Raw genomic sequence first — 111,704 nt, 5'->3', positions numbered from 1 at the left:
TGCTGGCGGGGAATGGCCACCCGGCTGCCGCCGGTGAGGAGGTCGAAGCGCTTGTCCAGGCGCTCCACGAGCTGCGCAACCGACAGCGAGCGCAGCCTGGAGGCGGCCAGTTCGATGGCCAGCGGGATCCCGTCCAGCCGTTGGCAGAGTTGGCCCACGGCCCGGCGGTTGTCCTCGGCGATCTCGAAGTTGGGGTCCACGCTGCGGGCCCTGTCCGCGAGCAGCCGGACGGAGTCGAACGCTTCCAGGGAACCTTCGCCCAGGGTTGCTTCGTCCGGGGCGGCGAGGGGCGGGACGGTGTAGACCTGCTCGCCGAAAATGGCGAGCGGCTCACGGCTGGTGGCGAGGATCCGCAGTCCCGGCGCCAGGTCCAGGAGTTGGGATGCCACCGCGGCCACGGCATCCAGCAGGTGTTCGCAGTTGTCCAGGACCAGCAGGAGTTGCCGGTCCCGCAGGAAGTCTGCGAGCCGGTCCAGCGGCGCACGGTTGGACTGGTCAGCGAGGCGCAGCGCCGTGGCAACCTGCGATCCGATGAGCGATCCGTCTTCCAGCGCCGCCAGCTCGACGAACCACACGCCGTCGTGGAATCCCTTCCGCGAGCGCGAGGCGAGCTCCATGGAAAGCCGTGTTTTACCCACCCCGCCGGGCCCCACCAGCGTGAGGAGACGGGAGCGTGACATGAGGTCGCGACCGTCGGCAAGTTCCCGCCGTCGACCGATGAAACTCGTGAGGTCCTGGCCACCGGGGAGGTGCCCGACCAGTGCAGTGGTGCTCATAACCCTCCTGTGATGATCCACACAATACAGGTAGTGAAGGGGGTGGTTTCACCCATACGCAACGTCCGCAAAGAGAGCAGGCTGAACTCACGCAAACGGACTGGGGGAGGCAAGGAAGGTGACAACGGTGAAGCAACGAAGCGCATCGGGGTTCCACCCGCAGCAGACGGAAACCGCGGATGCCCTGCGGTCCAGCGGCCTGCAGTCCGGCGTCCTGCAGTTCGGGCACCCCGTGGCCCGTTGGGACCGCTGGAGCGACTGCCAGGTCTGGCCCGACTGCCTGGAAGCGGACGACGGCGGGTCCCCGGCCGAGCGCCCCAGGGCAGTTGCGTGAAGCCTCCCGAGGAATACAGGAATCCGCAACATCGCAGCAGGGATCTACATCCCTTAACAACCAGGAGTTACTCATGACCCGTATCGCCTTCGTTGTCTCCAGCGCACAGGAGATCGACCTCCGCGACAGCCCCGGGCACCCCACCGGCTACTGGGCCGAGGAAGCGCTCAAGTCCTACGAGCGTTTCGTCTCGGCAGGTGCCGACGTTGTGGTGATCACTCCCGATGGCCGTCCGCCGGTGGCGGACCCCTACGGACTGGAGCCCATCTTCCACTACCCGGATAAGGACAGGGACTACTTCGCCTCGGTGTACAGGACCTTCCACCACGATCCCGATGACATCCGGATCACCCTGCAGCACACCACGGAGCTGGAACTCGTGGCTTCGCGCAGGATCGCTGCCCTGCTGGTGGGGGCTGGATCATCCGATCAGGAAGCCCACCAGCTGGTCAGCCTGGCGGCGAAGACCGCGTGGCAGGAGAACCGGAAGCTCGTGGACGTCATGGTTGCCGAGGGACTGACCGGCGGCTTGTCTGAGGTGGCGCTGCGGGCAGCAGTGACGGAACTGGACGAAGCCAGCTCGGCCGTCGCCAAGGAACGCAAGGCCCGGCTCGATGCCATCCCCGGTTTCAACAACCCCGTGGCCCTGTCCTCGCTGGGCGAAGAGGACCTCGCCGGCTTCGACGCCGTCTTTGCCCCCGGCGGCCACGGCCCCATGGTGGACCTCCACGACAATCCGGACGTGGGGCGGCTGCTGGCCATCCTCCATGAAAAGGAAGCGCCCATTGCCTCCCTTTGCCACGGTCCGGCGCTCTTGCTGTCCGCACCGGAGCGCCACGACGGCCAATGGCTCTTCGAGGGCTACCGCATCACGTCGTATACCGACGACGAGGAGCAGCAGAACCACATCGGCATGCTTGGCATGCCGTGGCTCCTGGCCGACGCCCTCCAGAACGCCGGCGGGATCTTCGACGACGCACCCTACGCCTGGGCATCCCACGTGGTGGTGGACCGCAATCTCATCACCGGTCAGAACCCCAACTCCACCGAAGCAACAGCCGACGCCGTGGTGAAAGCCCTGGCACTGGCATGAGCGTCCCAACAACCCTGAAGGAGTCAACCATGTCCGTTAGTCCCCGGCAGACCGTCGACGCATTCCTGAACGGCTTCCGCCTCAAGGACGTCAACGCAGCACTCTCCACGGTTTCCGACGATGCCAAGGTGACGGTCTATCCGCTGCTGGTGGTGGACGGAACCAAGAGCGTAGTCCGTAGCCTCCTGGAAGACATCGTGGCGGCCTTCCCCGACGTGCTGGTCACCGTCAAGAACGTGATCGAACTCGAATGGGGCCGGGTGATCGTGGCCGAGTTCAAGATCGAAGGAACGCAGGCCGGCGATTTCCTCGGCGCGATCAACCAGGAGAAGCACCTGGACCTGGACACGGCGTGGCGGTTCACGCTTTCCGGCGAGGAGAACACCAGCCGGATCACCGGAATCGACGCCTACTGGTGCCAGAACCAGCTTTACCGCCGGCTCGCAGTGAAACGGCAGGACCAAGTCACGATCGTCAAGCAGAAGGTGAATGCGTAATGACACTCTTGGAAACCCCCGCAGGAACAACCGCAACGGCAGCCCCCACGACGGCGGGTGCGGCAGTCGCCGTCGTGACCGGATTCTTTGACGCCTACCGCCGCCGCGACGTCGTCACCATGACCGATCTGTGCACCGACAACGCCGACTTCTCCTACATCCCGTTCGAAGTCTGGGCCAAGCAGCGCGTTGTCCGCGGAGACGGCAAGGTGCGCACCATCGGCCGCGTGATCTGGAGCGGCCTGATCAACGCATTCCCCAACTTGGGCAACGAGATTTACCACATCGACGGCAATGACAACGGGGACGTCGTGGTCTCCTGCGACATCAACGGCACACAGCAGTCCGCCTGGGGGTTCATCACCTCCCAGGGGCAATACTTCGCCGAACCGCACCTTTTCATCATGCACGTCAACAGCCACGGCCTGATCGACAGCATCAGGGCCTATTGGGACAACGCAGGTGTCAACCGACAACTCGGCCACCTCGAAGTCGACTAAGAGAGGAAGAGAACACACCATGGCTCTGCTTAAACGAGAAGAATGGCAGGACTTCGTCCGCAACACCGACTGGACCCTGTCCTATGTGGATGACGAGGCCGTCTACCCGGACTGGCTGACCGGAACCGGAAAGGTCCCGCGGGAAGCCTGGCTGAAGTGGGAAGAGGGCTACAAGGTCAGCTACCCCGAATACGTCTACACGCAGCGCGAGAAGGAAGCGGCAACGTACGCGGTGAAGGCAGCCCTGCAACGCACCTCCACGTTCGACCACCTGGACGAGGGCTGGAAGTCATCGACGAAGATGCACTTCGGTGGCGTGGCACAGGTGGAGTACACGGCAATGCTCGCCGAACTCAAGATGGCCCGTTTCGGCCTCAACGCGGCCTGGCGGAACATGGCCGTCTATGGGCAGCTGGACGAGCTGCGGCACAACGCGCTCACCACGTTCTTTGGCCACGAACTGGTGGCCAAGGATCCGCAGTTCGACTGGACCCAGAAGACGTACAGCACCAACGACTGGGTCCCGGTGGCCCTGCGTACGCTGTTCGACGGATTCATGACAACCTCCAACGCAGTGGACTGCGCGCTCATGCTGCCGTTGACGTTCGAGACCGGCTTCACCAACCTGCAGTTCGTGGCGCTCTCCGCGGACGCCCTGCAGGCCGGCGACATCAACTTCGCCAGCATGATCTCCTCCATCCAGACGGACGAAGCCCGGCACTCCCAGCAGGGCGTCGCCACGCTGGAGATCCTGATCGAGCACGATCCGCAGCGCGCCCAGTGGGTCATCGACAAGGGTTTCTGGGCCAACGCCCGCGCCTTTGCCGCCCTCACCGGCCCGGCCATGGACTACTACACCCCGCTGGAACACCGGAAGCAGTCCTACCGGGAGTTCATGGAGGAGTGGATCGTTGACCAGTTCGTCCGCACCATCGAGGACTACGGGCTGAAGAAGCCCTGGTTCTGGGACGAGTTCATGCGCGGCCTGGACACCTGGCACCACAGCCTGCACATGGGCCTGTGGTGGTGGCGGCCCACTCTCTGGTGGAAGCCGACCGCCGGCGTCTCCAAGGACGAACGCGACTGGCTGCGGGAGAAGTACCCCAACTGGGAGGCCGTCTACGGCGACAAGTGGGACACGATCATCGACAACGTCAACGCCAACAACGTCGCTGCCACGCTTCCCGAAACCCTCCCGTGGCTGTGCTCCACATGCCACCTGCCCATGTGCAACCCGACCCAGTCCCGCGATGGATCGTGGCGCATCCGCGAACACTCACTGGACTACAACGGCAAGAAGATCCACTTCTGCAGCATCGCCTGCCGCCAGATCTGGTGGAAGGACCGCGACAACGTCAACCACCAGACGCTGGTGGACCGCTTCCTGGCCGGCCAGATCCAGCCGATGACCGTGGAAGGCATCCTGGGTTACATGGGCCTGACCCCGGACGTCATGGGCGACGACCCGGACTACGCAGCCTGGACCAAGGACTACGTGGGCCGCGAAGCCAGCGGCCTCATCCGGGTAGGTGGCTAGCCATGACCGAGCAGAAGATCGAACTCGGCGTCGAAGACCGGGCACCGGAGCTTGTCCCGCTCAACGCCATCTTCTCCACGGACTTCGTGTCCATCCTGGTCCCCGTGACCACGGCCAACACCATGGACGAGGTAGCGGCCGCCGTCGCGCACCATTCCGAAGGACGCCGGGTGCGGGCACTCCCCTACCCCAAGGTGGTGGTCCACAAAGGCCGCACGCTGCCCGGCTACATGACTGTGGCAGAAGCCGGCATCACCGCCCTCGATTTCGTTGCGGTGGAGTACGACACATCAGGAGCTGCATCATGAAGAACCCCGTAGGCCCGGTCTTCAGGATCGGCGACGAAGTGGACAAGATCATCTCCGCCTTGGAAGACGACAACCCGGACACCGAGATCGAGGTCATTGACCGCGGCGCGTACGTGCGGGTCCAGGCCGAAGACAAGCTGGTGCTCACCGAACCGACGCTCCAGGACCACCTCGGCCCGGACTACCGCATCCGGTCCCTGGAGATCGTGATGTCTTCCTTCTCCGGCCGCGTCTCCACGGAGAGCGACTCCATCATCTGGCAAACAGCCGAGTCCGCGAAGGCCGGCGCCACGAAGGGAAGCAACTGATGAACGCCCCCGCACCACGGCAGCGCAAGCTCCGCACGTTCAGCGCCTTCGGCGATGTCCGCCGGCTGCCCAGCGAATACGAAATCGTCACGCACGCGCAGAACTGGAACACCCGCGCCGGCAAGGCCAGCGTGTTCGAGCAGAACCCGTCGTCGCCGGGCAACCTCTGGTTCCTCACCTACCGCGAGAACTCGCCGTTCCAGGCCGATAACTGGGAGGACTTCCGCGACCCGGACCAGATCGCCTACCGGTCGTACGTGAACCTGCAGGCCAGCGAACAGACAAAGCTCGACGGCGTCCTGGAACAGTACGCCGCTGCCGACGAGTCTCTGAGCCAGACCCAGGTGGAGATCCTCGGAACGCTGTTCACCCCATCCCGCTTCCTGGTCCATGGGTTCCAGCAGGCCGAGGCCTACGTTGGCTTCATCGGCCCCAGCTCCTACGTGACCTCCGCAGCCGGTTATGCCAATGCCGACTTCCTGCGCCGCGTCACCACCATCGCCTACCGGACCAGGGCTTTGCAGATCGCCCACCCTGAATCCGGCATCGGAGACCGCGAACGGGAGATCTGGGAGCAGCACCCTGCCTGGCAGCCGGCGCGCGAAGCGATCGAACGGGCCTTGATCGCCTACGACTGGGGTGAGGCTTTCACCTCGCTGAACCTCGTCCTCGGACCCACCCTGGACGACCTGCTGATCCGCCAGTTCGGCGAGGTCAGCCGGGCCAACGGCGACGAACAATCCTGGTTGCTGTCCAACCATCTTGCGGAGGACAGCAACCGGCGCAACCGCTGGAGCGGGGCGCTGGCCAAGTATGCGCTGGCGCAGCGCCCATCCAACGAGGCTCCCCTGCACAAGTGGATCAACCGATGGTCGGAGCTCGCGGACGCCGCAGTTGAGGGGCTTGCCCCGCTGCTTGGCATTTCGGCGGCGGAAGCCGTTGCAGGCGCACGGACATCCCGGGCGCAGTACCACCAGGACATCTTCGAAATGGCAGAGAAAGTGAGCTGATCGAAATGAGCGAAACAATCCCACAGACGTGGCACGAAGTCTCCAACATCGACGACCTCTGGGAAGGCGAGATGACCGCCGTCGAGGTTGAAGGCAAATCAGTCCTCCTGGTCAACAACGACGGCGAGGTGCTGGCGTTCAAGAACCGTTGCCCCCACCAGGAGTGGCCGTTGGACGACGGCGATCTCGACGGCAGGAAACTTACCTGCGCCCAGCACCTGTGGGAGTTCGATGTCTGCACCGCCAAGGGCATCAACCCGTCCACGCATCACCTGACCCAGTACCCGTGCCAGGTGAACGATGAGGACGGCACCATTTCGGTGAGCATCCCATGAGCAGGGTGGTCCTGGTCGGCGGCGGGGTGGCCACCACTGCCACCGCCGCCGGCCTCCGCAGCGCCGGGTTCGACGGCGACATCGTCCTCGTGGCTGATGAGGAACACCTCCCGTACGAGCGTCCGCCGCTGTCCAAGGAGTATTTGGCCGGCACGTTCGACCGCACGGATTTCCAGGTGAACCACGAAGGCTGGTATCCGGACAACGATGTGGATCTGCTGCTGGGAACCCGGGCCGTGGGCCTGGACGTGGCCGAGCGGCGGGTGTTCCTCTCCGACGGCGGCTCGCTCGCCTACGACTCGTTGGTGCTCGGCACCGGCGCACGGGCGAAGACGCTGCCCGGGTTCGGTGGCCAGCGGGTCCACGTACTGCGTACTATCGCCGACGCCGAGCGCCTGGGCGCCCAGATCAAACCGGGCCGCCACCTGGCCGTCCTGGGTGCCGGGTTCGTGGGCTGCGAGCTGGCGGCTGTTGCCGCCGGCCGCGGTGCCCGCGTCACGGTGTTCAGCCCTGGCCCTCTTCCGCTCCGGTCCCTTGGACCGGAAATCGGTGAGGCCATGCTGGATATCCACCGCGAACAAGGCGTGGAGATGCGCATGGAGGAGACGGTCACTTCCATGACGGAGACCATCTTCGGCCTGGAGCTCCACACCAGCAGCGGCGCGGTCATCGAATGCGATGAACTGCTGGTAGGCGTCGGTTCCGTGCCGAATGCGGAGATTGCGGCCGAGGCCGGGATAAAGGTCGACGGCGGCATCCTCACCGATGAGCATGGCCGCACCAGCGCACCAAACGTGTACGCGATCGGCGACGTTGCCGCCCGCTATCATCCCCGGTACGAGCGGCGGATCCGCGTGGAACACCACGACACTGCCATGAGGCACGGCGCCAACCTGGCCCGGAACCTCCTGGGGGAATCGGAACCGTTCACCGAGGAGCACTACTTCTGGTCGCACCAGTATGACCACAACCTGCAGTCGCTGGGCTATGCCGACGGCGGTTCGCGGGTGGTCCGTGGTTCGGTTGCCGACCGCTCATTCTCGATTTTTTCCGTTGTGGAAGGGCAGATCAGGGCCATGGTTGCCTTGAACCGGCCACAAGACCTGCTGCAGGCACGCAAGCTCATGGCCGTGCCGCACCAAGTCACCGGGGAACAACTCTCCGACGAGGAGTTCTCCTTGAAAAGCCTGCTGCCGCAGAGAACACGGCAGCCGCAAAGGGAGGTGCGAGCATGACCCTGCTGGCAGAAACCACAGACATCATGGTCCGGGAGCCCCAGCTCAGGATCGCAGAATCGGAAGCTTCGGCGGCGCTTGCCCGGGTGATGGGAAAGCCTGCGGAAGAGGCACGGGCCAAACTCCGCTTCGGGCCTGGAACCACCAGTGAGCAACTGGCCCGCGTCCTGGACAAGGCCCTGGCCCACGCCCAGCAGGCGGGGCTGGCACCGCAAACGCTGGTGCTTTACGCGGGAACCGCCGTGGCAGCAGAGGATATTGTCCGTATCCGCCGCAAGGCACATGGCGTGGCCGACTGGATCTCCAGCCCCACCAGCGAAGTAACCATTGTGCTGCGACCTGCCGGTTTGGCCTCCGTGACGGCACTGCCGTTCCCGGTCACCCGCTCGGCTGTCCGGCCCGAACCGGTGCAGGTGGAACGCGAACCCGTGGTGGAGACTCCGGAAGAGGCCACGGTCCTGGAAGCGTTGTACGAGGTGATCGACCCGGACCTCGGCGTCAATGTGGTGGATCTGGGATTCATCCGCCGAATCCGCATGGAGAACCCCGGCCACGCGGCCATCACCATGACGCTCACCTCGGCTGCCTGCCCCTTGTCCCACGTGATGGAGCGCAACATCGGAGCAGCATTGGCCACCCGGGACACCACGTTCGAGGTGCACTGGGAATGGGTGCCCAGCTGGCGACCTTCGGACATTACTCCGGACGGCCGCGAACAGCTCCGGGCCATCGGCTTTTCTGCTTTCTAAGGTGCGTTGTGGGGCCAGCTAGCGGCGGTTTCGCGGGGTTTGTTGCTCCGCTGACCGCTGCTGGTCCATGGCCTTGATGTGCTGGGCGAGGTAGCTCAATCCGTCCTCCATCTTGGCCTGCCAACTCATGGTGGCTGCACGGAGATCCGCCGCATCGATCGCTTCGAAGATTGCCGTATTTTGCTCAAGGATCTTCTTGGGCGAGAAGGTGTATCTGGCGCCGAGGACAGCGAAGTGCATGAAGGCCTGCTTGGTGAGCGTCTCCATGATGGCCGGTATCCGGTTGAGGCCGGAGGACTCGAACAGGGCGATCTGGAAGTCCATGTCCAAGTGGTGGGCCCTCGCCACATCATTGCGGCGGACGCTGTCTTCCAGTTCTTCGAGGTGTTTCAGCACACGCACACGGGCCTCCGGACTCCAACGGCTGGCCGCCCGGACCACGATTGCCCCCAGGGCCCGGCGGGCCATGTAGGTTTCCGTGACGTCGTCCAGTGTGGGTATCCGGACCACTACCGAGTCGGACCTCGCTGCGGTCACCAAACCGTCCTCGGTGAGTGCCCTGATGGCAGAACGGACATCCCTCACGGGCGCACCCAGCAGACGGCTCAGTTTGCCCAACGATATTTCGCTCTCTCCGGAGAACGTTCCGTCCACCAGCCCTTGGCGGATGGCAGCAAGGACATCCTCAGCCAGTACAGTCCACGGCTCCGCAGCGTCCATCAACCGGGCTTCGGCACTGGTTGTATGTTTCCGGTCCACGGTCCACGAAAACGGCGTCCGCCCTCCGTGGTACCAACGCCGCATACGCCACTCGAGGTCGGCCAGATGTTCTCCAGTGGGCACTTCGGGCAACATGTCCAGGGCTGCCACCAGCTTTTGCCACAGCCATGCATCCGGAACGCGCACCGCAGGGTCAAGGCCGGGCGGAACTGCAAAGTCCCCGCTGACCAGGACGATTGCTTCATCGAGGCGGTGTCCGTTGGAGGCCAGCAAGTCCCACAACTCCCGGTCCGGGTTTCCGGCCCCGGAAGCGCTCGGGGCACTCCGGAGCAGGTCCGCGGCGAGAATCCCGCGCACCCTTCTCTTGCTGATGATGGACAGCCCGGCAGCGAACCGAACACGGGCGGCTCGGACAGGGTTTAGGACAAGGCAAGATCCAGCTGTTCCAACGGCGAAGCCAACCAACACCATGTGCCGCTCGCCCAGCAAGGCGCGGACTGCCTCAACTGATCGGTCCGGCTCGGTGAGCTCCCGCCAGGTTCGGGCTACGAACGATTGGCTGACACCCACGGTCTCCGCTATCTGACGGCTGGAGCCTTTGGTCGATTGCATCCAGAGCGGCGCCGTCAGGACAGCCCGTTTCAGTTCACTCCGGTCACTTGCCCTCACCATGCGGCAAGTCTAGGCAGGCAAGCGGGCTGACTCAAAGACTCAATACTGCGCCGCTTCCGCTGTGAGGTATTCCCTTCGCAAAGGGCGCCGCCAATCATGGAGACCGAAGCTCCGGCGAGTCCAGTTCCGGGCGCACACCCACCCCTTCCCAAGGAGAGAAAATGTACGATGTCGCCGTCATCGGTGGAGGCCCGGCAGGCCTGGCTGCCGCCTACAACCTGGAGCGCGCGGGCCAGAAGGTAGTGCTGCTTGAGGAAACGGGCCGTCTGGGAGGACGGGCTAAAACCGTGGACATCCAAGGCGAACCCGTCAACATGGGCGCGATGTTCGTCTACGCGGGAACCGCCTCACATGAGCTGGCCCTGGAACTCGGCGTCCCACTGACGCCGTTTGAACCCACCACCTTTGGCCTGCATGTCAACGGAGAGACCGTGGTTTCCAATGACAACGATGACCTGGTCAATCGGCTTCCCCTTTCCGAAGAATCCCGGGAGGCGTTGCGGACATTCATCCAGCGGGCGAGCTCGGAATACTTCGCCAATACCGTGGACGGCCAACTCCGCCCGGCGACGTCGGGCTTCGGGGACGAATCCGCACAGTCACGGATCGACGGGTTGCCCAGGGATGTCCAGGAACTACTGACAGCAGCCATCAGGGGCGGGTCTGTTGCTCCGCCGTCGGAACTCAGCGCCACCTACGCACTCCGGTACTTCGCGAGCTATTTGGTGCAGGAAAAGAAGAACCGCATGGTGTCCCTGGGCGGCATGGAGGCGATTCCGGCTGCCCTGGCGAGGTCATTGGAGCACACGGACGTGCTCCTCAACCACCGGGTGGAGTCCGTTACGGAAAATGTCGACGGGACGTGGAGCCTGGATACCGCAGCAACGGGACCCGGAAACACACCATCCAGCAACGATTCGCCCGCCCGGCTCCTAGCGAAGCACGTGATCATGTCCGTCCCTGCCCCGAGGATAGCCGCCATGGTCCAGTTGCCTGAGTGGAAGACGGAGGCTCTGAAGGCGGTGCAGACTCCGGGTTCCACCGAACTCGGAGTAGTAGTGGACATCAGTTCGCCCGAGCTTGCCCACATCGACGACTGGGCCTTCATTGCCGCCGCCGGACGCGTCTTCGATGTGGCCATCAACCCCCGGCCCGGCCGCAAGGACGGTTCGGCCCAATTCGTCTGCTACGGAAACACGGCGGGTTACCTCAAGGACGCCAATAAACCCGACTCCAGCGTGCTCGACGAGTGGATTGAAGAGTTCCTGGCTGTTGTACCGGAGTTGCGCGGACACGTGGTCGGGGCCGAAATCCAATCGTGGGAGCACTGCTTCTCCCTGTTGACCCCAACGCGTGCTGCCGCCCTTCCGGCCCTCCAGGAACCGGTGAACGGCACTCTGCATTTCGCGGGCGACTACTCCTCCGAAACGGCCGGAACGCATGGAGCGTACGCGGAGGCCAAGCGGGTCAGCCAGCACATTCTGAGCGGCGTATCAGCACAGGTTTCCTGACTCCGAAAATCTACCTCAGAACCCTATTGCATTAATCATTCAATAATGTATTCTTTAGATGTGATCAGGACCACAGGCATTTGAGGTCCACTTCACACCGACCCCGAACCGCCACCAAGCACCAGCGGGAAGCCGGATCGGTACAGGCCGCGCTTGGCCTCTGCAGAAGACGTCCACATCAGCGGGACGCTCGGAAGCTCAACGAGTCATCTAATCGAAGGAACCAAAAATGGGCTTAAGTTTTGGCACGAAAGCTCCCCCTACGGCTCTCACTGGCGAGGTCGAGGTGGCCGGGCTGGGTAAGAAGTACGGGGTCATCCAGGTGCTGAAGGACGTGAACCTGTCCATGGCCGAGGGTGAGGTGGTGTCGATCATCGGGCCTTCCGGTGCGGGTAAGTCCACGTTCCTGCGGTGCTTGAACTACCTGGAAACCCCTTCGGAGGGCACCATCGCGATCGGCGGCGCGAAGGTGGTCGCTGGCGGGGCGAGGCTGCCGGACAAGGCCAGCCTGGATCACTTGCGCCGGGTCACGGGCATGGTGTTCCAAAGCTTCAACCTCTTCCCGCACCTGACCGTGATGGAGAACATCACCCTCCCGCAACGGAAGGTGTTGGGTTCCTCGAAGGAACAGGCCGAGGAAGTGGCGAACAAACTCCTCAAGCGTGTGGGTTTGCCGGACAAGGCCTCCGCGTACCCGGCCCGGCTCTCGGGCGGGCAGCAGCAGCGCATCGCGATCGCCCGCGCCCTGGCCCTGTCCCCAAAAGTCATGCTCTTCGACGAGCCGACCTCGGCCCTTGACCCCGAAATCGGCCTCGAAGTCCTCGCCGTCATGCGGGACCTCGCCGATGAAGGCATGACCATGCTGGTGGTCACCCACGAAATGCACTTCGCCCGCGACGTTTCTGACCGGATCATGGTCATGGGCAACGGCGGGGTCCTCGAAATCGGGCCCAGCGAACAAGTCATGTCCGCCCCGCAGAACGAACGCACCCGACAATTCCTCAAAGCCGTCCTGGACCGGTAACCATGATCACCCAACTCCTGGCCTCCATCGCCCAAGGCGTCGGCCAAACCCTCTACGTCACCGGCGCCTCCCTCCTCTTCGGCGGACTCATCGGCCTCGTCCTGGTCGGAGCGGCCCGCTCCCCCATCGGGATCATCCGCACCATTGCATCCCTGTACATCAACATCGTCCGGGTCATCCCCCCGATCACCTGGCTCTTCCTGATCTACTTCGGCCTGCCCCAATACGCCCTCCGGTTATCCACCATCCAGGCAGCGATCATCGGGTTCTCCATCATCGCCTCCGCGTTCATGGCCGAAATCTACCGCTCCGGTTTGTTGAGCATCCCGGACGGGCAGCGCGAAGCAGCCCACGCCCTGGGCATGAGCAGCGTCACCACCGTCGCGCACGTCATCACCCCCCAAGCGTTCCGCGTCGCCCTGCCCGCGATCGCCACCTACGGCATCGGCCTGCTCAAAGACTCCGCCTTGGCCTCCACCATCGGCGTCCGCGAAATCACCTACTACGCCCAACAATCAGCGAAGCAAACCCACGAAGGGCTGCTCTCCTTCGTCGTCGCCGGCGCCCTGTACATCATCATCAGCCTCGCCGTCGCGCTCATCGCCCGCCGCGTGGACCTGAAACTGCGCAGAAAGATCGGAGTAGCGTGATGGACCTGATCACCCAATGGCTCTCCTGGATACCCAACCTCACCCCAGGACTCGGAGTCAGCCTCCAACTCACCGGCCTGTCCCTGCTCTTCGGCTTCCCCTTCGGACTCCTGCTCGCCGTCATGGCCGAAGCCAAACTCAAACCCCTGCAATGGATCAGCTTCCTCTTCGTCGAAGTCGGCCGCGGCCTGCCCGCCCTGGTCCTGCTCTACCTGCTCTACTTCAGCCTCCCCGACGCCGGCATCACCCTCACCTCCCTGACCACCGCCATCATCGCCCTGACCTGGAACACCGGCGCCTACGCCTCCGAATACTTCCGCGCAGGCATCGCCTCGGTCCCCCTGGGCCAAAAAGAAGCAGCCCTCACCACCGGCCTGCGGGGCTGGACCGGATTCCGGCTCATCATCCTCCCCCAAGCCCTCCGCATCTCCACCCCACCCCTGGCAGGCCTCGCCGTCCTCGTCTTCCAGGGCTCCGCCCTCGCGTTCGTCATCGCCGTCCCCGAACTCATGTCCAAAGCCTTCGAAATCGGCTCCATCACCTTCGAATACCTCTCCGTCTACACCCTCACCGCCATCATCTACGGATCCCTCACCCTCGTCTTCCTCGGCGCCGTCAAACTCCTCGAAAACCGCCTCGGCCGCCACCTCCAACGCAACTAACACCCGCATCGCAACCACGCGCCACCGTTTCGCACCAGCCCACCCCGGGGTCACAACCCCAGCAAAAGAAAGAGTCACCATGTCGCGAACAACCCGTTCCCTCGTGCGCGTACTTTCGGCCGGCACCGCCGCCGGCCTGGTCGCCCTCTCCCTCGCAGCCTGCGGAGGCGGCGGTGACACGTCCGCCGGCTCGGGCGACTGCACCCCGGCCCACAAGGACCTCAAGACCCTCACGCAGGGCGAACTCACCGTGGCCAGCTACGACTACGCCCCGGCCACCATCCTGAACGGAGACACCGTCACCGGCATGGAAGGGGACCTCATCGCCGAAATCGCCAAGATGGAGTGCCTCAAGGTCACCGTCAGCACCTCGGGTGGAGCAGGCGCCGTCATTCCCTCCGTGCAGTCCAAGCGCGTGGACATCGGATCGGGCAACTGGCTCCGTACCAAGGAACGCACCAAGATCGTCTACCTGAGCACCCCGCTCTGGAGCGACCCGCAGGCCATCGTGTCCAAGACCGGTCTCACCAGCGACGACCTGCAGGGCAAGAAGATCGGCTCCGTGGCGGGCAACCTCTGGAACGACTCCATGCAGAAGTGGCTCGGCGACAACTTCAAGATCTACCAGGATGACGAGTCCATCTACGGCGACCTCAAGGCCGGCCGCATCGACGCCCTGGTGGCCTCCGCAGCCTCCGCCAAGTACCGCTTCAAGGACGCCCCCATCGAAGGCGCCACCGTGGTGGACGTGAAGCCGAATGCGAACGTCCCGCAGTTCGCGACTGTAGGCCAGGTCATGCTGCCGTCCGCGTTGGACAATGACACCCTCGGCAAGGCCCTGGACGAGGACATCAAGAAGCTCCGTGAAAACGGCACCATCAAGTCGATCCTCGAGAAGTACGGAATCGACCCCTCCGTCGGCGAGCCGGGCGAACCCAGCCTCCTCTGACATCAGGCGCCAGAACAAAAACAAAAGGAACGACGCCGGGCAACCGCCCGGCGTCGTTCCTTTTGTTCCGGCGAAAAACAGCGGTCAGGACTTGGAGCCGGTGACGGCAAGCGTCCCGCCGAGCCCGATCATCATGACGCCGCCGGCGCCGGAGAGCGTGGAGATCCGGCGGGGCGACTTGGCAAACCACGCGCGCGCTGTCCCGGCGGCGAGGGCCCACACACTATCGCAGGCGAGGGCAAGGCCCTGGAAGGTCAGTCCGAGCAGCAGAAGCTGGGCCCAGACCGCGCCGGCAGCTGGGGCGACAAACTGTGGAAGCACGGCCACGAAGAACGCGATGGTCTTCGGGTTGGAGATTCCCACGATGAATCCCTGCCGAAGAAGCTTCCATGAGGAGGACGGAGCGCGCGGAGAACTGCGTGCGTGATCGTGCCGGTGGCGGATCGCCTGAATCCCCAGGTATGCGAGGTAGATTGCACCCGCGATCTTGATGATAGTGAACGCCACCACCGAAGAGGCGACAATCGCGCCCACTCCAAAGGCAACGGCGAACACGGCGGGCACCGTGCCGAGGGCGTTTCCCAGCACGCTCAGCAGGCCTGCCCGACGTCCCAGGGCTATGGAGCGCCCGATAACGAAGAGCACGCTTGGACCGGGAACCACGATGATGAGCACCGACGCGAGGGCGAACGCAAGGAGGTTATCGATGGGGACCATGAAGGCACATTACTCCTGATCTGCACGAAAAAAGCGTGCACCCCGGGTTTATCCGGGATGCACGCTTTAGAGTTCGGGACGGAATCAGCCGCGGTTGTACATCACGTGCTTGGTACGGGAGAAGTCCTCGAGGGCGTAGATGGACAGGTCGCGGCCGTAGCCGGAGCCCTTGAAGCCGCCCCACGGAACCTCGTTGGCGATGACCAGGTGCGAGTTCACCCACACGGTGCCGAAGTCGAGCTGGCGCGGTACGGTCAACGTGCGCTGCGCATTGTTGGTCCACACCGATGCCGCCAGGCCGTACACGGTCTCATTGGCGCGGGTGACGGCTTCCTCATCGGTGCTGAAGGTTTCCACGGAAACCACCGGCCCGAAGATCTCGGTGTACGTGATCGGGGAACCGGCAGGCACATCGGTCACCACGGTGGGTTCAATAAAGTAGCCCGGTCCCTCGAGGGCGTTGCCGCCGACGGCGATGGTGTGGCCGTCCTTGCGGACATCCTCCAGCGCCGCCAGGACCCGCTCGTAGTGCGATTTGGAGATCATGGAGCCGATTTCGGCGTCGGCCCCGGGAGCGCCTACGGTGATGGCGCTGATTTCCTTCACCAGAAGTTCGGTGAACTTCTCCGCAACGGACTCGTGCACCAGCACGCGGCAAGCAGAGCCGCATTCCTGGCCACCGTTCCAGAAGCCGGCAGAACGGACACCTTCGGCAGCCGCCTGCAGGTCGGCGTCGTCGAACACCACAACAGGTGCCTTGCCGCCGAGCTCAAGGTGGACGCGCTTGACCGTCGAAGCGGCGTTGGCGGCCACCTTCTGGCCGCTGCCGACGCTGCCGGTGATGGCCACGAGGTCGACATCGGGGTGCTCGGACAGGCGGTTGCCCACCACCCGGCCGGGGCCGGTGACAATATTGACGACGCCGGCAGGAACCTCGCCCGCGATCAGCTCAGCGAGCTTCAGCGTAGTCAGCGGTGTCTGCTCCGAGGGCTTGAGTACCAAGGTGTTGCCCGCAGCGAGGATCGGCGCGATCTTCCAGACAGCCATCAGCAACGGGTAGTTCCAGGGGGTGATCACACCCACCACGCCCACCGGCTCGCGGAACACCACGGACGTGTGGTTTTCCGCGTAGTCACCGGCGCCCAGCGCAGTGAAGGCACGCGCCGCACCGGCGGAGAACCGGAAAGTGTCGATGGCGCTGGAGACGTCGTCCTCTGCCACGGCGGCCGGCTTGCCCGTGTTGGCAGCCTCCAGGTTTTCCAGGAGCTCACGGTTTTCCTCAACGATGTCCGCGATCCGAAGCAGGATCGTGGAGCGGTCCTTCGGCGTCTTCGCTGCCCACTCCGCCTTCGCTGCGACGGCAGCCGCCACGGCGGCGTCGACGTCTTCCAGGGAGCCGGCCGGCACCTGGGTGATGGTTTCCTCGGTAGCCGGATTGACGACGTCGACCGTTTCCTCAGAGGTGGAGGGCACGAAGCTGCCGCCGATGAACTGGCCAAAGGGCGGAAGCGACGGGGCCGGGAAGGCGCCCCCGCGACGGACGGTGAACAAGGATGTTTCTGTGGTTGTCATGATGTGCTCAATTCCTTTGCGTTGGGGCTACTTGACGGCAGCGGCGGACTTTTCTTTTTCGTGTTCCCAGAAGTCGGCTCCCTCTATGCCCAAGGCCTTCGGATCGAAGGTGGGATCCAGGCCGAGCTTCCGTTGGCGTTCGTAGTCCCGGTAGATCTTGCGGACCAGCGGGAACAGGAACACCAGGCAGATGAGGTTTACCCAGGCGATGAGGCCCAAGCCGATGTCGCCCGCGGCCCAGATGAGCTTTGCGTTGACGATCGACCCGATGAACACGATGCCCATGGTTCCGATCTTCAGGACGTTCTTCCAACCCGTCCCGGTCCGGCCGTCCAGCAAGTACAGGAGGTTGGAGTTGGCCACGTAGAAGTAGGCCAGGAGGCAGGTGAAGCCGAAGAGCAAGACCGCGACGGCGACGAAGCCGGCGCCCCAGCCCGGGAGCATCGTATCGATGGCTTCCTGGACCCAGTTGGCTCCAGGGGGAACGCCCGGGAGGTTGTTCGCCAGGAATCCGCCGGCGCCATCGGAGACGTTGTACTTGCCCGAAACCACCATCATCAAACCGGTGGCCATGCAGATCAGCAGGACATCGATGTAGATGCTGAAGGTCTGGACCAGGCCCTGCTTGCCGGGGTGCGAGGTACGTGCCGCGGCGGCCGCGAACGTAGCCTCACCGAGGCCGTTCGAGGAAGCGAAGACTGCACGGCGTACGCCCCAGGCCACTGCTGCACCGGCGATGCCACCCATGACGGGGTGGATGCCGACGGCCGACTGGAAGATCAGGACCACTGCGTCCGGGACCTTGTCCACGTTGATGGCGATGACCGCCAAGGCCAGGAGCAGGTAACCGATGGCCAGGACCGGAACCAGGCCCTGGGTGACCTTGACGACGCGGGTGGTGCCGCCAATGATGACCAGGCCGATCAACACGGTCACCAGGATCGCCGGAGCCCAGGTGGGCAGGCTGAACGCCTTTTCCGCACTGGCAGCGATGGTGTTCACCTGCAGGCCGGGGAAGACGAATCCGTACCCGATCACGCCGAGGACTGCGACGATCGCGCCGACTTTCGGGAGCTTCAGGCCGTACTTGATGTAGTACGGCATGCCGCCGATGTCCTCGTTGGCCTTTTTGCGGTCCTCATCAAGGACCTGGCGCTTGAAGGCCTGGGACAGAGCGGCTTCCGCGTATCCAACGGTGCAGCCAACCAAGCCGGTGATGGCCATCCAGACCAGGGCGCCGGGGCCACCTGCACTGACGGCCGTGGCCACACCGGCGATGCTGCCCACGCCAACACGGCTGGCCAAGGCGAGGACCAGTGCCTGGAAGGAGGACAAGCCGCCATCGCCGTGTTCGGACTCCTTAAGCTGGCGCAGCATATCCGGAATCCGCCGGAACTGGATGCCCTTGGTGGCCACCGAGTAGGCGATACCCAGTCCAAGGACAACGTAGGCCATGGGCGCCCAGATCGCGTCGGAAACGCCTGACAAGAACTCCGCGAAGTCGAAGTCACCCATGCGTTATCCGATGTTCTGCTTGATCGAAGCCAACTTCGACAGCGCCTGCTCCACCTTGGCGAGCTGGTCGGCGTCGAGGTCTGCCGTGGGACGCTTCGGCGATCCCGCAGGGAGGCCCTGCAGGGTAAGGCCGGCCTTGACGGCCGGAATGAACGGCGAGGACAGCAGCGCATCGATGACCGGGTAGACGGCCTTCCACAGCTCAAGGGCACCGGCAAGGTCGCCTGCGTTGATCCGGCGGGTGACGGCAACAATCTCGTCAGGAACCACGTTGGCCGTGCCGGCCATGACGCCTGCTGCGCCTTCGACGAGGGCGCTGTAGAGGTACGCGTCCCAGCCGATGAAGGTGCCGATCACATCGCTGTGGTGGTGGATGAGCTGGAGTGCCTGCTCCCAGTTGGCACTGGAGTCCTTGATGTAGAGGATGTTTTCCACTTCCTCGGCAAGGGAGCGGACGGTTGCCGGGTCCAGGTTGACGCCGGTAACCGGCGGGATGTTGTAGAGCATCACAGGGATGCTCACCGAGCGTGCGACGTCCTTGATGTAGGTGACAGTCTCTTCGAGGGTCAGCGGCTCGTAGTAGGGCGTGATGAGCATCAGCACGTCTGCGCCCAGCTGTTCGGCAGCCTTTGAGAGACGGATGGCCTCGGCCGTGGAGGTGGCACCGGTGTTGGCGATCACGGGGACGCGGCCATTGGCCTGCTCGATGACCGTCTTGATCAGGAGCAGACGCTCCTCCGAGGACAGGGCCCCGACTTCACCGGTGGAGCCGGCCGCGACGACGCCGTCGACGCCGGCATCAATGGAGCGGTCCACAATCTTGCGCAGGGTTTCGACGTCGATCGTCTCGTCCTGGTTGAAGGGGGTGGAGAGAGCGGTCAGAACGCCGCGAAGTTCCTTGGACATGGATTCCTCGTTTCAGTACGTGTGTTGTGGGTATTCAGGGGTTCAGGCGACGACCGAGAGGCCTGTTGCCGGGGGTGCCTGGCGGTGGGTGGCGAGCACGCTGGCTGCTTCCTGTGCGGCCGAGAAGCCGGTGGTGATGGAGCTTTCGGTGTAGAGCGTTCCCAGGTAGTCGCCGGCCAGGAAGACGCGGTTGGTGCCGCGCATCAGGGTTGACTGGAGCTTGGCGCGGCCCGGGAAGCAATACGGGGATGCCACCCGCCAGCGGTCGGTCTGGGCTTCAACCACGCTGTCGGCGAAGCCACCGCCCAGGACCTGGTCGAGGTCGGCGAGGTGGGTCTTGATGACCTCGTCGTCGCTCTTGTCCAGGAGGGCCTTGCCGAGCGCCGCCGGGGAGAATGTCATGAAGCTGCCGCCCGGTTTGCGGACAGTCTCCGTGCCACGGACAATGCTGGCCTGGTTCAGGGCGATGGCGAAGGAACGTTTGGGGGCCGCGATGGCGTAGATGTCATCCCAGGGACGTGCCGAGGTCTCGTTGGTCAGGAAGGCCGTGCTGACGTGCGGGCCGTACTTGATCTGGCTCAGTGCGCCGCGGAGTTCCTCGGGCAGGTCAACGCCGATCTTGTTGGAGACATCCGCGGTGGTTGCGAGAACCACTGTGCGGGCTTCCACTTCCCGGTCCACTCCGCCCTGGGTGTAACGGACCACTACGGAATCCTGCTTGTGGACTACCTCGTTGACGGTGGCACCCAGCTGGACCCGGTCACCCAGTGCCGCGGCAATGGATTCGGTGAGGGTGGACGGGCCGCCCACGATGCCCTGGCTCAGTCCCTGTCCGATTCCCAGGACCAGGCTGAAGTAGCCGATGCCGGCACCTGCGGAAATCTGGTCCATGTCCCCGGCGGAGCGGGTCACGGTGGTCTTGAACAACGCCGCAGCATCCTCGGACAAATCGCCAATGAAGTCCTGGAACGAGGCGGAGTTCTCGAAGTCGTAGATGCGCTGCTGGCGCATGGCACCGGATTCGCCGGCGCGCTTGCGGACCACGCCCGTGTACTTGGCCACTCCGCTGACAACCTTCATGCCGGCCTTCAGCGTGTCAAAGCGGGAGGACAGGGACATCGGAATACGGAACGGGTAGGTGGCGATGTGCCCCTTCTTGATGAACTTCCCGTTCATGGACAAAGCCTGGAGCGAACCGGGAATCTGCACCGCGGTGACGCCAACCTCGTTGAGCAGGGAGTCCGTGGAGGAACCGGCACCAGCGAAGACGTGGCCGCCCCAGTTCAACCAGTAGTTTCCGCGGCGTTCAGAGCGGATGCGGCCACCAACGCGGTGTTCCGACTCGAGCACCAGGGTGTCCCAGTGCCGCAACCGCCACGCTGCCGAGAGACCAGCGAGACCGCCGCCGACAATAACTACGTCTTTCATGAGCTTGAACTTCCTTGTTGGGGGATCACGGTGCGCGGACCCTTGTGCTGTCTTCCTCGGCAGCTGGAGATCGGTTCCGCCAGTTCCTGGAGAGGTTTCTATGAGGTGCATCCCAGAGCCTTGTGCGCCTGGTCACATATAAAAGATACATCATTGTATGATTAATGCAATAGGTCTTTTGGGTAAAAAAATCCCCGCCAAGCGCGCGGGGCGCTGGCGGGGATGTCTGCGGAGAGGGTTACCGCTTCAGCGAGATCAACTTCCATGGCAGCCTGGCTGGCGTGCCTGAAGCGATGTCCAGGGAGAGATCCACGCGTTCCATGTCCTCCTCCAGAAGCAGGGTGCCGGAGGCGATTCCAGCATCATTGGAAGCGATAACCCGACCATTCGGACCCAGGAGGATGACGGAAGGATCCCGGAGCTTCAGCGCGCGAAGGAACACGCCTTCGAGTTTTGCCAGGGCAAGGTCGCAGCCCAGGACGTGCGTCCCCTGCGGCGTCGGTGCGGGCGCACTGAGCGTGATGAGGTTGACGTTGATCCCGCCGATGTCCACATACGGTCCCACCGCCACGGAGTTGCCACTCTCCGACGGAGCCGTGAACCACTCCCGGCTGGTGTAGTCGTAATAATTCAGCGACTCCGAGTTGAGGTCGTGCGTCACGAACCGGGGCTCCCCCGCACCTTGCCCGGCCCGCCACCATTCCAGCCAGAGGTGCGCCTCGGGGAGGCTGCCGGGTGCGTACGCAATCCCGGCTCCGCCAATGAGCGCAGAGTGACTGCTGATAAATGCAGCAAAGTCTGCCTTCAAGTAGGAGTAGGCGCTGCGGCGGGGAGTACCCGGCGCCGATGCGGCCACCGCGGAAACCGACGCCGCGATTTCTTCAAGGCCCTCAAAGACTCCTCCGACACTGGTGGAGATTGCCTGCGCGGTTCGCTGGAGGGTTTCATGTACAACCGTCACGTCATGCACTTCCGTCGGACTCCATCGTCAATCTCAGGTGCTGGGCTATCAGGTACTCGGTCTCGGTCCTGGAATGGCGCTCGGCAGCGGTCCCCGCGCGGTCAGCGTCACGGTCACGGATCGCGTCCAGGATGGCCACATGCTGTTCAACCAGCGCCTCGAGATGCCCGGCTTCCTCGGGATGGCCCCACCAGAGCGTCATCAGTTCGGCCTCCAGTTGGAGGGAAGCCGACGTCAGCCTGCTCGATTGCGCCGCCACACTGATGGCCACATGGAAACGGCTGTCCAGGCGGCGCTGGGTCCGCGCATCCTTGGCATCCCGATGGCGTTGTACCAGCTCGTCAAGATGGGCCACATTCTGAGCGTCGGCGCGGCTGGCCGCCAGCCTGGCAGACATGGAGGAAACCGCGGCCCCGAGATCGCCCAGGTCGCGAAGCGATTCCGTGCTGGCCTCCTTGAGTTTCCGCTGCAGCTGGGTGTCCGTCAGCTCGATCTGGCCCCGGATGACGCTGCCCCCACTGCGTCCGCGACTCGTTTCGATCAGCCCTTTGGTCCGCAATGCCGCCAGGGACTGGCGCAGGGTGATCGGTGAAATGCCAAGCTCCGCCGCCAGTACCGATTCCGTGGGAAGCCGGTCGCCTTCCGTCAGGATTCCCATGAGGATGGCGGTTTCAATCTGGTAGGACACCTGGTCTGCCCGGCCAAGACCTTCGGGCTCGCTGCCCCGCAACAGGAGCAGCAGGTCAAGGGCACGGGTCGAGAGCGCCGTACTCTCCATGAACAGACCCTCCTTTGGCCGATTAGGGGCGGCAAGGGCGATGGCCCATTCGCTATTTCCTTGAATCTTTTCACATTTACCGGAGGTACGTAAGCGTTCACATTATCCCGCGCGCACGCCGACCCGGCACCAGCCGGTACATTGAGTTCCTGAGCCTAAAATCGGAACGGGGTGAGCAGCTCATCGAATCTTTGGCCGACCTCGCCTACCGGGTGATCGCGGACCGGATCATCACGCTGGACATCCGCCCCAATGAGGCCATCAACGAGTCCCAGCTATCCAAGGAAATGCAGATGGGACGCACACCCATCCGCGAGGCGCTCAGCAAGCTCGAGAGCGAACGGCTCGTCGTCACGCAACCACGCAAGGGCTCCTTCGCCGCTCCCATCAACCTCACCGATTTGTTCGAAGTGGCCCAGATCCGCCAGGCATTGGAGCCATTGGCGGCGGGGTTGGCCGCAGGAAACATCCGTCCTGACGGAGCCAACAAGCTGCAGGAGCTCCTCCCCCTCCTCGATTCCCTGGACAGCCGGACGGTGGACCAAAACGAGTTGATGCGCCTGAACCTGGCAGTCCACCATCTGATCTACGAGATCGCCGGCAACGTCCACCTCGCGGATACGCTGGTCCGCTACGCCCACCTCTCCACCCGCATCTGGTCACAGATCCTCGAGCGACGCCCGCCAGTCGTGGAGCAGACCCGGGAATTGGCCGGCATCGCCCGCGCGATCATCGCCAAGGATTCCGCACTGAGCCAGTCACTGATGGACGACCACGTGCACCATTTCAACGAGTTCGTCGCGAGCCAGAGGTAACACTGGATTAACCATTGACCGTGTGGTGGATCACATCCTAGTCTTTGATATATCAACTGTCGTCAGACTGTTGACAAGATCACGGGCCATCACTCGCCCGCATGTCAAAGGAGCTCAATGGACATCCACGTCGCCATTGATGAAGCGCGTTTCACGCGGTTCCACAAGAAACTTGTCGCCGCCTGCATGGGCGGCCCCATTCTGGACGGCTACATCCTCAGCATCATCGCCATCGCCCTCATCGGCATTTCCGCCGACTTCAACACCAGCGCCCTGGAAACCAGCCTCATCGGCGCCTCGGCCTTGGTCGGTATCTTCCTCGGCGCCGTTTTCCTTGGCCCGCTGACCGACCGCATCGGCCGCCAGCTCATGTACACCATCGATCTCTGGGTCCTGGTGATCGGGTCCGTCCTGCAGTTCTTCGTGCAGGACCCGACCCAGCTCATCATCGCCCGCTTCATCATGGGCCTGGCCATCGGCGCCGACTACCCGATCGCCAACTCCCTGCTGGCCGAATGGCTGCCGCGAAAGCGCCGCGGCCAAATGCTCGGCGTCCTCCAGGTGGGCTGGTTCATCGGCGCAGCCTTGGCATCCCTGGTGGGCTACGCCATGTTCGAACTCTTCGGCGGCGAGTCCTGGCGTTGGATGCTCGTTTCGTCCGCACTCATGGGCGCCATCGTCCTCCTCGTCCGACTGGGCACCCCCGAATCTCCCCGGTGGCTCCTCCATCATGGCCGGACCAAAGAAGCAAAGGCCTCCCTCCGGGCAGCCCTCGCAGACCAGCTCAGCGTTGAGCACCTGGTCTTCGAGTCGGAAGCCAAGCCCGCCACGGAAACCGGCAAGGTCAACCTCCGGGTCCTCCTCCAGCGTCCCTACCTCAAGCGCATCATCTTCTGCAGCGGCTTCTACACCCTGCAGGTGGGTCCGCTGTTCGCGATCTACACCTTCGGCCCCACCATCCTTGCGTCCTTCGGACTCGGCCACGGCAACGCCTCCAACCTTGGCTCGGTGGTGATCGACCTCGTCTTCCTGGCCGGCTGCATCCCTGCCCTCAAACTGATCGAGACGTGGGGCCGCCGCCCGCTCATCATCTGGTGCTTCGCCCTGATGGCCATCCCGCTGTTCATCCTCGGTTTCGCGCCGTCGGCTCCGGTGGGCGTCATCATTGCCTGCTTTTGTGCCTACGCTCTTTTCTCCGGCGGACCGAGCATTCTCGAATGGGCCTACCCGAGCGAGTTGTTCCCCACCAATGTCCGGGCGAGCGCCGTCGGCATCACTACCGCTGCCAGCAGGATCGGCGCCGCGCTGGGCACCTTCGGGCTTCCTTTCGCGATCGATGCCTGGGGCATTGGCCCCACGATGGTGATCGCTGCCGTAGTCACCGCCGCCGGATTCTTCCTCTGCTTCTTCCTCGCCGAGGAGACCCGCGGCATGACGCTGGCCCAAGCCGGCGGCGAGCCCACAGCCCAGCCCGGCGGCGAGCCAACAGCCCAGCCCGGCGGCGAGCCCACTGCCGAGGAGAAGGCGCCGGTCCGGGAAACCGTCTAAGCTCTCCACTTCGCGGGTCCGCTGCCCCTTCGCTGTTCATTTACGGCGTCGTGGGTAGTGGACCCGCGATTTCGCGTTGCGGCGGCTACAGCCGCGCCATCCGCGTGGCCAGATGCAGCGCCACGAGCCGGCCCGTACCGCGCGGGTCTCCGCCACACAGCTCAAAGATCCGCTGCAGGCGATGGTGCATGGATTGTCGCTCCAGATGCATCTCACGGGCCGCCTGGGCTGTGTTGCAGCCGGAATCGAGCCAGACGGTCAGCGTCGCCAGGAGCCCGGATCGCCTCAAGCGGTCATGCTCGACGACGGCGCCCAACTGCCGCTGCACGAACCCTTCGCGAATGGCCGGGTCCAGGGACGCACCCGCGAGCAGTTCCACAGCGTAGGCCTCCGCATCCGCCACCCCAGCGCCGAGGAAGGGCAGGTCGAGCGTCCGCCTCGCCTCCGCGAGCGACCACGGCGCATTCTCGATCCCCATCCCGAGCGGCCCCACGGAAAGCGCCGAGCCCCCAGGCACCTCCAGGGAACGCAGCCCTTCGAGCAGCGCATTCCGGGCAGCCCCGGAGTCGCCCGGCAGGGCCGCGAGAGCGATCAGCTCAGCATTGTCCGCATAGCTCGCGCTGTGCGCGACGCATCGGTTCAGCACCTCGTCCACGGCGGAACGCAGGTGCCCGGCACCCGACGTACGGATCACGACGGCGGCCACCGCACCGTCCGCAGGGAAGCCCGCGGCCGGACCGAGTTGCTGCAGTTGCCACGGCTGGCTTCCGGATTTGATGGCGCGCATGAGTTCGGTCCCGGCAAGTTCCTTCAAGCCCGGCGGCATGCGTTGCATGAGGGCCAGCCCCAGGATGTCCACGGACCGCTCCCCCGCCACGCGCGCCAAGCCGCTGTCGCCGTCGTCGGGCACGTGCAGCTCAAGGCGGGCCGCCAGGACGCCCCGCACCGGCACATCCACGGAGGTGACGGAGCCGACGTCGTCCGTCGCCAGCGAACCGGCAGCGCCCAGTGTCAGGCCCGACGGCGATACCAGCCTCGCGCCCACCCCGGCCTTTTCTGCCAAAACGGCGAGCAATTGGTCCAGCCCGCCGCCGTGGGCGAGCTCAGCCGCCATCGCGTGGCTGGCCTGGTCGCCGCGCTGCAGTTGCTCCACCGATTCACTGACAAGGAGCGAATTGATTTCCTGCATGACTCCAACGAACGGGACCACTTGGCGCAACTCGATGACGGGTAGCCCTGCCGCCTGGGCCTCGTCCAGCATTGCTTGCGGGACGGCGGGCAGGGCCGGTCCTGTCTCCAGTGCGAGCGCCGAGATTCCCCGTGCCGCCAAGTCGCGGACGTACCCTGCTTGGCGCTCCGCTGTGACTCCTGCGAGCGCCTGCCCACCGCTGAGGAGCAGTTCGCCGCCGTTCAGGAGGGGTGCGATGTCCAGGACTTCGCTGGAGTGGACCCAGCGTACGGGCCGGTTCAGCGCGTCGGGGACCTCGTTGAGGAGCAGAGGTTCGGCGGCTTTGAGGCTGGCGTAGGTGAGCGCCTCACCCAGCAGAACTGACATGACACTCCGTCACTCTAGATGGAATTCCTTTAGACACATCGTATCTTGTTGCTGTGATGTGGCACACATAATCTGAGAGTGTCCCTTTCACACACGGAGGCTCTCCCATGCAAGACAACCTCTCCCCCGCGCACTCGGAACCAGTAAACCCTGGCCAGGCGCAGTCAGGTCCGGCAACGGCGCCGGGCCACGACAGCGAAGCCTGGCTCCAACCCATTCCCGAAGCAGACCGCACCCGCAGGGTCTCCGGGCAATTCTGGATCTGGGCCGGCGCCAACCTCGCGCCCATCAACTGGGTGCTCGGAGCCCTCGGCATACACTTGGGCCTGGGCTTCGCGGACACCGTGACCGTCCTGGTGCTGGGCAACCTCATTGGCATGCTGTTGTTCGGATGCTTTGTTCTCCTGGGCCAGAAAACCGGGGCCACTGGCATGGTCCTTGCCCGGGCCGCATTCGGCCGACGCGGCAACTACCTCCCGGCGGCCATCCAGGCACTCCTGGTGATCGGCTGGTGCGCGGTCAACACGTGGATCATCCTGGACCTGGTCATGGCCCTCTTCGGAACCCTTGGGTGGGTGGATCCCGCTGCCCACAACTACGGATGGAAGATCGGTGTCGCCACGGCAATCATGGCCGCACAGGTGGCCATCGCGTGGTTCGGCTACAAGGCCATCGCGGCCTTCGAGCGCTGGACCGTTCCGCCCACCATCCTCATCCTCGCCGTCATGTCCGCCGTGGCCTGGTTCGGAATGAAGATCGATTGGGGCTACGCCGGGCCTGCCGGCAACATCCTGACAGGATCGGACCGGATTGCCGCCATGAGTGCGGTCATGACGGCCATCGGCATCGGCTGGGGCATCACATGGTTCACCTATGCCGCCGACTACTCCCGTTTCGTCAGCACTTCGGTCCCCAAGCGCAAGGTCTACCTCGCATCAGTCCTGGGCCAGTTCATCCCCGTGGTGTGGCTCGGCGTCCTCGGCGCCAGCCTGGCCACAAACAGCGGCGAAATCGACCCCGGCAAGTTGATCGTGCAGAACTTCGGCGTCCTGGCGCTCCCTGTCCTCCTCATGGTGCTGCACGGACCCATTGCCACCAACATCCTCAATATCTACACGTTCTCCGTAGCTACCCAGGCCCTGGACATCAACATCAACCGGCGCAAGCTGAACCTCTTCGTGGGCGTCTTCTCCCTGGCGGCCGTCATCTTCTTCATCTTCCAAGAGGACTTCGCCGCCGTGCTGGACGCCTGGCTCATCGGCCTGGTTGCTTGGGTTGCCGCATGGGGCGGCGTGATGCTGGTGCACTACTTCTGGCTCGAGAAGCGCTGGCCGGCCAAAGTGGAGCGCCTCTTCGATCCCGTCGGCACCCACCGACTGCCCGTGGTCAATTGGGCCGGCATCGTTTCCCTCCTCGCAGGCATCTTCGCCACCTGGCTCTTCATGTACGGCCTGATCCCCATCATGCAGGGACCCTTCGCCGTTGCCCTGGGCGGCTGGGACCTGTCCTGGCTGGCCGGTGGCCTGACCAGCGCCGCCGCCTACGCCCTCCTGGGACCGAAGGCCCACCGGAAGTTCCTGCTGGCAGATTCCAACCACGTCTCAGCCACCCAGCCCGCGCCGGCTTCCACGCCGGCTTCCACGCCGGAACCGGCAGCCTGACTATCGCGAAGGACACCTCATGAACAAGCCCGCATTCGCAGACTCCCTGCATCCGATCGCCTGGCCGGAAGGCTTCAGGGCCGCCGCCTCGTTCACCTTCGACGTGGACGCCGAATCCTGCACCATCGCCCACGACCCCACCAGCACCCGACGTATGTCGCTCATGAGCCACCAGTCCTACGGCCCACGGATCGCCGTGCCGCGATTGCTGCAGATCCTGGACCGCCAGGACATCAAGGCCACGTTCTTCATCCCCGGATTCACGGCGGAGAGCTACCCGGACATCGTCCGCCGGATCGCCGACGCCGGCCACGAAATCGCCCACCACGGATACCTGCACGAGCCCATGCAAGGCATCGACGCCGCGACGGAAGCCAGCTACCTCGATCGTGGACTGGAGGCGTTGAACAAGGTTGCCGGAGTCCGGCCCCTCGGCTATCGGGCTCCCTGGTGGGAGCTCAACTGGCACACCCCGGCGCTGCTGGCGGACCGCGGCTTCCTTTATGATTCGAGCCTGCTCGACGGCGATGCCCCCTACCGCCTGGGCGTCGCCGATGGTGACTCCCGGGACATCGTGGAGATTCCCGTCGACTGGGCACTGGACGACTGGGAGCAGTACGGCTTCTACCCTGGTGTCACCGGCAGCGGTGTGATCGAGAGCCCTGCCAAGGCCTTGGAAATGTGGACGCTTGAAGCCGAAGCCCACCATGCCCAGGGCAGTTGCTTCGTCCTGACCAACCACCCGTTCATTTCCGGAAGGCCGTCCAGGGCAGTCGCGTTGGAGCAATTGATCGAGCGGGTCAAAGGTCTCGACGGCATGTGGGTCACCACCCTTGCTGAGATCGCTGCCCACACCAAGGCCACAGTCCAGGAGATCCACACTCTCGCAAGGATCGACGTACCGCTGTTCCCCGGAGCCGGGGCGAAGTTCCGCCCGGCCCAGGTCAAGGTTCCGGCGCTCGGCTAGACGAATCAACGCAGTGCGGAACGCCACGCAGCCGCGCACGAACACCCGATTCCAACCACCCTTCACCTCGATGCCCCGTCTGGCATCGGGGTGAAGCGGTCAACCGTTGCCAGGGGGACGGCCTCCTGAAAGTAGCCGGGAAGTGGTGGGGGCATGGAGGTGTAACGGTGGCCGGTGGGTGTCTGTATTTCGAAGGTCCGGCCGGGCTGGCTGGACAGGACTGTTTGCTTTTGCTCGGTGGACTGGCCGGCCCTGCGTGGCTGAAGCGACTGCCTTGCACCACCCACCAAAGCTGTCCCAACTGCCGGAGCTGTCAGGTCCACCTTGTGCGCCTCGTGGAGTTGCTTGGTGTTCCAGCCGGGGTTTTCTTTGGTGTGGTTGCAGGCTTCGCAGAGCCCTGCGCCGTTGGCCAGAGAAGTCTTTCCGCCGGAGTGCCAGGCCAGGACATGGTCGTAGTGGCGGATGGGCGCGTCGCAGTAAGGTGTGCGGCACGTGTCATCACGGGTCTGGATGAACCTGCGCATCCCCTGGGGGAACAACCTGGCCTTGGAATCGGTGGCCAGCAGCTCGTTGGTTCCCGGCGCCGTGTACAGCCGCCGGATCCAGACATCGAAATCGGACTGGAGGCCTGAGGCATCACCGGCGCCCGGCTCACTCGCGGCAGCCACGGGCGGCCCGACAGACCCGGCAGGCCCGGATGGCCCGGGAGGCCTTTCGGGACCATTGCCGGCTTCCCGCCCGACGAGTGTGGCCGGGTCACTTCCCGTCTCCCGCCCGACACGTGTGGCCGGGTCGCTGACCTCATGCCCGGCACGTGTTGCCGGGTCGCCGCCCGCCACTTGACGGGCGGGTGTGGCCGGGTCGTTGTCGGGGCCGTTCTTGATCAACTCCCGCGCCCAGCCGGCCGGGACGATGCCGTAGCCCTTCAACCTCGCCGGTTCACTATCACCCTGCAACAACGTCCGATCCGTCATCACCACTTCCACGTGCACCCCCGCGACACCACCCGGAGTCCCGGTCAACCGCTCCACCAAAGTATCGGCCATCACCTGCCCCTTGGACCGCGCACCCACCAGGACAGATCGGTTGGGAATCCCGTGCTGCTTCAGCTTGCGTCCGGTCAACACAGCACTGGCCGCCATCCCCGCGACGACGAACACCAAGCCGATGCCAAACACCACCCAGCCCAGCGTGCCCGCGCCGCCCCAAATGGCCCACGCCAGCAGGCTCACACCGATGAGAATGCTGCCCGGCAGCACAGGGATGATGGTTCCCGCGACGCCAACAGCAATCGCCAAGCCGCACAGGATGGTCACGATCACTTCGGCATTCATGGCCCCAGTGTAGGTCCGGTGTGCGGCCCCGCCAGAAGCAACGCGGGGTCAGATACGGCCCATTCCGCCGACAAACATCGGCCGTAAATGCCCCCGCGTTGGAAAAGAAACGACGGCGACGCCCCCGGAAAGGGAGCGTCGCCGTCGTCGTTCTTGCGTCAGTAGCCGCTACTTGGTGACGGCTGCGGCCACTGCCGCGGTAACTGCGGGTGCCACGCGGGCATCCAGGGGGCTCGGGACGATGTAGTCCGCAGAGAGATCCTCCGCGGCGAGCTCGGCGATGGCACGGGCAGCCGCGATCTTCATCTCCGAGGTGATGCGGCGGGCGCCGGCATCCAGGGCACCGCGGAAGATGCCCGGGAAGGCCAGCACGTTGTTGATCTGGTTGGGGAAGTCGCTGCGGCCGGTGGCAACAACGGCCGCGTGCTTGCGGGCAACCTCGGGCAGGACCTCGGGGTCCGGGTTGGACAGCGCGAAGACAATCGACTGATCGTTCATCAGCTTCAGGTGCTCTTCGGCGAGCTTCGAGGAGGAAACGCCAACGAAGACGTCCGCGCCGGTGAGGGCCTCAGCCGGTCCGCCGGTAACTCCACGGGGGTTGGTTCGCTGGGCGAATCGGGCCTTGACGCTGCCGGAGTCCGCAACGAGGTCCGCCCGGTCCGCGCTGATGACGCCCTTGGAATCGAGCAGGATGACGTCCTCGACACCCACAGCCAGCAGAATCTCGGCGATCGCGATGCCTGCCGCACCGGCGCCGGAAACAACAACCTTCAAGCCTTCGATGGCGCGGTTGGTCACCTTGGCGGCATTGGTCAAGGCCGCAAGGACAACGACGGCGGTGCCGTGCTGGTCATCGTGCATGACAGGCACATCCAGGGCTTCGATGAGCCGCTCTTCGAGCTCGAAGCAGCGCGGTGCCGAGATGTCCTCGAGGTTCACTGCGCCGAAGCTCGGGCGGAGACGGACCAGGGTCTCGATGATCTCGTCAACGTCGGTGGTGTTGAGCACCAGCGGGATGGAGTCGAGGTCGCCAAAGGTCTTGAACAGAGCAGACTTGCCCTCCATAACCGGGAGGGAGGCGCTGGGGCCGATGTTGCCCAAGCCCAGGACAGCGGTGCCGTCGCTGACCACAACAACCAGGCGCTCGGCCCAGGTGTGGGTGCGGGCAAGCTTGGGGTCTGCGTGGATGGCCCGGCTGACCTGCGCAACGCCGGGGGTGTACGCGATGGAAAGGTCGCGCTTGTCGTTCAGGGGTACCGTGCTGGAAACGGTCAGCTTGCCGCCCTCGTGGGCTTTGAAGATTTCTTCTTCAGTCAGGACCAGGTTCTCAGTGGCTTCAGTTGTCTCAATGGACACGTCTTTGTCTCCTCAGGCTAGCCGTGGACCCACGGCGTGATGAATGGCAGGAACAGAACTGCGGGTTCGGGCCAAGGGTGGCTGGCCCGGCGGTGAGTCTGCAGGTATGGGCTGCTAGCCGCTTCGGTATTTCCAGCCTAGGGAAGCCAAGAGGGTACAAGATTCAATACCTAAAGAGATGATTCGAGAGTAAAACGTTCAACCTGCCAAATATGTGACTCAGCTCACGCTAATTTGGGCACTTTTGGTACCCATCGGTCTAGACCACCACCTCAGATACCTCCCTCAAGAGGTCTCGGCCCGCCGAACATGAGGCAGAATGACGTCCGTGGCCGAACGCATGATGGTTCCAACGTCCCGAGGCCCGGTGGAGATAGTCAACGTGCCTGGAAACCAGCCCTACGTCCTCTTCTTCCCCGGCGGGCACTGCTCAGCCGTGAGCGACTGCGGTTGGAGCCTCTACACGGATCGCGGGCTCGGGGTTCTCTCCTTCTCGCGGCCCGGCTACGGCGCCACCGACGTCGGTGACCTCACCGCGGGCGAGTTCGCGCCGTTGGTACGGGAAGTGTGCCAGGACCAAGGCATCACCAACCCTGTGGTGGTTGGTGTTTCCTTCGGAGGACTCCAGGCGATGGCCGTGGCCGGCGACGACGGCATCGAGGCCCAGCGCATGGTGCTTCACAGCTGCGCCCCATCCACGTTGCCGTATCCGGACTCGCGCGCGGAGACGCTGATGGGGCCGGTGGTTTTCTCCCCATGGGCGGAGATGCTCACGTGGTCGCTGGTCAGGCTCATGGTCCGGACGGACACCGGCCTGGGCCTGATGATGGCCCAGTTGTCCCGCCTGCCGCGCCGCACACTGATGGGCATGCTGGCACCAGCGGATAAAGCCGAGGCCCGGCGGTTCTTCGGGACCATGCGATCCGGCCGGGGCTTCACCAACGACCTCACGCAGGCGAAGCCCGAACGCTCGGCATCCCGCCGCGCCCTCATCACGGGCGTGCGATGTCCCACACTGGTGACTGCATCCCGCCTGGACGCCGGGGTGGCCTTTGAACATGCCGGGGATCTCGCATCGCGGCTGCCGAACGCCACGCTGGTGGAATTGGATTCGCCCTCCCACCTGCTGTGGATTGGACCCGGCAAAGAGAAGGCAGCGCAGGCCATCCGACAGTTCCTTAGCCGCTGACCATCTGCGGGCCAGTCACTCTCCGGTCAGCAGGCTGCAGGCCTTCTTGAGGTCCTTCTCCGCTTCGAAGAGGGAAAGCCTCCGGCACCGGACGGCCTGGACCAGGCCGCTCACCAGGTGCAACAGGATGCGGGCCTTGACGGGGTCCTTACCGGAATCCTCGCTCAGGGATCCCACCACTTCCTGGGACAGGGAATCGATCTCACGCAGCAACTGCGCCGTATCGGTGTCCTTGCCCGCCGGGCGGATCAGGCAGTGTTCAACTCCCGGCTGCATGACCCGGAGGTGGAAGATCTCCATCATGAGGCCCGCCAACTGGCCCTTGCCCCGGCGTTGGCGGACGCCGTCGCGCAGTTCCCGCAACTGCTGCCGGTACACGGCCAGCATGAGGTGCGCGGTAGAGGGAAAGTAGCGGTACAAGGTGCCGAGGGGCACATCAGCCCGGGCCGCAACATCGGACAGGCTCAGCGTATCGAACTGGCGCTGAGCGAACCCGGCAGCGGTCTTCAGGATGCGGGCATAGCGCAACAACTGCCGCGGAGTGGTGGGCGCGGCAGCCATGCGGGGCAGCCCTGTTGTCAGATCCAGGGAGTACGGTTCCAGTGAATTTGCTGCAGACATCTCCGGCGATCTCTTGGGAAGCTGGCAAGGAAGCGGCCGGTCGAGGATGGAACCCACGGCTGGCCGATCGGATCAATGATACGGGAGCAAAATGACCGTTTCCTGAATGCCGCCGCGAACAAGGCTTACGCAGCGTTCCAAGGATTCCCCCGAGCGTACCCCTAAACTTCAGTGAGGTTTAGGGGTCTGCACATGGGAGGAACACGGATGGGGAACGTACGACGCCGGGTGGCGGCAACGCTGATGGGCGCCGCTTTGGCGGCCATGGCACTTAGTCCCCTGCCGGCGTCGGCTGCCCCGAGCAACGGACCCGACCCCGTGGTCAACGGCCAACCGTTCGTGGGCAAGACGTTGACCACCGACATCGGGCCGTACACGTTCTACGGTTGCGGCGGCGGCAAAGGGCCGGACTTCAGCATCTACTGGACCCGTGACGGCTTCCTCGTGGCAGGGGAAACGGGCAGGAACTACGTGCTGCAGCAGGACGACGCCGGTTCAAGGATGGCTGCCCACCTGACCGCCAGCAAGACCGCGTGCTCCGGCGAAACCCTCCACAGCAACGAGACCGCGCCCGTGGGCTCCGTCAATCGCGCAGCCGGGTTCACCGGGCGATCCTTCGAACTCCTGACCCGCGGATCCGACGGTTCGCTGTCGCTCTTCGGCCGCACCGGAAACGCCTGGGACGCTCCCCGGACCGTGGGCTGGGGCTGGAACATCTTCAACCTGGTCCTCTCCCCGGGCGACTTCAACGGCGACGGCAAGACCGATGTAATTGCCCGCGACTCTGCAGGCACTTTGTACCTCTACGCGGGTGACGGAACCGGGGGTTGGAAGCCCGGACAGACCATCGGCAAGGGCTGGAACATCTTCGACTCCATCGTCAGCCCCGGAGACTTCAACGGCGACGGTAACAACGACATTCTGGCGCGCGAGCCCGGCGGCGCCCTCTATCTGTACCCCGGCAATGGTTCCGGTGGCTGGTTGCCGCGCACCGCCGTCGGGCAGGGCTGGCAGGTGATGGACGCGCTCCTGGCACCCGGCGATTTCAACGGTGACGGCAAGGTGGACATCCTGGCGCGTGACCGCAGCGGCTACCTGTACTTCTATGGTGGAAACGGCGCCGGTGGGTGGACGCGCTCCTGGTTGATAGGCGTCGGATGGAACACACTGAAGGCCGCAGGGGCCGCAGGCGACTTCGACAAGGACGGCAATCCGGACGTCTACGGCGTGGACCAACAGGGCCGGTTGGTGGTCTATTACAGCGATGGCAGGACCGGTTGGCGCGGCTCGGAAGTGGCCGGTAACGGATGGGGCGCCTTCACAGCGATCTTCTAGGTATATCCCAGCCGCGGTACCATTAACCGCATAAAGTCTGGGGAGGACACCATGTACGCTTCATCACGCCCGACGTCCGGCGTGCGCCGAGCGCTATCCGGAATCGCCGCCGCATTCATCGCGGCAGCCGCCTTCGCACCCGCACCCGCCATGGCAACCATGGACCCCGACCAGCCCGTGGTACACGGTGCGCCGTTCGTCGGTTCGACCCTCACGGTAGAGATCGAGCAGGGCTCGTTCAGCGGTTGCGGTGCGGCCGCCGGACCGGACTACAGCATCTACTGGACCCGCGACGGAGTCCTTTCTTCGAGGCAGTGGCCGAACTACGTGGTCACCGAAGAGGACCGCGGAGCAACCATTGCAGCCCACCTGGTGGCCAGCCAAAATGGTTGCGATCCCGTGGAAGTCTCCAGCGATGAAACAGCGCCCGTCTCCGCCTCCCACCGCGCCAACGGTTTCACCGGGCGCAGCGCCTTCGAGCTGCTGGCCCGCCGCTCGGACGGCACGCTCATGATGTACCCGCGGATCAACAGCGTCTGGGAATCCGCCCGCACCGTGGGCCCCGGCTGGAACGGCTTCACCACCGTCCTGTCCCCCGGCGACTTCAACGGCGACGGAACCAACGACGTCCTGGCCCGCGACTCCTCCGGCCGGCTTTTCCTGTATGAAGGAACGGGCGACGGCGGCTTCCGCGCCGGACGCCAGATCGGCAGCGGCTGGAACGGGTTCACTGCCATCGTCTCCCCCGGCGACTTCAACGGCGACGGGAACAATGACGTCCTGGCCCGTGATTCGTCCGGAAACCTCTACCTGTACCCTGGCAACGGCAACGGCGGCTGGTTGAACCGCTCGCTCGTGGGTACCGGCTGGAACGTCCTCAACCAGATCATCACTCCCGGCGATTTCAACGGCGACAACAACGTGGACGTCCTGGCCCGCGACACCTCTGGAAACCTCCGCCTCTACAAGGGCAACGGCAACGGCGGGTGGAGCGGATCTGCCACCATCGGTTGGGGCTGGGGCAGCCTGTCCAACATCGCCGCCGCCGGCGACATCGACGGCAACGGCAACATGGACGTCTTCGCGGTGGACGGTTCCGGACAACTGCTGGCCTACTACGGCGACGGCGACGGCGGCTGGAACGGTTCCGCCGCCATCGGCTGGGGCTGGGGCGGGTTCAACGCAGTTTTCTAAGCCGATTTCGGTTGCTTTTCAGGCTTGACTTGTCTTTCCCGTGAATTTTTGCCAGCGAATTCCCAGCTTTCTCCTTCCTCCATGTACTCTCTAGTCACTTACACCCGCCGGTTGTCTGTGGCCGGCTCGAATTGGGGGAACCATGGGGAGCACTCCTGTGCGCTTTGCACGCTCTTTACCGGCGGCGCTTATTGCCGGCATTCTCTTGCTCGGAGGGCTGGTCGCCGCACCCGCAGCACACGCTGATGACACTTTCGCTCCGGTGCCGGTAGCAGTATCAACGACGCCGGGATCCATCCCCCGTGGGGGCCACGCAACGTCCACGGTGACTTTCCAAGCCTTCGGCCCGATCGCCGAGGTCTACGTGGCGTTTCGGAACACGGTGAAGGGTACCTTTCACGAGCAGCTCACACGCGGCACCTACAATTCCGCCGATTCAACCTACACGTTCGATGTCTTCTTTGAGCAGGGAACGCCGCCTGGCACCTACCTTGCCCAGTACATGAACATCCAAACCGTCGCGGGTAACCAGGTGGGCTACTGGCGTGACGGTTCCATCTACAACCCGGGCAACCTCCCGGAGTCGGGAACGGTTCCCGTTGCCTTCAACGCCCTGGACTTCAGCTTCGACACCTCCGGGACCGTAGACCGGCCACACACCACCGGCGTCTATCGGGGTGCCGACCGGTATTGGGATCCATACACCATGGGCCTGTTCATCCGGGATTCATGGGGCCGCCTTGGCCTCTACCCGACGGGCGGAAACGGCACGTGGCAGCCGGCCTACGAGGTCGGCTCAGGCTGGCATATCTTCAACACCATGTTCACGGCCGGCGATTTCAACGGCGACGGGGAAAACGATGTCATTGCCCGGGACAGTGCTGGGTCATTGTTCCTCTACCCCTCAAATGGCTGGGGTGGTTGGCATCCACGCCAGCAGATCGGCTGGGGCTGGCATATTTTCAGTTCCATTTTCGCCGCCGGCGACTTCAACGGTGACGGCCACAACGACCTTCTGGCGCGCAAGACCAACGGTGAACTGGTGCTTTATCCGGGCAACGGACGCAGTGGTTTCCTTGCTGCCTCCACGGTCGGTTGGGGTTGGAACGGCATGACCTCGATCTTCTCCCCCGGCGACTTCGACGGCGACAAGAAGCCTGACGTCCTGGCCCGGGACAGCGCCGGAAACTTGGTTTTCTACGGCGGCAACGGCGTCGGAGGGTGGACCACCAGCCGGGTCATTGGCCAGGGCTGGAACGCCATCACGAAGCTCGGTGGTGCAGGAGATTTCGACGGCGACGGTGCCAACGATGTCTGGGGCATCGATTCCGCTGGCCAGATGCGCATGTACTACGGCAACGGCTCTGGTGGTTGGAAGAGCTTTGGGGTTGTCGGTTGGGGCTGGGGTGGCTTCAATGCAGTGTTCTAGGCGTGCGAGTGCGCACTGACTGGACACTCGGCTCAATGGATAAAAGGAATCCCATGAAACCAACCACCCGACTTCGCAGAACCACGTGTAACAACCCCAGGGTTCTCTTGGCCTTCATTGCATCGATGCTGACCTGCACGTTGACGGCACCTATGATGCCTGCCCACGCGGCGGAAACCCAGCAGGCGCCAATGGGGGATGTCTTCACGAATTACACTCCGCAATTGGGCGGTGACGCGACGGTGGGCGGACTGCTGAAAGTCGAACACTCTCCGATGTTGACCTTCGGGCCGGGGAGTGAGTCGCCTTCATACTCGTATTCGTGGGCCCGGGATGGAGTAACCATTCCCGGAGCGACCGGCCCTTCCTACCGCGCCCTCCAATCGGATCTCGGACATGTCATCGCCGCTTCGGTAACCATCACCTATGACCCGGAATCCAAAGTGACCATAGCCGCGCAGAGCCCTCTCAGAATCGCAGCCGCGGCCCGGACACGCGGATTCGACGGCGATGACGCCATGGACCTCTTTGCACGGGATGCGGCTGGCAGGCTGCTGCTCTATCCCACTGACGGTCATGGTCACTGGAAACCCGCAAGAGTCATCGGAACCGGTTGGAATATCTTCAACTATGTCCTGTCCCCGGGCGATTTTGACGGTGATGGAGCTATTGACGTTCTTGCGCGTGACCATCAAGGAAGGCTGTTTCTGTACCCAGGAAACGGTTCCGGAGGCTGGAAACCAGCATCCCAAGTCGGTCAGGGATGGCAGCTGTTCAATGAGTTGATGGCCGCCGGGGACTTTAATGGCGACGCCACGAACGACGTACTTGCCAGGGATGCCGCCGGACGTCTCTTCCTGTACCCCGGCAACGGGCGCGGCGGATGGCTTCCAGCCCGCCAAGTAGGCCAAGGCTGGAACGGCCTGGATTCGGTGGGAGCGGGACACTTCCTTGGTTCGTCCGACCTCGTCGTGCTTAGTCGATCATCAGCGGGAGACCTCCAAGTACGGACAACGAACCGCAACGGTTGGTTTGACCAGCACGGAACATCGGCCGGACTCGCAGGCATCATCGGCTGGGGCTGGCAGTCCGTCAGCAGGTTCGGCGCGGCAGGTGACTTCAACGGCGACGGATACGCGGACATCTACGGTATAGACCCGGACGGACGACTCACCATGTATTTGGGAGACACGTATTTCTTCTGGTGGTACGGTCTCAGCGGTTTCCGCTGGCAACCCTCAGCCGTTGTCGGCTGGGGCTGGGGTGGCTTCACTGCAGTGTTCTAGGCGTGCGCCCGTCCGGATCTGACCTTTCTGATCCGCTATTCGTCCTGCCGGCCAATCCGGTGCTTACTCCATGAGGAAATCTTGAAGTCTCTCAATTCCCCGCGCTCTCACGCTCTTCGTTGGCTCTCTTCGATTGTCGTGGCATCGGTCCTTGCCTGCGGCCTCCTGGCTTCCGGAGTGCCTGCCCAGGCTACCGTGCCTTCCGTGGCTGTGCCGTCGCGATACGTTTATGTCTCCACTCCACCGAAACTGGTTGGCGACCCCACGGTGGGTGGCCTCTTGAAAGTCGACATCGCGTCGACGTTCGCGTACGTTTCGCCTGCGGGCGGAACTCCTGCCGTTTCATACTCCTGGACCCGGGACGGCGTGGTCATCCCCGGCGCCAACGGCATCACGTACCGTGCTTCGTCCGCCGACTTGGGACGAGTCGTTGCCGCGAATCTCACAGTCACTTACGACGCCGAGTCGTCACTGACCGTTCAAGCCTCCCACCCCCTCCGCATCGCGGCGGCCCCCCGTGCACGTGGATTCAACGGTGACGGAACGCTGGACATCTTTGCTCGCGATACCTCCGGCCGTTTGTTGCTGTACCCCACTGACGGACGGGGAAACTGGCAAGCCCCGCAAGTCATCGGCACGGGGTGGAATGGATTCAACATGCTGGTCTCACCCGGAGATTTCGATGGCGATGGAACCGTGGATGTTCTGGCGCGCGATGGCCAAGGGCGCCTCTTCCTGTATCAGGGCAACGGATCGGGCGGATGGAAGAAGGCATTGCAAGTTGGCCAGGGTTGGCAAGGTTTTAAGGACCTCATTGCGCCGGGCGACTTCAACGGCGACGGCACAAATGACATTCTCGCGAAGGACTCCGCCGGGAACCTCTTCATGTACCCCGGCAATGGTCGAGGTGGATGGCTTACTCCGTACAAAATCGGTCCGGGCTGGGATGGCTACTACGCCGTAGGCGCGGGGCACTTCCTGGGCACTCCGAGCCTGGTGGTACTCACGCGGCCTTTCTGGGGAACGCTTGAGGTACGAAGCACCAACCGGAACGGGTGGTTTGAAGAATATGGAATGCCAGGCGGCTTCGGAGGATCCATTGGATGGGGCTGGGAGTCGGTGACACGAATCGGCATGGCAGGCGACTTCAATGGTGACGGTAATTCGGACGTTTACGGAATAGACAGCGCCGGACGCTTGAGCATGTATCTGGGTGACCCCTCTGGCTACAGCAACGCCGGCATATCCGGTTTCCGCTGGAAGGGCTCGCCCGTCGTCGGCTGGGGCTGGAACAGCTTCACCGCCGTCTTCTAGGCCGGCTACGCGACGCTCTTGATCTTCACCACGAACACCGCGCCCAGCAGGCCGATGACGGCGGCGGCTATGTACAGCGAGACGTAGCCGCCCCAGTAGGCAACAAACGGGAACGCTATGCTCGGCGCGATCACCTGCGGCAGCGAGTTCGCGATGTTGATGACCCCCAGGTCCTTTCCACGGTCCAACGCCGTGGGGAGGACCTGCGTGATTAAGGCGAAGTCCACGGCCAAGTAGGCGCCGAATCCAATGCCGAGGACAATCGCTCCGGCCAGCGCGCCGATCCAGGTCGGCGCAAAGGCGAGAATCAGCGACGCCACTGCGATGATCACCGACGATGCGATAACCAACGGCTTCCGCTTGCCCATCCGGTCGCTCAACCGGCCGCCGAGCACGCTCGTGATGATCACCGCCACAGCGTATAGCCCCGTCAGGATCAGGACGCCGAAAGCAGGATCAATGCCCTCGGTCTCCTTCAGGTGCACGGCGTCGCTCAGGAAGAACAGCAGATACAGGGTCACCATGTGGTTGCCCGTACTCACCAGCAGCCGCGTCAGCCAGGCCCATGCAAAATCCGGGTATCGTTTGGGCGACACCCAGAAGCTCCAGATGAACGCCCACACAGCGCGGAGGGCCGGCCGCAGCTTGAAGGGTTGCCTCGGCCGTTTGGGGATTGGCTGGTCGTTGTTCTTGAAGAGGTAAAGCACGACGCCGGCGAGCAGCGCCGCCGCGCACAGCCAGTAACCGAGTGCGAAGTTTCCAGCAACGACGGCGGCAATCACCGCGCCGACCAGGATGCCCACCGTTTGCCCCATGGCGGCAAGTCCGCCGACGGTACCGCGCTGCGCCACCGGGACGCGATCCGGGACGGCTGCCGTGATGGCGGCATACATTCCATTGGCACCGGCCTGGACCAGGCACCAGAGCACGGTCATGACCGCGACATTGGGGGCGCCGGCCAGTGCCACGAGGGCCACTGCGCCAAGGATCGCTCCCATGAGGACCCATGGCACCCGGCGGCCGTACTTCGACGTGGTGCGGTCGCTGAAGGCACCGAACAAGGGATTGGCCACCATTGAAACGGCTGCGCCACAGCCCGTCACCAGCGCCAGGATGGCTTCCTTCTGGCCGTCGTCAAAATGTGCCGCCTGTTGGCCCAGGAGCACTTGGAGGGGGCCGAAGAAGGCCGCGTTGATGCCGAGGTTGACCAGCACTACGCCGGTTACCCACAGCGAGCGGACACGTTGTACCGGCTCGGCGAGTGCCGTCGTCGTGTTGGCGCGTACCACGGCCGGATCAGGGACCGGCCCAGGCAGGTCGGACAGGCTCATGGCAGGTTCCCCCTAGGTCTGGATGCTTGGATTCAGCCTAGCGCGGCGACCGCTTACCTAACCCTTTGTGGCGGCCTTATCCACATAGCGTGGACAGGCCATGCGGGGCTCTGGAGGTGGGCCTTAGTGTGGTCTCAAACCCTAAAGGAGAAGCCCATGAGCGAGCATGTAAACACCGCCGACCTCTACGACGAACGCGGAGAGGAACTTGAGTCGATCTCAGTACAATTCCAGAATCTCGGCGGACAGTCCCATTTCAGCGGCCCAGTACGAACGGTGCGGTGCTTCGAAGACAATGCCTTGGTGAAGACCATCCTGAACACCCCGGGCGAGGGAGCCGTCCTGGTGGTGGACGGACACTCCTCGCTGCGCACCGCACTTATGGGGGACATGATCGCCGAGAGCGCCGTGGCCAATGGATGGGCGGGCGTCATTATCAACGGCGCTATCCGGGACCGGGTGGCCATGGGGCGATTGCCGCTTGGCGTCAAAGCCTTGGGCAGCAACCCCAGGAAGAGCGCCAAGACAGGTATTGGCGAGGTTGACGTGGATCTGGTGATCGACCGCGTCCGGATCCAGCCCGGAGTCATGATCTACAGCGATCCGGACGGCATCCTCGTAGAACGGTGAGGCATTGCCCGGACGTGGTTTACGGGGAGTTCGAAAAAAGTTTGGTGACCCGGGAATCAAACAGGCATTAGGATAGTTACTGAAAGCAACTATCCTGCTTAAAACCCACGCCTGCCTCTCTTGGAGAAGATATGTCCAACTCTGCGCCCGTCCGGGCCGCCGGTGAGGTGCTGACGCATCGTCAGACACTCACCGTCATGGTGGGACTCATGCTCGGCATGTTCCTGTCCTCGCTGGACCAGACCATCGTGTCCACGTCCATCTACACCATTGCCAACGACCTCGACGGCTTGTCCCTCCAGGCGTGGGCCACCACCGCATACCTCATTACCTCCACGGTCAGCACTCCGCTGTACGGCAAGCTCAGCGACATCTTCGGTCGCCGCCCGCTGTACCTGGCTGCCATCCTGATCTTCCTCGCTGGCTCCCTGTACGCGGGTTCCGTCCACTCCATGACCGAACTGGCGATCGCCCGCGGCGTCCAGGGCCTGGGCGCCGGTGGCCTGCTGGCTCTGGCGCTGACCATCATCGGCGACATTGTGGCGCTGAAGGACCGTGCCAAGTACCAGGGCTACTTCATGTCCGTCTTCGGCATCTCCTCCGTGCTGGGGCCTGTTATTGGTGGCGCCTTCGCCGGCGCCTCGAACATCCTGGGCTTCGACGGCTGGCGTTGGGTCTTCTTCATCAACCTGCCCATCGGCCTCGCCGCACTGGTGGTTGTGTTCCTGTTCCTGCACCTGCCGGCGCGGCACGTGAAGCAGAAGATCGACTACTGGGGTGCCGCAGCCATCACGCTCGCCATCGTTCCGCTCCTGCTTGTTGCTGAACAAGGCCGCGTGTGGGGCTGGACCTCGGGTGGTTCATGGCTTTGCTACGGACTCGGTGTCCTCGGCATCGTTGCCTTCCTTTTCGCAGAGAAGCGCGCCGGCGACTACGCCCTGATCCCGCTCCGCCTCTTCAAGAACGCCACGTTCGGGCTCTCCTCGCTGTTGAACTTCATCATCGGCATCGGCATGTTCGGCGCGATCGCCATGCTCCCCATGTACCTCCAGCTGGTCAAGGGCCTCACGCCTACCGAAGCCGGCCTCATGATGATCACGTTCACCGTGGGCATCCTGTTCGGCTCCATCACGGCCGGTCGGACCATTTCGTCCTCGGGCGTCTACCGCGTCTTCCCGATTCTGGGCACCTTCACCCTGGCCGCAGCGGCAGTGGTCATGGGCCTGGTCTTGGGCGTCGACACCGGTCTCTGGGTTCCCGGCCTGATCGCCGTGTTCTTCGGTGTTGGCCTGGGCTTCTGCATGCAGCCGCTGACGCTCGCCATGCAGGTTTCCGTACCACCGAAGGACATGGGCGTGGGCACCTCAACGGCCGCGTTCTTCCGTTCCATGGGTGGAGCCGTTGGCACCGCAGTGTTCATCTCCATGCTGTTCAGCCTTGCCGCGGACAAGATCGCGGACGGCATGAAGGCCGCCTCTTCCAGCCCGGACTACCAGGCCGTGCTGAAGGATCCGGCTGTGGCCGCCGATCCCGCGAACGCCAAGCTGTTCGACTTCTTCAAGAACGGCGCGAACAACGATTCCCTTAACGACACCAGTTGGCTGCACGCGGCCAACAGCACGCTGACCCGCCCCATCACCGAAGGCTTCGCACAGGCAATTGACACCGTGATGCTTACGGCGGCAGGCCTGATGGTCATTGCGTTCCTGATCAGCTTCGCGTTGCCGAACAAGAAGCTCACCGACCCCAAGTCGGCGGCGAAGGAATCCGTGGCAGCGCACTAGGATCAGAGGCCAGGCTCCTCAGAATTCAAAGCCAACATAGCAATGGGCGGGCAATCCATGGGTTGCCCGCCCTTTGCGCGTAAGAGGCCGGCTTCGTGCGCCCAGCGGATCCCGACGCGCTTCGAAGGTGCCATACCGGCGAGGGCTGAAGATGGTTTGAGTCCCGTAAAGATGACGACGGCGTTACCCGACTTAGGCGCCCGCGCCGCCTGCCGCCGTCGGGCACTTGCGTTAAAGAAGTTCAACCAAAGGGCCACTTCAGACGCCATTTGCACCCGCATCGGGCCATTGGTAGAACCTCAATGCTTCTTGAGTTCAGAAAGTGAATGCATGTCATGTCCGTGCCCATGACTGGAAGTTGCCCGATATGACGTGCCACACTGTGTAGCGCGCGTGCACCGGCGACCCGTCGGGCCGGCCGACGACGTCCCGCACTGTGAAACCCATTCCACTGCCGCAAGGGAGAACCATGTCCAGCTCAAGCACCGAAGGCGTGCCCCCAGTCTCCCGAAAAGTGGTGGGACTGGCTGTTGCGGGAGCGGTAGGTGGCTTCCTCTTCGGCTTCGACTCCTCCGTGGTCAACGGCGCCGTGGATGCCATGAAGGATGAATTCCTGCTGAGCGAGGCCGTCACCGGCTTCGCCGTGGCCATCGCCTTGCTCGGTTGTGCGCTGGGCGCCTACCTCGCAGGCAAGGTCGCTGACCGCTACGGCCGTATTCCTGCCATGAAGATTGGTGCACTTCTCTTCCTGGTGAGTTCCATTGGCACCGGCTTGGCCTTCGGAGTGTGGGACCTGATCTTCTGGCGCCTGGTGGGCGGACTCGGTATCGGCCTGGCGTCCGTGATTGCCCCGGCCTACATCTCGGAGATCTCGCCCCGCCATGTCCGTGGCCGGCTGGCATCCCTGCAGCAGCTGGCGATCACCACCGGCATCTTCGCCGCACTCTTGTCCGACGCCCTGCTGGCCAACTCGGCAGGCAGCGCCGGAAACATTTTCTGGTTCGGGATCGAGGCGTGGCGTTGGATGTTCATCGCTTGCGCCGTTCCGGCCGCGGTGTACGGATTGATTGCCTTCAGGTTGCCGGAGTCCCCGCGCTTCCTGGTGCTCAACGGCAAAGATGAGCAAGCCATGACCGTCTTCAAGGCCATCATGCCGAACGACGACATCGACCGGCACATCCGCGAGATCAAGGAATCTATCCACGAGGACGAACTGTCCAGCAAGAAAGGCTCCCTGCGCGGCAAGGCGTTCGGCCTGCAGCCCGTGCTGTGGATCGGCATCATCCTGTCCGTACTGCAGCAATTCGTGGGCATCAACGTGATCTTCTACTACTCCACCACACTTTGGAAGGCCGTGGGCTTCCAGGAGAAGGATTCACTCACCATCTCCGTGGCCACCTCGGTGACCAACATCCTTGTGACGCTCGTTGCCATTGCGCTCGTGGACCGCGTGGGCCGCCGTCCGATCCTGCTCACCGGATCCATTGGCATGGCAGTCTCCCTGGGCGTCATGGCCGTGGCGTTCTCCTCGGCCACCGGCTCGGGTACGGACATCACCCTTCCCGGCGGATGGGGACCGGCAGCCCTGATCGCGGCCAACGTCTTCGTGATCAGCTTCGGCGCCTCGTGGGGCCCGCTGGTCTGGGTCCTGCTGGGCGAGATCTTCCCGTCCCGGATCCGGGCCCGCGCACTGGGCGTGGCCGCTGCCGCGCAGTGGATCGCCAACTTTGCCATCACGCTCAGTTTCCCGATCATGGCCGCAGGTTCGCTGCCGCTGACGTACGCCATGTACGCGGCTTTCGCGGCGGCGTCGTTCTTCTTTGTCATGTTCAAGGTGCCGGAGACCAACGGCATGTCCCTGGAACAGGCCGAAACCTTGTTCGTCCCGAAGGGTGCGCCGGTCTCGCCGCTGCCCACCGGCGAGGAACCCAAGTAAGTAGCAGTAGAGCGCGTTTTGACGGCTCAAAACGCGCTCTACTGCTACCCAGTTGGGCTACACCAGGTGCGGTTCGTGCGACTTCAGGTAGCTGCGCCCGCCGAAGGCCACCAGGATCGCAATGATCATGGCCACGGCACCTGCGAAGAACGGAACCTGCGGGCCGAAGTGCTCGCCAAGCTGGGCCGCGGCGAACGGCGCCAGCGCGCCACCCATCCAGCGGACAAAGTTGTAGCCGGCCGACGCAACGGGGCGCGGTGAATCGGAGACGCCCATGGCCAGTTCGGTGTAGATCGTATTGTTGATGCCCAGCAGGGCACCCGCCACGATGACAAGCACGACGACGGCAGGCACCGAGTGCCCCGCGGCCAGTCCCAGCCCGATCAGGTCGAGCATGAGGACGAACAGCGTGCCGGTCAGGACCTTGACGGCGCCGAATCGCTTCTGCAGCACCGGCGCGACGAAGACCGAGAACACGGCGACAGCCACGCCCCAGCCGAAAAACACTCCGCCGATTCCATAGGCGTCCATGCCCAGGATGAAGGGCGTGAAGGCCAAGATGGTGAAGAAGCCGTAGTTGTAGAAGAGTGCGCTGGCAGCCGTGGTGCTGAGGCCCTTGTGCCCGAGTGCCAAAAGCGGATCCCTCAGCCGGGATTTCTTCGCCGGGGCAGGAGTCTTGGGGAGCAGCGCAAGCAGGGCAATGAAGGCCGCAGCCATGAGAACGGCAGTTCCGAAGAACGGAGCGCGCCACTGCCAGCCACCCAGGAGTGCGCCGAGCAACGGGCCCAGGGAGATACCGAGGCCAAGGGCGGCTTCATAGAGAATGATCGCCGTCCCGGTGCCACCGCTGGCCACACCGACAATAACGGCCAACGCTGTAGCGACGAACAGGGCGTTACCCAGTCCCCAACCGGCGCGGAACCCCACCAACTGCTCAACACTGCCGGAGAGCCCGGACAACGACGCAAACACTACGATCACGGCGAGCCCGATCAGCAGGGTCTTCTTGCCACCGATGCGCGAGGACACGAATCCGCTGATCAACATCGCGATGGCCGTCACCAGGAAGTAGCTGGTGAAGAGCAACGAGACCTCGCTGGTGGAAGCCTGCAGGTTCTTGGCGATGGCGGGCAGGATGGGGTCCACCAGGCCGATGCCCATGAACGCGAACACGGCGGCGAGGGCGGTGGCCCACACGGCTTTGGGCTGCTTGAGGAAGGAAACCTTCTCGGCTTCCAGGGTGTTTTCGGCGCTTGTTGCGTCAGCCAGTTGGCGTGACATGCGGTTGTGCTCCTATCGGACTAATTCTGGAATGAGTTGTTGAGCTTGGTGATCACGGGGAGTGCCGCGGTGAGCTGTTCGATTTCGTCGGAGGTGAGCTCTTGCAACAGTTCGGCGACCATGGCGTTCCGCCGGTGGTTGGCGGATTCGACGGCGGCAAGCCCGGCTTTTGTGGTGACCACCTGAACGGCACGTGAGTCGTGCGGGTCCGGTTGGCGGTTGACGAGGCCGCCGCGCTCAAGCTTGATGATCTGTTCCGTTGCGCTCGGTACCTTGATCCCCAGGTTCCGGGCGATGTCCCCGACGCGGAGCCCGCCGTCGGAAATCATTGACAGCAAGCTGAGCTGGGCCGCAGTGAGTTCGCCCTCAGGGTCCAGGCGGCGGAACATGTACACGCCCAAACGCAGGGCTTCGCGGAAGTCCTGCGCGAGATCGAGAAGCCGGGGATCAAATGCTTTCGTCATATTTAGGTAGCCTAATAGTTAGGGTACCTAATAGTCAAGTTCCAGCGCACCCATCTGGATCGCATTAGTGCGCGTTTTCAGCGGTCAAAACGCGCACAACTGCGACTCAGTTGGGTTCAGAGGGTGAGCTTCATGCCCTCATGGCTCGAGACAAACCCGAGCCGTTCGTAGAAGCGGTGCGCGGCCGTGCGGGATTTATCAGTGGTGAGCTGGACCAGGGCGCAGCCACGCTCGCGGGCTTGGTCGATGGCCCACTGGATCATCAGCGCGCCAACCCCTTGCCCGCGCAGTTCGCCGGAAACCCTCACGGCCTCGATCTGCGAGCGCCAGGAACCTTTGCGGGACAGGCCGGGGAGATAGCTGAGCTGGAAGGTGGCCACTACCTCGCCTGACAACTCCCCCACCACCAGCAGGTGGGCCGGATCGGCGTCGATCGCGTCAAAGGCGGCCACATATGGCGCCAGGTCGTCGGCATTCTCGCGACTGGCACCCAACTGGTCGTCCGCAAGGAGGCGCAGGATGGCGGGCAGGTCACCTTTGGCTGCGCGGCGAAGCGTGAAGGTTCCGGAGTCGACGGCGGCAGTCATCAAAGCGGGCACGGCGGCAGGGTTGGTGGTCATTTCCCCAGCATGCCATTTAAGTTGCAACTCAGTATTGCTAAGTACCGGTACTCAGTTCTACTATGTAGTGGTAGTCAGTAATACCGAGTAGTGAGGAGGTGTCCGATGGGCAAGCAAATGACGGAGATGCTCAAGGGGACACTGGAGGGCATTGTCCTGGCCCTCCTGACCGGGAAACCGGCGTACGGATACGAAATCACCACGCTCCTCCGGGCGCAGGGATTCACCGAGATCGCTGAAGGCACGGTCTACGCCCTGCTGGTCAGGATCGAGCAGAAGGGCCTGGTGGACGTCGAGAAACGTCCCTCCGAAAAGGGCCCGCCGCGCAAGGTCTACACGCTCAACGCCAAGGGCGAAAACGAACTGGACGATTTTTGGAACACCTGGAGCTTCTTGTCCGAACGGCTCGAAGAACTCCGCAAGGAAGGAAACTGACATGGCAGCAAAATGGATCGAACTGGTCACCGGATCACTCGAACAGAAGAAGCAGTTCAAGCAGGCCAGGGCCCGGCTGGAAGCCCTTCCGGAGCCATATGTCACCGTAGCCACAGCCTTTAACCGGTACCTCATGTACTACGGCGGCGTGACCGAAGGCGACACCATGGTGCAGATGTTCGTCGACCTCGCTGACCTCTGGGAACGCGCCGCGATCGACGGTACCCCGGTGAGCGACATCGTGGGAGAAGACCCCATCGAATTCGCAGAAGCGTTCGCCCAGGCCTACGGCGGGAAGCGATGGATCGACAAGGAACGCGACCGCCTCATCAAAGCCGTCGACAAGGCGAAGGAGAAGGAGTCATGACTACCGCAGTCCAGGCATCACCGGCCATCCGCGTGCAGGGAATCGAGAAATCCTACAAGGACCTGCATGTGCTGCAGGGAGTGGACTTCGAGGTGGCCCCGGGCAGCATCTTCGCCCTGTTGGGATCCAACGGCGCCGGCAAGACCACCATGGTCAAGATCCTGTCAACGCTCCTCACAGCGGATGCCGGGGCTGCCGCCGTCGAAGGTTTCGACGTCGCGGCCGAACCGCTCAAGGTGCGCGAGTCCATCAGCCTCACCGGACAGTTCGCCGCCGTGGACGAGATCCTCTCCGGAAAGGAGAACCTGGTGCTCGTGGCCAAGCTGCGGCACCTCAAGGACCCCGGGCAAGTGGCCGATGGGCTGCTGGAGCAGTTCAACCTCACGGAAGCCGGGAGCCGAAAAGTGGCCACGTACTCCGGCGGCATGCGTCGCCGGCTGGACATCGCCATGAGCCTGATTGGCAGCCCCAAGGTGATCTTCCTGGACGAACCCACCACGGGTCTCGACCCGGAGGCGCGCCTTGACGTGTGGCAGATCGTCAAGAACCTCGCCAGGCAAGGAACCACGGTCCTGCTGACCACTCAGTACTTGGACGAGGCCGAGCACCTTGCGGACCGGATCGCCATCCTTCACCAAGGGCGCATCATTGCCAACGGAACCCTCGCGGAGCTGAAGCAGCTCCTGCCACCGGCCACGGTGGAGTACGTCGAGAAGCAGCCCACGCTGGAAGAGATCTTCCTGGCACTGGTGGGAACCAGCGGCGTCGCGGAAAGCCACGAAACAGCAAAGGAACGGTCATGAGCACGCACTTCCTCGCAGATACCTCCGTCCTGACCGGTCGCTCGATGCGCCACATCTTCCGGAGCGTGGACACCATCATCACCACCGCCATCACACCGATCGCCCTGATGCTGCTGTTCGTCTACGTCTTCGGTGGTGCGATCAGGACCGGCACGGAAAACTACGTCAACTACCTCCTGCCAGGCATCATGTTGATCGCCATCGCCTCGGGGATCGCCTACACCGCCGTCCGGCTGTTTTCGGACATGCAGGGCGGCATCTTCGAGCGGCTCCAGTCCATGCCGATCGCGCGGTCTTCCGTCCTGTGGGCCCACGTGCTGACGTCGCTCGTGGCCAACGGGTTGTCCTTGGTGATCATCGTGGGCGTTGCCCTGCTCATGGGCTTCCGGACCTCGGCAAGTGTGCTGGATTGGCTGGCCGTGGCCGGAATACTGGCACTCTTCACCCTGGCGTTGACCTGGATCGCCATCATCGCGGGACTGACTGCCAAGTCCTTTGATGGCGCTGGCGGGTTCTCCTACCCGCTGATCTTCCTGCCGTTCATCAGCTCGGCGTTCGTTCCCACGGACACCATGCCGGGCCCGGTGCGCTCGTTCGCCGAGAACCAACCGGTCACGTCAATCGTCAACACCATCCAGAACATCTTCGCGCTGCGACCCGTGGGAACGGACATCTGGGTAGCCCTCGCCTGGTGCCTGGGGATCCTGGTGTTGGCCTACGCGTTCGCGGCAAGGGTGTACCGGCGCAAGATCTCCTGATCTCCGGAAGTGAAACAAAGGAACCAACGGCCTAAGCTCCCCTGTCCACAGCGGGAGCTTTCGCCATGCAGACCGATTCGCCATTTGTCAGACATAAGTTATAGCTTTACAGAACCAAATTTGTAACGGCCGTCACCATTTTGACGGTTCTGCCGAAGGGTTCTTGAACACTCATGTCCGACCAGACAACAACCGGGCAGCGCGCTGCCTCCAGCAGGGACGCCGAGCCCCATCTGTCACGCTCGCTCAGCAACCGCCATATCCAACTCCTGGCCATCGGCGGTGCGATCGGCACCGGGCTGTTCATGGGCTCCGGCAAGACCATCTCGGTGGCCGGTCCCTCGGTGATCTTCGTTTACATGATCATCGGCTTCATGCTCTTTTTCGTCATGCGGGCCATGGGGCAACTCCTGCTGTCCAACCTGAACTACAAGTCCTTCAGCGACTTCGCCGGCGACCTCTTGGGACCGTGGGCCGGCTTCTTCACCGGCTGGACCTATTGGTTCTGCTGGGTTGTCACGGGCGTTGCAGACGTCATCGCGATTGCCGGTTACGCGAACGAACTCTGGCCAGGCATTCCCCTGATGATCCCCGGGTTCGCGACCATTGCCATCCTCTTGTTGCTGAACCTGCCCACGGTGAAGGCGTTCGGTGAGACCGAGTTCTGGTTCGCCCTCATCAAGATCGTGGCCATCGTTGCACTGATCGTGGTTGGCCTGGTCCTGATCTTCACCGGTTTCCAGTCCCCCGCCGGCACGGCCAGCTTCACCAACCTCTGGAGCCACGGCGGGTTCTTCCCCAAGGAATTCATGGGCTTCGTTGCCGGCTTCCAGATTGCTGTCTTCGCGTTCGTGGGCATTGAACTGGTGGGCACGGCCGCAGCCGAGACAAAGAACCCCGAGCACAACCTTCCCCGCGCCATCAACGCCATCCCACTGCGCGTCATGCTCTTCTACGTCGGCGCCCTCATCATCCTGATGTCCGTTACCCCCTGGACGGAGTTCAAGGCCGGGCACAGCCCGTTCATCGCCATGTTCTCCCTTGCGGGCCTTGGCATGGCTGCCACGGTGGTGAACCTGGTGGTGCTCACCTCCGCAATGTCCTCGGCCAACTCCGGCATCTACTCCACGTCCCGCATGGTCTTCGGCCTCGCGAACGACGGCGACGCCCCCAAGGTCTTCGGCAGGCTCTCCAGCCGTAAGGTACCCCAGAACGCGTTGTTCCTCTCCTGCGTCCTGCTGCTCTCCGGCGTCGCGCTTCTCTACTTGGGCAAGGACGTGGGAGCAGCCTTCGACATGGTGACCACTGTGTCCGCCGTCTGCTTCATGTTCGTTTGGTCGATCATCCTGGCCAGCTACCTCGTGTACCGCAAGCGCCGCCCCGAGCAGCATGCGGCCTCGCCGTTCAAGATGCCTGGCGGCGTGGTGATGGTCTGGGTGGTCTTCGCCTTCTTCGCTTTCCTGGTTTGGGCGCTGACCACGCAGCCTGACACGCTGACTGCCCTGCTGGTGACCCCCGCTTGGTTCGCGATCCTCGGTATTGCCTACGCCATGGTCCGCCGCTCGCCCCTCCACCAGGCCCGCGTGGCCGAATGGAAGGCAATGGCGCAGCGCGAAACCGCGGCAGCGCGCTAAGTCCACAACGCAGAAAAGCCCGACGTCGGCACTCATGTTGAGTGCCGACGTCGGGCTTTCTTGCGCTTCGGTGAGAGAGCGTCCCCCAGATCGGGAGGGTCGGTGAGAGAGCGTCCAGGAAAAACGGGCGGAAGGTGAGAGAGCGTTAGAGCTCCGCCTTGCGGTCCTCCACCAGTTTCTGGACTGCCGCGAACAGCGGGTGCGACGGCGTCAGTTCCGTGACCCGTTCGACGACGGCGGCCGCGTCCAGTTCCGCAAGGAGGTTGGCGAGCTCCACGGCCTCGTCATCGGACCCATCGTCGAAACGGAGGGCCGCGGACATGGCCTCAAGCAGTGCCGAAGGAGTCACGCCCCGCTCGGCGAGCTCCGCAGCGGGACCGATGAAGCGCTCGTGCCGGCCCAGTTTCCGCAAAGGAGCACGGCCAACGCGAACCACCGTGTCCGGCAGGTGCGGGTTGGTGAAGCGGGACAGGATCTTCTGCACGTACGCTTCCTGCTCGGCCTCGACGAAGCCGTGCTTCGCCACCAGCAGTTCCTTTGTTTCTTCCAGGACAGCCCGGACCTTCGCGGCGACGGACGGATCGGCCATGGCGTCGGAGATCTTTTCCAGCCCAGCTTGGTAGCCGAAGTAGGCCGCGGAGGCGTGGCCCGTGTTCACCGTGAAGAGCTTGCGCTCGATGTACGGTCCCAGCTCATCAACGAACGTCGCGCCCGGGATGACGGGCGGGTTGGCGCCGAAGGGCGTCCGGTCGATGACCCATTCGTAGAAGGTCTCCACCGTGACGTCCAGTCCCTGGCCCGGATCCTGGTTGGGAACGATCCTGTCCACGGCAGTGTTGGCGAAAACGGCCACGGAGTCCAAGTCCCCCGCGGAATCGTCCCAGGCCGCCCGGACCTCCACGTGCAGGAGGTCCGTGGCATTGATGGCGTTCTCGCATGCCATCACCTGGAGGGGAGGCAGGTCCGCGGGCCGTGCGGCCAGCCCGCGGGCGATCACGGGGGCCACGAACTTCAGGATGTGCGGCCCCACCGCCGTGGTGACCACATCCGCCGTCGAGATTTCCTCCACGACGGCTGCTTCCTCGGTGCTCGAGTTCAGCGCACGGAAGCCGTCCACGGTCTTCACCGCGGCGTTCTCGCCAACCTCGTGCACCTGGTAGCTGTCCGCCGAGGCCAGCTGGCTGATCAGGGCGTCTGCGACATCCGCGAACACCACCTCATAGCCGGCCTCGTGCAGCAGCAGCCCCACAAATCCTCGTCCAATATTGCCCGCCCCAAAATGGACTGCCTTCACTATGCGTTGACCTTTCCGAACAGCTCCAGGACTTCCTCAACCGTGGTGGCCTCCTCCAACTGGGCGACCTGGGCCTTGTTGGTGAAGATCTTCGCGATGGAGGACAGGATGTGGAGGTGCTCATTGTTGATGCCGGCAACACCGACCACGAACTTCACTTGCTTGCCGCCCCAGTCGATGCCTTCCGGGTAACGGACGATCGAAACGGCCGAGTGCTTGATGTGGTCCTTGGCGTCGTTGGTACCGTGCGGGATGGCCAGGAAGCTGCCCATGTACGTGGACACGGATTCTTCGCGTTCGTGCATGGCGTGGACATAGCTGACGTCCACGGCGCCACGGTCCAGCAGGAGCTGGCCGGCCTCGTCGATCGCGGAATCGCGGTCACGGGCAGTGCCGTTCAGGGTGACGCTCTCGGCCAAGAGCACGCCCTTGCCTCCGACGGCGGCACCCGGCTCAGCGGCATGCGCACCGTGGCTGGGGGCTGCTTCCGCTTCGGCAGCGCTGCTTGGGTGTGCGGCTGCGGGTCCGTCGGTGTTGCTGGTCTTCACGAGCTCCACGATTTCGTCGTACTTGGGGCTGTTCATGAAGTTGTCCACGGAGTAATGCACTGCGCTGGAGGTCTTCGGCTGGGCACGTTCGGTGAGGTCCTGGTGCGTGACCACAACGTCGTAGGTATCGCTCAGGTTGGCGATGGCCGAGTTGGTGACCTTGACGTCCGGGAAGCCCGCTGCCTTGATCTTGTTGCGCAATACCGAGGCTCCCATGGCGCTGGAACCCATGCCGGCGTCGCAGGCGAACACGATGTTCTGGACGGGGCGGGTGAGCACGGCTACGTCGCTGCGGCCGCCGCTCTCGCCAACCAGGGCCGAGGAAACGGAGCTCTTCTTGCCCTTCATGGCTTCCATGCGGGACGTTGCTGCTGAGAGGTCATCCTCGCCCTTGTTCTTGGACGTACGCAGGATCAGGGAGGCGATCAGGAACGAGACCGTGGTGGCCAGGACCACAGCCAGGATCACGCCGAAGTAGCTGTCGCGGGCGGTCTGGGCAATGACGGCGATGATGGAACCCGGGGCAGCCGGAGCCACCAGGCCGGAGTTGGTCAAGGCCAGGGTTGCAATACCGGTCATGCCGCCACCGATGGCTGCGAGGATCAGGATCGGCTTCATCAGGACGTACGGGAAGTAGATCTCGTGGATACCGCCGAGGAAGTGGATGATGGCGGCACCCGGAGCCGAAGCCCGGGCTGCACCGCGGCCAAAGAACATGTAGGCCAGCAGGATGCCCAAGCCAGGGCCGGGGTTGGCTTCGAGCAGGAACAGGATGGATTTGCCCTGCTCCAGGGACTGCTGGACGCCGAGCGGGGTCAGCACGCCGTGGTTGATGGCGTTGTTGAGGAACAAGACCTTGGCGGGCTCGATGAAAATGCTGGTCAGGGGCAGGAGGCCGTTGTCCACCAGGAACTGGACCACGTTGCCGGCGCCCTTGCTGAATCCGGAGACCAGCGGCGAAATGCCGTAGAACCCGAGCAGGGCCAGGGCCGCTCCCCAGATACCGGCGGAGAAGTTGTTGACCAGCATCTCGAAGCCCGGGCGGATCTTGCCGTCCCACAGGCGGTCGAGTTGCTTGATGGTCCAGCCACCCAGCGGCCCCATGATCATGGCGCCGATGAACATCGGAATACCGGCCCCGACGATCACACCCATGGTTCCGATGGCACCCACCACGCCGCCACGGACGTCGTAGACCATCTTGCCGCCGGTGTACGCGATCAGCAGCGGCAGCAGGTACGTGATCATCGGGCCAACCAGGCCCACATTGGCAACACCCTCGGCGTTGGTGCCGAAGCCACCGAGCTGGGGCACGGGGATGTAGCCCTTCTCAATGAAGAGGGCCGTAATCAGGCCCCAGGCGATGAAGGCTCCGATGTTGGGCATGATCATGCCGGACAGGAAGGTTCCGAACTTTTGGACGCCAACGCGCAGGCTGGTGCGGGGCTTCGCAACGGTCTCTGTTGCCATGTGAATTCCTAACGTGTGTCCCGCGGCGGCGCGGGGTCAGTCGATATAGATCGAGAGAGGACAGCTTTAGGAGCTGCTGGAAATGCGGTGAAGCCACTCAAGGAAGAGCTTCAGTTCAGAGCTGGACAGTTGGTCTGAATGCGAGGCCTGCAGTGCCGCGTTCAGGGCGATTGCCGCAACAACCACGGAGGACTTACCGGAGTCCTCCGCTGCGGCGCCACGGGCTGTGTCCGTGGAGACGGCGAAAATCATGGAATCCCGGGTCATGGTTGAGAGCTCCAGGTTCCGGTCTTCCACCGGTTCGGCGATAAGCATGAGCGTGACGCCCACGTTGGCCGCGAGGATACTGCGTGCCGCCTCGCGGGGCGGCACATTGATCTGACCTGCGATGGCGGCCTTGTTCAGCATTTCCTCGAGGAGTGCTTCAGCATCGGCCACGATGGCTGGGCGGCTCTCCGGACGGATATTGCCGAACATCACCAGGTACAGATGGGGCTGGGTGAGGCCGAACTGGACGTGGTTGTCCCACATCCGCCGCACGTCCTCCAAGGGTTCCCCGGACGGTGCAAAATCGCGCTCCCCTGCCACGTACTCTTCAAAGCCGGCCGAAACGACGGCATCGAACAGGCCTTCCTTGTCGCCAAAGTGGTGGTAGAGCGTAGGCGCCGTAACCCCCGCAAGCTTGGTGATCTGGCGCGTTGAGACCGCTGACCCCTCCGAATTCGCCAGCAATTCGGCAGCTGCGCGAAGCAACCGAATTTTCGGCGGAAGCTGGTCATCGAAACTCATAACCGCTACCCTAGCACCTATAGCGTTGCTATATGAAGTGGCTCACAACAGAATTTTGTAGGCTATTTCCACAGGCCCAAGGTGCCGTTGCCGGTGGGTCCGATCCAACAAGCAGGGAACAGAGGATTCAGTGCAGAATTTCCAAGGAGTAGGGGTAAGCCCTGGACGCATCATCGGTTCCGTCCGTCAGATGCCCAAGCCGGTGAGCGAACCGCCGTCGGGCGAACGGCTCGCCGCGGACACCAGCCCGGAAGACGCCGTCGCGGGCCTTAAAGCCGCCGCGCAGTCCGTCCATGACGAACTGAAGGGCCGCGCGGACATCGCCACCGGCGACGGCAAGGCAGTCCTCGAAGCCACGGCCCTCATGGCCAAGGACACCATGCTGCTGAAGTCGGCCACCAAGCTGATCAACGGTGGCTCGTCCCCTGAGCGCGCCATCTGGGAAGCCGGTGCGTCCGTTTCGGAAATGCTGCACAACCTGGGCGGCTATATGGCCGAGCGCGCCACCGACGTCCTGGACGTCCGCGCCCGCATCGTCGCCGAACTCCGCGGCGTCGCCGCCCCCGGCATCCCCTCCTCCGACACTCCCTTCATCCTGGTGGCCGAGGACCTCGCCCCCGCCGATACCGCCACCCTGGACCCCGCCAAGGTGCTGGCCCTCGTCACCTCCGGCGGTGGCCCCCAGTCGCACACCGCGATCATCGCCCGCTCACTGGGCTTGCCGGCTGTGGTTGCCGCGCACGGCGTTGACTCCGTGGCCGATGGCTCCGAAGTCTTCGTGGATGGTGCCGCCGGCTTCGTGGCAGTTGAACCATCCGAAGAGCAGCGCGCTGCCGCGACAGCATGGGCCGAAACATCCGCAACACTCGCCTCCTTCGACGGAAACGGCACGACGGCGGACGGTCACCTGGTGCCGCTCCTCGCCAACGTCGGAGGTGCCAAAGACGCCGTGGCCGCCGCAGGCCTCGGCGCGCAGGGTGTGGGCCTGTTCCGCACCGAATTCTGCTTCCTGGAACGCGATACCGAACCTTCCGTGGACGAACAAGCCGCAGCCTACAAGGCCGTATTCGATGCCTTCCCGGGCAAGAAGGTGGTCCTGCGCACCCTGGACGCCGGCGCCGACAAGCCCCTGCCCTTCCTCACGGATGCCACCGAGCCCAACCCTGCGCTGGGTGTCCGCGGCTACCGCACCGACTTCACCACGCCCGGCGTGCTGGAGCGCCAGCTCGAGGCGATCGCCCGCGCTGCCTCTGAGTCCGAAGCCGACGTGTGGGTCATGGCACCCATGATCTCCACGGCCGCCGAAGCCGGCCGCTTCGCCTCGCTCTGCGCGGCCGCCGGGCTCAAGACCCCCGGCGTCATGGTGGAAGTTCCCTCCGCCGCACTGACTGCCGCCACGGTACTCCGGGAAGTCGGCTTCGCCTCGCTGGGCACCAACGACCTCACCCAGTACGCCATGGCCGCCGACCGCCAGCTCGGACCCCTCGCCGAACTGAACACACCCTGGCAGCCGGCCGTCCTGCGGCTCGTGCAACTGACGGTGGAAGGCTCCGCCCTTGAGGCGTCCGGCCGGGAGGGCACCGGCAAACCCGTGGGCGTCTGTGGCGAGGCAGCCGCTGACCCGGCCCTCGCCGTCGTGCTTGCCGGGTTGGGTGTCACCACACTGTCCATGACCGCGCGGTCCCTGGCCGCCGTCGGAACCGTGCTCAAGACGGTCACGCTGGAACAGGCGCAGGAACTCGCGCGCCTGGCTCTCTCCGCACCCAGCGCAACCGAGGCCCGCGACTGGGTCCGTGCCAAGCTCCCCGTGCTCGAAGAGCTCGGCCTGTAAGTTTCGCAAAACCAACCGCAAGGAGAAACCCATGCCCGAACGCACTGCCACCATTGCCAGCAAGTCCGGACTGCACGCCCGCCCCGCAGCGCTTTTCGCCGAAGCCGCCGGTGAACAGTCGGTGGATGTCACCATCGCCATGCAGGGCGAGCCGGCGGATGAAGCGCTCGACGCCGCCAGCATCCTCTCGCTCATGACGCTCGGCGCCGCGAAGGGGGACGTTGTTGTGCTGCGGGCCGAGGGCGAAGGAGCCGATGAGGCGCTGGACGCCCTGGTGAAACTGCTGGAGACGGATTTGGACGCGGAGTAGGTTTCGCCGAACCGCCCGTTGGCGCCATACAGGTTCACGCGGGTTCTTCCTTCGTCATCGAGGAAGGTTCTGCCTGCTGTGCTGGTTTGCCCTGGTAAACCCACAGCATTGGAGAACCGCATGACCTCACTGGCGCACGCCCCCGCCGATCCTACCGACTTGGTCGCAGCCCGCTACGGAGGGAACCTTCCCGGACTGCTCGGGCCCGTAAACCAAACGCTTGAGCTCCTTTACAACCACCGTTCAATCAGGCAATTCGAACCCACGCCGCTGGACGAGGCGACCCTCACGTCTCTCATCGCTGCCGGGCAATCAGCCGCTACCTCGTCCAACCTGCAGACGTGGAGCGTCGTCGAAGTCCGCGATCCGGGGCACAAGGATACCGTAGCAGCGTTGGCCGGAGACCAGGACTTCATCCGAGAGGCGCCGGTCTTCCTGGTCTTCGTGGCTGACTGGTCGCGGAACCGGCTCATCGCTGAACACCGGGGCGAGCCCACCGAAGGCGTGGAGTTCATCGACAGCACCTTGGTCTCCGTGGTCGATGCCGCGCTTGCTGCCCAGAACACGGTTATTGCTGCCGAATCATTGGGGCTCGGGACCGTTTACGTCGGCGCTGTGCGGAACCACGTTGAAGAACTGTCTGAGCTGCTCGAACTGCCTGACGGCGCGTTCCCGGTAGTGGGACTGGCGATCGGCCGGCCGCGTCCTGATGCTGCGGGCAGCATCAAGCCCCGGCTTCCGCAAAGCGTGGTCCGGCACCGTGAGCGCTACGCAGTTCCAGGCACCGAGGCGTTGGCGGAGTACGATGCCACGCTCCAAGCCTATTACCAGGCCGAGGGCGAGCCCCGGGGGTGGATCGACGCCGTAGTGCAGCGGGTACGAAGCCGGCTAAGCCTTCACGGCCGCGACCGGATCCGCGGTGTGCTCGAGCGCCGGGGGCTGCCGTCGCGGTAGGCCTGCCCGCGCTAGGCTTCTGCCATGGCATTGATAGCTCCCCGCGTCACGGCCGGCCTGCCCGCCGACGACGCCCGGAACCTGGCACGATCACTCCAGGACAGCAACGACATCACGGTGTTCGTCGACGGCACCGTCCACCGCCTGCCAGACCAGGCGAGGGACGCCGTCGTAGACCTTCTGGCCCGGCTGGGCCGCGGCGAAGCAGTGACCGTCAGCAGCGTGGAAGAAATGCTGACCACGTCGCAGGCCGCCGAACTCGCGGGCATTTCGCACACCTATCTCCGCAACATGACCGACCGCGGCGAAATTCCTGTGGAATACCGGGGAACCCACCGCCGGATCCGGCAGGCGTCGATCATCGCGTGGCTGGAGTCCCAGAAGCGGAAACAAGAAGAATCCGCGGCTGGAGACGGCACGGGGGCCGACGCCGACGCCAGTTGAAATGCGTCCGGCAGATGTCGGAGTGATAAGGATCAAGCAACGATCCAAGCCAACGGGCCAGCACCCGCAAACACCGGGGTTACGCTTGTTTGGTGGGCAATTTCAAAGGGTGGCATATCGTGGCCGGGATGGCCGCAATGGCACTTGCCGCACCCTTGGGTTCCGCTATGGGATTGAACTTCGTGGCCACCTTCATGTTCGCCTGCGTCGTATTCGTGGCGGTGGCCATGTGGACCGAATCACGGATTGCCCGACGCCGGGAGGCAGCGAACGCCGGCAGCGCACCTGACGCTTCGCGCCCCGCGGGAGACCCCGCCGAATCGGACGACGCCACGCGCGACTGACCCTCGGCGGCCAAGGCAAGGCGTCCAAACAGGGAAAAAACCGGCGCTTGCTGTTTGAATAGCCATATGGCTTCGAGGTCCCGCTCCGTGGTTTGGCCGGTGGTGCATGAGGAACGACGCGCCCTCATCAAGGACCTGGAGCCATTGCACGGTCCGCTCTGGAACGCTGAATCCCTATGTCCAGGCTGGAGCGTCCATGATGTGCTGGCACACCTGATCGACTCCGCCAAGACCACTCGCCTGGGGTTCGCCCGCCGGATGATGGCCGCCCGCTTCGACTTCGACCAGGACAATGCCGTAGGAGTAGAGCGGGAACGGGCGTCCGATCCACGCCATACCCTGAAGTCCTTCCATGCCGTTGCCGCCAGGACCTCCGGACCGCCGGCTTCGCTGGCCACCCGGTTGGTGGAAGCGTTCGTGCATGGCGAGGACATCCGCCGCCCGCTGTCGATCAGCCACAGTTATCCTGCCGAGCATGTGGCCACAGCGTTGGACTACCAACTGAAGACCACCACCAAGATGGGCGGCGGCAAGGAGCTCGGAGCAGGATGGCGCCTCGTTGCCACGGATACCAGCTACGCGCGCGGCGAGGGCCCGGAAGTGCAGGGACCCGCCATTTCGCTGCTCCTCGCCGTCTCCGGGCGCGCCATTGCAGGCAATGAACTGACAGGCCCGGGCGCGGACGTTTTCCTGCAGCGGGCGCGGGGGTAAGGCGCTGCGACCTAGCCTGGACGCGCGGCGAGGGTTCCAGGAACTCGAGTGGTTGATTCGAGCCATCCGGCGAGGTTCCGGTCCAACATCCGAGCCAGCTTCAGGCAAGCCTCGTGGGCCTGCTGCACGGTGAGCCGATGCTGCTGACCGGGGAGCGGAAAGCCAGCCACAAATGGCTCATGGTGGGCGGCCCTGTTTCGTGCGGCATGGACGATCGTGACGACTCCCAATGTCCAGGTCCTTGTGAATTTCACGCCGTCGGCCGAAGCCACTGATCTTCCACCTCGAAATGCCCTGTTGAGGCAGCTATTCCAAAGAAGCTCATGCGAAGCCCGAAATCGCTGTGGTTCCCGCCCCACATATCCCCCCGGTTCCAAGAGTCCCTTCCAGAAGCCAAACATCAAGCCTGCTATGAGGTGGCCGGAAGTGCGCCGCCCCGGCGGCAATTTCGACCAGGCCTCGGCCAACTTGTTCCGGCTCGGGCCATCCAGCCCAATATCTGCCGTGTACCAGAAACCCCCGTAGGCAAGCTCCAGTTGCTTGGCCATAGCGTTCCTCACGGCAACTTCCACGATTGCGATGTCGGCCAAAAGGGCTGCCGAAACGTCACGATCCCAAATATAGAGCTGTCTCGCCAGCGAGTGATCGTAAGAGGCAGCGGCCATGTACGTTGCCGTGCGGACTGGGGTGATGGCCTCGTCGAGGGCGCGGCTGTGGGCGCCGTTGGACCAAGTTTGGGCATTGGTCAGTACTCGGCGCTCCTTGCTAGACTGCAGATGAAGTCCCCGGACCCGCCTCTCTGGACATGAGCCATGATGCGGCCGGGGTTTTTTGTACGCCCATTCCAGGTAAGCGGCCGAAACAGAACTCTGCAAAAACCATCTTTTCCACAGGCCTCTCACTCAACGGGAAAGACTTTGAGCGCGGGGAACGGCCTGCTGACCGTGGCGCCGGGCTGCCCTTGTTGGGCGCCGGTCCCGAGGCTAGGCTGACAGGGCAAAGCAAATAATAAGGTTACTGAAGAAGAGGTTTGGCTATGACGAGCTACGACCCCGAAGACGACCCCCAAACGTTCGGCGTTTCCGGCGCCGCTGAACCGGACAGCATCCACGAGGATCCTGATATGCGTAAGGACGAAGACCAAGACCCCGCAGCCTCCTCGAATCCGGATCCGGAAGACGGCAACATCACCGGACTGGAGCCGGGCGGCGGAGTACCTCCGGGAGAAACCCCTCCCGGAGAAGGCAGCATGAGCGGCGACCAAGGCCACCAGGAGTAACCGCTCCCACATCAGTCGCCAGGCAGCTGTTCCTTTATTGGGCAACGTCGAGACAGCGGCTTGGCGGCGATTGGCGTTATTTCAGCCGCAGGATCTCGCCCAGATCGTAGTCTGCGGGTTCTTCCAGCTGCGAGTAGGTGCAGCTGTCAGGGGTCCGGTCCGGCCGCCACCGACGGAATTGGGTGGTGTGCCTGAAACGGTCGCCCTCCATGTAGTCGTACGCCACCTCGATCACGAGTTCGGGGCGCAGCGGCACAAAGGAGAAGTCCTTACCGGCACTCCACCGGCTTTGGCCACCGGGCATCCTGGATCCCCCGGCGGACTCCTGGTTGGCCCATTCGCCCCACGGATGCTCGGCGAACTCCACCTGGTACGGCTCTAACTCCGCCACCAGGGCTTCCCGCTTGGCCATGGGGAACGACGCCACGACGCCCACATGGTGCAGGCGGCCCGAGTCGTCATAGAGCCCCAGCAACATGGACCCCACAACCTTCGCCGTTTTGTGCCAGCGGAATCCGGCCACCACGCAGTCTGCCGTCCGTTCATGCTTCGTCTTGAACATCACCCGCTTGTTCGGCTGGTAGGTGCCGTCGAGCGGTTTGGACAGCACGCCGTCGAGCCCTGCTCCCTCAAGTTGCACGAACCATTCCTTGGCACGATCAAGGTCGGTGACCGCGGGCGTGACGTACACGGGCGGTTCGGCGTCGGCGAGCGCCTCTTCCAGTGCGGCCCTGCGCTCGGCGAAGGGCTGTCCCGTCAGGTCGTCATCCCCCAGGGCGAGCAGGTCGAACGCTACCAACGAGGACGGCGTCTTCTCTGCGAGCATCCGGACGCGGCTGTCGGCGGGGTGGATGCGCTGCTGCAGGCCATCGAAGTCCAGACGGTTGCCGGAAATGAGGATAATCTCACCATCGATCACGCATTTCTCCGGAAGGTTCTTCTGGAGCGCGTCCACGAGTTCGGGGAAGTAGCGGGTCATGGGCTTCTCGTTGCGGCTGCCGAGGACGATCTCGTCCCCATCCTTGAAAACGATGGTCCGGAAGCCATCCCACTTGGGTTCGTAGTGCCCCACATCGGGGATGGTGGGCACGGACTTGGCGAGCATGGGCGAAACGGGCGGCATCACAGGCAGGTCCATAGATCATGTCTACCGGCCAGTACATGCTCAAAGCTAGTGTTGATCCATGGATTTGTTGGCCGTGTTGGCTGCCGTTCTCTGCGGACCCGCTCTCGTTGCGCTCCTTTGGATCTGGACGCGGCGCAGGGGCACTAAGCGCCCGGTGAAACGCGCGGCCCTGGCAGGCGTCCTCGGCATCGTGGACGAGATCTACCGTCCCGAAACCCACCAGGCGCACCAGATACAAAAGGTCCAGCATGAATTGCCGTCTCCGGCTCCAGCGCCCAAGGGTAGGCGATAAGGCCACCTCGAAACCTTGGACGTTCCGTCCGTTACATTAATGTGACTTTACTTCCCTGCTCCTGTACGGTCGAAGGGCGACCCTGATCTCCGCTGGGCCGCTTCCGGGCTGACGCCGAGCTCTGCCGCATCCCGGAATCCGCCAGATCCGCGGCAGAGACGGGGGACCCAGAGTTCCCGGGCCTGAATTCCGCAGGCCCTTGGGGTGAAGCCGCCACGTGCGGCCGGACGGCCTCGTCCGAACCCGACAGCTAACCTCGCAGGCGTTGAGAGGCAATCACCCATGTCCCCAACCATGGATCAGCCGCGCCGTGCCCAGGAGGCCATCGAGCGCACCAAGCCATCCGGACGCCGTCGGGCCCAACCCAGCGGACAGTCCCCCACCAGCGTTGAAAGCACGACGGCGGCACCCGCCACTGCTGTCAATCCCACCCCGCCTGCGCCCACCGCGCCCATGACGCGCGCGGAGCGACGCGCGGCCGAGCGCGAGGCGGCCGCCCAGGCTGTCATTGCGCCGGAAGCTCCCGCCTCCGACGATGCTGCGGCTCCTGCCTCAGCCCAGGAACCAAGCACGATCGCGGACGATGCTCCGCGGACCGCGTCGACCACACCCGGGCCGCCGACGTCTGCGATCCCCGTGGTAAAGCCGGCCGAGCCTGCCTCCGACGAGGAAGCTGCTCCTGCGACGGCCGCCATTCCGGTGGTACAGGCTGCCGAGCCTGCTTCTGAAGCCGAAGCTGCTCCCGCAACGACGGCTATTCCGGCGGTGCAGGCCGCTCCCGCGACGGCCGCTATCCCCGTCGTGCAGCCCGGCGAGCCCGAACCCGCGACGGCGGCCATTCCGACGGTAGCGGCGCCGGTGATCGGCACTTCCCAAGCCCAGCCTGCACCCAGTACTCAGCCGAAGACTGCGGCGCAGATTGCCGCTGCCGCAACGGCCTCCGCGGGCTTGGCGAGCCGGCAGGCTGCTGCAGCCAGTGCAGCTGACGACTCACAGCCGCGCCGGGCAACCACCTTCCCGGACAGGGCCACATCAGCCGGCGCGGCCTCGTCGGCTGGCACCGGCAAGTCGGTCACGGCAAGCAAGTCGGCCTTCGGTTCGTTCGGGGCATCGTCCTTCACCCGGGAACCGCATGCCGTCCTGACCAAGGCCGCTTCGGTGAAGACAATGGGCCAGCGCATGGCAGTAGTCGCCGGAGCCCTAGGCCTGGTCCTCACGGTTGGCACGGTCAGCCAGGCCCTGGATCTGCCGATCTTCGGGCAGGACAACCAGTCCCAGGAAGCCAGCGGTTCCAAGGGCACAGATGACAGCGGCCGGGCAGCCACCAAGGCCTCCCCTGGACCCACGCCCTCCTACACCACGGCATCCTCAACGTCCGCGGCCGCCACAGCGGAAGCCGGGCAGCCCTCAGCCGACCCGGCACAACCCGCAGCCGAGGCACCTGCCGCCGCGCCGGCGTCGTCCGCGGCTGCTCCCCAGGTTTCGCTGGCAGCCCCACAGTGGGTACCGTCGGCTGCACCTTCGGCTGTTGTCCCGGTGCCCGGCGTAACCTCGCCGGTCCCGAGCCAGCCCGCTCCGCCGTCGGACACCGTCACGGCACCAACGCCGACCCCCACCACTACTCCGACGGTCACCCCGACGCCGACGCCCACCCCCACCGAGACGTCGAAGCCGAGGCCGAGCAACAGCCCAAAAGCAAGCAGCGCCCCGGCAACCAGTGAGCCCACCCTGAATGTGGACGGCTTGCTGGACCTTGCAAAGGAGGCGCTGAAATGAGCACGCGCATGCCTCGGACCACCACGCACATCGGCTGGCACGGCCGCTATTGCAGCAGCAGCCGGACGGCTGCCTTCCGTCGCCGGATGGGCCGCTGGAGCTGCCAGCGCTTGCGGCGCGCGTAGCATCGGCATCAACAAATGAGGCAGCCACCCGCGCGGGTGGCTGCCTCATTTGTTGTGTCCAGGGAGAGTCAGGCGGTGTGGAGTTTGTCTGCCGATCGGGCATTGCCGTTCTCCGCCGGGGCGTCCGTGTCCTTCTTCCGCTCCCGCAGGAAGTAGACCAGCCCCGCGGCCAGGAGCGACGCGGCGGCCAGGGCGTAGAGTCCGGGGATCACACTGCCGGTCTGCTCCTTGATAACGCCGAAGCCAAACGGTGCCACGAAACCGCCAAGGTTGCCGAGTGAGTTGATGATCGCGATGGCCGGAGCCAGCACGGCCGGGTGGAGGCCTGACTGCGGAATGGTCCAGAACAGCGGCGATGCACTCTTGAAGCCCATGGCCGCGATGGCCAGGAACACCAGCGCAAGAACGGGCGTCGCCACCGCGGCGGCAAAGGTCCCGACGGCGGCAATCAGCAGGGCGACCACCAGCAGGGGCCGCTTGGACCTGGCTTTGTCCTGCAGCTTCGCGGCAAAGTACATGGCGAAGACGGCGCACACCCACGGAATCGCGGACAGGAATCCCACGCTGAGGTCAGTGGTGCCCGGGATCTGCTTGACGATGGTGGGCAGCCAGAACGTGTTGGCGTAGATGGACAACTGGACGGCAAAGTAAATGCCGCACAGGAGGAGGATCTGCGGGTTCAGCAGCATCTTCCAGCGATTGACTTTCCCCTTGCTGGTCTTGGTGTGCTGGGCATCTTCGTCGGCGATGGCCTGGGCGAGTGCCGTCTTCTCCGCGGCGGTGAGCCATTTGGCGTCTTGGATGCGGGCGTCGAGCAGGAAGTAGACAATGCAGCCAACAATGACGGAAACCATGCCTTCGAAGCCGAAGAGCCACTGCCAGCCGCGAATTCCCAGGACGTCGTTGAGGCTCAGGAGCATGCCCGCGATAGGACCGGACAATGCCGCGGCAACTGAGGACCCGGCGATGAAGACAGCCGTAGCCTTGCCTCGCTGGCCGGCGGGGACCCAGCGGGCGAAGTAGAAGATCACGGCGGGGAAGAATCCCGCCTCGGCCGCGCCAAGAAGGAAGCGCAGCACGTAGAACATCATTTCGTTCTGAACAAAGGCCATGAGGAAGGAGACGATGCCCCAGCTGATCATGATGCGCGTCAGCCAGATCTTGGCGCCGTATTTCTCCATCAGCACGTTGCTGGGGAGCTCGAAGATGGCGTAGGCGATGAAGAACAGGCCGGCACCGAAGCCATAGGCCGCTGCGCCGATTCCGACATCCGTATGCAGGTGTTCCTGGGCGTAGCCGATGTTTGAACGGTTGAGCTGGTTGCAGACGAGCATGACCAGCATGATGGGCAGCACACGCTTGAAGAACTTCTTGGTTGCGTGGGCTACATCCGTGACGGCGGCGTCAACAGATTGCATGGGATAAATCCTCTTTGACTAGGTAAAGCTTTTCGCGATCCATGGCCGTTGGGGAGGGCCTGGGATCGGCTGGGGCAAGGCGACTTGTGGTGCCTGTCATATGACCTACGTCAACTTTAGGACGGGGTCGCGATGCGCGTCCAACACAGAAAATGCATCAATAGATACCTTCAAGGCATCAAAATGCCTTCAGCCCAACAAGGCTGCCACCACTACCAGGGCGCCCACACAAAGGACCGTGGTGCAAAGAATGACATCGCGGGCCACGACCGTCCCGCGGCCATACGGAGAGGCGAAGAGAAAGACGTTTTGTGCCGTGGGCAGGGCAGCCATGATGACGCTGGCCAACAGGTGTTGTCCCTCAAGGCCGAAGAGGAACCTACCCAACGCCCAGACGATGACGGGCATTCCGGCGACCTTCAGGAGCGTGGCCACCACAGTCTCAATGCGGCCATCACCCTTCTGCAACGGCGCCTTTCCGGCCAGCGACATGCCGAAGGCCAGCAGGACCATGGGCACTGCGGCGCCAGCCAGCATCTCTATGGGCTTCTGCACCACGTCCGGAGCCTGCCAACCGGTAAGGGCCACCACCACGCCGAGTCCGGAAGCAATGATCATGGGATTCGTGACCGGTTGGAGCACCACCCGTTTCCAGACGATTTTCTCGCCGGCAGCCAGACCCAGGACGGTGACGTAGAACGGGGCAAGCACCAGAAGTTGGACCAGCAGCACTGGTGCAACGTGCTGGGCCGTGCCCACGGCATAAAGGGACACGGAGATGCCTATGTTGTTGGCGTTGGCGTAGCTGCTGGCCATTGCACCAACTGCTGTCTCCGCTGCCGGGCGGCGAAAGAACAGGAAGCTGAGCAGGCAATAGAGAATTCCTACCGCAGCAGCGGAGAGCAGGGCGAGCGGGGCGTCGACGCTGAGGGCCGCCCGGATGTCGCTGCCGGCAACCACGGTGAAGAGCAGCGCTGGGTTGGTGATGTAGAAGGCGGTCCGGGTCAGCGCGCCCTGCACCTCCGGGGACAGCACCTTGACGCGTGCGGCAAGATAGCCCACGGCAATCACCACGGACACAATGAGGATGCCGGAGACGACGCCGCCCACCCTGCTCCTTTCATTAAAGTGGTGTCCGCACGGCCGCTCCCTGTTGCGAAGGAAACGGCCGTGCGGAAATGTGTGCCTGCTTACCGGCCTTTAGCGAACCAGGCAGGGCCGCTTCGGATCGAACTGCCAGCCATCGATGTAGTACTGCATTCCGATGGAGTCATCCCGGGCGTCCAGGCCATGGGCAAGGTAGAGCTGGTGGGCCTTGTCCAGTGCGTCGCGGTCCAGTTCGATACCCAGGCCCGGCTTGTTCGGTACCTCAATGGCACCGTCCTTGATCTGCAGCGGCTCCTTGGTGAGGCCCTGGCCGTCCTGCCAGATCCAGTGCGTGTCCAAGGCCGTGATCTCGCCTGGTGCCGCGGCGCCGGTATGGGTGAACATGGCCAGGGAGATATCGAAGTGGTTGTTGGAGTGCGAACCCCAAGTGAGGCCGAACTCGTGGCAAAGCTGCGCTACCCGGACAGAGCCGTGCAGGGTCCAGAAGTGCGGGTCCGCCAAGGGAATATCGACGGCGTTGCTCCGGATCGCGTGCGACATCTCGCGCCAGTCCGTGGCGATCATGTTCGTGGCCGTCTTGAGCCCCGTGGCACGGCGGAATTCGGCCATGACTTCGCGGCCGGAGAAGCGGCCTTCGGCACCACATGGGTCCTCGGCGTACGCCACGACACCCTGCATGCGCTTGCCCAGGCGGATCGCTTCCTCAAGGAGCCAGCCGCCGTTGGGGTCCAGCGTGACGCGGGCATCGGGGAAGCGCTTGGCGAGTGCCGTGACGACGTCCACTTCCTCGTCGCCGGACAGCACGCCGCCCTTGAGCTTGAAGTCACTGAACCCGTACCGTTCCTGCGCAGCTTCCGCGAGCGCAACGACGGCTTCCGGAGTCATGGCTTCCTGGCGGCGCAGTTCTTCCCAGCGGTCTGCGGGTGCTTCTTCCACAAGGTAGGGAAGGTCAGTCCGCTGGTGGTCACCGATGAAGAACAGGTAGCCAAGCATCGGCACGGAGCTCCGCTGCTGGCCGTCTCCGAGCAGCTCGGCAACGGGTACGCCAAGGAACTGGCCGTGGAGATCCAGGAGTGCCGATTCGATGGCCGTTACGGCGTGGACGGTGGTGCGGAGGTCGAAGGTCTGGAGGCCACGTCCGCCGCTATCCCGATCCGCGAATTCGGCTGCAACTTCGCGCAGGAGCGAACGGTAGCGGGCCACGGGCCTACCGTTGATCAGCGTCCCGGCTTCCTCGATGGTGGACTTGATCTTCTCTCCGCCGGGCACTTCGCCCAAGCCGCTGCGGCCTTCGGAGTCTGTGATGATCACGACGTTGCGGGTAAAGAACGGTCCGTGAGCGCCGCTGAGGTTCATCAGCATGCTGTCGTACCCGGCGACGGGCACAACCTCTACCCGGGCAATGATGGGCTGCGTGCTCATGCGCCAACCTCCGCTTTCTCTTGGGCCGGAACTACTTCCCCGTCAATGCGACGGTTCAGGTGCCAAGGGTTGGTGTCCTTCAGGGACTCCGGGAGGAGTTCCTGAGGCAGGTTCTGGTAGGCGACGGGCCGGAGGAAGCGGTTGATCGCGAGTGTTCCCACCGAGGTAGTGCGGGTGTCCGAGGTTGCGGGGAACGGGCCGCCGTGGACCATGGCGTGCCCAACCTCGACGCCGGTGGGCCAGCCGTTGACGATGATCCGGCCAACTTTCTGTTCCAGTACCGGGAGAAGGGCTGCCGCCGTCGGGTAGTCCGCTTCGGTGAGCTGCAATGAGGCCGTGAGCTGACCCTCGATCCGGGACACGGCTTGGAGGAGGTCTTCCACGGTGGAGTAGCGGATCACCAGGGACGCTGCACCGAAGATTTCCTCGTGCAGGACGTGGTTGTCCACAAACTGCTGGACACCGGTACCGAAGATGGTGGGTGCCGGCGCGTTCTCAGTTGGGCCGGTGGTGCCTTGGCCGATGACGTCAACGCCTTCGGCCTTGCCGAGCGCTTCCGTTCCGGCGTTCCAGGACCCGGCGATGCCTTCGGTCAGCATGGTCTGTCCGGCGCAGTCTGCAACGGCACGTCCGACGGCGGCAGCCAGTTTGTCTCCAGCCTCGCCTGCCGGAGCGAACAGCAAGCCGGGCGAGGTGCAGAGCTGGCCGGAACTGCCCGTCACAGCGGTGACGTATTGCCGGGCCAGGGCGTCGATCTGTTCGGCACCGCCGGTGAGGGCGCCGTCGAAAACAAAGACCGGATTCAGGGAAGACATCTCTGCGTAGACCGGGATGGGTTCCATTCGGGCGGCGGCGGTGCGCATCAAGGCAACGCCGGCGCTCTGGGAGCCGGTGAAGCCGACCGCCTTGATAGCGGGGTCGGACACCAGGGCTTGGCCGATGCTCGCACCGGGACCGTAGATGAGCGAGAAGACACCCGGGTGGAGGCCTGCGTCCTTGACGGCCTTGGCAATGGCCTGGCCCACGAGTTCGCTGGTGCCCGGGTGGGCGTTGTGCGCCTTGAACACCACCGGGCAACCGGCGGCGAGGGCCGACGCGGTGTCTCCACCCGCCGTCGAGAAGGCCAGCGGGAAGTTGCTGGCACCAAAGACGGCCACGGGCCCCAGGGGGATCTGGCGCTGGCGGATGTCGGCGCGAGGCAGGGGCGTGCGCTCCGGAAGGGCGGGGTCGATGCGGACGCCGCGGAAGTCGCCTTGGCGGACGACGTTTGCGAATAACCGCAACTGCCCGGTAGTGCGGGCACGTTCGCCCTGCAACCGGGCGGCCGGGAGGCCCGTTTCCTGACCTGCGCGAACAATGAGTTCATCGCCGATCGCTTCGATGTTGTCCGCGATCGATTCCAGGAACGCGGCATGCTTTTCCGGGTCCAGCGTGCTGAACGAAGCATAGGCTTCCTTGGCCGACGCGGTGGCCGCCTTCAGTTGCCCTTCAGTGAGCAGCGTGTAGGCGGGCTCCAGAGCTTCGTTGGTGGCCGGGTTCAGGCCAAAGGTGGTTTTGCCGCCGCCGGTGACGGGCTGCCCGGCGATGAGGGAGTTTCCGGTGAGGGTCATGGGGTCCTCCTGGTGTTCGTGGTTTTCCGGAAGTTTAGGAAACGCGGGCGATCAGCGACGTGAGGTCCGCGAGGTCCCGCTCTGCGAGGTTCTGCAGCGGAGGACGCACGGGGCCGGCGGAGCGACCGATGGCATCCAGGCCGCCCTTGACGATCGACACGGAGTAGCCCTTCACACGGTCCCTGATGTCCAGGTAGGGGATCACGAACTCGTTGAGCTTCTCGTTCACGGCCTCGCGGTCGTTGTTGCGGACGTCCTTGTAGAAGTCCAGGGCAAACTTCGGCACGAAGTTGTACATGGCGCTGGAGTAGGTGCTCATGCCGAGTTGCAGGAGCGGGAGAGCGAACGTCTCCGCAGTGGGCAGGCCACCGAGGTAGAACAGGCGATCGCCGAGCTTGGCGTAGACCCGGGCATCGTGCTCGAGGTCGCCCACGCCGTCCTTGAAACCAATGAGGTTGGCGTGGCGGTCAGCAAGTGTTGCGACAGTGGTGTCCTTGTAGATCGCATTGGCGCGGTTGTAGATGATGACGCCCAGGTTGGTGGCGCTGCAGACCGCGCTGACGTGCTCGATCAGGCCGTCCTGATCGGCTTCGGTGAGGTACGGGGGCAGCAGGAGGATGCCTTCGGCGCCTGCGGCTTCTGCGGCCTTCGCGTTCTCGATGGCCTGGGCAGTGGAGCCACCCGCGGAGGCCAGGACCGGAACGATTGTTCCAACTTCTTCGACGGCGGTACGCACCACGCGCTCGGACTCGGCCGGCGTCAGGGAGAATCCTTCGCCCGTGCCACCCGCTGCGAACAAGCCCGCTACGGGGTAGCTCGCCTGCCAGGCGAGGTGCTTGCGGTAGTTTTCCTCGTCGAACTGCAACTGGGCATCGAACGAGGTGACGGGGAAGGACAGCAGCCCATCCTTGAGGACGTTTGCCAATTCCTGGGGTGTGTACGTTGCCACTGTGGTCCTTAAGAGTCTGTGCCGTCGTTGGCGGGGTATTGGTTCCTTTCCAGACTAGGAGCCTGACTAATGCCTGTCTAAGTGTTCTTTTATATCCATTGATACCCTGTGGGCATCGAATGACATGTTCGGGCCTTCGTCAGTCGACGGAGAAATCCAATTCAGCCAGGAGACGCCGCAGCGCCGGGTTTTCCACCTTCCGACGCCAGATGGCGTGCAGCTCAACGGGCTCATGATCTCCACCGTCCAAGCCAAGGAACTCGACGCCCTGGATCCCCAGGACCTTGGCCGAATGCGGCACGAAGGCCACGCCCCGCTTGGCTGCAACCAAGGACACCATGGTCAGGATCTGACTGACGGTGTGGACAACGTTTTCATGGCGGATGGGCATCAGCCTCACCACGAGGTCGTAGAAATACTGGGCATCAGAGGCCGAGTGCATGATCAGGGGCTCGTCGATGAGGTCCGCATGGGCGATGTCCCTGCTGAGCGCTGTCAGGCGGTGGCCGGATGGGACAGCCAGGAGCATGGACTCGCGATACAGGAGGTGGGAATCGAAAGCTTCGGTATCGAAAGGTGGCCTCGCCAGGCCAAGGTCCAGCTGGCCCGTGAGGAGGCCGTTAATCTGCTCACCCGTCACCAGTTCCTGCAGTTCCACGTCCACGTCAGGGAGGACTCCGGCAATCTCTTCCAGCAAGGGTCCCAGGATGCTGAACCCACTGGCTGCCGTAAAGCCGATCCGAAGCAACCCCGAGCGTCCAGAGGCAATACGCCTGGCCGCCACGGGAGCCCGCTCGGCGAGCGCCATGAGTCTCCGCGCCTCATCAAGGAAGGCCTGCCCCGCGTGGGTGAGCTCCACCTTCCGGTTATCGCGTTCCAGGAGTTCGGCTCCAACAATCTTTTCCAGCCTTTGGATCTGGCGGCTCAAAGGAGGCTGGGTCATGTTGAGCCGCTCGGCCGCCCTGCCGAAGTGCAGTTCCTCTGCGACGGCGATGAAACCCGCCAATTGGTCGAAAGTAAACATGATGCCTTCCCGGTATCAACCGATGCATTTTTGGGCTTAGACATGCATCATAGCGGCTTCCTAGACTCGGCAAGTACCCGATTGGCCCCCGATGGATACCCGCATCCAAGTTCAAGGAAAAAGGCATGAAAATCGTCGTCGGTTTTGTTCCCACCCCTGCTGGCGAGGCCGCCCTCAACGCCGGGATCGCGGAGGCCAAGCTGCGCCGGCAGGAGCTGGTCATCGTTAACTCCTCGAGGGAGGGAGCATCGGTGGACAAAGCCATGGCTCCGGCAGCGATGCTGGAGGAGGCCGTCCTGCGCGCGGGCAAGGCAGGGGTGAACGCCACCGTCATCCAACCTCCCTACAAGGACGATCTCGCCGACGAATTCCTTGACGTAGCCCGGGAAATCAATGCCTCGCTGATCGTGATCGGCCTGCGGCACCGGACCCAGGTGGGCAAGTTCATCATGGGAAGCCACGCCCAACGGATCCTGATGCAAGCCGATCGTCCGGTACTGGCGGTGAAGGCCGGCGTGGCCGCCCGTTAGATCCGCGGCCGCCCGGCCCAGCGGCGTGCCTTCAACGCAGCATGCAGCTCCAGCCGGATCGCACCGCCCAACGGATCAGCTCCGATCAGTTGGCGGATCTTGCCGAGCCGGTTGTAGATGCTGCTCCGGTGCAGGTGGAGTTTGGCGGCGACATCCTGGACCGAGCCGTCATTGTCGTACAGCAACTCGAGGACGGGAAGCAATTCGCCGTTGCGGTCGTGGTCCTCCAGGGCGCGGAAGTGCACGGATCCGGTGTCATCCCAACCCCCCGGAGCCTGCAAGCGATCAAACAATTGGTAGACCCCTACGGACTTGCTGTCCACGAGCTCGCCGAGTGGAAGATCAACAGCGGCCGCCTGCGCGGCCACCTTGGATTGCCGGTACGCCCCGGCGAGCTGCCGGATCACCTGGATCGGCTCGCTGATGCCCAGGATCACGCGATCCACTTTCCGTCCCGCGCGCTTGGCCAGTTCCAGCTGGTAGTGGACCAAGACCTGCGCCTGATCGGCGCGGCCGCCGGATTCGCGGAACAGCACCACGGAATGGGTCTCGGTCCCGGCACTGAACAGGGCCGCATCAACGCCGATGGTCGACTGCAACGCGGCCGAACGGTGGGTCAGCGTGGCCGCGAGAGGGTCGACGGCGGACCCGGCACCGTCGGCGTCCAGGATGGTCACTACTTGCCAGGGTCCGCGGCCTTGGATTTCCTTCCAACCGGCAACTGCGGCCACTGCGTTGGATTCTCCGCCGCAGGCCGCCAGGAACTCCTGTTCCCGGCGCCTCCGGAATTCCGACTCGGCCGTGTTCGAGTCGAGCAGGAGCCCTGCCAGCAGGTCCAACTCGTCACGGACCCCTGGCAGTTCGGCGAGTATCGCCGTCGCGCTTTGCTCCTCAAGGTCCTGCTGGACCCACAAGTAGCCCACGCGGAAACCGCGGACCAGCAAGGGGACGCACACCCGGCCCAGCATGCCGAGCTCGTCGTTCGCCGGCACCACAACGGGACGCACCGCCGTCGCAATTCCATGGGAGAGCTGCCATGCGCTGACGTCGCTTGGCACCTTCTTGCTGAGCAGGAAATTTACGCGGACGCGGTCGGCGTGCGACTGGTTGGAACTGTAGGCGAGAAGGACGCCGTCGAGGTCTTCCAGGGAGAGTCCGCGCCCGAGCTTCAACGCCACGCGTTCAACGATTTGCTCCACGTCTTGCTGCATCCGGAAAGCGTACCAACAGCAGGCGACACTTGACGCTTGAGTGCTCGACAAATGTCGAGCCAAGAATCCCGAAAACCTTGAATTCACGCGGTTCCTGCCAGCGCACTTCAGGAGCATCCATGTCGCCTGCCTCACAGCCGGATCTATTCTGGAATCACAGCCCGCAGCAACAAAACCGGCCTTAAGAGGCCGCTGACGATGGAGCCCCACATGATCATTGGCGTCCCCAAGGAAATCAAGAACAACGAGTTCCGCGTAGCCATCACGGCCGCCGGCGTACACGAGTTCCGCACCCACGGACACACCGTCCTGGTTGAGCGCGGCGCAGGCCTGGGGTCCGGCATCACCGACGAGGAGTACTCGATCGCCGGAGCCGAAATCGTTGCCGAAGCGGACGACGTCTGGGGCCGCGCTGACATGGTCATGAAGGTCAAGGAACCCATCAAGGCCGAATACCACCGCTTCCGCAAGGGCCTCATCCTCTTCACCTACCTGCACCTGGCCGCCGAGCCCGAGCTCACCGCCGAGCTCATCAACTCCGGCGTCACGGCCATCGCGTACGAAACCGTGCAGGAAGGCCGCACGCTTCCGCTGCTCGCCCCGATGTCCGAGGTCGCAGGCCGCCTGTCCGTCGTGGTGGGCGCGTCCTCCCTCATGGCACCTGCCGGTGGCAAGGGCATCCTGCTGGGCGGCGTACCGGGCGTCCGCCCGGCCAAGGTTGTTGTCCTCGGCGCCGGCGTTGCGGGAACCAACGCCGCTGCCATGGCGCTGGGCCTCGGTGCTGATGTCACCATCATGGACATCAACATCAATCGGCTGCGCGAACTGGATGCCCTCTACCAGGGCCGCCTGAAGACTGTCGCCTCCAACGCCTACGAGATCGAGAAGTCAGTTGTCGACGCAGATCTCGTGATCGGCTCCGTCCTGATCCCGGGCGCCAAGGCTCCCAAGCTGGTCACCAACGAACTCGTGTCCCGGATGAAGCCGGGCTCGGTGCTGGTGGACATCGCCGTGGACCAGGGCGGCTGCTTCGAGGACACCCACCCCACCACCCACCAGGAACCGACGTACAAGGTCCACAACTCGATCTTCTACTGCGTTGCCAACATGCCCGGCGCCGTTCCGAACACCTCCACGTACGCACTGACCAACGTCACCCTGCGCTACGCCGTCGCCTTGGCCAACCTGGGCGTCAAGGCCGCCTTCGACCGCGACCCTGCACTCGCTGCCGGCCTCAACATCGCCGCAGGCCACGTGGCACACCACTCCGTCTCCGAGGCGCACAACCTGCCCCTCGTTGAGGACTGGCACAGCCTGGTCTCCGCCTAACGTCGGAGCCTCCTCAGGCGAACAACGACGGCGGGGTGCGGCTTCCATCGAAGCCGCACCCGGCCGTCGTTTGGGTTAAGGCCTCCCCGAGCCGTAGGGCGGGCTTGGTAACTGAAAGCTCCGGATGGTTCGCCTGAACTTCCCAGTTCTTGGGGCCCACAGGACTTCAGAGTTGAGGGCCTGTCCATGCCGATCAGGTCAAGACCGTCAGTGGGTTGGCGGCCACACGGAGTCGAGGTCTCCCGGGCCGCTGTGAGTTCACGGCTCTGGGATGCCCGTTACGGGATCCTCCACCGGACGGTCTTCAATCGAGGCTTAGAATGCAGTGCTTTCCGGTGGTTTGACCGTCTACGTCGAACCCGATTTGCAGCGTTCGGGCACTGGGCGGAGGTACGGGGGTGTAAATCCAGAGTGCATCCCACTCTGTTCCGCTACCTGCCATCTTGCCGCCTACACGACGGTACTCGGTTCCGACGTCGTCAGTGAGTTCGATGCCAATCTGATCGAAGACAGCGATACTCGGCATCTGGGGAGGATATTCTTCCTGACCAGCAACTTCTAGATCTTTGTCTCGTTCAGACCAATCCTGAAGGTCTCTCAAGAACTGGCTATCTCGAAGTTGGGTTTCGGTGCCGCGGATACCGTTTAGGTGCAGGTGGACACTCTGTTCGCCTGCCATTTCTCCTACGTATCCGGGTGCCATATCCAGGTTGATACCCGCGAAACGTACGTCAATTCCGTCACTGTTCGCAATGACAAGGTCTGATGGGGCGGAAATGATGTTCATTGGCTCACCCTAGTCATCGTTCGGCCTGTTGCCCGGGTTAAGGCCGTCCCTCAAGCCGATCGCCTACCGGGACGCCTTGAAAAGGATGAGCTCTGACTGACCGCTGTCAGCGGTCACTCCGCGAATCTCCGAGAATCGGGCGACCGGCCTGAAGTTGAGAGCCTCATGCATCCTGATGGATGCCGTGTTGTGTTCGTTCGTGAAGTAGTACGCAATCGAATCCCGGGACCAGATCCATTCCAATCTCGCCCAAGTTAGTGCAGAACCGATACCTCGCCGGCGGAACCCCGGAGCGACTTCCACGCCACCGAGATAGTGGCCCGCTGGGGCGTTGCCTTCGGGTTCTGGGTGGAGATGCGTCTTGGCCACGCCGACTACTTCATCCTGTGTGACAGCCACCAGAACGACGCGGTCGCTCCTTGGAGCGATCATCGCACTGGTCCAACGAGTTCGGCCACTGGCATCACAGACCGCCTTCACCTGTCCCAGGTCATCCATGGTGGCTTCACGAACCTGCATAGGCACAGAGTACCCGGAGAGCTGAACTGCTCCGTCGTTCCCGCCCGCGAGCCAGTGGCTCTGCGGATACTCCAGCGTCCGTTAGGGGATCCTCCAGCGGGCGGCCTCGGACCATCTACAGCTGCATACTCAGAACTGTTCGGGCGGGGATACTCCCGCCCAGATCATCAGCGATGCGGTGCATTCCGATTTTCTCAGCCACCCGCTCTGAAGCTCTATTGTCCGGATGGATGATGGCTACCAGTTCCGTGGCTGCAAGATTTTGTCGGGCGTAGTCGCGACAAGCGGCGGCTGCTTCTGTCGCAAACCCTTGGCCGTGCAGGTCGGAGCTCACGTGGTACCCGACCTCAAGCCTCTGTGCGCCGTTCACCTGCTGCCAGGTCAGGCCGCAGTCGCCTATGAACTCGCCGTTATGCGTTTCGACGATCCATAGGCCGTACCCGTGCTCCGCGTAGTTCTCACGATTCCAACGGATCCAGCTTGCTGCTTCTTCCCGAGACTTGGGTGCGGGATAGAAGCGCATCACCTCGGGATCTCCGAGCAACGCGGCCATGTTGTCGAGGTCCGCATCCGTCATCTCACGGAATTGCAATCGATCAGTCGGTTGTGGGGTTGGCATGCAATGACTCTATTTCCAATGGAAGCTAAGCCCGCAAGTCGATCCTTCAGCGGACAGTGGCGGTTATGGCAGCATGGGGACGCTTGCCGGGGTCTTGGCGCATATCAATCTCCAGCACGCGGAAACCAGCTTCTGCCAGCAGGTGCCCCATGTGCTCGGTGGACCAGTAGTAGGCAGTAGTTACTGCGTGTTGGAAAGGTGTACCAGGCGGGCCGTCGAAGAATCCGAGGAGTAGTTGTCCTCTCGGGGCAAGGACCCGAGCGAATTCTTCTAGTGCCATGGGCACTTCGTCTGGGGGAATGTGAATGAGGGAGTACCAGGACAGCACGCCATGCAAGGTCTTGTCTGGGAAGTCCATGTCACGGAAGGATCCCACGCGAAAGGGCACGTCGGGGAAGCGAGCGCGGGCGCTCTCGATGAATTCAGGGACATGGTCGATCCCTTCTATCGTCGAGTTTCGTTGGTGCAGGTAGTTAGTCCAGTGGCCTGGTCCGCACCCGGCGTCGATCATTTGACCGTCGATGCCCGCTGCCCAACGCCTGATGCGTTGCTGATCAAGCTCGTGCATATCCTCAACAGAACCAAGAATGCGGGTGTACTCGGCGGCGTGGGTCCGGTACGCGGCCCGGGTAGGTTCGTTCCCCATCTTTACGAGCCTAGTCCCACCAGAATGCTCACACTGGACCAACAGGGATGCCCATAGGCCCGCCCGTTAAAGTGCCCGGTGAACGTACCTCAAACGCTGCACACTCGCGCAGACCTCAAAGCAGCCGGTCGGACCCGGCACGATTCATCATTTCGCAGGGCCACCCGGCGCTTTGGGGACCTCCGGGATCAAGTTCGACGGCAACGTCTCCGGAAGGGTGGACGGGCCCAAGCTCGGGGGAAGCGCCGGCTCCCCGAGGGATGGCGGTGTGACAGGAGGCGCTGGCAGCGGCACCTTGCCTGCGTTGCCCTGGTCCTTCGGCGGCTGCGACACTTCGGCGGCCGGGACCTTGCCCGTCTGCGAGGGCACTGATCCAGAATTGCCTGGCTTGCCATCCTCCGTGGGGACGGCTCCCTCCGTCGATTGAGGGGCAGCCGGTGCCGGCTGGACTCCGGAGGTTGGCGGCACTGCCGGATGCTTTTGCACGGGAGCCGGGGCCGGAGTGAACTGCGAAACCATCGAGCCTACGGCCGCGCCAAGATGCTGGATGGTTGCCGGGATACCGCCTTCCTGGGCAGCGGCAGCGGTTGCTCCACCGCCCAGGGCTGCAGCCACCGCAAGTCCTGCGATGGCAGCCCGGCGCTTACGACGGCGGGCGGCCAGTTCGTCTTTCACTGGCAGCGCAGTGGTGGGCGTTTCAGTGGTGGTTGGTGCTGCGGCGCCGGAGGGCGTTTCGTCGGCGGGCAGCCCAGGCGTGGAGCCGACTGTGGTGAGTACCGCCGTCGGCAGCTCTTTCACCGCGAAGGCGCCTTCCGCCGTCGTGAGCTTGGCGGTGGGTGCGTCGCCAACCATCAGGGCGCGCACGGCATCGGAGGGCAAAGGCGCGGTATCCGCGAGCGAGCGAAGCTCCAGGAGTTCGTCGCGGACATCGCTGCCGTGCGGGAACCCGGAGTCGGCCAGCAGGCGATCGATGGCGGATTCCGCCTGGCGCCGCGGGTTGTGTTCGCTCATGATGTGCCATTCCTTTGCAAAGCGCGCTTCCCCAAAGCCTTCTTTCGCAACGCATTCAGTGCCCTGCGTTGCAGCTGTTTGACGGCACCTTGGGATTTGCCCATGATGTCCGCCGCTTCTTCCACGGAGAGGTCCGCGACCACGCGCAGGGCCAGGACCTCCCGGTAATCGTCGGCCAAGTCGTCCATGAGTTCGGTGACCCCCAGGGCGCCAACAGCCTGGTCCTCGGCGGAAGGGGCGCTCCGGCTGTCCAGGTCCGCCTCATACGGAGTGGGCTCGGGGGTGCGTTCCCGTTTCCGGTAGTGGTCCACCATCCGCGCGTGGGCGATGGAGAACAACAGTGTCTTGGCCCCTTGCAGCCCTCCGTGCAGGGTGGCGAGCTTGGGGTAGAGGGCCAGGAAGACGTCCTGAGTCACAGCTTCGGGATCATCCACGCCGCGTGCGCGGAGGTAGCCGAAGACCGGCCCGGAGAAGGCATTGTAGGCAGCCGTGAACAGCAGGGCGGGATCGTCGTGATCCGCCTGCACATTCTCTTCAACCAATGGGTTCAGCACCCGCGGATGCCTCCATCCAACGCAGCGCAGCGACGTCCCGGGGCCCGTGGAACCGTCGACGCTGCCATCCGTTTCGTAGCGAGGGCTCCTGGTACAAACCGAGGAGCCCTCGCCCTTAAACCGTAGCCGCCAGGTCCTTAGCGGACAGAATCGAGTGCTGCGCCGGGGGCTGCCGGTACGTGGGTGGGAACCTGCGAAGGCACCTGCGAAGGCACCGCCGGAGTGGCGGGTACTGCGGGAACGGCCGGGAGCTCAGGCGTCGCGGGGACGGCGGGCACAGCCGGAACGGCCGGGAGCTTGGCATCCACCGACGCGCCCGCGTTTGCCGAAGCGTTGGCATTGGCATCAGCCTTCAGGCCGGCAGCCTTGCCTGCGTCAACCACCGCTGCACAGTGCGCGTCAACCTTGGCTTCGCCGCCCGCGGCAACAACCAGGGACTGGTAACCGGGAACCTTGGAATCCGACTGCAGGCCGCCGTTGAGGAAAGCAGTGCACAGACCGAATGCTTCCGGCGTCGCCTCGATGGCGTCACCGGCTACTGATTGTGCCTTGGCTACGGCGTCTTCAGCCTTGGCCTGGCCGGCGTCCTTGACGTCTCCAGCCTTGGCCTTTGCGGTCTCGACGGCGTCAGTTGCCTTGGTTGACGCGGCGTCCGTTGCGTCCGTGGCCTGGGCAGCTGCTTTGTCAGCGACAGGGGCGGGAGCACCCACCAGGTTGTGGGCGGTCTGCTGGATATCGGCGGGAAGCGCACCGGTGGCGGCGGCAACACCGGTTCCGCCGGCGGCAACCGCTCCGGCGGCCAGGACGCCCGCGGCGACTTTGCTGGTGGCGAGGACAGAGAACAAGGACATGAAACCCTCCGAAAAGTTTGGGGAGATTGCCCCGGCAGCGGACGGGCCGCGGCCGGATGATCAGCGTCCGGGACGTGGCCCGTACACCCCCTACATCGCTGTGGACCCCGGTGAGGTTACGCGCTCTCGAAGATTTCTTTTCGCGCCGCTCGCTGCCGGGGGAGATCTGCCCATCGCGGCCAGGCACTGGCAGCGGCTAGGCTCAGGGCAAACCCGGCCATGTCCTTGATCCAGGACGGGCTACACATATCGAAACGCAGGGGGATGCGGCTGTGGGACATGGTTTGATGGGTGCCGACGTTGGCGACCTCCGGCGTCTTTCGCAACAGATGGATGCCGACGCGGAGAAGATCACCAACCTCCAACGCCAGCTCTCCTCCCTGGTCCAGGACGGCCATTATTGGCGCGGCAACGACGCCGACCGCTTCCGCAGCCAATGGAACAGCGACCTGGCCCAGCGGCTCGGTGCCGCTGCCGCGTGCCTGCGGACCAACGCCAAGGCACTGCGCCGTAACGCGGCCGAGCAGGAACTCGCTTCCCGCGGCGATGCCTTCGTTGCCAGCAGCAGCTACTCCAACATCCGTGGTTTCTCCGTTGACCTCGGATCCTACGGACCCGTCCAGCTGGGTGCCGAGGGGTCCGTTGGAGTGGAGGGCAAGAGCGAGGCCCACAGTTCGATGGGTCCCAACGGACTCGAGTTCGGGGCCTCCGCCGACGGTTCAGCGGGCACCCGTTTTGTGGTCTCAAGCAACAGCAACCTTGGGCCGGTCTCGACAAGTACCACCAACGAGACGTTCATCGGAGCGCGGGGTGAAGGCAGCATCAGCGGACGCGTTCCCTTTGGCTTCAATCCTTTCGACCCCGCGTCCATCAAAGCCAGTGGCGAAGTGTTCGTGGGTGCGGAAAACATCACCACCACCAAGACCAACTTCCTGGACGGCTGGGTGAACAACACGTCCACGGTCCGCGCCATGACAGGCGCCGAGGCCAGTGCCCACGCCGGGAACAGCTCGTTCCTCTTCGGCGGAGGAGCCGAAGCCTTCGCCGGGCAAAAGGTCACGTTCGGTAATGAAACCGAGGTGGCAGGCGGACTGTTTGGCTTTGGCCAGGGCCTGGAAGTCCGCGGCGGTGCGTGGGCCAGTGCAGGCGAGGCGGAGGTGGGTAAGAGCAAGGCCGACGGCGTCACGGGCTCGGCTGCGAGCGCCGGGGCGGGCGCCGAAGCTACCCAGTCGCAGTACGTCGAATTCCTGGGCCAGCGCCTCACCACGTCGGGAACAGTGGCCGCCGGCGCCGGCGAGGGTTACACGGTCAAGGCTTCCATGGACGAGGACGGACTCACCTTGGGCGTTGGCGCCAAGATCACCGCCGAACTCGGCCTTGGCGCAGGCGCAGAAGTGCGGATCAGCCCGTCCGGCTTTGCGGACTCCGTCTCCGGCTTTGTTGATTTCCTGAAGAAGTAGCCCCGAACACGCCAGCTTTCCCGCAACCCCTGAGGATCCCATGCCATCGCACCAGATTTTCCCGTCCGCTGACTTCCCCGCCTACCCTTCCATCAGCGTCGATCCGCCCGAAGGATGGCGTACGCAGGTGGTTCCCGACGCCGTCGGCGCGCTCCTTGCCCCGGAAATATCCGGGGAGTACACGCCCAACGTCGTTATCTCCATGTCCCGCCGGGCTCCCGACTACCAACTGCGGGACATCGCAGCCTCGGTGGACGGTTTCCTCTCGTCACTCCCGGATGCCGTCCTGCTTGGCACCGAACCAGTGGTCATCAACGGACGGGACTGGCACATCCGGGAAGCGCGCTACACGCATCCGGATGCGGGATCGCTGACCCAATTCACCGCCGTGACCGTGGTTCACCAAGGCGTGGCTGCTGACGTGGTCCAGTTAACCGGCAGTTGCCGTTTCGTGGAGGGCAGCGACGACATCAAGGCCATCTACGCCGTGGTTGCCAGCGCCCAGATCGCCTAGACCGCGATCCTCCGTGCCTCCTCGATGAGCTTGAGCACGTCCACCGAACCGAGCGGATCCACAGGTACCGGAAGCGCGGAGGCCGTGCCGCCGTCGTCGATCTTTTCCGCAAGGAGGCGGTAGAACTCCGGGTAGGCCCCACGCTCGGTGGGCACGGTGGTCCGCTGTCCACTGACCTCGAGGGTCCCGTACTCCTCGGGACGTTCGACGCCGTACTCGGCGTCCGTGGGCAGCCCGCCGCCCAGGAGGAACGGCTCCTGCGGATCGGTACCGAACTTCGCGTACGCACCCTTGGTGCCGAGGACGCGGAATCGCGGACCGTGCAGGTGGCTGTTGAGGTTGAGGGTCAGGTGGCTCACCACGCCGGAATCGTGGCGGAGGGCAAGGAAAATGTCGTCATCGGCACGCTCCTGTGCACGCCTGGCCGCGATCTCGGCATACGTGACTTCCGCCGGCCCGAAGAACCGGAGCGCCAGGTCCAGAACGTGTGAGCCGAGGTCGAACAGTACTCCCCCGCCCTCGTCCGCCGTCGCGCCGGCCTTCCACGCTTTGGCGATGGATGGCGCCCAGCGCTCCATGCCGGACTCGAACCGTGTCACCGTACCCAGCGTCCCGGCGTCGAGCAGTTTCCGGACAGTGAGCGAGTCGCCGTCCCAGCGGCGGTTTTGGTAAACGGTGAGGACGCGGCCCTCCTTGGCGGCGAGTTGGATGAGTTCCTCGCCGTCACGGCTGTGGACCACGAACGGTTTGTCGACGACGACGTCGAGGCCGGCTTCCAGCGCGGCTTTCGCGAGCGGGAAATGGGTTGCGGGCGGCGTGCCGAGCACCAGGAGGTCCAGGTGGTCCGCGAGGGCCAGGATGTCCTCCGGGGTGTTGACGATCCGTGCCTGCGGATACCGCTGGCGTGCCTTGGCTTGGCGTTCCGGGTCCGACGTGGCGATGACACTGAGCTCGTAGGCAGCGTTGGCCGCGATGAAAGGTGCGTGGAAAACACTGCCGGACAGGCCAAAGCCCGCGACGGCGGTACGGATCGGCGAGGAGGTCATGCCCCAAGGCTACCGATCCTCTCTCAGCAAACCGCCCTTTTCCGGCATCCCTCTCTCATCGGGTGATAAAGGGATTGGTATTACGGGGTATTCGGTGAGAGAGGGATCGGGTTTTGGGGGTGTTCGGTGAGAGAGGGCTGGAAAGGGGAAGGCCGGGACCCTCCGCTGGTGCGGAAGTTCCCGGCCTTCTACCCGTCAAACTTCGGAAGGGTTAGCCCTTCTTCTTGCCCTTTTCCCAGCCGATGGTGGTCCAGTCGGGAACGTTGGAGTTGCTCTTGAACAGGGACGGACCGTAGTTGGCCAGGCCCGTGTGCACGAACTGGATCTCCGGGCCGTTGAGGACTGTACCCATGGAGAAGTACTTCTCCATGTGCTTCTTCTCTACCTCGACGGCAGCCTTGTTCCGCTCGGTGTCATCGGCGATGGCTGCCAGGCGCTTGATCTCGGCGTCCAGTTCAGCATCACCCAGGCCGTTTTCGTTGGTGCTGGATTCGTAGAACTGCTTCACAGCGTCGGTGGCATCCGCGCCCACGGTGTAGCCGGAAATGGTGAGGTCGAAGTCACGGGTACCCAAGACCTTGCCGAAGTCGGCGTCACCACGCTGGTCGATCGTCACGTCCATGCCTGCAGCCTTGAGCTGGGCCATCAGCGTCTGCGACGTGGCACCGGTGGTGGGGTCGTCGCCGAAGTTGGTGATCTTGAAGGCTACCGGGACGCCGTCCTTGGCCATGATGCCCTTGTCATTGGCGGTGTAGCCTGCGTCGGTCAGGACCTTCTTCGCGGCATCAGCACCCGTTTCCTTCACAGGGTAATTGTCCTGGTAGTACTCGGAGAACGGCATGAGCATCATGGAGCCCGAGCTCTCTTCGGACCAGTTCAGGCCGTTGAATCGGACGTCCCGGATGGCTTTGCGGTCGACGGCGGTGAAGATCGCCTTACGCACTGCGACGTCGGTCAGGGCCGGACGCTTGGCGTTGATGTTCAGGCCACCTGCGAACAGGCGCTGGCCGCGACGCACGTCGGCGTCCTTGGTGCCTTCGAGCTGCTTGTAGCGGTTCAGGGTGCGGGCGTTCGTGGCGTCGATTTCGCCGTTCTTGAAGGCGGCGATGGTGGCGCTGGGCTCCATCTGGCGCCAGATGATCTTGTCCAGGACCGGCTTCTGGCCCCACCACTTTTCATTCGGAACCATGGTGACGGTCTTAGCGGTGGCATCGTACTTGTCCACCTTGAAGGGGCCAGCCATCCACTCAGGGTGCATGTCGCCGGCGAAACCCTTGTTGAAGATGTCCGCGGTGTTGATGGCGGGGTGGATCAGGCCGAAGAACAGGCTTTCCAGCGGGTAGACCGGCTGGGTGGTGGTGACGATGACTTCCTTGTCGTTGGCACCTGCCTTGACCGAATCAACGAAGGCGTAGTTGCCTGCGGTGACGATGTCGATGGACTTGTCCTCGCCCTTGAGCATGTTCCACGTGTTTTGGAAGGTCTTGACGTCGATCGGAGTTCCATCATTCCAGGTCGCCTTGTCATTGACCTTGATGGTGATGGTCTGCTTGCCATCCTTGACTTCGCTCTTGACGTCCTCGCAGAAGTCCTTGTTGGGGGTCGCCTTGCCGTCGTAGTCGAGCTTCCAGCAACCGCCGATGCCACCGCTGCTGATGGCGGCCGTGTTGACCGGGGTCAACAGTGCGGAGCTGTCGGCACTGTTACCCACGTTGGAGTTGTTGTTGAAGTCGGGGCCAATGCTGCCCACTGCCAAGGTGACGGTGCCGCCTTGGTCCAGGTCCTTGGTTTCCTTGGCGTTGACGCTGATCAGCTTGCTGATGTCACCGCCCGCTTCTTCGGCCTTCTGGGAGGCCGGACCCGACGGCGTTCCCCCGCCGCAGGCGGTCAGCATCAGCGCTGCCGCGAGTGCTACGCCGCCGATCGTCGTGTACTTCTTCATGGTTTGCCCTTCATGTTTTACGACTTGGATTGCGAGTTGAATACAGGGTTCAAATGAGTCATGTGTCGTCAGGCATGCACCACCAGCATGTCGGCATCTATTTCTCCGTCCGGGAAGAAGCACGCGAAGTCCTGTTGCCCTTCCGAAGCCAGGGGCGGCTCCAGATTAAGGCACTTCTCCTGTTTCGCAGCAGGCAGCGCGGCAAAGACCGGGCAACGAGTCGCGAAGTTACATCCCTTCGGCGCATCCAACGGGCTGGGAAGGTCTCCCTGCAGGATGATGCGTTCACGGGTGCGTTCCACCTCGGGGTCCGGGACGGGGATCGCGGAGAGCAGCGCACGGGTGTACGGATGGCGTGGATTGTCGAACACGTCGTCCACGTCCCCGGCCTCCACGATCTTCCCGAGGTACATCACGGCCACCCGGTTGGAGATGTGGCGGACCACGGAAAGATCGTGCGCCACCATGAGGTAGCTCAGCCCGAGTTCGGCCCTGAGCTTGTCCAGCAGGTTGATCACTCCGGCCTGCACGGAAACATCCAGTGCTGATACGGGCTCGTCCAGCACCACGAGTTTCGGGTTGACGGCAAGCGCCCGGGCAATGCCGATGCGCTGGCGCTGTCCTCCGGAGAACTGGTTGGGGAAGCGGTTCACATGGTCCGGCTGCAAACCGACCAGCCGCATGAGTTCCATGATCCGCTTCTTGATGGCCGCCTTGGGCATGCCAAGGTTTTCCAGCGGCTCGGCCAGGACCTCGTAGACAGTAAAGCGCGGATCCAGGGCTCCGGTGGGGTCCTGGAAGACCATCTGCATTTCCTTGCGCATGGCCATCTTGGTCTTGTTGTCAGTGGCTGCTTTGTTGCTGACTCCGCCGATCACCACTTCGCCCACCTGGTCCGGATGGAATTCCATGATTTCCAGGAGCGTGGTGGTCTTGCCGCACCCCGATTCGCCCACGATGGAGACGCACTCGCCTTCGCGGATATCGAAGCTCAGCCCGTCCACGGCCTTCACCGTGCCGATCCGTCGCTTGATCAAGGCACCCTTGAGCAGCGGGAAGTGTTTCTTCACGTCCTTGAGTTCCAGGACCTTTTGGCGCTCGAGGCGGGGAACGCCGTCGAACTTTGACACCGGAACCGGCGGCGCGTGGAAAATCTTGTGCGCGTCCGCGTCGCCGGACAGCTTGTCCGACTTGATGCAGGCCGCACGGTGGCCGTCCGAGCCCGGCACCTTCCAGAGGTCCGGCTCACCTTCCAGGCAGGCTTCGCCAGCCAGCGGGCAACGCGGCGCAAAGGAGCAGCCGTTCACCGGCAGGGCCAGGTTGGGCGGGGTCCCCTCAATGGGAACCAGCGACTGCTTCTCGGACGAATCCACTCGGGGAACAGCGCCGAGGAGACCCAGTGTGTACGGCATCCGGGGGTTGTAGTAGATGTCCTCCACAGTCCCGGATTCCACGGGCTTGCCTGCGTACATGACCATGATGTCGTCCGCCATGCCGGCCACCACGCCAAGGTCGTGCGTGATCATCACGACGGCGGCACCGGTCTCCTCCTGCGCGGTGTGGAGGACTTCCAGCACCTGCGCCTGGATGGTGACGTCCAGCGCCGTCGTGGGTTCATCAGCGATGAGTACCCGCGGATCGTTGGCGATCGCAATGGCGATCATCACGCGCTGCCGCATGCCGCCGGAGAACTCGTGCGGGAACGCTTTGAGCCGGTCCTTCGGGCTCGGGATGCCCACCATCCGCAAAAGCTCGACGGCGCGGGCTTCTTTGGCCTGTTTGCTCATGGTGGGGTTATGCACCGTGAGCGCCTCGATGATCTGGTTGCCCACGGTGAAAACGGGGGTCAGCGAGGACAGCGGGTCCTGGAACACCATGGCAATGTCGTTGCCACGGTGCTTGCACATGGCCTTGTCGCTGAGGCCAAGAAGTTCCTTGCCCTTGAAGCGGACGGAGCCGGTGATGTCAGCGGTCTCGGGGAGCAGGCCCATGATGGCCATGGAGGTCACGGACTTGCCCGAGCCGGACTCGCCCACGATGCCCAGGGTCTTGCCTGGCATGAGGTCGAAGTCCACTCCACGGACCGCGTGGACCACGCCGTTTTCGGAGTTGAAGCGGACGTTGAGGTCACGGACACTCAACACGGCGTCGCCCGGAGCGTACAGGCCGGCGTCACGGAGCCGCTCGGCTGGAGTGTGGGAAATATTGGTGCTCATTTGCTGGCCTCCTTCACAGTCTTGGGTGTTTTGCGTTTCGCCCGTCCGATGGAGCTGGAGCTGGGGTCGAAGGCGTCGCGCAGGCCGTCGTTCATCATGGCGAGCGAACCCGTGAGGAGGAACATGACGATCAGCGGAACCCAGAACATCCAGGGGAAGGAGGACACCTGGCCTGTCGCCTGGCCAATCAGGACACCCAGGCTGACGTCCGGGTACTTGATGCCGATGCCGATGAAGGAGAAAGCAACTTCGGCCAGCACTGCACCGGTGATGCCGCGGGTGAAGTCCAGGACCAAGAGCGAGCCGATATTGGGCACCAGGTGGCGCCATACGATGCGGCGTGAAGGGACGCCCATGTACTTGGCAGCTTTCACGTAGTCGCGCTGCATGAGGGACATGGACAGGGACCGGACCAGACGAGCGGTTCCCATCCAGCTGAAGAAGAGCAACACGATGATCAACAGGAGCCAGCTGGGCAGGTCCTTGAGCCCGCCACTGCCGCTGGTTGCCACGGCGACCACCAGGATGGCGGGCATCATGATGAGGGCTTCCAGGATGAACAGCATGGTCGCGTCCACCTTGCCGCCGAAGAACGCCATGGTGCAGCCGTAGACCGCGGAGATCAGGACGGACAGACCACCGACGATCAGGCCGATGAAGATCGATGTCCTGGTTCCGTCCACGATGAGGGCCATGAGGTCGATGCCGGCCTGGGTGGTGCCGAAGAAGTGGTCCGGCGATGGGCCCATGCCGATGTTGAAGGGATCGATGGTGACCTTGTCCCACGGGGTCAGGAGACCGCCCAGCAAGGAGAACAGGAACAACGCCAGGAAGATCAGCAGGCCGGCCACGGCGGTTTTGTTCCGCATGAAGCGCCGGAAGATGATGCGGGATTTCCCGATCACCACGTCCGGGTCAGAAACCCGGGATTCCTCGATTTCGGCGATGGGATCAATGATGTTGGTCATTACTGGACCCTCACTCGTGGATCGACCAGCGTGGTGGCGAAGTCGGCAAGAATGGCGCCGATCGCGAAGATCACCGAACCGTAGGCCAGCGTGGCGGTGGCGACATTGACGTCCTGGAGTCCGATCGACTGGATGCTCCACAAACCAATACCGGGCCAGGCGAAGATGGCCTCAGCGAAGAAGCCGCCCGTGAAGATAGCAGGGATGGTGAAGGCGATGCTTTGGGCCACCGGGATGAAGGAGACCCGCAGGGCGTGTTTCCGAATGGCCTGGTTGCGTGTGAGGCCCTTGGCCCGGGCCGTGCGGACAAAGTCGGCGTTGACGTTGTCCAGCAGGTACTGGCGCTGGGCGATCTGGTAGCCCGCCCAACCGAAGATGGTCATCGCGAAGGTGGGCACGGCGTAGTGGGCCACCAGGTCGACGAAAGCCGGCCAGCCGGGGTCGATTCCCGGCGTCGAAATTCCTGTCACGAAGAAGATGCGCTGCCCCGCGGCCTCGTTGAGGCCGATGGCGCCCAGTTGGACCAGGAAGTAAGCGATGGGGGCGGGGAGGATGTGGACCAGGTAGCTGTAGGACGTGATGACGCGGTCCTGGTATTTGTACTGCCGGGCCGCCGAGTACACGCCCAGGGCCACGCCGATGATCAGCGTCAGGATGATTGACGCTATGAACAGCCGGGTAGACACCAGCACACGGTCGGCGAATTCGGCGTTCACGAAGGCGCCGTTCGGGCTGCGGCCCCAGTCCCAGCGGGTGACGATGCCGCCGAGCCACTCGACGTAGCGCTCCCAGGGATTCGCGTTGGGATCCAGGCCGAGGCCCTTGAAGGAGGCAGCCACTTGCTCGGGGGTTGGCCGCGGAATTTTTTCCTGCTCAAGCAGGGCCGGTTTGAGCGTGGAGACTGCCAGGAAGTATCCCGCACTCGTGGTCAGGAAGATCATGATCAGGTAGATGCCCGACCGCTTCAACAGATATTTCAGCATGTCGGGCAGCTGCCCTGGATCGTGGCAAAGCTCAAAGCTGGTCCTTCCGCGGTTCCCGGCTGTGGCCGGTGTCAGCTACGAATTGGCGCAGGGGTGATGTACCCCCAAAGCCCCTTCAGTGAACGCCGGCCGTTGTATGGCATGGGTCACATTCAAGAGGAAACTACCACAATAACTGCTTCACATATCGCTTCACGAGGTCCAGTTTCGCCCCTGCGGCCAGATTGTTATGTACAGACTGCGTCACGAAACGGCAGGTTACGCCACTGGAGTTCCTCCCGGGTGAACACGGGCGCACCTCCCGGGTGAACACGGGCGCCGATCGCGAGTGAACACCGGAGCCCTTCTTCGGTGCGACCGCCGGTTTCGCGGCCTACTGGCCCGCGACCAGGCGGCTGACCAGCTCTCCCCAGGAATCGGTGAGCCGCTTGGGCGAGATGCCATGGACGCGGACATCGTTGACGATGCGTTCTGGGTCCAGTGCCGAGATCAGGGTCATCGCCATCACCCAGGGATCCGGCACACCTGCCTCGCGCAACAGGACCTCGATATGTCGATGGGCCAGCACGGTGGCCGGAACGTCGAAGCGGTTCCTGGTGGAGGCTCCGGCCGCCTTCCAGAGATCCCCGTATTCGAGGACAAAGTAGATGCGGCCTTCACCGAAGGCGACGAGCCGTTCCCTGGGCTGCGCGCCGGGACCAAGGGGCGGCGGCCCGAACATGAAGCCACGCTGGAACTCCGACTCCGAGTCACTGAGGAGGGTCATCATGAGCCCGGCCCGACTGCCGAATCGCCGGAAGACCGTCCCCTTGCCCACCTTCGCCTTGCACGCGAGCGCATCCATGGTGAGCGCTTCCGCCCCGAACTCATCCACCAACTCGCGGGCAGCGCAAAGCAGCCGCTCGCGATTCCGTGCGGCATCGCTGCGCTCGTGGGGCGCCCCGAGGGGAACGTCGGGCCGCATTGGGATGAAGCTCACAAGAAACATTCTAGACCCGGGAATAGAAAGCGGACCGCGGTCCGTTTAGTATCGATGAAGGCTCAAAACACCCACCAAGGAGACCACAATGTCCAAGAGCACTGTTCTTACACTCGTCGGCAGCCTCCGCGCTGATTCCCACAACAAGAAGCTCGCCGAAGCCATCCAGCTGAACGCCCCGGAGGACGTCGACGTCCAGATCCACGGCTCCCTGGGAAGCATCCCGTTCTACAACGAAGACATCGACATCGAAGGCCAGGTTCCCGCCGAAGCCGCCGCCCTGCGCGAAGCCGCGTCCAAGGCAGACACCATCCTCCTGGTCACCCCCGAGCACAACGGCACCGTGCCCGCATCGCTGAAGAACGCCATCGACTGGCTGTCCCGCCCCTTCGGCGCCGGCGCCCTCGCAGGCAAGCCGACCGCCGTCGTCGGAACCGCTTTTGGCCAGTACGGCGGCGTCTGGGCGCAGGACGAAGCCCGCAAGGCCGTGGGCATTGCCGGCGCCAAGGTCCTGGAAGACGTCAAGCTCGCCGTGCCGGGCTCCATGATCCGCTTCGCCGAACTGCACCCCAAGGACGACGCCGAAGTTGTTGAGCAGATCAAGGGCATCTTCGAGCCCCTGACGGCCGTCCAGGAAGAAGAAGTCGCCGCCTAAGGCTCCCCCTTTCTGCCCCCGTTCCGCCTGCTTGCCCCGGGCGGAACGGGGGCATCTTCGTTTCCCGGCGTGACCAACTCTTGTCCGAACCGACACCGAAGCGGCATGTTCCTTGCCGCCCCGGCGGCCTAACGTTGGAGGACAGGTAAACGGACAGGAGCGTGGGGCTGTCATGCGTGCCGGGTGGGGACTGCCAAGTACGACGGCGATCGCGGCTGCCTGCCTCATGGCCAGTTGCTTCGTGGCTGGCTGTACCCCGTCACCGGAGGCTTCGCCGGGCGGTGGTGTTTTGTCTGGCACTGCTTCCCCGACCGCCGCTGGACCTTATCCCAGCGGTCTCTCGCCTTCGAACCCTGTTGCTTCGCCGACGCCATCGACTTTCACCGACGGTTCGGCAGTATCGTCGGCCCCGGGGCAGTCCGCACCTGCCTCCGCCATCTCCCCCTCTCCGTCCCCTGCATCCACGGCTTCCGGTCCGGGCACTGGGACCACGTCCAGCGCCCCAACCAGCCCACCGACCCCGGATGCCGCCGTCGGGCCATCAACGGCTCCGGCCTCATCCGCGCCGTACACGTCCGCGCCGTCCGCGCCGTCCACATCCGCTCCTGCCACGTCGCAGGGCGCTGCTGTTCCTGCCGCCCGGGCGGCCGCCGCGCAGCCTCCGGCGGACCTCGGTCCCGCCGTTTACTACGTTGCCATCAACGACGGCGGCTCCCGGGGAGTGCGGTTCGGGTGCAATGACAGCCTGGTGGCCGTGCGGGGTGCAGCCGTACCCGGCGATCCTTTGACCGTGGCACTCGGCCGGCTGCTGGGCGCGGGGATGCCCTTGGACAACGACGCCGCGCTCTATGATTCCCTCGCCGCGTCCTCCCTTCAGTTCGTGTCCGGGTACGTCAGCGGATCCACGGTGGTGGTGAACCTGACCGGCTCCCTCCGGCCAGGCGGCGTGTGCGACATTCCACGGATCGAAGCCCAGTTGACCCACACGGTGGTGTCGGCCAGCGGTGCGACGCGGGCGGAGATCTACATCAATGGGATGACGCTGGACGTTGCGCTGAGCCTGCGCTGAGCCGCGCGGGGGGGCGGCGGCCGCAGGCCGGGCGTCGTGTCATTTCCCGGCCTGTAAACAAAGCCTGTAAGGGGAAATCTGTCCCCACCTTCCCGAATAGTCCACGGAGATGTCCACGCCCTGCCTCATAGGATGACGCCATGACCTTCTCCCGCCCTCTGACGCTGACCGGTAAGCACGTAACCCTGGAGCCGCTGTCCGAGAAGCACCACGACGGGTTGTGCTCTGCGGTAGAGGATGGCCGGATGTGGACCACATGGTTCACCCGCATCCCCTCACCGGATCAAATGGCGGCCGAGATCCAAAAAAGGCTGGAACTTTCTGGAACTTTCGGAGCAGGGAACCATGCTGCCGTGGACCATTCGCCGGAACGATACAGGGGCAATCTGCGGGATGACCACGTTCTGCAACATCCGGGCAGACCACCGACGGCTGGAAATTGGTTCAACGTGGCTGGCCAAAAGCGCGCAACGGACTCCCATCAACACTGAAGCCAAACTCCTTCAGCTCACACACGCCTTCGAAGCACTTGACTGCATCGCGGTGGAGTTCAGGACCCACTGGCACAACCACGTTTCGCGTGCTGCCGTAACCCGACTCGGGGCCAAGCAGGACGGCGTACTCCGGAACCACGATCTATGGAGGGACGGAACCATGCGCGACCTTGTGGTGTTCTCCATCATCGAGAGCGAATGGCCCACAGTCAGGTTGTCGCTTCGGGAGAAGCTCACGCGAGCACAAACAGTGGCCTCGACCTAGACTGCCGGCAAGTAGGTCCGGCAGCGACGGAAATGCCACAGGCCCGGCAATGTTTATTGCCGGGCCTGTGGATAAAACCTCTAACGGAGAACTCGCCCCCGCCTTCTCGAATAGTCTACGGAGATGTCGTCTCCTCAGCAAATGGAACCAACGTCGCCTGTGTGGGATGCGTTCCAAGGCTATATTTCACCAGCAAGGTTGGGACCATATCTTTCAACATCGAGGGGTAATCGGAAAAAGGCGATTCACTTGTACCACTGGAATATCGGACTCTCCGGCGCGGTCTACGAATCATTGCATTTCTTTGAAGTCGTGCTGCGCAACGCATTGGATGCCGAGCTCGGCGCGTGGAACTCCACCCAACCCGAACCGACGGGAGGCCTGCATGGTGCGGATTGGCTGACGGACCCGTCTGCGTTGCTTCATAAACTCACCCGACATGGCAATGACATCCGGGACGCCACGACCCGCGCCAAACGCGCAACCCGTGGACGTACGATGCCTACATCACATGCCGATGTGCTGGCACAAATGAGCTTTGGAACATGGCGATTCCTGCTGCCGGACAAAACTCCCGCACGCAAGCTTCTGTGGAGAAATTCACTCATGAAAGCGTTCCCGCACACCGCGCGGACAGGCACCGAAGTAACGCACGATGTAGCGGGCATTTATCAATTGCGAAACCGGGTAGCACACTTGGAACCATTGCTCAGGACGGGCTCCGTCCACTCGAATTACCGCGCCATGCGGCGGGTTTTGGGGGAGATCAATCCACTGATGGAACAGCGCTTTGTCTCCAATCAGCGGATAACCGCGCACATTTAACGTTGGCTTGGCTAATCCATCGCCCGCTGCTACGTTGCGGGGCAGCGACGGAATGGCGGGGGTGGGGACGGTGCCGGGCTGCTTCAGGCCGTGGCTATTGCCAGCACACGCCGGAGGGCCCAGGCAACGCGCAGCAAGGACAGGACGGACGCGAATGCCAGCACGAAGACCACGGCCTCTGGGACCCACAGGCCGGTAGGCGCATCGCCCTCCAGGACCATGGTTGCCAGTGCAATAACCAGGAGCAGCCCGAGACCGGGGATGGCGAACAGGAAGACCTCGCCGATCTGGCGCCGGTGCGTGGCCGTGAGCTTCTCCAGCGGCAGCTCACGTTGTCCTGGCGCGGCCTTCTTGCCGAGGACGTTGATGAGCATGGAAACACTGGTCAGGGTCAAGCCCGCTGTGGCACCGGCAAGGGTAGCCAACGTCTGGAAGAGGGTTCGCCGGGCACCCGGTCCAACGCCTTCCAGGATCAATGGCTGACGGAAAACCAACGCGGCACCGAGCCACAACAGGACCGCCAGGGTGGCCCAGGCGTAGTCGGCACGTGGATGAAGCAGGAACCAGCGCCACAGTGTCCGGCGCCGCCCAGTGCGTTCAATGTCAACCTCGTACAAGCTCATGGCCCGCACCGCCTTGCGCTTCCTGGGGCTTGGATCCTTCCTGGGGCTTGGGTTCGTCCCGGGACTCAGGCTCTTCCCGGCTGGCCACGGCAGCAGCCATGGCCGCCCGGACCGCGACCACGCCGCCAGCGACGAGGTCCGGCACCGCACCGTTATCCGGCGCGCCCTTGGTGTGGGGGAGGGTTCGGGCGAAGAAGGCCTCGTTATCCCTGGCCTGCTTGTTCAGGATGGCAACGGCCTCTGCCACCGATTTGGCGGGATCGTTGAACACGTCCGCATCAACGTCGATGTGCGAGATGAAGCGTTCCTTGAGCAGATCCACGACTTCGCGGTCTCCGGTCAGTGAGTCCTTGCCCTCGGCCACCACATAGTCGAAGTGCTCCACGGAACCGGCCCTCCGGAAAAGGTCGATGAGTTGCTGGATGCGGTCGCGGATCCGTTGCTTGTCCTCGGCCTTGCCGGACCGCCCTACACTCAAGGAGATCCGGAACGTGCCTTCGGTCATGAGCCGGGACGCGCTGTCCAGGACATCGGCCCATTCGCCTTCCATCAGCTTCCCGGACAACCGTTCGGCCGGAAGGGCGAACTCGAAGCGGCTCACCTCCAAGCGTGCCAGGATCTCCTCAATGTCCTCCCGGACCACGGGAACCAGCGCGGGCTCCAGTCCGAGCATCCCGCCCAGGTACTCCCCCATCCGCGAAGCCCTGGGGCCGTTGCCGCTGGTGAGCACGGCGATGACATTCCGTTTCAGGAAGGCGAAGTAGGTGGTCTCGAGAAGGTGGTCTCCAGGAGCCAACGGCAAGGGTTTGCGACGGCCAAGGGGATCGCCGACGCTGGGCAGGTTGGTATCCCGGACCCGATCCAGCAACAGCACGGGGTTCGGCGAGACTGCCGCCGTTTGGGCCAGCAGGACCGTGCCATCGGAAGAGGTGAAGTGGCGGTCGGTGCCATCCTCACGGGCTTTCCGAACGACGTCGGCCACGCGCCGTGCAGGGAACGGCCGGGTGAGGGCATCCCCGTTGAGCTGCTCAATGCGCCAAAACTGCACACTGCGTCTTGCCATCCGGCCCTCCTCTGCCCGCTTCCTTTACTCAACCCAAGCTATAGGTGGGGTCCGACAATATGGTGCGTGCCGCCGTCGTACATTTACCGGCTCCGCGGCAGCGTCACATGCTGTACTTGGGTCCCGGCGCAAACAGCGAATCCATCTCGTCATGGCTGCGCGTGCCGGCCAAACCGGCCCAGTTGCCGTCGCCGAGGATTTCCTTGGCCACCCTCGCAACCTTGGCGTAGGCCGCCTTGGCGGTGTTGCCGCCGATGCTGACGCGACGGACGCCGGCGTCGTGCAGTTCCAGCGGAGAAGGTGCACCTACGCCCGCCAGTGCATTGACCGGCGCGGGAATGTGGCCGGACAACTCGTGCAGCACATGCAAATCGACGACTCCGGGAACGAAAATACCGTCAGCACCCGCCGTGATGTAGGCATCGGCCCGGGTCAGCGTCTCGTCGTAGGCACTGTCCGGGAAAAGCCCCGACAAGTAGGTATCGGTGCGTGCGTTGATGAAGAGCGGAATCCCCCGATCATCTGCAGTGGCGCGGATGAGGGCGATGCGCCGGGACTGCTCGGCGATGTCCGTGAGAGGTTCGACGGCGGAATCCTCAATGTTGATGCCGACGGCACCCGCATCGAGTACTGCATGGATAGTGGCGCGGAGTTCGTCGTCAGTCCTGCCGTAGCCTGTCTCGATATCGGCAGTGACCGGCAGGCTGGTGGCGGAAACCACCCGCCCCAACGCCGCCATCGCGAGACCCCACGGCACGTGGTCGCCATCCCGGAACCCCAGGCTCCAGGAGACAGCGGAACTTGACGTGGCGATGGCTGTGGCCCCCGCTTCCTGGACAACCCGCGCGGAGGCCGCATCCCACACGTTGACCAGGACCAAGGGTGTTGGCCCAGCATCGTGGAGCTTGTGGAAGTGTTCGGCCTTGGTCACGGATCCCCGGTTCGATGTCATGAGTACATTCCAGCCCTTGGCCGCGGCTCCGTAAAGCCGCCCACTGGATTGCAAAGAGATCTTGAAAACATATGTTGCCTCATTAGCAACCTCCGGGAGTATCCTGAACATTGTGACCCACGAAACATTGGATGCCGGCACTTCGCTGCCCGCTGAAGCCATCGACGCCATCGAGCGCGCTGCTACCGCCGCTCACCCGCACGAGGGATTGTTCTCCGCGCGGGCCGCCAACATCAAGCAGTCCGCCGTGAGGGACGTCTTCGATATCTCCATGCAGCCCGGACTGGTCTCGCTCGCGGGCGGGAATCCCTACTTGCAGTCGCTGCCGCTGGAAAAGCTCGGCGAAACTGCATCCCGGATCATTGCCAAGGAAGGCATGACGGCGTTGCAGTACGGCGGCGGACAGGGCACCGAGGAGTTGCGCCGGCAGATCTGCGAAGTCATGGCCGCCGAGGGCATCACCGACGCTGCGCCGGAGAACGTTGTGATCACCGCCGGGTCGCAGTCAGCCCAGGACGTAGCAACGAAGGTTTTCTGCAATCCGGGCGACGTTGTCTTGGTGGAAAACCCGACGTACGTGGGCGCTTTGAATACGTTCGAGGCGTACCAGGTGCAGGTGGAACCTGTGGAAATGGACGACGACGGCCTGGTGCCTGAGCTTCTCGAGGCCAGGATTGCGGCACTCCAGTCCGCGGGCAAGAACATCAAGTTCCTGTACACGATCCCCAACTTCAACAATCCGTCCGGCATCACGCTTGGCCAAGAGCGCAGGCAGCGGATCGTTGATATATGCCGTGCCGCAAATATTCTGGTCCTGGAGGACAACCCCTACGGCTTGCTGCGCTTCGACGGCCATCCGATCGAACCCATGCGCGCAGCCAACCCGGACGACGTGATCTACCTCGGCTCGTTCTCCAAGATCTTCGCGCCCGGCCTCCGGATTGGCTGGGCCTTGGTTCCCGCGCACCTGCAGCGGCGCTTTTACCTGGCCTCCGAATCCGTCACGCTGTGCCCGCCGCCGCTGAACCAGATGCTGATTTCGGCCTACCTCCGTGACTACGACTGGCGCGGGCAGATCGACACCTACCGCTCCCTCTACGCCGAACGCTGCCAGGCCCTGCTCTCCGCCCTTGACGAGCACATGCCGTCCGGGCTGACCTGGACCAGGCCCGATGGCGGCTTCTTCGTCTGGGTGACACTGCCCGAGGGCGTGGACACCTACCCCTTGCTGGGCAAAGCCATCGACGCCGGCGTGGTGTTCATACCCGGAGCAGCATTCGTCCCTGCCGACGGGCCTTCCAACAAACTTCGCCTCGCGTTCAGCGCGGTACCTCCGGCTACCATTGCCGAAGGCGTACGCCGTCTGGCCCCTGTACTCGCAGCGGCCATCCAAGCCAGCAATGAAGGAGCATCGCTATGACCGGAGTTGTCATTGTAGGAGTCGACGGCAGCGAAACTGCGCTGCGGGCAGCCAAAGCCGCGCAGCAACTGGCCATCGGACTGGGCGCCTCCCTTCGCGTGGTCAGCGCTTTCGATAGCAACAGGACCGAAGTGGTGGAGATCGGTACCGACCGCTGGATCGTCTCCGATGCAGCCGAAGCTGAAGCAGTGGCACGCGCCGTCGCCGAACAGCTGCAGGACGAGCGGCTTGAAGTCACCTACTCCTCGGCGCGGGGCAAGCCTGGAGAAGCCTTGGTCAAGGAGGCCGAAGTGCTTGACGCCGCCTTGATCGTGGTGGGTAACCGCCGCATGCAGGGCCTCGGCCGGGTGCTGGGAAGCGTGGCGAACACCGTGGCCCACAACGCTCCCTGCGATGTCTACATCGCCAAGACCGACGAACCTTAAGCGATCCGAATCACGCCGCCGGGTGGGCAGCCTCACCCGGCTCTTGGCGTCTTTTGGACAAGTTCGCACAAGCAACCGTTATAAAATTGAGATGCCCCCAATGGCGTGAGCCACCACCACTCTTTCGATTTCAGGGGATCTTTCTTTGCTTACTTTGCAGCCTCGTCAGCGCGTCGGACACGACATCCTGCTTGCCCGCCACGGCAACAACATCAGCACCATGCACTTCGACCGCAGCAACGACCGCATCATTGCGCTCCTCGACGACGGTTCCTGGGACAGCGCCCCCAATCTGATCGCCCCGCAGCTGGAAATGCCGGAAACCATCGGCAGCGTCTTCCGTAAGGACTGGCGCTTCCTCTCCGTGGCCTTGGTTGCCATGCTCACCGTAGCCGCCGTTGCCATGGGCATCAGCGTGGAGATGGCCAACCACATGTCCACCTCGGAGCTTCAAGCGCTGCTGGTCAACTACCCCGCCTTCTAAGCGCCGCTCCACCAGGAACAGCAAGAATGCCGCCGGGGATCCGGCGGCATTGCTGTTTAAAGCGTCTTCCGAGTCAGAGCATCCACTCGCGGAGCAGCAGCCACAGGCCGGCGATGACGCCGCCGCCGAAGACGGAGCCCACCACGACTTGCGCCAACGTGTGGGCCCGCAGCACCACGCGGGACCAGCCCACAGCCGGGATCAGCAGCAACAAGGGCAGCCAAGCCGGGCCAAACATGAACACCGCGATGACCGCCGCCGATGAGATGGCCGAGGCGTGCCCGCTCATCTTCCAAAAAGCGCTGACGACGGCCAGAACCGCGATCCCGCCAATCAAGGCAATGATCATGACGGTGATGCTCACCGGCCCGTGCTGCCATTGGAGCACCAGGAGGCCGGCCACCACCGATGCCAACGCCAGCAGCAGCAAGGGAGTGCGCTGGCGGCGATCGCTGACGTGGTGGTCCATGATCCTGCCCAGTTTCACCATCACCAGGACGTAGGCCAAGGGCAGGACACACACGAAGAAGGCGGCCAACAAGCCAAACCAGATGGTTCCAGGGAAACCAGGTTCGATGGCCGGGCTGATCAGCAGGAGGACGCTCACCACCACGGGTGGCTGGAAGACCTCCGTCAACACCCGCGCCACAGTCCGCCACGTTCCCGTAACGAGCTGTGGTTCCGTAACTATCGAAGCTGCAATGGCCTTGCGGTCAGTCAAGCAGCAGCGCCGGTTCTTCCAGGATCGCGGCGACATCCGCCATGAAGCGCGCGGACAGATCGCCATCCACCACTCGGTGGTCGAAGGAGCCCCCCAGCGTGGTGATCCAGCGCGGGATCACCTCGCCGTCCAGGACCCACGGCTTCTGCTTGATGGTGCCGAACGCGATGATCGCCACCTCACCCGGGTTGATGATGGGCGTTCCCGTATCGATGCCCAGGGCCCCGATATTGGTGATGGTCAGGCTGCCACCCTGCATCTCGGCGGGCTGCGTCTTCCCCGCACGTGCTTTGGTTGCCAGCTCGTTGAGTGCCAAAGCCAACTCCTTGAGGGAGAGGTCCTGGGCGTCCTTGATGTTCGGGACCATGAGACCGCGCGGCGTGGCAGCAGCAATGCCAAGGTTCATGAAGTGTTTGATCTGGATTTCGGCGCCACCGTTACCGTCTGCGTTTTCCACCCACGTGGCATTGACGCTGGGATTCCGCGCGGCCGCCCAAATGACTGCCTTGGCCAGGATGAGCAGCGGTGAAACCTTGATGCCTTCGAAGTCCCGCGAAGCCTTGAGGCGCTTCACGAATTCCATGGTCCGGCTCGCGTCGACATCCACGAAGATGCTGACGTGCGGCGCCGTGAAAGCCGAATCCACCATGGCCTTGGCCGTCGCCTTGCGAACACCCTTCACGGGCACACGCTCGATCCGCTGGTCCTGCGGTTTCTTGGAGGCGCCCCAGAACGAGTCCGCCTGGTCCAATTCCGCGTCCCGCTGCGCCTGGTAGCTCACCAGGTCCTCCCGGGTCACCTCACCGCGCTGCCCGGTAGCTACGACGTCGGCGAGGTCGATACCAAGGTCCCGGGCAAACTTCCGCACCGGCGGCTTGGCCAACACCTTGTTCACCAATCCGCTGATGGTTCCACTGATCGCAGCGCCGCGGGATGCGGCCGGCTGCTGGACGTCGGGCTGGCTCTGCACCGCCGGCGCGGTTTGAGGCGGCGCAGTTTGGGTCGGGGCGGTTTGGGCAGGTGCAGCAGGACGGACGACGGCGGGAGCCGGGTGCGGCCTGTGCGTCACCGATGTCACGGCTGCTTGGGCTTCGAGCACGGACTGGTGGTCCTGCACGGTGCCTTCGGCGTTTTCGTCAACCCGGACCGAGCCGGCCGAAGCAGCGGCCGGGCGCTTGCGCGGGCGGCGCTTGACGGCGTCGGCCTTTGGACCGGAACCTACCAGCGGGCCACCTGCGAGGGTATCGCCGGAGTCCACGGGCAGTTTGCCGTAGGTGGGCGTGACTGCCTGGTCCGAAGACAGCTTTCCGTGGATCGGGGTGAAGACCTCATCCGCGGAGGGTGCCGGCGCCTGCGGAGAATCTTCACCGGGCTGGTTGTCCGAGACGGCGACGATGGGCGTACCCACCTCAACCGTGATTCCTTCCTCGACAAGGAGCTCCGTAACCGTGCCGGCGAAAGGCGAAGGGAGCTCAACAAGCGATTTGGCTGTCTCGATCTCGCACAGGACGTCGTTGATCGCGACGGTGTCGCCGGGCTTGACCTTCCAAGCCACTACCTCGGCTTCGGTGAGGCCTTCGCCGACATCCGGCAGGTTGAATTTCTTTACAGTCACAGTGGTCCTCGGATTTCCGTGCGCCCTGCAGAAGCGGGCTGGATCAGGGCGGGTTAGTAGGCCAGGGAGCGGTCGAGTGCTTCGAGGATCTTGTCGATGTCCGGCAAGTAGTCCTCTTCGACCTTCGCAACGGGGTAAGGCATGTGGAAGCCGCCGACGCGGATCACAGGAGCCTCTAGGTGCAGGAAAGCCCGCTCGGTGATGCGTGCTGCGATCTCACCGCCGATTCCGCCGAAAGTGGGTGCCTCGTGGGCCACGATCAGGCGACCGGTCTTTTTGACCGATTCCTCGATGGTGTCGAAATCCAGCGGGGAAATGGAGCGGAGGTCGATGACCTCGATACTCCGGCCGTCCTCCGCCGCAGCGTTGGCAGCGGCCAGTGCCACCGGTACCAACGGGCCGTAGGCGACGATGGTGGCGTCCGTGCCCTCGCGGATCACGTGCGCCTTGAACGCATCCTCGGAAAGGCCCGCGTTTTCCACGTCCACCTCACCCTTGAGCCAGTACCGGCGCTTGGGCTCGAAGAAGATCACGGGGTCCTGGCATTCGACGGCCTTCTGGATCATCCAGTAGGCATCGTGCGGGTTGGACGGAGAGATGATGCGCAGGCCGGCCGTATGGGCGAAGAGTGCCTCGGGCGATTCTGAGTGGTGTTCCACCGAGCCGATGCCGCCGCCGTAGGGGATGCGGATGACTACGGGTACCGTCAGTTGGCCATGGCTGCGGGCATGGATCTTGGCCAATTGGGTGGTGATCTGGTTGAAGGACGGGAAGACGAACCCATCGAACTGGATCTCGCACACCGGCGAGTAGCCGCGCAGGGCCAGGCCGATCGCCGTTCCCACGATGCCGGATTCGGCCAAGGGACTGTCCACTACACGGTCTTCGCCGAACTCCTTGATGAGGCCGTCAGTGACGCGGTAGACGCCGCCCAGATGCCCGATATCCTCGCCCATCAGCAGGGATTTCGGGTTGCTCTTCAGGGAGGCGCGCAGGCCCTCGTTGATGGCCTTGGCAATGGTCATGGTTGCCATCAGTTAGCTGCCTCCTCGTCGCTTTCGAAGCCTGCCGAGTACTCCTCGAACCAGGCCAGTTCCTCCGCGATCAGCGGATGCTGTTCGGCGTACACGTTGGCGAAGGCGTCCCGGATGTTCGGGACTTCCAGGCCGTGGGTTGTTTCACGGACGTACGTGGCGAGTTCGTCGCCGTCGGCCTTGACCTGCTCAAAGAAAGCGTCATCGGCAAGGCCCTCGGAACGCAGATACTTCTCCAGGCGATCCAGCGGATCCTTCGCACGCCAGGCAGCTTCTTCTGCCGACTCGCGGTATTTGGTGGGATCGTCAGCGGTGGTGTGTGCGCCAAGCCGGTAGGTATAGGCCTCGATCAGCACCGGGCCTCGACCCTCGCGTGCGTGTTCCAGGGCCCATTCAGTGACAGCGTGCACGGCGATGACGTCATTCCCGTCCACGCGGATGCCCGGGAAACCATAGCCTTTCGCGCGGTTCGCCAGCGGCACCTTCGTCTGGACTTCCGTGGGCACGGAGATGGCCCAGTGGTTGTTCTGGCAGAAGAACACCACGGGAGCGTCGTATGAGGCAGCGAAGACCATGGACTCATGGACGTCACCCTCGGAACTTGCGCCGTCACCGAAGTAGGCGATGACGGCGGCCTTGGGGTCGGTTGAATCCGCAGCCGACTTCTGGTCGCGCTGGATGCCCATGGCATAGCCCACCGCGTGCAGCGTCTGCGCCGCGAGAACCAGGGTGTAGAGGTGGAAATTGTTCTGGCGCGGATCCCAGCCACCGTTTGAGATTCCGCGGAACTGCCTCAGCAACTCCGCGAGGTCCACGTTCCGGACCAGTGCGACGCCGTGTTCGCGGTACGTCGGGAAGATGTAGTCCTGGGCTTGGCTCGCGTGGCCAGAACCGATCTGGGCCGCTTCCTGGCCAGTCAACGGAACCCAGAGAGCAAGCTCGCCCTGCCGCTGGAGCGCCGTGGCCTCTTGGTCGAACCGGCGGATTTTGGCCATGTCAGCATAGAAAACGCGCAACTTCTCGGGGTCGATCCGCTTGGCGTAATCCGAGAAGACCGGATCGGTGCCCAGCTTTCCGTCAGGGCCGAGCAACTGGACCATCTCCACGGAATCGTTCGCGGCCACTGCCGCGGACGTTGCCGCCAGAGTTTCCTCGGCCCCAGGGGGCAGTTGTGTCGAGCCCATTCCGTCTCCTTGCTTGCTGCGGCCAGTGGCCGGGCAACGTCTGTCGCTGGGATATATGCCTATTCAGGAATGCATTCCTGAATAGGCATATATTTTGGCTTTCGGTCCTTACTTTATAGGCAGTAAGTAGCGAAGGCGCATTTGTTAACCGCTAGGAACCCAGCGGTGCCTTTGTATAACCTGCACAGAGGGCGAGGAACCGGGTGTTCGCTTCGACCTCTCCGACGCTGACCCTGACACCCTCGTTGCCGAAAGCGCGTACGGACAATGCCTGCTCGCCCGCAAGGGCCGCGAATTCGCCACTGTGATCGCCAAAATTCAACCAAACGAAGTTTCCCTGCGCCTCGGGAACGAACCAACCGAGCTCCCTGAGGCCTCTGGTGATGCGGTCCCGCTCGTCCACCAGGCTTTGTACCCTTTCAACAACCTGGTCGAAATTCTGCAAGGAAGTGATTGCCGCACGTTCAGCAATTTGGGAAACCGCAAATGGCGTGGCCGTGACACGCAGGTGTTGTGTAAGCAACGGACCGGAAACGCTGTAGCCGACCCGCAAACCTGCCAGCCCATGGGCTTTGGAGAACGTCCTGAGAACCACCACATTCGGATATTTCCGGTACAGCTTGATGCCATCCACGGCCGCGGCATCACGCACGAATTCCTGGTAGGCCTCGTCGATGACGATAACCACGTTCGGCGGCACCGATTGGATGAAACGCTCGGTTTCCTCGGCGGTGAGGATGGGGCCCGTTGGATTGTTCGGAGTGCACAGCAGGATCACTTTGGTCCGCACCGTGACCGCCGCAGCCATGGTGTCCAGATCATGGCGCCCATCGTCGAGCAACGGAATCTGCACGCTTGCAGCGCCCGCGAGGCCAACACAAATGGGGTAGGCCTCGAAGGAACGCCAGGCGTAGATCACCTCGTCCGCTTTGCCGTCATCGTTTTGACCGGCGAATGTGGTGAGGATCTGGTTCAGCGCTCCCAGGCTCCCCGCACCGGTGACGACGTCGTCAGCCGGAATATCCAGGAACTCTGCGAGCGCGTTCCGCAGCTTGCTTGCCAGGGGGTCGGGATAGCGGTTGATGTCCGACTGGTCCGCGATGGCCTGCAACACTGCAGGAATCGGGGGAAGCGGATTTTCGTTGGACGACAATTTGTAGCTGGTGAGGCCCTCAATGGGAGCCGGGGGTTTGCCCGCGGCATACTTTGGAAGCCTGTCTACGACCGGGCGGGGGAGTACGCCCTCCGGCACGTTGTCAGTAGTAGTCATGGCTTCAAGCCTACTGGCACCCAACCCGCGACCGAGGTTCTCCAGTGCCGGCACCAGACCCCTCGCCCGGGTTCGCGCGCCCGCCACGAATCTGCGGAGTCCAGCCTGGACACAGCTGGATATGGAAGCATTGGGCCCATGGGTTCCTTCATCGTTCGCGTCATCATCAATGGACTTGCCTTGTGGGTGGCCAGTTGGCTCCTGACTGGCTTGGAAATCTCGACCACGGCCACAGAAAAAGCCGCCACGAATGCGGGACTGACGGATAACGCAGACACAGTGGGCATCGTCCTGGCGTACCTCTTCATCGGGTTGATTTTCGGCATCGTCAACGCGTTTGTGAGGCCTTTGGTGAAGATCCTCTCGCTGCCCGTGACCATCTTGACCCTTGGCCTGTTCACCATCGTGATCAATGCAGCCATGTTGTACCTGACAGCCTGGCTCAGCAGCTTCACGCCCGTGCACCTGACCATCGACTCGTTCTTCTGGACGGCCATCCTGGCTTCCATCATCATCAGCATCGTCAGCATGGTGGCTGGCCTCATCCCGGGTACCGGCAAGCGCTAGGGCCCACCGGGGTGCAGAGCCCTCCACCCCTGTCCCCACCTTCCTTGGCTCGCCAACCGCTGCGTCATCAGTGGCTGCGTCCGGAGCCCGCTGTGCGGGGCTCACCTTGTACCGGCCCCGGATTTGCTCTGCCTCACGCTGGGTTTCGGATCGCTGTGCACCTTCTCAGGCATAGCTTCGCGAACCAACCTGAACCTGGTGACCGTCGCAGCTCCGCCAGCGCCAACGGCCCCTGCGTACGCCCCCGCTGACGCCACAAGCGAGGGATCCTGGCTGCGGGCAATCTCCTCGGCTCCCACGGCGTACGTCTCCAACCGGTGCCCCGGACCAAGGCCAAACCCCTCCCCGGGCGGTGTGCGGGCGGGATTGGTGAGAGTTACCGTGACACGATCCTTGGTGTCCGGATTCTTCTGACCGTCTGAGCCGGGGACCCAGTCATCAGCGTGTTCCAGGTGCAAGGTGCTGATCCCCGGCCCAGCGGCAACGCCCCCGACCGGAGCGCCGGCCGTCAGGACAAACCGGAGGTCGAACTCGGCGAGGAACGCTTTGTCCTGCGTGAGGTTCATTGCGTGGACTCCGCCTTGGCTGTGGGACACCGCAACTACTTGGTCCCCTGCTTCAGCTCCCGCCTCGTGAAGCGCTTGGGTGATGGCAGGGATAACGTCTTTGGACCCATAGCCCAATGCCTCGGCAATTCCGGCCTCATCGAGGGGATTGGCACCACCCATGTTGGCTTTTTCCGGTTCCGTCCCGGGGATCAACACCATCCAGGTGTTAGAGGCACCATGGTGAAGTTCGATGATCTCGATCTCCCCTTCACCGCGGGCATGGATCTCGTCAAGCCTTCTCAGGTTTGCCGCCATGGAGGGATCCACGGTTTCCACCCCCTGTCCAATCTGTTCGGCCTTCACCGGACGCGGCCGAAACTTCTCCATGCCTGGCAACGCCAGGAGGTCACGCAAGGCGCTGCCGCTGTCCGATCGTCCGGGTATGGCACCCACAGCGAGTGCCGCGCCGGGCACCATGCCTTGCCGGACATTCATGAACGCTGACAGGACCAATCCGAGGACGTTATCCGTGATGTCCCGCAAGCTGAACCTGCCCGTATTCTCCAGGCCCAGTGTCTTCCAGGGGTCCAGCCCTGTCCTGGCGAGCAGTGCGTTCTTGGCCTCGGCGGTCTCGTAGGCCTGATTGCTGGCTCTGACGTCCCGGCTGACCTCCACCAATTCCGCACGAACGCCGGCAATCCGCTTCCTGCCTTCTGCCACGGCGTCAAGAGCGGCGCACCCAGAAGCATAGGACTCGTATAAGAAGGGCTCCAATGCATCCTGCACCCGCTGCGCCTCGACCTCGACGCTCATCAGTCTCTGTGCCAGTTGATCAAGCGCCGCGGCACCTTGGAGGAGCTCATCGAGCTGGAACGACATTCCGCCTACACCCCCTCGTATGCGAAGGATTCCGTCCGGCACCGGCGGAGTGGGATCAGGTGCGGATCCTGCACCGATGGGTGCTGCATCGGACATCAGAAGCCAGCCCTGTCTGAGGCCCCTACGTTGCGGGAATGGCGAAGCACCGTCGCCGCGGCATCGTCCAGAGTCTCGCGGGCGCGCATAAGTGCGGAGGCGTGAACTGCGACCGTGGTCCTGTACTTGTTTCCGGCCGGGGATTGCCAATCATCCAATTGCACCTGCCGCAGACTGGACAGCACAGCGTCAACGTCATCCACGCATTTCTTGATGCGCCATGCCAGCCTTTGGACTTCGTGGCCACGTGAGGCGCACTCCAAAGGATCGAAAGTGGGCGGGGTGGCTGCAGGCATCAAGCCGACGCTCATGGTCCGTTTACTCCAAAGGTTGTGGTGCTGATCGATACTTCGAAGCTACGGAGGGTGCGGGCAACGCCAGAAGGCGCCAACCCGGTTATGTGGATAACGCAAGCCGTATCCACATAGCACCGTCACCAACTCCGGTCCCAAGCTGGGAGCATGAAAGAATAGGAACCATGGCTGAATCCCCCCGCGTGTCCCTCGCTTCCGAACCCCTCGCCCTTGGCGCCCTCGACGGCCGCTACCGTGCCGCCGTCGCGCCCCTCGTTGACTACTTGTCCGAGGCCGCCCTCAACCGCGATCGTGTTCACGTCGAAGTCGAGTGGCTCATCCACCTGACCAGCCAGTCCGTCCTGCCGGGCGCAGGTCCGCTGTCCGATGACCAGGTCGCCAAGCTGCGCGCCATCGTGACCGGTTTCGACGCCGCCTCCGTTAACGAGCTGGCCGAAATCGAAGCCGTAACGGTGCACGACGTGAAGGCCGTTGAGTACTACATCGGCCGCAGGCTCCCCGCAATCGGCATCGAAAACCTCACTGCCATGGTGCACTTCGGCTGCACGTCCGAGGACATCAACAACCTCTCCTACGCCGTGGGCATCAAGGGTGCCGTTGAGGACGTTTGGCTCCCGAACGCCACCGCGCTGGTCCAGCAGATCCAGGCCATGGCGGAAGCCAACCGCAGTGTTCCCATGCTGTCGCGGACCCACGGACAGCCCGCCACGCCTACCACCCTTGGCAAGGAACTTGCGGTGATCGCACACCGCCTGAACCGCCAGCTTGCCCGCATCGCGAAGACCGAGTACCTCGGCAAGATCAACGGAGCCACCGGCACTTACGCGGCCCACGTTGCTTCCGTGCCCAGCGCGGATTGGGAAGCCGTCGCCAAGTCCTTCGTGGAAGGCCTGGGCCTCACGTGGAACCCGCTGACCACGCAGATCGAAAGCCATGACTGGCAGGCCGAGCTGTACGCGGACATCGCCCGCTTCAACCGCATCCTGCACAACGTCTGCACGGACATCTGGAGCTACATCTCCATCGGATACTTCCGCCAGATTCCGGTCGCCGGCGCCACAGGTTCGTCCACCATGCCTCACAAGGTCAACCCGATCCGCTTCGAGAACGCCGAAGCCAACCTGGAGATCTCCAACGGCCTCCTGGACACCCTCGGTGCCACGCTGGTGACCTCACGCTGGCAGCGTGACCTGACGGACTCCTCCTCGCAGCGCAACATTGGCGTTGCCTTCGGCCACTCGCTCCTGGCAATCTCCAACGTCGCCAAGGGCCTGAAGGCCCTCGACGTCGCCGAGGACGTTCTGGCCGGCGACCTCGACACCAACTGGGAAGTCCTGGGCGAAGCCATTCAGATGGTCATGCGCGCAGAGGCGATCGCTGGCGTTGACGGTATGGAAAACCCCTACGAGCGCCTCAAGGACCTCACTCGAGGCCAGCGCGTGGACGCGGCACGCATGCAGGAATTCGTTCAGGGCCTGGGCCTTTCTGCAGACGCCGAAGCGCGTCTTCTCGCCCTCACTCCGGGCAAGTACACGGGCATCGCCGACAAGCTGGTGGATCACCTCCAGTAACTGGATTCGATCAATTAACAAGAATCGAACGACGGCGGCGGGCTGGGCTGGTGCCCTGCCCGCCGCTGTGGCTTGTGGGGCGTGCCGGGACGGCAGTCAATGCCAAAGTTGCAGTGCATTAACTGCAACTCCATGGGGTTGCCTGGGGTTTGGGAATCGCGGGACCACCTGAGCGGCCACCGGGTGGTGGGCTGGGTGTCAGACCCGAAGGCTAGGCTGGACTACGGAATCGCGGGAACGCGAACCACGGTACGGCAACCCGGCTACTAGTGAGGAGCGGAGCAGCCATGAAGCTCCTGTTGATCAGGCACGGACAGACCCCCGGCAACGTCGCGGGTGAGCTGGATACGGCATTTCCCGGACCCGGGCTCACCGAGCTTGGCGAACGGCAGGCAGCAGCGTTGCCGGAGGCGCTCAAGGACGAGTCAATCGAGGCCTTGTACACCTCCACACTGCTCCGCACGCAGCGCACTGTGATTCCTTTGGCCAAGGCGACTGGGCTGGAACCGGAGATCCTGGATGGTGTCCATGAGATCGAGGCCGGTTCGCTGGAGAAGAAGACCGACCATGAATCGCACAGGCGCTACATGGGCACGGTGTTCGCTTGGAGCAGCGGTGACCTCGATATGCGGATGCCGGGTGCCTTCACAGGGCACGATTTCTTCGCCAGGTTCGACGCATCGGTGGAAAAGGTGGCCGCAGCAGGCCATGCAACGGCTGCAATCATCAGCCATGGCGCAGCCATCCGTTGCTGGGCTGGACGAAGGGCTGAAGACATAGATACGGTGTTCACCGAAACCCATCAGCTGCCGAACACGGGAATCGTGGCACTTGAGGGCGACCCGAAGAAGGGTTGGCGCGTGCTCCATTGGGACCAGATCCCCGTGGGCGGACTGGCCTTGGCAGACCAAACCACAGAGGACCCCACCGGCGAAGCCTTCTGACCTCACCACGCGTTGCGGGACCAGCTTTGCGCGCGAACGCCACTCCATGGGGCGTAAAGCGGGCCTCACGAGGCGAGGTGGGAGGCGTCCACTGCAGTTCTCCCGAAGCTAACGCACAGGAAACACGGCGGTAACCGCTGCTTCCTAGGATTAAGTCGCATCAACACCTCAGCGGAATCAAAACGAAGTGAGGCACACATGCAGACGAATCCCCGGCTCAACATCCGGCAGGTCACCTGGGCGAATCCCGTGGGCGCGGACCTCCGTGCGGCCCAGCAGGCAGAGCTGGACTCACGATTCGGAAGCACGGATCACGAACCGGGTCCCCCGCCGTCCGAAGCAGATACAGCCGTGTTTGTTGTTGCCTACGAAAAGTGCTCGGGCCAGCCGCTCGGATGCGGCGGCCTTCGGATGCTCGATGAACGCACTGCTGAGGTCAAGAGACTGTATGTGGTGCCTTACGCCCGGGGGTCGAAAGTGGCCAGCTCCATCCTTGCGGCACTTGAGGCACAGGCACACTCGCACGGATTCACGGTCATTGCGGCGGAAGCAGGGTCGGCACAATCGGACGGACGCAGCTTCTACGAGAGCTCCGGCTTTGCGGAGGTTCCAAATTTCGGTCCGTACATCGGGGTCAGCGGCTCGTACTGCTATTCCAAGCAGATCGATTCCCACAGTGCATCGCATACGGCCATGGCGTGAGCCCCTCGCCCCTGCCGGTGTGAAGCCCGCGAAGACGCAACATCCGGCGCACGTCCGTACACTTCGATAATCTCGGCATATGGAAAAAGCAGACATTACCTTCCGGACGCGCAAATGGGTGCGGCCCGAGGACCTCAACGCCAACGGCACGCTCTTTGGCGGCAGCCTGCTCAAGTGGATCGACGAAGAGGCCGCGATCTACGCCATCCTCCAGTTGGGCAACGGCCGTGCCGTGACCAAGTACATCTCGGAGATCAACTTCGTCAGCTCGGCCGTGCAGGGTGACCTGATCGAGATGGGCCTGACCGCCAAGAAATTTGGTCGGACATCACTGACCATGCGGGCCGAAGTCCGGAACATGATCACGCGCCAGAGCATCCTGACCATCGAGGAAATCGTGTTCGTGAATCTTGGTGCGGACGGTCGTCCCCAGCCTCACGGCTACACCGAAATCACCTATGACCGGGACCGGATCCCCACGCACCACCTGACCCAAACGCCCGAAGCAGGCTGAACCACCCGCCGAGGTTTTTTAGCGGGCGGCATGGTTAGAGGGGCCCGTGCCCGCCGTCGAGCGCTCTTGCCGAACGGCATGGCCACCG

The 111,704-nt window shown here is 63.7% G+C and carries 110 protein-coding genes, 1 pseudogene and 1 riboswitch (1 of these 112 only partly in view); of the genes and pseudogenes, 60 read left to right on the top strand and 51 right to left on the bottom strand.

What is annotated here, in order from left to right; translation table 11 throughout:
* On the bottom strand, positions 1-776 hold the beginning of the coding sequence (locus ACIPY3_RS10440; RefSeq protein ID WP_400333525.1) for a LuxR C-terminal-related transcriptional regulator. The gene continues 1,639 nt to the left of window position 1, outside the view; the window shows 776 of its 2,415 coding nt (coding positions 1-776); it begins with the start codon at positions 774-776; its stop codon lies off the left edge, out of view.
* Between the two features lie 127 nt (positions 777-903).
* On the opposite strand from ACIPY3_RS10440, the gene ACIPY3_RS10435 reads away from it, so the two are divergent.
* The 11 genes from ACIPY3_RS10435 to ACIPY3_RS10385 all read left to right on the top strand — a co-directional run bounded on the left by ACIPY3_RS10435 (position 904) and on the right by ACIPY3_RS10385 (position 8,682).
* A complete protein-coding gene (locus tag ACIPY3_RS10435) occupies positions 904-1,110 on the top strand; it encodes a hypothetical protein (protein WP_400333523.1) in 207 nt (68 codons plus the stop codon).
* A gap of 73 nt (positions 1,111-1,183) precedes the next feature.
* A complete protein-coding gene (locus ACIPY3_RS10430) occupies positions 1,184-2,203 on the top strand; it encodes a DJ-1/PfpI family protein (protein ID WP_400333521.1) in 1,020 nt (339 codons plus the stop codon).
* 29 nt (positions 2,204-2,232) lie between these two features.
* Positions 2,233-2,700, top strand: a complete 468-nt coding sequence (locus ACIPY3_RS10425; protein WP_400333519.1) for a nuclear transport factor 2 family protein — start codon at positions 2,233-2,235, stop codon at positions 2,698-2,700.
* A complete protein-coding gene (locus ACIPY3_RS10420) occupies positions 2,700-3,200 on the top strand; it encodes a nuclear transport factor 2 family protein (protein ID WP_400333517.1) in 501 nt (166 codons plus the stop codon). Before ACIPY3_RS10425 ends, ACIPY3_RS10420 begins: the two co-directional genes overlap by 1 nt.
* A 19-nt stretch (positions 3,201-3,219) precedes the next feature.
* Positions 3,220-4,737 carry a toluene monooxygenase gene (locus ACIPY3_RS10415; RefSeq protein WP_400270236.1) on the top strand — a complete coding sequence of 506 codons (1,518 nt, stop codon included), beginning with the start codon at positions 3,220-3,222 and terminating at the stop codon, positions 4,735-4,737.
* Positions 4,738-4,739: 2 nt separating this feature from the next.
* Positions 4,740-5,045: a toluene-4-monooxygenase system B family protein gene (locus ACIPY3_RS10410; protein WP_400333515.1), complete on the top strand. Its 306-nt coding sequence runs from the start codon at positions 4,740-4,742 to the stop codon at positions 5,043-5,045.
* Positions 5,042-5,353 (top strand): MmoB/DmpM family protein, encoded by a 312-nt coding sequence (locus ACIPY3_RS10405; RefSeq protein WP_400333513.1) that lies wholly within the window; start codon positions 5,042-5,044, stop codon positions 5,351-5,353. The genes ACIPY3_RS10410 and ACIPY3_RS10405 overlap by 4 nt, the downstream gene beginning before the upstream one ends.
* Positions 5,353-6,363: a hypothetical protein gene (locus tag ACIPY3_RS10400; protein ID WP_400333511.1), complete on the top strand. Its 1,011-nt coding sequence runs from the start codon at positions 5,353-5,355 to the stop codon at positions 6,361-6,363. The genes ACIPY3_RS10405 and ACIPY3_RS10400 overlap by 1 nt, the downstream gene beginning before the upstream one ends.
* 5 nt (positions 6,364-6,368) lie before the next feature.
* Positions 6,369-6,698: a Rieske 2Fe-2S domain-containing protein gene (locus ACIPY3_RS10395; protein ID WP_400270240.1), complete on the top strand. Its 330-nt coding sequence runs from the start codon at positions 6,369-6,371 to the stop codon at positions 6,696-6,698.
* The gene (locus ACIPY3_RS10390; protein WP_400333506.1) at positions 6,695-7,933 is read left to right on the top strand and encodes an NAD(P)/FAD-dependent oxidoreductase; all 1,239 of its coding nucleotides are present in this window, start codon (positions 6,695-6,697) and stop codon (positions 7,931-7,933) included. Before ACIPY3_RS10395 ends, ACIPY3_RS10390 begins: the two co-directional genes overlap by 4 nt.
* On the top strand, positions 7,930-8,682 hold the full coding sequence (locus ACIPY3_RS10385; protein WP_400333504.1) for an iron-sulfur cluster assembly protein: 753 nt from the start codon (positions 7,930-7,932) through the stop codon (positions 8,680-8,682). The genes ACIPY3_RS10390 and ACIPY3_RS10385 overlap by 4 nt, the downstream gene beginning before the upstream one ends.
* An 18-nt stretch (positions 8,683-8,700) precedes the next feature.
* Here the strand turns inward: ACIPY3_RS10385 and ACIPY3_RS10380 are convergent, their stop codons facing one another.
* Complete coding sequence (locus ACIPY3_RS10380) at positions 8,701-10,074, bottom strand: GntR family transcriptional regulator (RefSeq protein WP_400333501.1); 1,374 nt, start codon at positions 10,072-10,074, stop codon at positions 8,701-8,703.
* Positions 10,075-10,235: 161 nt separating this feature from the next.
* On the opposite strand from ACIPY3_RS10380, the gene ACIPY3_RS10375 reads away from it, so the two are divergent.
* The 5 genes from ACIPY3_RS10375 (at position 10,236) to ACIPY3_RS10355 (ending at position 14,870) form a co-directional block, all read left to right on the top strand.
* Positions 10,236-11,585: a flavin monoamine oxidase family protein gene (locus ACIPY3_RS10375; protein ID WP_400333498.1), complete on the top strand. Its 1,350-nt coding sequence runs from the start codon at positions 10,236-10,238 to the stop codon at positions 11,583-11,585.
* Between the two features lie 229 nt (positions 11,586-11,814).
* On the top strand, positions 11,815-12,609 hold the full coding sequence (locus ACIPY3_RS10370) for an amino acid ABC transporter ATP-binding protein (RefSeq protein ID WP_400333496.1): 795 nt from the start codon (positions 11,815-11,817) through the stop codon (positions 12,607-12,609).
* Between the two features lie 2 nt (positions 12,610-12,611).
* On the top strand, positions 12,612-13,259 hold the full coding sequence (locus tag ACIPY3_RS10365) for an amino acid ABC transporter permease (RefSeq protein ID WP_400333493.1): 648 nt from the start codon (positions 12,612-12,614) through the stop codon (positions 13,257-13,259).
* Complete coding sequence (locus tag ACIPY3_RS10360) at positions 13,259-13,921, top strand: amino acid ABC transporter permease (RefSeq protein WP_400333490.1); 663 nt, start codon at positions 13,259-13,261, stop codon at positions 13,919-13,921. The genes ACIPY3_RS10365 and ACIPY3_RS10360 overlap by 1 nt, the downstream gene beginning before the upstream one ends.
* Positions 13,922-14,000: 79 nt before the next feature.
* Positions 14,001-14,870, top strand: coding sequence for a substrate-binding periplasmic protein (locus tag ACIPY3_RS10355; RefSeq protein ID WP_400333487.1), 870 nt, complete (start codon positions 14,001-14,003; stop codon positions 14,868-14,870).
* 84 nt (positions 14,871-14,954) lie between these two features.
* Here the strand turns inward: ACIPY3_RS10355 and ACIPY3_RS10350 are convergent, their stop codons facing one another.
* The 7 genes from ACIPY3_RS10350 to ACIPY3_RS10320 all read right to left on the bottom strand — a co-directional run bounded on the left by ACIPY3_RS10350 (position 14,955) and on the right by ACIPY3_RS10320 (position 22,747).
* Positions 14,955-15,587: a LysE family translocator gene (locus tag ACIPY3_RS10350; protein WP_400333484.1), complete on the bottom strand. Its 633-nt coding sequence runs from the start codon at positions 15,585-15,587 to the stop codon at positions 14,955-14,957.
* Between the two features lie 84 nt (positions 15,588-15,671).
* Positions 15,672-17,159, bottom strand: a complete 1,488-nt coding sequence (locus ACIPY3_RS10345; RefSeq protein WP_400333481.1) for an aldehyde dehydrogenase family protein — start codon at positions 17,157-17,159, stop codon at positions 15,672-15,674.
* Positions 17,160-17,186: 27 nt separating this feature from the next.
* Positions 17,187-18,674: an alanine/glycine:cation symporter family protein gene (locus tag ACIPY3_RS10340; protein ID WP_400333478.1), complete on the bottom strand. Its 1,488-nt coding sequence runs from the start codon at positions 18,672-18,674 to the stop codon at positions 17,187-17,189.
* Positions 18,675-18,677: 3 nt separating this feature from the next.
* The gene (gene dapA, locus ACIPY3_RS10335) at positions 18,678-19,580 is read right to left on the bottom strand and encodes a 4-hydroxy-tetrahydrodipicolinate synthase (RefSeq protein WP_400333475.1); all 903 of its coding nucleotides are present in this window, start codon (positions 19,578-19,580) and stop codon (positions 18,678-18,680) included.
* Positions 19,581-19,622: 42 nt separating this feature from the next.
* A complete protein-coding gene (locus tag ACIPY3_RS10330) occupies positions 19,623-21,008 on the bottom strand; it encodes a protoporphyrinogen/coproporphyrinogen oxidase (RefSeq protein WP_400333473.1) in 1,386 nt (461 codons plus the stop codon).
* Positions 21,009-21,246: 238 nt separating this feature from the next.
* On the bottom strand, positions 21,247-21,969 hold the full coding sequence (locus tag ACIPY3_RS10325; protein ID WP_400333470.1) for a cache domain-containing protein: 723 nt from the start codon (positions 21,967-21,969) through the stop codon (positions 21,247-21,249).
* A gap of 1 nt (position 21,970) precedes the next feature.
* Positions 21,971-22,747 carry a FadR/GntR family transcriptional regulator gene (locus ACIPY3_RS10320; protein ID WP_400333468.1) on the bottom strand — a complete coding sequence of 259 codons (777 nt, stop codon included), beginning with the start codon at positions 22,745-22,747 and terminating at the stop codon, positions 21,971-21,973.
* Positions 22,748-22,938: 191 nt separating this feature from the next.
* On the opposite strand from ACIPY3_RS10320, the gene ACIPY3_RS10315 reads away from it, so the two are divergent.
* Positions 22,939-23,562 (top strand): GntR family transcriptional regulator, encoded by a 624-nt coding sequence (locus ACIPY3_RS10315; RefSeq protein WP_400333465.1) that lies wholly within the window; start codon positions 22,939-22,941, stop codon positions 23,560-23,562.
* 117 nt (positions 23,563-23,679) lie between these two features.
* Entirely contained in the window at positions 23,680-25,110 is a 1,431-nt protein-coding gene (locus ACIPY3_RS10310) for an MFS transporter (protein WP_400333462.1), read from the top strand.
* An 85-nt stretch (positions 25,111-25,195) separates the two neighbouring features.
* Here ACIPY3_RS10310 and ACIPY3_RS10305 read toward each other — a convergent pair whose 3' ends face one another.
* Positions 25,196-26,665: a PucR family transcriptional regulator gene (locus ACIPY3_RS10305; protein WP_400333460.1), complete on the bottom strand. Its 1,470-nt coding sequence runs from the start codon at positions 26,663-26,665 to the stop codon at positions 25,196-25,198.
* A 107-nt stretch (positions 26,666-26,772) separates the two neighbouring features.
* Here ACIPY3_RS10305 and ACIPY3_RS10300 point away from each other — a divergent pair, with 107 nt between their 5' ends.
* Both ACIPY3_RS10300 and ACIPY3_RS10295 read left to right on the top strand, forming a co-directional pair.
* On the top strand, positions 26,773-28,326 hold the full coding sequence (locus ACIPY3_RS10300; RefSeq protein ID WP_400333457.1) for a purine-cytosine permease family protein: 1,554 nt from the start codon (positions 26,773-26,775) through the stop codon (positions 28,324-28,326).
* A 19-nt stretch (positions 28,327-28,345) separates the two neighbouring features.
* Complete coding sequence (locus ACIPY3_RS10295) at positions 28,346-29,293, top strand: polysaccharide deacetylase (protein ID WP_400333454.1); 948 nt, start codon at positions 28,346-28,348, stop codon at positions 29,291-29,293.
* Between the two features lie 62 nt (positions 29,294-29,355).
* On the opposite strand, the gene ACIPY3_RS10290 is transcribed toward ACIPY3_RS10295, so the two are convergent.
* Together ACIPY3_RS10290 and ACIPY3_RS10285 are read right to left on the bottom strand one after the other, a co-directional pair.
* Positions 29,356-30,627 (bottom strand): DUF456 family protein, encoded by a 1,272-nt coding sequence (locus tag ACIPY3_RS10290; RefSeq protein ID WP_400333451.1) that lies wholly within the window; start codon positions 30,625-30,627, stop codon positions 29,356-29,358.
* A 168-nt stretch (positions 30,628-30,795) separates the two neighbouring features.
* Positions 30,796-31,983, bottom strand: a complete 1,188-nt coding sequence (locus ACIPY3_RS10285; RefSeq protein WP_400333448.1) for an NADP-dependent malic enzyme — start codon at positions 31,981-31,983, stop codon at positions 30,796-30,798.
* 328 nt (positions 31,984-32,311) lie between these two features.
* Between ACIPY3_RS10285 and ACIPY3_RS10280 the strand changes: the two genes are divergently transcribed.
* Positions 32,312-33,172, top strand: coding sequence for an alpha/beta fold hydrolase (locus ACIPY3_RS10280; RefSeq protein ID WP_400333445.1), 861 nt, complete (start codon positions 32,312-32,314; stop codon positions 33,170-33,172).
* 15 nt (positions 33,173-33,187) lie between these two features.
* On the opposite strand, the gene ACIPY3_RS10275 is transcribed toward ACIPY3_RS10280, so the two are convergent.
* On the bottom strand, positions 33,188-33,793 hold the full coding sequence (locus ACIPY3_RS10275; protein ID WP_397324630.1) for a TetR/AcrR family transcriptional regulator: 606 nt from the start codon (positions 33,791-33,793) through the stop codon (positions 33,188-33,190).
* Positions 33,794-34,000: 207 nt separating this feature from the next.
* On the opposite strand from ACIPY3_RS10275, the gene ACIPY3_RS10270 reads away from it, so the two are divergent.
* The 5 genes from ACIPY3_RS10270 (at position 34,001) to ACIPY3_RS10250 (ending at position 40,351) form a co-directional block, all read left to right on the top strand.
* On the top strand, positions 34,001-35,128 hold the full coding sequence (locus ACIPY3_RS10270) for an FG-GAP repeat domain-containing protein (protein WP_400333442.1): 1,128 nt from the start codon (positions 34,001-34,003) through the stop codon (positions 35,126-35,128).
* A gap of 51 nt (positions 35,129-35,179) precedes the next feature.
* Positions 35,180-36,322, top strand: coding sequence for an FG-GAP repeat domain-containing protein (locus tag ACIPY3_RS10265; protein ID WP_400333439.1), 1,143 nt, complete (start codon positions 35,180-35,182; stop codon positions 36,320-36,322).
* A gap of 142 nt (positions 36,323-36,464) precedes the next feature.
* Positions 36,465-37,751, top strand: coding sequence for an FG-GAP repeat domain-containing protein (locus ACIPY3_RS10260; protein ID WP_400333436.1), 1,287 nt, complete (start codon positions 36,465-36,467; stop codon positions 37,749-37,751).
* A 152-nt stretch (positions 37,752-37,903) separates the two neighbouring features.
* On the top strand, positions 37,904-39,037 hold the full coding sequence (locus tag ACIPY3_RS10255) for an FG-GAP-like repeat-containing protein (RefSeq protein WP_400333434.1): 1,134 nt from the start codon (positions 37,904-37,906) through the stop codon (positions 39,035-39,037).
* Between the two features lie 138 nt (positions 39,038-39,175).
* Positions 39,176-40,351, top strand: a complete 1,176-nt coding sequence (locus tag ACIPY3_RS10250; RefSeq protein ID WP_400333431.1) for an FG-GAP repeat domain-containing protein — start codon at positions 39,176-39,178, stop codon at positions 40,349-40,351.
* A gap of 5 nt (positions 40,352-40,356) precedes the next feature.
* Here the strand turns inward: ACIPY3_RS10250 and ACIPY3_RS10245 are convergent, their stop codons facing one another.
* Positions 40,357-41,682, bottom strand: coding sequence for an MFS transporter (locus ACIPY3_RS10245; RefSeq protein WP_400333429.1), 1,326 nt, complete (start codon positions 41,680-41,682; stop codon positions 40,357-40,359).
* Positions 41,683-41,838: 156 nt separating this feature from the next.
* Between ACIPY3_RS10245 and rraA the strand changes: the two genes are divergently transcribed.
* From rraA to ACIPY3_RS10230, 3 genes are all read left to right on the top strand, one after another.
* The gene (rraA, locus tag ACIPY3_RS10240; protein WP_400333427.1) at positions 41,839-42,312 is read left to right on the top strand and encodes a ribonuclease E activity regulator RraA; all 474 of its coding nucleotides are present in this window, start codon (positions 41,839-41,841) and stop codon (positions 42,310-42,312) included.
* Positions 42,313-42,443: 131 nt separating this feature from the next.
* Positions 42,444-44,096: an MDR family MFS transporter gene (locus tag ACIPY3_RS10235; protein WP_400333424.1), complete on the top strand. Its 1,653-nt coding sequence runs from the start codon at positions 42,444-42,446 to the stop codon at positions 44,094-44,096.
* Between the two features lie 469 nt (positions 44,097-44,565).
* Positions 44,566-46,032, top strand: coding sequence for a sugar porter family MFS transporter (locus ACIPY3_RS10230; protein ID WP_400333421.1), 1,467 nt, complete (start codon positions 44,566-44,568; stop codon positions 46,030-46,032).
* 57 nt (positions 46,033-46,089) lie between these two features.
* On the opposite strand, the gene ACIPY3_RS10225 is transcribed toward ACIPY3_RS10230, so the two are convergent.
* From ACIPY3_RS10225 to ACIPY3_RS10215, 3 genes are all read right to left on the bottom strand, one after another.
* Entirely contained in the window at positions 46,090-47,313 is a 1,224-nt protein-coding gene (locus ACIPY3_RS10225) for an MFS transporter (protein ID WP_400333418.1), read from the bottom strand.
* A gap of 20 nt (positions 47,314-47,333) precedes the next feature.
* Positions 47,334-47,777, bottom strand: coding sequence for a MarR family winged helix-turn-helix transcriptional regulator (locus ACIPY3_RS10220; RefSeq protein ID WP_400333416.1), 444 nt, complete (start codon positions 47,775-47,777; stop codon positions 47,334-47,336).
* 116 nt (positions 47,778-47,893) lie between these two features.
* The gene (locus tag ACIPY3_RS10215) at positions 47,894-48,397 is read right to left on the bottom strand and encodes a GNAT family N-acetyltransferase (protein ID WP_400333413.1); all 504 of its coding nucleotides are present in this window, start codon (positions 48,395-48,397) and stop codon (positions 47,894-47,896) included.
* A gap of 105 nt (positions 48,398-48,502) precedes the next feature.
* On the opposite strand from ACIPY3_RS10215, the gene ACIPY3_RS10210 reads away from it, so the two are divergent.
* The 5 genes from ACIPY3_RS10210 (at position 48,503) to cycA (ending at position 52,394) form a co-directional block, all read left to right on the top strand.
* On the top strand, positions 48,503-48,832 hold the full coding sequence (locus ACIPY3_RS10210; RefSeq protein WP_400333410.1) for a PadR family transcriptional regulator: 330 nt from the start codon (positions 48,503-48,505) through the stop codon (positions 48,830-48,832).
* A gap of 1 nt (position 48,833) precedes the next feature.
* Entirely contained in the window at positions 48,834-49,199 is a 366-nt protein-coding gene (locus tag ACIPY3_RS10205; RefSeq protein ID WP_400333408.1) for a DUF1048 domain-containing protein, read from the top strand.
* Entirely contained in the window at positions 49,196-50,002 is an 807-nt protein-coding gene (locus ACIPY3_RS10200) for an ABC transporter ATP-binding protein (protein WP_400333406.1), read from the top strand. Before ACIPY3_RS10205 ends, ACIPY3_RS10200 begins: the two co-directional genes overlap by 4 nt.
* A complete protein-coding gene (locus ACIPY3_RS10195; RefSeq protein WP_400333403.1) occupies positions 49,999-50,760 on the top strand; it encodes an ABC transporter permease in 762 nt (253 codons plus the stop codon). The genes ACIPY3_RS10200 and ACIPY3_RS10195 overlap by 4 nt, the downstream gene beginning before the upstream one ends.
* A gap of 173 nt (positions 50,761-50,933) precedes the next feature.
* On the top strand, positions 50,934-52,394 hold the full coding sequence (gene cycA, locus ACIPY3_RS10190; RefSeq protein ID WP_400333400.1) for a D-serine/D-alanine/glycine transporter: 1,461 nt from the start codon (positions 50,934-50,936) through the stop codon (positions 52,392-52,394).
* 145 nt (positions 52,395-52,539) lie between these two features.
* On the opposite strand, the gene ACIPY3_RS10185 is transcribed toward cycA, so the two are convergent.
* The 3 genes from ACIPY3_RS10185 to ACIPY3_RS10175 all read right to left on the bottom strand — a co-directional run bounded on the left by ACIPY3_RS10185 (position 52,540) and on the right by ACIPY3_RS10175 (position 56,495).
* Positions 52,540-53,688, bottom strand: coding sequence for a mannitol-1-phosphate 5-dehydrogenase (locus tag ACIPY3_RS10185; RefSeq protein ID WP_400333397.1), 1,149 nt, complete (start codon positions 53,686-53,688; stop codon positions 52,540-52,542).
* Complete coding sequence (locus ACIPY3_RS10180; RefSeq protein WP_400333394.1) at positions 53,688-55,706, bottom strand: PTS mannitol transporter subunit IICBA; 2,019 nt, start codon at positions 55,704-55,706, stop codon at positions 53,688-53,690. The genes ACIPY3_RS10185 and ACIPY3_RS10180 overlap by 1 nt, the downstream gene beginning before the upstream one ends.
* A gap of 66 nt (positions 55,707-55,772) precedes the next feature.
* A complete protein-coding gene (locus tag ACIPY3_RS10175; protein ID WP_144662142.1) occupies positions 55,773-56,495 on the bottom strand; it encodes a TetR/AcrR family transcriptional regulator in 723 nt (240 codons plus the stop codon).
* 130 nt (positions 56,496-56,625) lie between these two features.
* On the opposite strand from ACIPY3_RS10175, the gene ptsP reads away from it, so the two are divergent.
* From ptsP to ACIPY3_RS10140, 7 genes are all read left to right on the top strand, one after another.
* A complete protein-coding gene (gene ptsP, locus ACIPY3_RS10170) occupies positions 56,626-58,326 on the top strand; it encodes a phosphoenolpyruvate--protein phosphotransferase (protein ID WP_400333391.1) in 1,701 nt (566 codons plus the stop codon).
* Between the two features lie 31 nt (positions 58,327-58,357).
* On the top strand, positions 58,358-58,636 hold the full coding sequence (locus ACIPY3_RS10165; RefSeq protein WP_400333388.1) for an HPr family phosphocarrier protein: 279 nt from the start codon (positions 58,358-58,360) through the stop codon (positions 58,634-58,636).
* 120 nt (positions 58,637-58,756) lie between these two features.
* Positions 58,757-59,590, top strand: coding sequence for an NADPH-dependent oxidoreductase (locus ACIPY3_RS10160; RefSeq protein WP_400333385.1), 834 nt, complete (start codon positions 58,757-58,759; stop codon positions 59,588-59,590).
* Between the two features lie 24 nt (positions 59,591-59,614).
* Positions 59,615-60,034, top strand: a complete 420-nt coding sequence (locus tag ACIPY3_RS10155; RefSeq protein ID WP_400333383.1) for a helix-turn-helix domain-containing protein — start codon at positions 59,615-59,617, stop codon at positions 60,032-60,034.
* 92 nt (positions 60,035-60,126) lie between these two features.
* Positions 60,127-60,378 (top strand): hypothetical protein, encoded by a 252-nt coding sequence (locus ACIPY3_RS10150; protein WP_387435469.1) that lies wholly within the window; start codon positions 60,127-60,129, stop codon positions 60,376-60,378.
* A gap of 66 nt (positions 60,379-60,444) precedes the next feature.
* Entirely contained in the window at positions 60,445-61,089 is a 645-nt protein-coding gene (locus ACIPY3_RS10145; protein WP_400333380.1) for a maleylpyruvate isomerase family mycothiol-dependent enzyme, read from the top strand.
* A gap of 1,036 nt (positions 61,090-62,125) precedes the next feature.
* Positions 62,126-62,368, top strand: a complete 243-nt coding sequence (locus ACIPY3_RS10140) for a DUF6480 family protein (RefSeq protein WP_400333378.1) — start codon at positions 62,126-62,128, stop codon at positions 62,366-62,368.
* 76 nt (positions 62,369-62,444) lie between these two features.
* Here ACIPY3_RS10140 and ACIPY3_RS10135 read toward each other — a convergent pair whose 3' ends face one another.
* Positions 62,445-63,506: an ATP-dependent DNA ligase gene (locus ACIPY3_RS10135; protein WP_400333375.1), complete on the bottom strand. Its 1,062-nt coding sequence runs from the start codon at positions 63,504-63,506 to the stop codon at positions 62,445-62,447.
* A gap of 46 nt (positions 63,507-63,552) precedes the next feature.
* Here ACIPY3_RS10135 and ACIPY3_RS10130 point away from each other — a divergent pair, with 46 nt between their 5' ends.
* From ACIPY3_RS10130 to ACIPY3_RS10120, 3 genes are all read left to right on the top strand, one after another.
* Positions 63,553-63,786 carry a hypothetical protein gene (locus ACIPY3_RS10130; protein WP_400333373.1) on the top strand — a complete coding sequence of 78 codons (234 nt, stop codon included), beginning with the start codon at positions 63,553-63,555 and terminating at the stop codon, positions 63,784-63,786.
* A gap of 129 nt (positions 63,787-63,915) precedes the next feature.
* A riboswitch (cyclic di-AMP (ydaO/yuaA leader) is annotated at positions 63,916-64,065 on the top strand.
* Between the two features lie 3 nt (positions 64,066-64,068).
* Positions 64,069-65,562 carry a hypothetical protein gene (locus ACIPY3_RS10125; protein ID WP_400333370.1) on the top strand — a complete coding sequence of 498 codons (1,494 nt, stop codon included), beginning with the start codon at positions 64,069-64,071 and terminating at the stop codon, positions 65,560-65,562.
* The gene (locus ACIPY3_RS10120) at positions 65,559-65,687 is read left to right on the top strand and encodes a hypothetical protein (RefSeq protein WP_400333368.1); all 129 of its coding nucleotides are present in this window, start codon (positions 65,559-65,561) and stop codon (positions 65,685-65,687) included. The genes ACIPY3_RS10125 and ACIPY3_RS10120 overlap by 4 nt, the downstream gene beginning before the upstream one ends.
* Before the next feature lie 68 nt (positions 65,688-65,755).
* Here the strand turns inward: ACIPY3_RS10120 and ACIPY3_RS10115 are convergent, their stop codons facing one another.
* The 6 genes from ACIPY3_RS10115 to ACIPY3_RS10090 all read right to left on the bottom strand — a co-directional run bounded on the left by ACIPY3_RS10115 (position 65,756) and on the right by ACIPY3_RS10090 (position 73,217).
* A complete protein-coding gene (locus tag ACIPY3_RS10115; protein ID WP_400333365.1) occupies positions 65,756-67,105 on the bottom strand; it encodes an MFS transporter in 1,350 nt (449 codons plus the stop codon).
* Between the two features lie 189 nt (positions 67,106-67,294).
* Entirely contained in the window at positions 67,295-68,215 is a 921-nt protein-coding gene (locus ACIPY3_RS10110) for an AEC family transporter (protein ID WP_400333363.1), read from the bottom strand.
* A gap of 90 nt (positions 68,216-68,305) precedes the next feature.
* Positions 68,306-69,634, bottom strand: a complete 1,329-nt coding sequence (locus ACIPY3_RS10105) for an enolase C-terminal domain-like protein (protein WP_400333361.1) — start codon at positions 69,632-69,634, stop codon at positions 68,306-68,308.
* On the bottom strand, positions 69,631-71,244 hold the full coding sequence (locus ACIPY3_RS10100; RefSeq protein ID WP_400333359.1) for an aldehyde dehydrogenase (NADP(+)): 1,614 nt from the start codon (positions 71,242-71,244) through the stop codon (positions 69,631-69,633). Before ACIPY3_RS10100 ends, ACIPY3_RS10105 begins: the two co-directional genes overlap by 4 nt.
* A 34-nt stretch (positions 71,245-71,278) precedes the next feature.
* Positions 71,279-72,193, bottom strand: coding sequence for a 5-dehydro-4-deoxyglucarate dehydratase (kdgD, locus tag ACIPY3_RS10095; protein ID WP_400333356.1), 915 nt, complete (start codon positions 72,191-72,193; stop codon positions 71,279-71,281).
* Positions 72,194-72,332: 139 nt separating this feature from the next.
* A complete protein-coding gene (locus ACIPY3_RS10090) occupies positions 72,333-73,217 on the bottom strand; it encodes a LysR substrate-binding domain-containing protein (protein ID WP_400333354.1) in 885 nt (294 codons plus the stop codon).
* A gap of 125 nt (positions 73,218-73,342) precedes the next feature.
* Here ACIPY3_RS10090 and ACIPY3_RS10085 point away from each other — a divergent pair, with 125 nt between their 5' ends.
* Positions 73,343-73,747 carry a universal stress protein gene (locus ACIPY3_RS10085; protein ID WP_400333351.1) on the top strand — a complete coding sequence of 135 codons (405 nt, stop codon included), beginning with the start codon at positions 73,343-73,345 and terminating at the stop codon, positions 73,745-73,747.
* Here the strand turns inward: ACIPY3_RS10085 and ACIPY3_RS10080 are convergent.
* Complete coding sequence (locus ACIPY3_RS10080) at positions 73,744-74,958, bottom strand: PucR family transcriptional regulator (RefSeq protein ID WP_400333348.1); 1,215 nt, start codon at positions 74,956-74,958, stop codon at positions 73,744-73,746. The two genes, ACIPY3_RS10085 and ACIPY3_RS10080, sit on opposite strands and share 4 nt — an antisense overlap.
* Positions 74,959-75,168: 210 nt before the next feature.
* Here ACIPY3_RS10080 and ald point away from each other — a divergent pair, with 210 nt between their 5' ends.
* A complete protein-coding gene (ald, locus tag ACIPY3_RS10075) occupies positions 75,169-76,287 on the top strand; it encodes an alanine dehydrogenase (RefSeq protein WP_400333346.1) in 1,119 nt (372 codons plus the stop codon).
* A gap of 304 nt (positions 76,288-76,591) precedes the next feature.
* On the opposite strand, the gene ACIPY3_RS10070 is transcribed toward ald, so the two are convergent.
* The 7 genes from ACIPY3_RS10070 to ACIPY3_RS10040 all read right to left on the bottom strand — a co-directional run bounded on the left by ACIPY3_RS10070 (position 76,592) and on the right by ACIPY3_RS10040 (position 81,274).
* Complete coding sequence (locus ACIPY3_RS10070; protein ID WP_400333343.1) at positions 76,592-77,074, bottom strand: hypothetical protein; 483 nt, start codon at positions 77,072-77,074, stop codon at positions 76,592-76,594.
* A 63-nt stretch (positions 77,075-77,137) separates the two neighbouring features.
* A complete protein-coding gene (locus ACIPY3_RS10065) occupies positions 77,138-77,506 on the bottom strand; it encodes a GNAT family N-acetyltransferase (protein WP_400333704.1) in 369 nt (122 codons plus the stop codon).
* Positions 77,507-77,708: 202 nt separating this feature from the next.
* Positions 77,709-78,212 carry a GNAT family N-acetyltransferase gene (locus tag ACIPY3_RS10060; RefSeq protein WP_400333340.1) on the bottom strand — a complete coding sequence of 168 codons (504 nt, stop codon included), beginning with the start codon at positions 78,210-78,212 and terminating at the stop codon, positions 77,709-77,711.
* 46 nt (positions 78,213-78,258) lie between these two features.
* A complete protein-coding gene (locus ACIPY3_RS10055; protein ID WP_400333337.1) occupies positions 78,259-78,858 on the bottom strand; it encodes a class I SAM-dependent methyltransferase in 600 nt (199 codons plus the stop codon).
* Positions 78,859-79,005: 147 nt separating this feature from the next.
* Positions 79,006-79,869, bottom strand: a complete 864-nt coding sequence (locus ACIPY3_RS10050) for a hypothetical protein (protein ID WP_400333334.1) — start codon at positions 79,867-79,869, stop codon at positions 79,006-79,008.
* A complete protein-coding gene (locus ACIPY3_RS10045) occupies positions 79,866-80,423 on the bottom strand; it encodes an RNA polymerase sigma factor (RefSeq protein WP_400333332.1) in 558 nt (185 codons plus the stop codon). Before ACIPY3_RS10045 ends, ACIPY3_RS10050 begins: the two co-directional genes overlap by 4 nt.
* Before the next feature lie 137 nt (positions 80,424-80,560).
* The gene (locus ACIPY3_RS10040; RefSeq protein ID WP_400333329.1) at positions 80,561-81,274 is read right to left on the bottom strand and encodes a hypothetical protein; all 714 of its coding nucleotides are present in this window, start codon (positions 81,272-81,274) and stop codon (positions 80,561-80,563) included.
* 287 nt (positions 81,275-81,561) lie between these two features.
* On the opposite strand from ACIPY3_RS10040, the gene ACIPY3_RS10035 reads away from it, so the two are divergent.
* Positions 81,562-82,734, top strand: coding sequence for a WXG100 family type VII secretion target (locus ACIPY3_RS10035; RefSeq protein WP_400333326.1), 1,173 nt, complete (start codon positions 81,562-81,564; stop codon positions 82,732-82,734).
* Between the two features lie 40 nt (positions 82,735-82,774).
* Positions 82,775-83,248 carry a hypothetical protein gene (locus ACIPY3_RS10030; RefSeq protein WP_400333323.1) on the top strand — a complete coding sequence of 158 codons (474 nt, stop codon included), beginning with the start codon at positions 82,775-82,777 and terminating at the stop codon, positions 83,246-83,248.
* Here the strand turns inward: ACIPY3_RS10030 and ACIPY3_RS10025 are convergent.
* The 6 genes from ACIPY3_RS10025 to ACIPY3_RS10000 form a co-directional block, all read right to left on the bottom strand.
* Complete coding sequence (locus tag ACIPY3_RS10025; protein WP_400333320.1) at positions 83,245-84,294, bottom strand: Gfo/Idh/MocA family oxidoreductase; 1,050 nt, start codon at positions 84,292-84,294, stop codon at positions 83,245-83,247. The two genes, ACIPY3_RS10030 and ACIPY3_RS10025, sit on opposite strands and share 4 nt — an antisense overlap.
* 211 nt (positions 84,295-84,505) lie before the next feature.
* Positions 84,506-86,236 carry an ABC transporter family substrate-binding protein gene (locus ACIPY3_RS10020; protein WP_400333318.1) on the bottom strand — a complete coding sequence of 577 codons (1,731 nt, stop codon included), beginning with the start codon at positions 86,234-86,236 and terminating at the stop codon, positions 84,506-84,508.
* A 68-nt stretch (positions 86,237-86,304) separates the two neighbouring features.
* Positions 86,305-88,452 (bottom strand): dipeptide ABC transporter ATP-binding protein, encoded by a 2,148-nt coding sequence (locus tag ACIPY3_RS10015; protein ID WP_400333315.1) that lies wholly within the window; start codon positions 88,450-88,452, stop codon positions 86,305-86,307.
* Positions 88,449-89,420, bottom strand: a complete 972-nt coding sequence (locus ACIPY3_RS10010) for an ABC transporter permease (protein ID WP_400333312.1) — start codon at positions 89,418-89,420, stop codon at positions 88,449-88,451. Before ACIPY3_RS10010 ends, ACIPY3_RS10015 begins: the two co-directional genes overlap by 4 nt.
* Entirely contained in the window at positions 89,420-90,403 is a 984-nt protein-coding gene (locus tag ACIPY3_RS10005; protein WP_400333309.1) for an ABC transporter permease, read from the bottom strand. Before ACIPY3_RS10005 ends, ACIPY3_RS10010 begins: the two co-directional genes overlap by 1 nt.
* 373 nt (positions 90,404-90,776) lie before the next feature.
* Positions 90,777-91,382 carry a TetR/AcrR family transcriptional regulator gene (locus tag ACIPY3_RS10000; RefSeq protein WP_400333306.1) on the bottom strand — a complete coding sequence of 202 codons (606 nt, stop codon included), beginning with the start codon at positions 91,380-91,382 and terminating at the stop codon, positions 90,777-90,779.
* Between the two features lie 88 nt (positions 91,383-91,470).
* Between ACIPY3_RS10000 and ACIPY3_RS09995 the strand changes: the two genes are divergently transcribed.
* The 4 genes and pseudogenes from ACIPY3_RS09995 to ACIPY3_RS09980 all read left to right on the top strand — a co-directional run bounded on the left by ACIPY3_RS09995 (position 91,471) and on the right by ACIPY3_RS09980 (position 94,690).
* Positions 91,471-92,037 (top strand): NAD(P)H-dependent oxidoreductase, encoded by a 567-nt coding sequence (locus ACIPY3_RS09995; protein ID WP_400333303.1) that lies wholly within the window; start codon positions 91,471-91,473, stop codon positions 92,035-92,037.
* 172 nt (positions 92,038-92,209) lie between these two features.
* Positions 92,210-93,106, top strand: coding sequence for a hypothetical protein (locus ACIPY3_RS09990; RefSeq protein ID WP_400333300.1), 897 nt, complete (start codon positions 92,210-92,212; stop codon positions 93,104-93,106).
* A 140-nt stretch (positions 93,107-93,246) separates the two neighbouring features.
* Positions 93,247-93,865, top strand: a pseudogene (locus tag ACIPY3_RS09985) (GNAT family N-acetyltransferase).
* A gap of 249 nt (positions 93,866-94,114) precedes the next feature.
* Positions 94,115-94,690, top strand: coding sequence for a hypothetical protein (locus tag ACIPY3_RS09980; RefSeq protein WP_400333297.1), 576 nt, complete (start codon positions 94,115-94,117; stop codon positions 94,688-94,690).
* A gap of 83 nt (positions 94,691-94,773) precedes the next feature.
* On the opposite strand, the gene ACIPY3_RS09975 is transcribed toward ACIPY3_RS09980, so the two are convergent.
* The 3 genes from ACIPY3_RS09975 to ACIPY3_RS09965 all read right to left on the bottom strand — a co-directional run bounded on the left by ACIPY3_RS09975 (position 94,774) and on the right by ACIPY3_RS09965 (position 97,328).
* A complete protein-coding gene (locus ACIPY3_RS09975) occupies positions 94,774-95,313 on the bottom strand; it encodes a hypothetical protein (RefSeq protein ID WP_400333294.1) in 540 nt (179 codons plus the stop codon).
* Positions 95,294-96,376 carry a hypothetical protein gene (locus ACIPY3_RS09970; RefSeq protein ID WP_400333292.1) on the bottom strand — a complete coding sequence of 361 codons (1,083 nt, stop codon included), beginning with the start codon at positions 96,374-96,376 and terminating at the stop codon, positions 95,294-95,296. The genes ACIPY3_RS09975 and ACIPY3_RS09970 overlap by 20 nt, the downstream gene beginning before the upstream one ends.
* A 103-nt stretch (positions 96,377-96,479) precedes the next feature.
* Positions 96,480-97,328 carry an isocitrate lyase/phosphoenolpyruvate mutase family protein gene (locus tag ACIPY3_RS09965; protein ID WP_400333289.1) on the bottom strand — a complete coding sequence of 283 codons (849 nt, stop codon included), beginning with the start codon at positions 97,326-97,328 and terminating at the stop codon, positions 96,480-96,482.
* 112 nt (positions 97,329-97,440) lie between these two features.
* Between ACIPY3_RS09965 and ACIPY3_RS09960 the strand changes: the two genes are divergently transcribed.
* The 3 genes from ACIPY3_RS09960 to ACIPY3_RS09950 all read left to right on the top strand — a co-directional run bounded on the left by ACIPY3_RS09960 (position 97,441) and on the right by ACIPY3_RS09950 (position 99,657).
* Positions 97,441-98,748 (top strand): PLP-dependent aminotransferase family protein, encoded by a 1,308-nt coding sequence (locus tag ACIPY3_RS09960; RefSeq protein WP_400333286.1) that lies wholly within the window; start codon positions 97,441-97,443, stop codon positions 98,746-98,748.
* Positions 98,745-99,173, top strand: coding sequence for a universal stress protein (locus ACIPY3_RS09955; protein WP_400333283.1), 429 nt, complete (start codon positions 98,745-98,747; stop codon positions 99,171-99,173). The genes ACIPY3_RS09960 and ACIPY3_RS09955 overlap by 4 nt, the downstream gene beginning before the upstream one ends.
* A 145-nt stretch (positions 99,174-99,318) precedes the next feature.
* A complete protein-coding gene (locus ACIPY3_RS09950; RefSeq protein ID WP_400270339.1) occupies positions 99,319-99,657 on the top strand; it encodes a hypothetical protein in 339 nt (112 codons plus the stop codon).
* A gap of 73 nt (positions 99,658-99,730) precedes the next feature.
* On the opposite strand, the gene ACIPY3_RS09945 is transcribed toward ACIPY3_RS09950, so the two are convergent.
* From ACIPY3_RS09945 to ACIPY3_RS09925, 5 genes are all read right to left on the bottom strand, one after another.
* Positions 99,731-100,348, bottom strand: a complete 618-nt coding sequence (locus tag ACIPY3_RS09945; protein WP_400333701.1) for a phosphatase PAP2 family protein — start codon at positions 100,346-100,348, stop codon at positions 99,731-99,733.
* Between the two features lie 22 nt (positions 100,349-100,370).
* Positions 100,371-101,993: a 2-oxo acid dehydrogenase subunit E2 gene (locus ACIPY3_RS09940; RefSeq protein WP_400333281.1), complete on the bottom strand. Its 1,623-nt coding sequence runs from the start codon at positions 101,991-101,993 to the stop codon at positions 100,371-100,373.
* Positions 101,994-102,046: 53 nt separating this feature from the next.
* Positions 102,047-103,027: an alpha-ketoacid dehydrogenase subunit beta gene (locus tag ACIPY3_RS09935; RefSeq protein ID WP_400333278.1), complete on the bottom strand. Its 981-nt coding sequence runs from the start codon at positions 103,025-103,027 to the stop codon at positions 102,047-102,049.
* Positions 103,027-104,211: a pyruvate dehydrogenase (acetyl-transferring) E1 component subunit alpha gene (pdhA, locus tag ACIPY3_RS09930; protein WP_400333274.1), complete on the bottom strand. Its 1,185-nt coding sequence runs from the start codon at positions 104,209-104,211 to the stop codon at positions 103,027-103,029. The genes ACIPY3_RS09935 and pdhA overlap by 1 nt, the downstream gene beginning before the upstream one ends.
* Positions 104,212-104,362: 151 nt before the next feature.
* Positions 104,363-105,481, bottom strand: coding sequence for a histidinol-phosphate transaminase (locus ACIPY3_RS09925; RefSeq protein ID WP_400333270.1), 1,119 nt, complete (start codon positions 105,479-105,481; stop codon positions 104,363-104,365).
* A 138-nt stretch (positions 105,482-105,619) separates the two neighbouring features.
* Between ACIPY3_RS09925 and ACIPY3_RS09920 the strand changes: the two genes are divergently transcribed.
* Complete coding sequence (locus tag ACIPY3_RS09920; RefSeq protein WP_397324536.1) at positions 105,620-106,048, top strand: phage holin family protein; 429 nt, start codon at positions 105,620-105,622, stop codon at positions 106,046-106,048.
* 101 nt (positions 106,049-106,149) lie between these two features.
* Here ACIPY3_RS09920 and ACIPY3_RS09915 read toward each other — a convergent pair whose 3' ends face one another.
* Both ACIPY3_RS09915 and ACIPY3_RS09910 read right to left on the bottom strand, forming a co-directional pair.
* Entirely contained in the window at positions 106,150-107,475 is a 1,326-nt protein-coding gene (locus ACIPY3_RS09915; protein ID WP_400333267.1) for a hypothetical protein, read from the bottom strand.
* 95 nt (positions 107,476-107,570) lie between these two features.
* Complete coding sequence (locus tag ACIPY3_RS09910) at positions 107,571-107,882, bottom strand: hypothetical protein (RefSeq protein WP_400333264.1); 312 nt, start codon at positions 107,880-107,882, stop codon at positions 107,571-107,573.
* 167 nt (positions 107,883-108,049) lie between these two features.
* Between ACIPY3_RS09910 and purB the strand changes: the two genes are divergently transcribed.
* The 4 genes from purB to ACIPY3_RS09890 all read left to right on the top strand — a co-directional run bounded on the left by purB (position 108,050) and on the right by ACIPY3_RS09890 (position 111,616).
* On the top strand, positions 108,050-109,456 hold the full coding sequence (purB, locus tag ACIPY3_RS09905; RefSeq protein WP_400333261.1) for an adenylosuccinate lyase: 1,407 nt from the start codon (positions 108,050-108,052) through the stop codon (positions 109,454-109,456).
* A gap of 287 nt (positions 109,457-109,743) precedes the next feature.
* A complete protein-coding gene (locus tag ACIPY3_RS09900) occupies positions 109,744-110,400 on the top strand; it encodes a histidine phosphatase family protein (protein ID WP_400333258.1) in 657 nt (218 codons plus the stop codon).
* 198 nt (positions 110,401-110,598) lie between these two features.
* Entirely contained in the window at positions 110,599-111,102 is a 504-nt protein-coding gene (locus tag ACIPY3_RS09895) for a GNAT family N-acetyltransferase (RefSeq protein ID WP_400333255.1), read from the top strand.
* Positions 111,103-111,181: 79 nt separating this feature from the next.
* Positions 111,182-111,616, top strand: a complete 435-nt coding sequence (locus ACIPY3_RS09890) for an acyl-CoA thioesterase (RefSeq protein ID WP_397324526.1) — start codon at positions 111,182-111,184, stop codon at positions 111,614-111,616.
* Positions 111,617-111,704 lie beyond the last annotated feature (88 nt).

The organism is Paenarthrobacter sp. NPDC089714 (assembly GCF_044748905.1).
Taxonomy (GTDB): domain Bacteria; phylum Actinomycetota; class Actinomycetes; order Actinomycetales; family Micrococcaceae; genus Arthrobacter.
This window is presented reverse-complemented; position numbering and strand designations above follow the sequence as displayed.

Excerpts from the sequence above, each read along its gene's own strand:
- ACIPY3_RS10020 (WP_400333318.1), bottom strand. The coding sequence starts at position 86,236 with ATGAAGAAGTACACGACGATCGGCGGCGTAGCACTCGCGGCAGCGCTG.
- ACIPY3_RS09935 (WP_400333278.1), bottom strand. The coding sequence starts at position 103,027 with ATGGCAACCATGACCATTGCCAAGGCCATCAACGAGGGCCTGCGCGCC.
- ACIPY3_RS10125 (WP_400333370.1), top strand. The coding sequence starts at position 64,069 with ATGTCCCCAACCATGGATCAGCCGCGCCGTGCCCAGGAGGCCATCGAG.
- ACIPY3_RS10405 (WP_400333513.1), top strand. The coding sequence starts at position 5,042 with ATGAAGAACCCCGTAGGCCCGGTCTTCAGGATCGGCGACGAAGTGGAC.
- ACIPY3_RS10160 (WP_400333385.1), top strand. The coding sequence starts at position 58,757 with ATGACCTCACTGGCGCACGCCCCCGCCGATCCTACCGACTTGGTCGCA.
- ACIPY3_RS10310 (WP_400333462.1), top strand. The coding sequence starts at position 23,680 with ATGGACATCCACGTCGCCATTGATGAAGCGCGTTTCACGCGGTTCCAC.
- ACIPY3_RS10155 (WP_400333383.1), top strand. The coding sequence starts at position 59,615 with ATGGCATTGATAGCTCCCCGCGTCACGGCCGGCCTGCCCGCCGACGAC.
- ACIPY3_RS10350 (WP_400333484.1), bottom strand. The coding sequence starts at position 15,587 with ATGGTCCCCATCGATAACCTCCTTGCGTTCGCCCTCGCGTCGGTGCTC.
- ACIPY3_RS09920 (WP_397324536.1), top strand. The coding sequence starts at position 105,620 with ATGGGTTCCTTCATCGTTCGCGTCATCATCAATGGACTTGCCTTGTGG.
- ACIPY3_RS09915 (WP_400333267.1), bottom strand. The coding sequence starts at position 107,475 with ATGTCGTTCCAGCTCGATGAGCTCCTCCAAGGTGCCGCGGCGCTTGAT.
- ACIPY3_RS10210 (WP_400333410.1), top strand. The coding sequence starts at position 48,503 with ATGGGCAAGCAAATGACGGAGATGCTCAAGGGGACACTGGAGGGCATT.
- ACIPY3_RS10090 (WP_400333354.1), bottom strand. The coding sequence starts at position 73,217 with ATGTTTACTTTCGACCAATTGGCGGGTTTCATCGCCGTCGCAGAGGAA.
- ACIPY3_RS09975 (WP_400333294.1), bottom strand. The coding sequence starts at position 95,313 with ATGAGCTTGTACGAGGTTGACATTGAACGCACTGGGCGGCGCCGGACA.
- ACIPY3_RS10355 (WP_400333487.1), top strand. The coding sequence starts at position 14,001 with ATGTCGCGAACAACCCGTTCCCTCGTGCGCGTACTTTCGGCCGGCACC.
- ACIPY3_RS10380 (WP_400333501.1), bottom strand. The coding sequence starts at position 10,074 with ATGGTGAGGGCAAGTGACCGGAGTGAACTGAAACGGGCTGTCCTGACG.
- ACIPY3_RS10395 (WP_400270240.1), top strand. The coding sequence starts at position 6,369 with ATGAGCGAAACAATCCCACAGACGTGGCACGAAGTCTCCAACATCGAC.
- ACIPY3_RS10370 (WP_400333496.1), top strand. The coding sequence starts at position 11,815 with ATGGGCTTAAGTTTTGGCACGAAAGCTCCCCCTACGGCTCTCACTGGC.
- ACIPY3_RS10410 (WP_400333515.1), top strand. The coding sequence starts at position 4,740 with ATGACCGAGCAGAAGATCGAACTCGGCGTCGAAGACCGGGCACCGGAG.
- ACIPY3_RS10200 (WP_400333406.1), top strand. The coding sequence starts at position 49,196 with ATGACTACCGCAGTCCAGGCATCACCGGCCATCCGCGTGCAGGGAATC.
- dapA (WP_400333475.1), bottom strand. The coding sequence starts at position 19,580 with ATGTCCAAGGAACTTCGCGGCGTTCTGACCGCTCTCTCCACCCCCTTC.
- ACIPY3_RS10055 (WP_400333337.1), bottom strand. The coding sequence starts at position 78,858 with ATGGGGAACGAACCTACCCGGGCCGCGTACCGGACCCACGCCGCCGAG.
- purB (WP_400333261.1), top strand. The coding sequence starts at position 108,050 with ATGGCTGAATCCCCCCGCGTGTCCCTCGCTTCCGAACCCCTCGCCCTT.
- ACIPY3_RS09955 (WP_400333283.1), top strand. The coding sequence starts at position 98,745 with ATGACCGGAGTTGTCATTGTAGGAGTCGACGGCAGCGAAACTGCGCTG.
- ACIPY3_RS10050 (WP_400333334.1), bottom strand. The coding sequence starts at position 79,869 with ATGAGCGAACACAACCCGCGGCGCCAGGCGGAATCCGCCATCGATCGC.
- ACIPY3_RS10085 (WP_400333351.1), top strand. The coding sequence starts at position 73,343 with ATGAAAATCGTCGTCGGTTTTGTTCCCACCCCTGCTGGCGAGGCCGCC.
- ACIPY3_RS10275 (WP_397324630.1), bottom strand. The coding sequence starts at position 33,793 with ATGTCTGCAGCAAATTCACTGGAACCGTACTCCCTGGATCTGACAACA.
- ACIPY3_RS09910 (WP_400333264.1), bottom strand. The coding sequence starts at position 107,882 with ATGAGCGTCGGCTTGATGCCTGCAGCCACCCCGCCCACTTTCGATCCT.
- ACIPY3_RS10205 (WP_400333408.1), top strand. The coding sequence starts at position 48,834 with ATGGCAGCAAAATGGATCGAACTGGTCACCGGATCACTCGAACAGAAG.
- ACIPY3_RS09925 (WP_400333270.1), bottom strand. The coding sequence starts at position 105,481 with ATGACTACTACTGACAACGTGCCGGAGGGCGTACTCCCCCGCCCGGTC.
- ACIPY3_RS09995 (WP_400333303.1), top strand. The coding sequence starts at position 91,471 with ATGTCCAAGAGCACTGTTCTTACACTCGTCGGCAGCCTCCGCGCTGAT.
- ACIPY3_RS10305 (WP_400333460.1), bottom strand. The coding sequence starts at position 26,665 with ATGTCAGTTCTGCTGGGTGAGGCGCTCACCTACGCCAGCCTCAAAGCC.
- ACIPY3_RS10400 (WP_400333511.1), top strand. The coding sequence starts at position 5,353 with ATGAACGCCCCCGCACCACGGCAGCGCAAGCTCCGCACGTTCAGCGCC.
- ACIPY3_RS10295 (WP_400333454.1), top strand. The coding sequence starts at position 28,346 with ATGAACAAGCCCGCATTCGCAGACTCCCTGCATCCGATCGCCTGGCCG.
- ACIPY3_RS10340 (WP_400333478.1), bottom strand. The coding sequence starts at position 18,674 with ATGGGTGACTTCGACTTCGCGGAGTTCTTGTCAGGCGTTTCCGACGCG.
- ACIPY3_RS09895 (WP_400333255.1), top strand. The coding sequence starts at position 110,599 with ATGCAGACGAATCCCCGGCTCAACATCCGGCAGGTCACCTGGGCGAAT.
- ACIPY3_RS10360 (WP_400333490.1), top strand. The coding sequence starts at position 13,259 with ATGGACCTGATCACCCAATGGCTCTCCTGGATACCCAACCTCACCCCA.
- ACIPY3_RS10390 (WP_400333506.1), top strand. The coding sequence starts at position 6,695 with ATGAGCAGGGTGGTCCTGGTCGGCGGCGGGGTGGCCACCACTGCCACC.
- ACIPY3_RS10015 (WP_400333315.1), bottom strand. The coding sequence starts at position 88,452 with ATGAGCACCAATATTTCCCACACTCCAGCCGAGCGGCTCCGTGACGCC.
- ACIPY3_RS10080 (WP_400333348.1), bottom strand. The coding sequence starts at position 74,958 with ATGCAGCAAGACGTGGAGCAAATCGTTGAACGCGTGGCGTTGAAGCTC.
- ACIPY3_RS10425 (WP_400333519.1), top strand. The coding sequence starts at position 2,233 with ATGTCCGTTAGTCCCCGGCAGACCGTCGACGCATTCCTGAACGGCTTC.
- ACIPY3_RS10165 (WP_400333388.1), top strand. The coding sequence starts at position 58,358 with ATGCCCGAACGCACTGCCACCATTGCCAGCAAGTCCGGACTGCACGCC.
- ACIPY3_RS09900 (WP_400333258.1), top strand. The coding sequence starts at position 109,744 with ATGAAGCTCCTGTTGATCAGGCACGGACAGACCCCCGGCAACGTCGCG.
- ACIPY3_RS10225 (WP_400333418.1), bottom strand. The coding sequence starts at position 47,313 with ATGTCACGCCAACTGGCTGACGCAACAAGCGCCGAAAACACCCTGGAA.
- ACIPY3_RS10175 (WP_144662142.1), bottom strand. The coding sequence starts at position 56,495 with ATGAGTTTCGATGACCAGCTTCCGCCGAAAATTCGGTTGCTTCGCGCA.
- ACIPY3_RS10105 (WP_400333361.1), bottom strand. The coding sequence starts at position 69,634 with ATGAGCACGCAGCCCATCATTGCCCGGGTAGAGGTTGTGCCCGTCGCC.
- cycA (WP_400333400.1), top strand. The coding sequence starts at position 50,934 with ATGTCCGACCAGACAACAACCGGGCAGCGCGCTGCCTCCAGCAGGGAC.
- ACIPY3_RS10145 (WP_400333380.1), top strand. The coding sequence starts at position 60,445 with ATGGCTTCGAGGTCCCGCTCCGTGGTTTGGCCGGTGGTGCATGAGGAA.
- ACIPY3_RS10300 (WP_400333457.1), top strand. The coding sequence starts at position 26,773 with ATGCAAGACAACCTCTCCCCCGCGCACTCGGAACCAGTAAACCCTGGC.
- ACIPY3_RS10065 (WP_400333704.1), bottom strand. The coding sequence starts at position 77,506 with ATGATCGCTCCAAGGAGCGACCGCGTCGTTCTGGTGGCTGTCACACAG.
- ACIPY3_RS10070 (WP_400333343.1), bottom strand. The coding sequence starts at position 77,074 with ATGAACATCATTTCCGCCCCATCAGACCTTGTCATTGCGAACAGTGAC.
- ACIPY3_RS10115 (WP_400333365.1), bottom strand. The coding sequence starts at position 67,105 with ATGCAATCTGTTGACGCCGCCGTCACGGATGTAGCCCACGCAACCAAG.
- ACIPY3_RS10220 (WP_400333416.1), bottom strand. The coding sequence starts at position 47,777 with ATGACGAAAGCATTTGATCCCCGGCTTCTCGATCTCGCGCAGGACTTC.
- ACIPY3_RS10030 (WP_400333323.1), top strand. The coding sequence starts at position 82,775 with ATGCCATCGCACCAGATTTTCCCGTCCGCTGACTTCCCCGCCTACCCT.
- ACIPY3_RS10215 (WP_400333413.1), bottom strand. The coding sequence starts at position 48,397 with ATGACCACCAACCCTGCCGCCGTGCCCGCTTTGATGACTGCCGCCGTC.
- rraA (WP_400333427.1), top strand. The coding sequence starts at position 41,839 with ATGAGCGAGCATGTAAACACCGCCGACCTCTACGACGAACGCGGAGAG.
- ACIPY3_RS10100 (WP_400333359.1), bottom strand. The coding sequence starts at position 71,244 with ATGACCCTCACCGGAAACTCCCTCATCGCCGGGCAGCCCGTCACCGGC.
- ACIPY3_RS10330 (WP_400333473.1), bottom strand. The coding sequence starts at position 21,008 with ATGAAAGACGTAGTTATTGTCGGCGGCGGTCTCGCTGGTCTCTCGGCA.
- ACIPY3_RS10420 (WP_400333517.1), top strand. The coding sequence starts at position 2,700 with ATGACACTCTTGGAAACCCCCGCAGGAACAACCGCAACGGCAGCCCCC.
- ACIPY3_RS10385 (WP_400333504.1), top strand. The coding sequence starts at position 7,930 with ATGACCCTGCTGGCAGAAACCACAGACATCATGGTCCGGGAGCCCCAG.
- ACIPY3_RS10035 (WP_400333326.1), top strand. The coding sequence starts at position 81,562 with ATGGGTGCCGACGTTGGCGACCTCCGGCGTCTTTCGCAACAGATGGAT.
- ACIPY3_RS10375 (WP_400333498.1), top strand. The coding sequence starts at position 10,236 with ATGTACGATGTCGCCGTCATCGGTGGAGGCCCGGCAGGCCTGGCTGCC.
- ACIPY3_RS10345 (WP_400333481.1), bottom strand. The coding sequence starts at position 17,159 with ATGACAACCACAGAAACATCCTTGTTCACCGTCCGTCGCGGGGGCGCC.
- ACIPY3_RS10230 (WP_400333421.1), top strand. The coding sequence starts at position 44,566 with ATGTCCAGCTCAAGCACCGAAGGCGTGCCCCCAGTCTCCCGAAAAGTG.
- ACIPY3_RS10255 (WP_400333434.1), top strand. The coding sequence starts at position 37,904 with ATGATGCCTGCCCACGCGGCGGAAACCCAGCAGGCGCCAATGGGGGAT.
- ACIPY3_RS10235 (WP_400333424.1), top strand. The coding sequence starts at position 42,444 with ATGTCCAACTCTGCGCCCGTCCGGGCCGCCGGTGAGGTGCTGACGCAT.
- ACIPY3_RS09970 (WP_400333292.1), bottom strand. The coding sequence starts at position 96,376 with ATGGCAAGACGCAGTGTGCAGTTTTGGCGCATTGAGCAGCTCAACGGG.
- ACIPY3_RS10025 (WP_400333320.1), bottom strand. The coding sequence starts at position 84,294 with ATGACCTCCTCGCCGATCCGTACCGCCGTCGCGGGCTTTGGCCTGTCC.
- ald (WP_400333346.1), top strand. The coding sequence starts at position 75,169 with ATGATCATTGGCGTCCCCAAGGAAATCAAGAACAACGAGTTCCGCGTA.
- ACIPY3_RS10120 (WP_400333368.1), top strand. The coding sequence starts at position 65,559 with ATGAGCACGCGCATGCCTCGGACCACCACGCACATCGGCTGGCACGGC.
- ACIPY3_RS10060 (WP_400333340.1), bottom strand. The coding sequence starts at position 78,212 with ATGCCAACCCCACAACCGACTGATCGATTGCAATTCCGTGAGATGACG.
- ACIPY3_RS10005 (WP_400333309.1), bottom strand. The coding sequence starts at position 90,403 with ATGCTGAAATATCTGTTGAAGCGGTCGGGCATCTACCTGATCATGATC.
- ACIPY3_RS09890 (WP_397324526.1), top strand. The coding sequence starts at position 111,182 with ATGGAAAAAGCAGACATTACCTTCCGGACGCGCAAATGGGTGCGGCCC.
- ACIPY3_RS10245 (WP_400333429.1), bottom strand. The coding sequence starts at position 41,682 with ATGAGCCTGTCCGACCTGCCTGGGCCGGTCCCTGATCCGGCCGTGGTA.
- ACIPY3_RS09990 (WP_400333300.1), top strand. The coding sequence starts at position 92,210 with ATGCGTGCCGGGTGGGGACTGCCAAGTACGACGGCGATCGCGGCTGCC.
- ACIPY3_RS10180 (WP_400333394.1), bottom strand. The coding sequence starts at position 55,706 with ATGGCAACAGAGACCGTTGCGAAGCCCCGCACCAGCCTGCGCGTTGGC.
- ACIPY3_RS10040 (WP_400333329.1), bottom strand. The coding sequence starts at position 81,274 with ATGTCCTTGTTCTCTGTCCTCGCCACCAGCAAAGTCGCCGCGGGCGTC.
- ACIPY3_RS10010 (WP_400333312.1), bottom strand. The coding sequence starts at position 89,420 with ATGACCAACATCATTGATCCCATCGCCGAAATCGAGGAATCCCGGGTT.
- ACIPY3_RS10320 (WP_400333468.1), bottom strand. The coding sequence starts at position 22,747 with ATGGAGAGTACGGCGCTCTCGACCCGTGCCCTTGACCTGCTGCTCCTG.
- ACIPY3_RS10130 (WP_400333373.1), top strand. The coding sequence starts at position 63,553 with ATGGATTTGTTGGCCGTGTTGGCTGCCGTTCTCTGCGGACCCGCTCTC.
- ACIPY3_RS09965 (WP_400333289.1), bottom strand. The coding sequence starts at position 97,328 with ATGACATCGAACCGGGGATCCGTGACCAAGGCCGAACACTTCCACAAG.
- ACIPY3_RS10365 (WP_400333493.1), top strand. The coding sequence starts at position 12,612 with ATGATCACCCAACTCCTGGCCTCCATCGCCCAAGGCGTCGGCCAAACC.
- ACIPY3_RS10415 (WP_400270236.1), top strand. The coding sequence starts at position 3,220 with ATGGCTCTGCTTAAACGAGAAGAATGGCAGGACTTCGTCCGCAACACC.
- ACIPY3_RS10270 (WP_400333442.1), top strand. The coding sequence starts at position 34,001 with ATGGGGAACGTACGACGCCGGGTGGCGGCAACGCTGATGGGCGCCGCT.
- ACIPY3_RS10195 (WP_400333403.1), top strand. The coding sequence starts at position 49,999 with ATGAGCACGCACTTCCTCGCAGATACCTCCGTCCTGACCGGTCGCTCG.
- ACIPY3_RS10430 (WP_400333521.1), top strand. The coding sequence starts at position 1,184 with ATGACCCGTATCGCCTTCGTTGTCTCCAGCGCACAGGAGATCGACCTC.
- ACIPY3_RS10260 (WP_400333436.1), top strand. The coding sequence starts at position 36,465 with ATGGGGAGCACTCCTGTGCGCTTTGCACGCTCTTTACCGGCGGCGCTT.
- ACIPY3_RS10135 (WP_400333375.1), bottom strand. The coding sequence starts at position 63,506 with ATGGACCTGCCTGTGATGCCGCCCGTTTCGCCCATGCTCGCCAAGTCC.
- ACIPY3_RS10290 (WP_400333451.1), bottom strand. The coding sequence starts at position 30,627 with ATGAATGCCGAAGTGATCGTGACCATCCTGTGCGGCTTGGCGATTGCT.
- ACIPY3_RS10265 (WP_400333439.1), top strand. The coding sequence starts at position 35,180 with ATGTACGCTTCATCACGCCCGACGTCCGGCGTGCGCCGAGCGCTATCC.
- pdhA (WP_400333274.1), bottom strand. The coding sequence starts at position 104,211 with ATGGGCTCGACACAACTGCCCCCTGGGGCCGAGGAAACTCTGGCGGCA.
- ACIPY3_RS10140 (WP_400333378.1), top strand. The coding sequence starts at position 62,126 with ATGACGAGCTACGACCCCGAAGACGACCCCCAAACGTTCGGCGTTTCC.